Source organism: Pseudomonas fluorescens, from assembly GCF_005938625.1.
Classification (GTDB): domain Bacteria; phylum Pseudomonadota; class Gammaproteobacteria; order Pseudomonadales; family Pseudomonadaceae; genus Aquipseudomonas; species Aquipseudomonas fluorescens_BD.
This window is the reverse complement of the sequence record NZ_VCNJ01000003.1, coordinates 283,775-398,515: the sequence shown is the minus strand read 5'-3', so window position 1 is coordinate 398,515 and position 114,741 is coordinate 283,775. Positions and strand designations below refer to the sequence as shown.

The window sequence follows — 114,741 nt, the reverse complement described above, 5'->3', positions numbered from 1 at the left end:
GGTTGGGACACGCGGTTTGTCGATGCGCTGCCGACGGCGATGGTCAAGCCGTTCTCCGGCAGTGCGGCGCGGGCGATGTTGATTGAGACGATGAAGACGTCTGGCGTCGACAGCTTCCCGGCGCTGGTCGCGGCGACGATTCAGGGCAGTACCGAGACCACGTTCTATGTGTTGGCGGTGTATTTCGGCGCGGTGGGCATTCAACGGGCGCGGCATGCGGTGGGGTGCGCGTTGCTGGCGGAGTTTGCCGGCGTCGTTGGCGCGATCTTCGTCTGCTACTGGTTCTTCGGCTAACCACTAATCCCATTGTGGGAGCGAGCTTGCTCGCGAAGGCGTCCGGTCAGTCAACACCATCGCTGAATGACCCGCCGCATTCGCGAGCAAGCTCGCTCCCACAGGGGGATTGTGTTGGGATCAAGGTTTCGGTGGGGCGAGTTTCTGGCCCTGGTCGACGGCCCAGGCGACGACTTTCGCGGTCAGGCGATCACTGGCCTGACCAAACCCGGCGACCACCGCTGGCACCTGCACATCGTTCAACGGCTGGCGCTCTTCAAAGCGGCGACTGGCCAGAATCCGTTGGTCATAACCGCGCACCAACAATGCATCGACGCGCACCACGACGCTGGCCTGCGAGCCCTGATATTCGGTCTGGAACGCCTGCAAACTCCCGCCCAGTTCCAGATCCGCAGCAAAGTTGCTGTCATCGGTACTGAGCAGCGTCACCCGGCCATCGCGCTGAAAGCCGTCGAGCAAACGGTTACGCACCAGCACCGGTGCCGGATCGCTCCAGCGCGAACCCTTGTAGCTGCTGATCACGTCACCCTGCGGAATCACCGCAATTGTCGGCCGGTTCAACGCCTCACTGGCCTGCAACTTGTTCAGCCGTAGCGACCACGACTGAGCCGATGCCGAACTGGCCGAGCCGGGCGCCTGTGCGATTGGCAGGCGATAGACGTCCGACGGCTCGGACTTGGGCAGAATCGAGCAGGCGCTGATCAAGGAAAAACCGGCAGCGAAGAGGGCGAGTCGAGTCAGCTTCATGGCGTGAATTCCTTGTTCTTGTCACGGCCCAGCAGATAACCGCTGGGGTTGGCCTCAAGGCGTTGGGAAATAGCTCGCAGCGAGGTCAGCGTCTCACGCAGTTCGCGGATCGCCGGAGCCAGACCATTGAGACCTTGCATGCCGTTGTCGAGGGAGTTTTCGTTTTTGCTCAGCAAAGTGCTGATGGTGGTCGTGCTTTGTTCCAGCGACTTCATCGCCTGCTCGGCGCTGCCCAGTGCCTGTTTGCCCTGGTCGTTGATCAAACCGTTGGCGTTGCGCATCAGCAGCGACGTCTGTTCGAGCATGCTGCCGGCCTGTTTGCCGACCGCCGCCAGTTGCTGCATGGCTTGCTTGATGTCGCCGCGCTGATCGTTGATCGTCCCGGTGGTTTGCTCCAGATGGGCGAGGGTTTTGCTGACGCGCTCGACGTTCTCGGCAGAGAACATCTGATTGGCGTTCTGCAGCAGCGCAGTAATGCCGGTCATCAAATCGTTGGAGTCATTGAGCAAGCGCGAAATAGGCGAGGGCGATGCAACGATGGTCGGCAGATTACCGTCATGCCCACGCAGTTTCGGGCTTTCCGGTGTGCCACCGCTGAGCTGGATGATCGACGTCCCCGTGATCCCGGCCAGCGCCAGTTTCGCCTGGGTGTCTTCCTTGACCGGCGTGTCACCGGCCAGACGAATCCGCGCCAGCACCCGCCGTGGATCTTTTGGATCAAGGCGCAGGTTGATCACATCGCCGACCTTGATCCCGCTGTACTGCACCGGGCTGCCCTTGGACAGCCCGCTGACCGCCTCGCTGAAGACAATTTCGTAATCCTTGAACTCGGTATCGACACTGGACTTGGCCAGGAACAGACCGAAGAGCAAGGCGCCTGCCACCACTATCACGGTGAACAGGCCGATCAACACATGATGCGCTCGGGTTTCCATGTCAGACCTCGTTGAGCAATTTGGCGGCGTCCAGCGCCGAGCGGCCGCGCGGGCCGTGGAAGTATTCGTGAATCCACGCGTCGTCGGTTTCCGAGACGACGTCGATGGGTCCTGCGACCAAGACCTTTTTCTGCGCCAACACCGCCACGCGGTCAGTGATGGTGTAGAGCGTGTCGAGGTCGTGGGTTACCAGAAACACGCTGAGGCCGAGCGCATCGCGCAGGGTCAGGATCAATTGATCGAACTGCGCCGCGCCAATCGGATCGAGGCCGGCAGTGGGTTCGTCGAGAAACAGGATGTCCGGATCCAGCGCCAGGGCCCGCGCCAACGCCGCGCGCTTGATCATGCCGCCAGAGAGCGACGCCGGGTATTTGTCCGCCGCCGACAGCGGCAGCCCGGCCAGCGCCAGCTTCACCGCCGCCAAGTGCTCAGCGTCGTTACGGCTGAGGCCAGCGTGTTCGATAAGGGGCAGGGCAACGTTTTCGGTCACCGTCAGCGACGAGAACAGCGCGCCTTTCTGGAACAGCACGCCGAAGCGCCGTTCAACCAGCGAGCGCTCATGCTCGGAAAGGCTCGGCAGGTTCTTGCCAAACACTTTGACCATACCTTCGCTGGGCCGGCGCAAACCGACAATGCTGCGCAGCAGCACCGATTTGCCACTGCCGGAGCCGCCGACCACGGCGAGGATTTCGCCTTTGTACAAATCCAGATCGAGGTTCTCGTGCACGCTCTGGCTGCCGAAGCGATTGCACAGCCCACGGACTTCGATCACCGCCTCCGAGGGCGCGCGGGGTAGACGACTCACCAGCCCATCTCCATGAAGAACAGCGCGGCCACCGCGTCGAGCACGATCACCACAAAAATCGATTGGACCACAGCGGAGGTAGTGTGGGCGCCGACCGACTCGGCACTGCCGCTGACCTTGAAGCCTTCCAGGCAACCAATCGCGGCAATGATGAAGGCGAAGATCGGCGCTTTGACCAAGCCTACGAGAAAGTGCTGAACGCCGATGTCCGACTGCAACAGCGTCAGGAACATCGCCGGCGAGATATCCAGCGATACCGCACAGACCACGCCGCCGCCAATGATCCCGCAGAGCATCGCCAGAAACGTCAGCATCGGCAGCGCCACCAGCATCGCCAGCACACGCGGCACCACCAGCAGCTCCATCGGGTCGAGGCCGAGGGTGCGAATCGCGTCGATTTCTTCGTTGGCCTTCATCGAGCCGATCTGCGCGGTAAAGGCACTGGCGGTGCGGCCGGCCATCAGGATCGCCGTGAGCAGCACACCGAACTCGCGCAGGAACGAGAAGCCCACCAGGTCCACGGTAAAAATCGTCGCGCCAAAACTGGCCAGCACCGTCGCGCCGAGAAACGCCACCACCGCACCGACCAGAAAAGTCAGCAACGCCACGATCGGCGCGGCATCGAGGCCGGTCTGTTCGATGTGCGCGATCATCGGTGTGATCCGCCAGCGCTTGGGCCGGAACAGGCTGCGCGCGATGGTTTCCATAATCAGGCCGACGAAACCGAGCAGTTGCAGGGTGTCTTGCCAGACCGTGTCGACGGCGCGGCCGATGCGCGCGAGCAATTGCACGCTGACGCTGATTTCCGGCTCCTTGATCGGCACGCAGAAATCGGTCATCGAGCAATACACGGTTTGTAGCAGCGCGCGGTCGGCGGAGGTCAGCGTGCAATCGGGGTGTTCAGCGGATTTGCCGAGGCGCTCGGAGCCGAGCAGTTCGACCAGCAACGAAGCGCCGGCGGTGTCGAGGGCGCCGAGGCTGTTCAGATCAATCGGCGTGTTGTCGTCGTATTGGCCGTGGAGCTTTTCGCTGAGGGTCTTGAGCTCGGCGTAATGGGCAAGCGTCCAGTCCCCGGTCACGCGCAGGCGGGCAGGGCTGATCGACGTGTCCAGTTGGGCATTCCCGCTGATCGAGCTGCTGGTCATAAGCTCCGTGCTTGTTCGTCTGCTAAGCGAACTAACGTAATAGCACGAACCGGATTACTTTTCTTTGATCGCTGTGCTGTCCGTGACTTCGAAGCGCAACACGCCGATGACCTGGCCGTCTTCGGTCAGCACGCGCACTTGCCACTTGCCTGCCGGGTTGCCTGGGAAATTCTGCTTGTGCGTCCACGCGCGGTAGCCTTCCTTGCGCCCGCCATGGATATCGAGGGCGATGCGGTCGACCTCTTTGCCGTTGAATTGCCAGACGTGATAGATCCGCTCATCCAGCCCGCGCGGCGCGTTGATTGCGGTGTAGGCATAGAGGCCATCACCACGAATCTGCTCGGCACTGACGGTGTTGAGGCTGTCACCGGGGGTGCGATCCTGCAGCTGCGTGCTGATCGCCACGTCGGTCATCCACAGCGTCGCCGGCGGCACCCACGAACGCAGCGCCCAACCGACGCCGCCAATGCCGACGGTGATGCACAGGATCGCCAGGGCATTGCGCACCGTGCGAATCGGGAAGATCGACGCCAGACTCGGGAACGACAACAGCACGGCAATGCCCAGCGCCCATTTGAAGCTCTGCGCGGTGGTCAGGTGCATGATCACCGGCAACGCAGTGAGCAGGGCGGCGAACAGGGTCAGGGTGTGCAGCGCGAGAAACGCCCAGCGCCGTGGCGCCAGCCATTTGTAATAGAGCGGATCGACGATCGAGATCAACGCGGCGACGCTGAGCAGGCCGGTGAAAAACAGCTGTCCGCTATTCCACGTGGTGGTGATGAAGAAGAACGGCAGGACAAAAAACAGGCTTTCCTGATGGATCATCTGCGTCGCATAACGCAGCAGCGGCTGGGGAATCTCGCGTTTGAACACGCGGGTGAAGAGGCCGGTGAGGGTGTTCTCCAGCATCAGCCAGATCCAGCTGAGCAGCATGATCACGGTGATCCAGCTCGCCAGCCCTTGCTGACGATCGACCATGATGAAACTGCCGACCCCGGAGATGAAACCGCCAAGCGCAATGACCCCGGGATAGCGCTTCATCAGTTCGAGGATGCGCTGGATCAGGAGCTGTATTTTTGGCATTTGGGCAGTTCACAACGCTGTAGGAAAAAACCTCGACAGAGTAGCGCCCGCCGGGCGTTGTGGCGAGGCTGCCGGTCACTTATTCGGTGCATTTCAGGGCCTCAAAAGATCGCAGCCTTCGGCAGCTCCTACATTTGGAACGCAATCCCCTGTAGGAGCTGCCGCAGGCTGCGATCTTTTGATCTTCAACCCCGCTTGCGGTGCAAACGCCAGCCGATCAGGATCAGCAACACCACACCCAAACCACCCGCGCTCAACCACAAAACCTGATCATCACTGAGCAACGGCTTCTCGATCCGCAAATACCCCGGCTGCAACAGCAACTCACGCATGGCCTTGTTCGCCGCCTCCAGCGTCACCCCTTGCAGCTCCCGCGCCGGGTTGGCGAAGCGGCCATCCTCGTAATCACTCAGTGCACTCCAGTAGTAATCCGCCATCGCGCTATTGCCTTGCACCGCCCACGCCTGATGGGCGATCGAGGCCTGCTTGATTCGCGCAAAGGTGTCCGGGTCGAGGCCGTTTTTCAGCAGATCAGCCTTGAGGTCTTCCAGCACCTGGATAGCTTCGTCGACGTCATCGCGATCAAGATCGGCATTCAGGCTCATGAAGCCAACGCCACCAAACACTTCACGCTCGGCCCACGGCCCGTACGACAAACCGTGGTTGAGGCGGATCTGTCGGTACAGCGCCCAGTCGAGGTAATCCTTGAGAATGTCGAACGTCTGGTCGTACTGATCATCGATCACCGGCTCCGGCACCAGCCAGTGCAGCTTGGCGCTGTCGCCGATAAAGCCACGGGTGAGGGTGCGCTCATGGGCGGCGCTGGTGCTGATGTCTGGCAGTGCACGGTGCTCGCTCGGATCGACCGCTTCGAGCGCGCCCCAGGTGCGTTCCAGATAGGCCGGCAGCAGTTTGTCGAGTTCGCCGACGACGATCAGCGTCATGTTGTTTGGCGCGTACCAGGCCTTGCGTACCTTCTCCAGTTGTTCCTGAGTCAGATGGCCGACCTCGGCGCGCTGCGGGCATTTCAGGCCCAGTTCGACGGCGAGCTGATTGCTCGCGGTGTGGCCCAGATCCTGACGATCGAGAAAGCGTTGCAGACGTGTGTAATGGCCGCCGTCCTCGCGCTCGACCACACGTTTGGCCGCATTGATAGCGTTATCGTCGATACGCGTTTGCGTAAGCAAAGCAAGCAGCAGATCGAGCACTTTGCGCTGGTTTTTCGCCGGCGCTTCGATGACGAAGGTGGTGTCGGCGTTGCTGGTGAAGGCATTCCAGTCACCGCCCAACGCTTGCATGCGTTCTTCCAGACCCCCTTCGCCAGTGGCATCGATGCCACTGAACAACAAGTGCTCAAGCAGGTGCGGCAACTCTTTTTCATCGCAGTCGAAATCATCGAGGCCGACGCCGACCACCAGCCGGATTGCCACATGCCCGCGTTCGGTGCCGGGCTTGAGCAGCAACTGCAAACCGTTGGGCAGCGCATAGCCTTCGACCTGAAAACGATCCAGGGCAAAGACGGGCAGGGAACCGAGCAACAGACAGGCGAACAACAGGCAACGCATAACAGGCTTCCATACGGCTGATTTGGAGATCCGTGTCGTCAGTCAGGGCCCCATCGCGAGCAGGCTCACTCCTGCATTTGGAATGCGTCCCCCTGTAGGAGTGAGCCTGCTCGCGATAGCGGCCTGAAGGCTGAATCAATGTAACTGACTAAACCCAGCCCCAGACGTTCAAGGCGAATGCGTAATGTCGGCAATATCATCCGCCGCCAGCGCCCCGGTATCCGCTGTTTCCAGCACCACATACGCACTGCCGCAAAACAGCGAATTCAAGCGTTTCATGTCGGCAATCAATTCCAGGTGCAGCGAACTGGTCTCGATACTCTGCACGATCTTGCGTTGCAAACGGCTGACATGCGCGTGGGCCAAACGGCGTTCCTGGGCGCGAAAACGGCGTTTCTCGCGCAGCAATTGCCGGGCACTTTCGCGGTCGCCGCTGAGGAACACCGAAAGGCCCAGGCGCAGGTTAGAGATCAATTGCTGCTGCAATCCGGCCAGATCCTCCAGACCTTCTTCGGAAAACGAACGGCGCTGCGAGGTCTTCTGCTGCTGGATCTTGCGCAGCATGCGTTCGATCAGGTCGCTGGCCAGTTTCAGGTTGATCGCCAGCTCGATGATCTCGGCCCAGCGCCGACTGTCCTGCTCGCCGAGGTCTTCGCGGGGCATCTGCGCCAGGTAGAGCTTGATCGCGCTGTACAAGGATTCGATGTCATCGGTCAGCCGACGTATTTCCTGGGTGACAGCGGTCTGCTTGCCGCGCAGTACATCAAGGGTGGCGTCGAGCATGTTCTCCAGCAGATCACCCATGCGCAGGGTTTCCCGCGCGGCGTTGGCCAGCGCCAGACTCGGCGTGACCAGTGCCGTCGCGTCGAGGTGACGCGGCTTGGCCGTACCGTTGACCTCCGGGCGTTCTGGCAGCAACCACGCGCAGAGTCGCGCCATCGGCCCGACGCTCGGCAGCAGAATCAGGCAACGCGCGGTGTTGTAGAGCAGGTGGAAGCCGATGACCATTTCCTGCGGGCTGAAATCGAGGCTGTCGATCCAGTGCACCAGCGGGTCGAGCACCGGAATGATCAGCAACAGGCCGATCAGCTTGTACAACAGGCTACCCAGCGCCACTTGCCGGCCGGCGGCGTTCTGCATGCTGGTGCTCATGAACGCCAGCACGCCGCTGCCGATGTTGGCGCCAATCACCAGACCAATCGCCACCGGCAGGCTGATCACACTGGCGCCGGCCAGGGTCGCGGTGAGCAGCACGGCGGCGAGGCTGGAATAGGAAATCATCGCGAACAACGCGCCAACCAGGGCGTCGAGCAGGATGTCACCGGTCAGCGAGGCGAAAATCACCTTCACACCTTGCGCATGGGTGATTGGCGCGGCGGCCTCAACGATCAATTGCAGCGCGAGAATGATCAACCCCAGCCCGATGGACACCCGGCCCATCTGCCCAAGGCGCGTCTGCTTGCGCGACAGAAAGAAAATCACCCCGAGGAAAATCAGCAGCGGCGACAACCACGACAGGTCGAAGGTCAGCACCCGCGCCATCAGCGCAGTACCGACGTCGGCGCCGAGCATGGTCGCCAGCGCCGGGGTCAGCGCCATCAGGCCTTGGCCGACGAATGAGGTTACGAGCATGGCGGTGGCGTTGCTGCTCTGCACCATCGCGGTGACGACGATGCCGGCGACAAAGGCCAGCCAGCGCTTGGACATGTTCTGGCCAATCACATGGCGCAGGTTGGTGCCGTACACCCGCAGGATGCCGGTTCGGACGATGTGCGTGCCCCAGATCAGCAGGGCCACGGCGGAAAGCAGATTGAGCAGGGTGAGCATGCAGACCCCCTGTAATAGCAGTGCCCCAGAGGAGCAAGTTGACGGTACCGCGCGGTTTCTACGTTTTTGATACTTAAGCTGTAGTTGGCTAACGGTCTGGGCGCCAGCATTGCACAGCTAAAGTGTCGATTGAAACAAAAGTGTCATGAAAAGCGCTTCATACACACCCTTTTAAATCAACGCCGCCTCCTGTGGGAGCTGGCTTGCCAGCGATGGCGTCGGCACAACCAACATTGATGTCGCCTGACACTCCGCTATCGCTGGCAAGCCAGCTCCCACAAGGTCCGCAGTGCCTGAATGTTGCACAAACAAATGTGGGAGCGAGCTTGCTCGCGAAAGCGGTGGGCCAGCCAACATTTCTGTCGACTGACACGAAGCCTTCGCGAGCAAGCTCGCTCCCACAGGGGGTATTGCGTGCGTCTGGACTACCGGGTTACTGGCCCGGGATGTCCTTGCGCAGTTTCACCGGGTCTTGCTGCTGTTTTTTCTTGGCCATCGCGCCGCGCAGCTTGATGTTGATCGCCTCAACTGCCAGCGAGAACGCCATGGCGAAGTAGACATAGCCCTTTGGCACATGCACGTCGAACGACTCGGCAATCAATACGGTACCGACCACCAGCAGGAACGACAGCGCCAGCATCTTCAGCGACGGGTGCTTGTCGATGAATTCGCTGATCTTGCCCGACGCCAGCATCATCACCAGCACCGCCACAACGATCGCCGCCACCATGACCGGCACGTGGGAAACCATGCCCACTGCAGTGATCACCGAATCCAGCGAGAAGACGATGTCGATAATCGCGATCTGGATGATGGTGTAGAGGAAGTTGCCGCCCTTGCCACCCGGGGTTTCGTCGCTTTCGTCTTCGCCTTCCAGCGCGTGGTACATCTCTTGCGAGCTCTTCCATAGCAGGAACAGGCCACCGAAGAACAGGATCAGGTCGCGGCCGGAAATGCCTTGGCCGAATACTTCGAACAGGTCGGCGGTGAGGCGCATGACCCAAGTGATCGACAGCAGCAACAGGATGCGGGTGATCATGGCCAGGCCAAGACCGAAGATCCGGGTGCGCTGCTGCATGTGCTTGGGCATGCGGCTGACCAGGATCGAAATCATGATGATGTTATCGATGCCGAGGACGATTTCCAGGGCGGTCAGGGTGAAGAAGGCAACCCAGATTTCGGGGTTGGTCAGCCATTCCATGTGTATTCCTTTGAACGATTGTTAAACCGAAAAAGGTCCGGGCTTCAAACCGCGAAGCCAGGACCCGAAACGGTGAGTCTTGGGCTTATAGAGTGCTGAACACCGGGAAAGTCCCCAACAGCAGTGCAGCAATCAGGATGCAGATACAAACCAGGATCGCCCATTTCAGGGTGAAACGCTGGTGGTCACCGAAATCGATGCCGGCCAGGGCCACCAACAGATAGGTCGATGGCACCAACGGGCTCAGCAAGTGGACGGGTTGACCGACGATCGAGGCACGGGCCATTTCCACTGCGGTGATCCCGTAGTGGCTGGCGGCTTCGGCCAACACCGGCAACACGCCATAGTAAAACGCATCGTTGGACATGAAGAAGGTGAACGGCATGCTCACCAGTGCCGTGATCACCGCCAGGTAAGGGCCGAGGAAATCCGGGATCACCGCCAACAGGCTTTTCGACATCGCATCGACCATGCCAGTGCCCGACAGGATACCGGTGAAGATACCGGCGGCAAAGATCAGTCCGACCACTGCCAGCACGCTGCCGGCGTGAGCCGCGACGCGATCCTTCTGCATCTGCAGGCAAGGGTAGTTGACGATCATGGCAATACTGAACGCCACCATGAACAGCACAGGCAACGGCAGCAGGCCGGCGATCAGGGTGCACATCAGGCCGAAGGTCAGGGCGCCGTTGAACCAGATCAGTTTCGGACGGCGGGCATCCGGGAATTGCGAGACGCTGATTTCGCTGTGATCGATCTCGTCGCCAGCCAGGTGCAGTTCACCGAGACGCGCACGCTCACGTTTACCGTAGAAGTAGGCAATCAGCAGGATCGCCACCACACCGGCAGCCATCGCCGGGATCATCGGCACGAAAATGTCCGATGGATCGACATGCAGCGCACTCGCCGCACGGGCGGTCGGGCCACCCCACGGGGTCATGTTCATCACGCCACCGGCGAGGATGATCAGACCGGCCATGATCCGCGGGCTCATGCCGATGCGGCTGTACAGCGGCAGCATGGCGGCCACGCAGATCATGTAAGTGGTCGCGCCGTCACCATCGAGGGAAACGACGAGCGCCAGTACGGCGGTGCCGACCGAAACCTTCAGCGGGTCACCCTTGACCAGTTTGAGGATCTTGCGCACGGCCGGGTCGAACAGGCCGGAGTCGATCATCAGGGCGAAATAGAGAATGGCGAACATCAGCATCACGCCGGTCGGCGCGAGCTTGGTGATGCCTTCGAGCATCATCGGGCCGATCTTCGGTGCAAAGCCACCGAACAGGGCGAAGACGATCGGGATGATGATCAGCGCAATCAGCGCGGACAGGCGCTTGGTCATGATCAGGAACATGAACGTGATGACCATGGCGAAGCCAAGGAAAGTCAGCATGGGAATACTCCAGGCGTAGCGCGGCTAGTTAAATGAGCAGATCGGGCCGATCAGCGCAGAACGGGAAGCACGAGACATACGGGCGGAGTTGAAGCGAGGAGGCGGGCTACAGAGGACATCAGAATCACCATTGTTGTTGTTAATTGGGCCGTTCGTGCGAGGTATCACACGCGTTGGCCAACCGGTCTGTTGCCGGAAGTGGAGGCGATCCTAATCGCGGAAGCTTTCAGCTACCTTTCGCTGAAGAAAGCTTTGAATGAACGGTCAACCGGCCGTCGGATGCGAACTAAAGTCAATAAACACGGAAAGGAGGGCTTTGGTCATGAGCCAATTGCACAGCGGCGGCTGCCATTGCGGACACATTCGTTATCAGTTCAGTGGGGCCTTGCAGGACATCGCTCATTGCCATTGTTCGATTTGCCGCAAGGTCAGTGGCGGGATTGTCACGACGTGGATCACCGTGCCGGCGGCGAATTTCCAGTGGCTGGCGGGGACGCCGTCGCGCTATGACTCCTCAGATAGTTGCGCGCGGTTCTTCTGCCCACACTGCGGCGCGCAATTGGCACTGATCACGTTATTCAGCCCCGAGAGCGTAGACGTGACCATCGCCACCCTTGATCACCCCGAGCTGGCACCCGCCGAACGACATATCTGGACCGACAGCCAATTGCCCTGGCTGCATCTGGACGAGCATCTGCCAGGCGAAGCAGAAGAAACGCTTTGATCAAAAAATAGACAGGTCCAGCGTTCGGATCGCGCCCATCCAGATCGCGTGCTCCGTATGATCGAGCAAGTCATCGCCAGTATCCGGGTGCAAAAACACCACCAGGCCTTTGCGGTTCAGCGCCAGCCATGGCAGCACATCAGTAATCAGCTCGGGGCCGAAGGCCAATTGGCAACTCCAGTCCGGATGCGGCCCGACCGGTCGTTCGTGGACGCGGCCCATTTTCAATGGAAACAACTGCGCGGCCTGCTCACACAAGGCCCGTGCCTGCTCAATGGTACTGGCGTCGAAATAGACGTGGGCGTGGTAGCCCTTGATCGCTTGCATCGCAAACCCTCGGAAATCGGTTCGAACCCTCGGCGTTGCCCGTATGTCACACGCCATACAAGGGACAATAAAAGGGATCAGCCATGAAAAATGCCGAAACCCCGGCGGTAAAGGTGGTGCTCTATGGTGCCATGAGTAGCCTGGGCAGCGCGTTGATGGCTGAATTGCTGCGGCGTCAGCACGAAGTCATTGCCATCCTCGACAATTTGACCGCACTCGCGCCGCGCCCGGGGTTGCGTACCAAAACGGGCGATTTGTTCGACTCGGAGCGGATCAATCAGAGCGTGGCCGGTAGTTCGGCGGTCATCTGTTTACTGGATGCGCCGGGGTTGCCGTTCAGTAGCGATCAGGTGGAACGGGCTGTCGTGCTCGGGCCGGTAGAGCAGGTGCTGGCCGTTGATGCGTTGGTCGATGGGCTGCAAGCGGCCAATGTGTCGCGGTTGTTTCTGGTGGGGGATTTTGCCGTGCTCGATGAGCCGGATGTCGATAATCGCCTGCAGCGCCACGCCGCCGAGGAAATTCGCGAAGCCGTGCAAAGCAGCCCGCTGCACTGGACGCTGGTGAATGCGCCGCACGGCGTGGCCGGGCTGACCATCGAGCATTTCAGTCAGGTCGGCAGTAACCTCGAACCGGGACTGGCCGAACCACTGGAGCGCTTGAATCGCGTGGCGGTGGGCATAGCCGATGAGCTAAGGCTGAATTTGCATGTGGGTGAACATGTAAATTTTGTGGCGGCTTCAGACTCGTAAAAGATCGCAGCCTTCGGCAGCTCCTACAGGGGACCGCGTTCCAGATGTAGGAGCTGCCGCAGGCTGCGATTTTTTGACTTTCAAACCGCGATCGAAGGCAGTGCGAGTCCATTAAGCGACTCAGCACTGCTCGCCTGTTCCGCCATCAACCAATCGACAAACTGCTGAATCAACGCACCCCGGCGTTTGCGTTGCGGCAGCACTACGTAATAACCGAGGCGCGACAGGGTCGTTTCGGCTATGGGTCGGCACAGCAAACCCTGACTCAGCAAGTTATCCACAAGGTGCCGCCAACCAATCGCCACGCCTTGGCCGCCAATTGCCGCTTGAATCAACAGAGTGTAATTGTCGAAGCGCAATTGCCCCGGCGCAGGCGGCGTGGTGATGCCGAGTTGGCGAAACAGGCCGCTCCAGTCAAACCAGTTGCTGCTGTTTTCCCCGCGCAGGTGCAACAACGGAAACTCCAGTAACGCCTGAGCAGGCAGGGGCAGGACGCGATCCTTGAGCAGTTGCGGGCTGCACACCGGGAACACTTCTTCGCTGAACAGCCAATGGCTTTCGCCCTGTTTGAAACGTCCATCACCGAACAGAATTGCCACGTCAATATCGGTGCGCAGCATGTTGTGGTTGCGTTCACTGGTCACCAAGCTGACGTCGACCTGCGGATTGGCTTCGTGAAAACGGTGCAAGCGTGGCATCAGCCAATACGCGGCGAAGGCGAAATCGGTGGCAACTTGCAGGACCTCATGTTGCTGCTGTGCGCTGATCGCGCTCAATCCTGCATCGATATTCTGCAAACCGAGGGTAACTTGCTCAAACAGTATCCCGCCGACTTCGGTCAACTCGATCCCACGGTAGATGCGATCAAATAGCCGCGTGCCAAGCTGGTCTTCCAGCCGTTTGATCTGCTGACTGATCGCTGGTTGCGTGGTGCCCAGTTCTACCGCTGCCGCGGTAAAACTGCGATGCCGGGCTGCCGCTTCAAAGGCTCGCAGCAGGTCGAGCGACAGATCGCCCAAGGATTCATACATAAGCTGTGCTTATCCTAGTCATTGCCCGGTGCGGGCTTTACCCGACACAACATGGACTCCATGCTCGATCGCAGCAATGTCGCATAAATATTCACTATGGAATGCCGCGATCACATGAAGCGCAAGAATATTCTTTTCATCATGGCCGATCAGATGGCCGCGCCACTGTTGCCGTTCTACGGCCCATCGCCAATCAAACTGCCGAATCTTTCCCGCCTCGCCGCCCAAGGCGTGGTGTTCGATGCCGCTTATTGCAACAGCCCGTTATGCGCGCCGTCGCGGTTTGCCCTGGTCAGTGGCCAGTTGCCGAGCAAGATCGGCGCCTATGACAACGCTGCCGACTTCCCTGCCGATGTTCCCACTTACGCTCACTACCTGCGCCGCCTCGGCTACCGCACCGCATTGTCCGGCAAGATGCACTTCTGTGGCCCGGATCAATTGCACGGCTACGAAGAACGCCTGACCAGCGACATCTACCCGGCCGATTACGGTTGGGCCGTGAACTGGGATGAGCCGGAAGTGCGGCCGACCTGGTATCACAACATGTCCTCGGTGCTGCAGGCCGGACCGTGCGTACGCACCAATCAGCTGGATTTCGATGAAGAGGTGGTGTTCAAGGCGCAGCAATACCTGTTCGATCACATACGCGAGGATGGCGATCAACCGTTCTGCCTGACCGTTTCGATGACTCACCCACACGACCCGTACACGATTCCCAAGGCGTTCTGGGATTTGTACGACGATGCCGATATCCCGCTTCCGACAACCCCGGATCAGCACGAACTCGACCCGCACTCGCAGCGCCTGCTCAAGGTCTACGACCTGTGGGACAAGCCGCTGCCTGTGGATAAGATTCGCGATGCGCGCCGGGCATACTTCGGGGCGTGCAGTTATATCGACGCCAACGTCGGCAAACTCCTGCAAACCCTCGAAGAAGCCGGCCTGATGGGTGAGACGATCATCGTCTTCTCCGGTGACCACGGCGATATGCTCGGCGAGAAAGGCCTCTGGTACAAAATGCACTGGTACGAAATGGCGGCACGCGTGCCCCTGTTGATAAGTGCCCCAGGCCAATTCGATTCCGCCCGCGTGAGCGCTGCCGTGTCGACTGCCGACCTGTTGCCAACCTTTGTTGAACTGGCTGGCGGCACGCTGGAACCTGGCTTGCCGCTGGACGGGCGATCGCTGGTTCCGCACCTGCAAGGGCAGGGCGGTCATGACGAAGTGTTCGGCGAATACATGGCCGAAGGCACCGTCAGCCCGTTGATGATGATCCGTCGCGGCGCCTACAAATTTATCTACAGTGAAAGCGACCCTTGCCTACTCTTCGACATAAGTAATGATCCGCGCGAACTGGAAGAACTCAGCCAATCGCCGCTGCATCGCCAGCTGTTCGACGATTTTCTCGCCGAAGCGCGGGCCAAATGGGACATTCCGGCGATTCACCGGCAAGTCCTCGCCAGCCAGCGCCGCCGCCGTTTCGTTGCCGACGCATTAACCATCGGCAAGCTGAAGAGCTGGGATCACCAGCCACTGGTGGACGCCAGTCAGCAGTACATGCGCAACCACATCGACCTTGATGATCTGGAACGCAAAGCACGTTATCCACAACCCTGCCAAAACCAATAATGTTAAGGGGAAGTCCATGCGTAAGTTATCCACAGTAGTGACGGTTGGCCTGCTCGCGCTGAGCAGCGCCTCGGCCTTCGCCGAGCAAAGCTGCGACACGGTGAAAATGGCCGATCCGGGCTGGAGCGACATCGCCGCGACCAACGCCATCACCGGTTTTCTGTTGGACGGCATGGGCTACAAGGCCAAGGTCGACACCCTCGCAGTGCCGATCACCTTTGGCGGTTTGAAGGACGGTCAAGTGGATGTGTTCCTCGGCAACTGGATGCCGGCGCAGCAGGGCTTCTACGACAAGTTCGTCGCCACCGGTGACGTCACGCAACTGGCGAAGAACCTCGACGGCACCGAATTCACCCTCGCCGTGCCGGATTACGTGTGGGATGCGGGTGTGCATAACTTTGCCGATCTGAACAAATACGCGGACAAGTTCGAGCGCAAGATCTACGGCATCGGCTCGGGCGCGCCGGCGAATATCTCATTGCAGGAAATCATCAAGAAGAACGACTTCGACATGGGTCAGTGGAAGCTGATCGAGTCCAGCGAACAGGCGATGCTGGCTGAAGTGTCGCGGGCGGTGAAGAAACAGAAATTCGTCACCTTCCTCGGCTGGACGCCGCACCCGATGAACGTGCAGTTGAAGATGCATTACCTGAAAGGTGGCGAGAAGTACTTTGGCGACACCGGCAGCGTGTTTACGTTGACCCGCAAGGGCTATGCCGAGGCGTGTCCGAATGTGGGCAAATTGCTGACCAATCTGTCGTTCACTCAGGAGATGGAGAACAGCATCATGGCTGAGGTGGTGAACAAGAAGGTCAGCAATGCCGAGGCGGCGAAGGCGTGGATCAAGGCGAATCCGGCGGTGTTGGATAAGTGGCTGGATGGGGTGAAGACAGCTGACGGGAAGGATGCGTTGGCGGCGGTGAAAGCGAAGCTTTGATTGAAGGGTGGCTGGAATTGGGTTTGGCTTGAGATTTTTGCCCCCTCACCCCAGCCCTCTCCCCCAAGGGGGCGAGGGGGAAAGGGAGCCGATCTTTATGCTATTCAGAACCCGAGTTCGACTGGATATCTCAGGTCAGCGTACCTCCCTCATCCACCTCGGTCAGTCCCCACTCCCCCCGGGAGAGGGCTAGGGTGAGGGGCTCTTGCTGTTTCAGAACCCGAGTACGACCTGATTTTTCAGGTCGATGTATTCAGTCCAGACACCTCGGTCAGTCCCCTCTCCCTTTGGGAGAGGGCTAGGGTGAGGGGCCTTTCCCCTGACACCCTGATAACCTTGAACAAAACCCCAACCGCGAGGACCCATGGCCTTCCCCAGCCGCCACTCTCTCTTCCCCTTCCTCACCTGGCTACCGCGGCAAACCCGCGTCAGTGTCGGACGGGATCTGATCGTCGGCCTCAGCGGCGCAATTCTCGCGTTACCCCAGTCGATTGCCTACGCACTGATCGCTGGTCTCCCACCCGAATACGGCCTCTACGCGGCAATCATCCCGGTGCTGATCGCCTGCCTGTGGGGTTCGTCGTGGCATTTGATCTGCGGCCCGACGGCGGCGATTTCCATTGTGCTGTTTGCCAGTGTCAGTCCCTTAGCGGTTCCGGCGTCTCAGGACTACATCACCCTGATCTTGTTGCTGACGTTTCTGGCAGGAATTTTCCAGTGGCTGCTCGGTTTACTGCGTTTCGGCGCGCTGGTGAACTTCGTCTCGCATTCGGTGGTGCTGGGATTCACCCTCGGCGCGGCGGTGGTGATCGCCATCGGGCAGTTGCCGAACCTGTTGGGGCTGGAGTTAGCAGCGAAAGCCACGGCACTGGCGAGTCTGATGGATCTGCTGCAACACCTCAGGGCTGTGGATAAGCCTTCGCTAGCATTGGGTTTGGCCACGGTGGTCGTCGGTGTCGTGTTGAAACAATTGTTGCCGCGCTGGCCGACGCTGTTGATAACCCTCGCTCTGGCCAGTCTGCTGGTGTGGCTGTGGCCGGCGATGTTCGGCCATGTGCATCTGGTCAGCGCTTTTGTCGGACGGTTGCCGCCGTTCAGTGCGTTGCCGCTGGATCTGGATTTGATCTTGCGCCTGCTGCCGAGCGCCGTCGCAGTGGGCATGCTCGGGTTGGTTACCAGTCTGTCGATTGCCCGTTCGATTTCCGCGCGCTCGCAGCAATTGCTCGATGCCAATCAGGAAGTCCGCGCGCAGGGCTTGTCGAATATCGTCGGGGCGTTCTTTTCCGGGTCGTTGTCGGCCGGATCGTTTACCCGTTCCGGTTTGAGTTACGAGGCGGGCGCCTGCTCGCCGCTGGCCGGGATTTTTTCGGCGATATGGGTGGCGTTGTTTGCGATTTTCGGCGCGGGGCTGATTTCGCACATTCCGATTCCGGCGATGGCGGGCAGCATTCTCTTGATTGCCTGGGGCCTGGTCGATCATCGCGCAATTCGCGCCTTGCTGCGGGTCAGCCGTGCCGAGTTCGTGGTGATGGCGCTGACTTGTCTCGCGACGTTGCTGCTGGAATTGCAGACGGCCATTTATGCCGGTGTGCTGGCCTCGCTGTTTTTCTACCTCAAGCGCACCTCGCAACCGCGCGTGCAGCATTGGCGCGACGGCGAGGACGATGTGTTGCGCGTCGGCGGGTCGATCTTTTTCGGCGCCAGCCATTATCTGCAAGTACGCCTGCAACGCATGCACGGCGCGCGGGTGGTGATCGAGGCGCAGCAGATCAACTTCATCGACTATTCGGGGGTGGAGATGCTGCATCAGGAGGCACGGCGCCTGCTGGGCCAGAATCGCAGCCTGACCATGCGCCGGGCGCGGCCGCAGGTGGTGGAGGAGTTGAGGAAGCTTGAAGGGCCGGAGAAATGTCCGATCCGGTTTGAGGATTGATCAAAGACCGGCGGTGCGGCCATTCGCGAGCAAGCTCGCTCCCACATCTGATCGCATTCCACTGTGGGAGCGAGCTTGCTCGCGAAGCTTTTAAAGGGCCAGTTGTCGACGCAACTCTGTGAGCACGGGCGCAGTGTCCGGGCGCACGCCGCGCCACAGGTAAAACGCTTCTGCGGCCTGCTCGGCGAGCATCCCCAAACCATCCATCGATACCGCTGCGCCATTCTCGCTGGCCCAGCGGCAGAACGCCGTCGGCTCCTTGCCGTACATCATGTCGTAGCACAGGGTCTTGCCCGGCTCGATCAGGCTCGGCGCAATCGGCGGCACTTCACCGGTCAGGCTAGCCGACGTGGCGTTGATGATCACGTCCACCGGCTCACGCAACCAGTCAAAACCACTGGCCGACACTGGCCCCAGGTCGCAGAACAACTCTGCCAGCAATTCAGCCTTGTCCACTGTGCGATTGGCGATGATCACCGACGCCGGTTTCTCCGCCAACATCGGTTCCAACGCACCGCGCACCGCGCCACCGGCACCCAGCAGCAGGATGCGTTTGCCGCTCAGGCTGAACCCGGCGTTCACCGTCAGATCTCGCACCAGTCCGGCGCCGTCGGTGTTGTCACCGAGCAGCGAGCCATCGGCCAGTTTGCTCAAGGTGTTCACCGCGCCGGCCCGTTGTGCGCGCGCGGTCAGGCTGTTGGCCAGACGGTAGGCATCTTCCTTGAACGGCACGGTGACGTTGGCGCCGCGACCTTCCTGGAAAAACGCCGTGGCGCAGCCAGCGAAATCATCAAGCGGCGCCAGCAGGGTGCTGTAGTCGAGGTGCTGGCCGGTCTGTTCGGCAAACAGCTTGTGAATCATCGGCGATTTGCTGTGGCCGATCGGGTTACCGAAAACAACGTAACGATCCATCAGAAATCCTCAGGCTTCGGCTAACCAGTCGCGGTCTTGCAGGAAGTACTCGGTCAGGCGCGCTTCTTCGCTGCCAGGCGCAGCCTTCCAGTCATAGCCCCAGCGCACTTGCGGCGGCAGCGACATCAGGATCGACTCGGTACGTCCGCCCGATTGCAGACCGAACAGCGTGCCGCGGTCGTAGACCAGGTTGAATTCGACGTAGCGGCCACGGCGGAATTCCTGGAACTCACGCTGTTGAGCGCTGAACGCATCGTGTTTGCGGCGCTGCACGATCGGCAGATAAGCGTCGATGTAAGCGTCACCGATGGCGCGCATGAAGGCGAAGCTGGTATCGAAGTCCCACTCGTTCAGGTCATCGAAGAACAGACCGCCGATACCGCGCGGTTCGTGGCGATGCTTGATGTGGAAGTAGGTGTCGCACCAGGCCTTGTAACGCGGGTAGACGTCCGGGCCGAACGGCGCGCAAGCCTGCTCGGCAACGCGGTGCCAATGAATGCAGTCTTCTTCGTTGCCGTAATACGGAGTCAGGTCGAAGCCGCCACCAAACCACCAGACCGGCTCTTCACCTTCTTTCTCGGCGATGAAAAAGCGCACATTGGCATGGGAGGTCGGCACATGCGGGTTGTGTGGGTGAATCACCAGCGACACGCCGAGGGCTTCAAAACCGCGACCGGCCAGTTCAGGACGGTGGGCGCTGGCTGACGGCGGCAGACCACTGCCAAAGACGTGGGAAAAGTTGACGCCGCCCTTTTCGATCAGCGTGCCGTTTTCGATCACGCGGGTGCGACCGCCACCGCCGGCGGGCCGGGCCCAGGCGTCTTCGACGAAGCGCGTGCCGCCGTCTTCGGTTTCAAGAGCCGCGCAGATGCGGTCTTGCAGATCGAGCAGATAGGCCTTTACGGCGTCGGTGCGGGTCGTCATGGCTTCACCTTGAATCGGGCGGCGCCCCGGCAGACGGGCGACGCAAATGGGTGCGTAGCATACCACCGCACAACGACGCGCCGCAGTTGACGAAGATCAAGCATGGGAGTTGGATAGGGGGCTCACGAAAGACCCAAGGAGAGCAGGCAGATGGCAAAGCGTATCCAGTTCCGCGCCCACGGCGGCCCCGAAGTGCTCGAATATGTTGATTACCAACCCGCCGCACCCGGCCCGAATCAAGTGCGTGTGGCCAACAAGGCGATTGGCCTGAACTTCATCGACACCTATTTCCGTAGCGGCCTGTACGCGCCGCCAACCTTGCCATCCGGCCTGGGCGCTGAAGGTGCGGGCATCGTCGATGCCGTGGGCAGCGACGTCACCCGGTTCAAAGTCGGTGATCGCGTCGCCTATGGCAGCGGCCCATTGGGCGCTTACAGCGAATTGCATGTGCTGCCCCAGGACAATCTGGTGCACCTTCCCGACGAAATCAGTTTCGAAACCGCTGCCGGGGTCATGCTCAAAGGCCTGACCGTGCAATACCTGTTGCGCCAGACCTATGAACTCAAGGGTGGCGAAACCATTCTGTTCCACGCGGCGGCCGGTGGTGTCGGTTCGCTGGCCTGTCAGTGGGCCAAGGCCTTGGGTGTGAAGCTGATCGGCACCGTCAGCTCCAAAGAAAAAGCCGAACTGGCCAAGGCCAACGGCGCCTGGGCGACGATCGATTACAGCCACGAAAATGTTGCGCAACGCGTGCTGGAATTGACCGACGGCAAGAAAGTCCCGGTGGTTTATGACGGTGTCGGCAAGGACACCTGGCTGACTTCCCTCGACAGCGTGTCGCCGCGTGGCCTGGTCGTGAGCTTCGGTAATGCCTCTGGTGCGGTGGACGGCGTGAACCTGGGCATTCTCTCCGCCAAGGGTTCGCTCTACGTGACCCGACCGACCCTGGCGACTTATGCCAACAATGCCGAGAATCTGCAGCGGATGGCCGATGAGTTGTTCGAGATGATCATCAGCGGCAAGTTAAAGGTGGACATCAGCCAGCGTTACTCACTGGCTGATGCGGCGAAGGCGCAAACCGAATTGTCGGCACGGCGCACCACCGGCTCCACCGTCCTGCTGCCCTGACACATAGCCAGCCAACGAAGCCCCCGGACGAGTCGTCATGACTCGCCCGAGGCGCCTCGCAACTCAACGAAGAACGGCGTTTTGCCGGCCACGGTGGTTGCAAAATCACCCCGAGCCAGACGCCGCACCTGCAAGCCCAGCACACCTGGCAGTCCGAGCAATGCGCTCGCTTGCGCCTCGTTGCGCAAAGCCCCTTCGATAATGCGTTCTGCACCGGCCGGCAATCGCTCATGCGCGATGAGCAGCCACATGTGCGCGCCGTCGGCCTGTCGATCGATTTGCACCTGCACATCCGAAGCATGCAGTTCGGGCAACGCCTCTGCGAGCACGCTCAGAACCTGTTTCTGAGTGATGAGCGCACCGCCCAGCTTGATCGAGCTCTCGACTCGCCCCTCCAGCTCCAGTATTGGCAGAGCGCTGCCACAGGCACAGTCCGATTGCCTGCCCAGGAGTCGACCACGGTCGCCAATGCGGTACCGCAGCAACGGCACCTGATCGGGCAGCAAAGGGGTCAGCAGAAACTCGCCGGTTTCACCGTCGGCCAGCGCTCGCAGGCTGACGGGATTAACCACTTCCAGCAGCATCGCATCCGCGTGCAGATGGTAGAAACCATGTTCGAGGTGCGCACACTGGAAGCCGATCGGCCCGGTCTCCGTCGAGCTATAGCCCAACGACCGTATGCTCACGGCCGGCCAGTCCCGGGCCAGTTGTTCGCGCAGGGGCTGACGGCAGGGTTCGCCAATGTAGTAGAGCCATCTCAGACTGCTCAACTGCGCCTTATCGACATCGGCATGATTGAACAGTGCCGCCGCAAAAGAGGGGGTGCAGATCAGTGCATCGGCCGCTTGTGACTGAATCACCCCGGCTATGCGCTGAACGCCCATCAGTGCGCCCGCAGGCAGCAGGCGCGCGCCGATGTGCTGGACGATGGCCGCCGCGTATTGAAAGGCACCCTGCATTTCACCGGGCGTGAGGCAATTAATGACGACACGGGGATGCTCATCGGTCGCAGCGAACATCCGCGCCCCAAGGGGCACGACGCTTTCGTTGAATGCCCAGGAATGGGTAATGTGCTTGCGGTTACCGGTGCTGCCACCCGAGGTCAGGGTCAGCCCGCCACCCGGCGCACGGTGTGACGCTGCGCCGAGTTGAGTAAACAGCAAGCCACCCTGTTCGTCCTCCACAGCCAGGATCGGTAGCCGATGCAGATCCTCTGCGGTCTGTACGTGCCGAATCTGCGGATACAACGTGCAGAACCATGGCAGGGATCGCGCATGGGCCAACTTTCTCGTGAAGGCCTCTGTCGCTGCCGCGTGAATGGCCTTCGAACTGGCCTGCCTCATAGGATCACTGCGCATGCCGCGGCTCTCCCTGACGAATGCCCAGTTCGGCGAACCCGTCGTTGACGACACTGGCCAGATGTTCCAACTGGTCGTGGCTGTGATTCGCACTGATGGCCAGCCGCAGTATGGCTTCACCCTTGGCTACCACCGGAAACAAGGCAGTGGTGACCGCGATGGCGTGGCGACGCAGGTGCACCGCCAGGTTGATGGCGTCACGCTCGGCGCCGACCCGGACAAAACGTATGGGTGAAGCAATCTGGTGATTGCCCAGCACCGGCCCGAGCAGGTCATCAATTACCGCCACATTTCGCCATAGCGAGGCCTGCAACCGGCCTAGTTGTGCAGAAAGATGAATATTGGCCGAGGCGACGGCCGCGCCGACACCGCCCATGGACAGTGGCCCACCGAAGGTATAAGTCGAGGCATGGCGCCGAATCAGCTCGGCATCCGCCGCGGTCAGCACAGTAATCGCACCGCCGGTTGCACCGAAGGCCTTGGACAACGACGACAGCAGGATCAAACGAGCGCGCAACGGCTCAGTGGCAGCAACAAGGGCATAGCCGCCTCCGGCTTCGCCATGGATCGACGTGCCGTGAGCGTCATCCGCATAGAGATAACCCTCAAAGCGCTCAGCCAGTTGCAGCAATCGATTAACGGGATAAAGCCCGCGCATCGAGCCAATGCTGTCAGTCAGGATGATGGGCGTATTGCCTGCAGCGACAGCGGTGGAGCAGGCGTCTTCGACTTGCTGAAGATCACTGCAATCGCAGCGCTGGACCGGGCCGAACTGCCACAGGATGCCTTGCAGCACTTGCATTGAAGCATGGGCGGCGCGGTCAACGATCCAGCCTGGGCCGCGCCGCAAGGGATACGACGGCAACTCGCCGGAGCCCAGCAGTGGCAGACAACCCAGATGAGCACTGCCCACCGAGTTGAACGTCACCGTATGCCCCTGGAATATCCGGTTCAACTGCTCATCGAGTTCACGCATCGGCGGCAGCAGCGCTCGGGTCCGGGCGGCCGCGAACTGCACACCGAAAGACTCGACGGTTTGCACTGCACCTTGAATCAGACGGGGATCGCTCTCCAGGCCCAGATAGGAGCATGAAAGAAACTCGGTCAACTGTTCGCCATTGCCCAACTCTATGACTTTGCCCTCGCGCTTCACCAGCTGCAGGCCATTGAGCCCGGCATCGAACAGTTGCTGCTGATCGTCACGCGCCTGACGAACGCGGTTCCTGACCCAATTGACGGTCGGATGAGGTGTATTCATCGAGATACCTGCACAGGTGAGGTATGGCGGTACACCTGTACTCGCCAGAGTTGGGTTTTTTCGCGTGCGATGGCGTCCTGATACTGCATGGTAACGTCGCAGAAGCCTTTGCTATCGGGCCTGACCACATGCAAATGGCCGCGAATGACCGTCAGCGCATGCGTGCTCAAGGCAGGCTGGATTCGCTGCAGGACACGGCTGCTGTCCGCTGGGGGCAAGAATGAAGTCACGTCGGAAAGCGAGACAAAATCGACATCCCTGTACTTGGCAACGCAGTCGAAAATATCCCCCTGCACCACGCTCAACTCGCACACCTGAAGTGCCTTGCGAGCCTGTCGGAAAACCTGCGGATCACACTCAAGCGGCAAGCCTTGCGGATATCGCAGTTCACCGAAAAACAGCATTTGCAGGAAAAAGCTTTCGCGCACGACCTGCGTGGTAAACAAGGTATGGAAAATACCCAGATACACCTCGCGGGAACTGACACCCAGGTTGTTGCGAGGAAATGCCCCGCGATACAGCAGCGAATTCAGCACCGCTGCATTTCCCAACAAGGCGACCACAGCCTTCCAGCGTTTGAGAGGGAAATGGCTTGAGTAATACGCCGCTTGCTCGCCCAGGTCGCCGCACTGGAAAATCGCTCGACCGGCCTTACCGGTGAACAGTCCGTTGATCTTTGCCAATCGCTGCAGGGTCTGCTCGAAGGCCCCCATGTAAACCGGTGCCTGCCAATGACGGGAATGAAACAGGTCCGCCAGCCATTGACGATCCGCCGAGGGCAGGTCCAGTTGCTGAAAAATGGACTGGCGCCTTATCGCCGAGGTCCCCGATCGGTAACCCATGAAGTCCATGAATGAATCGTGATCGGTCTGCGCCAGCAAGGCAAAACGCAAGCGGGTAAAGGCCAGTTGTGGCGCACTGATATCCACGCAAGTCATGCGGGCCGGACTGCGGGCCAGCAACGGCAGAACTCGACCACCACAACCGGCAACGCCCGCCACGTGCCGGGCATGCTCGGGCAGAATGGAGTACTCGAGCGCCGTGTCTTCATCCCCCAGCGCATAGTTCAATCGCTTGAAGTATTCAGCCATCACAACCTCCACGTACCCATCCCGGGAACGCACTCGAGGGCGTCATGATTTATCCAGGGCATGAAGGAATTCATACCGCGGCGCGCAGCCGTTTTGCCAGGCCTCATACTGCTTATAAACCGCCTCAAGCATGTTGCCGGTCAGGCGCAGACTGGTTTCCATCACGGTGGCAATGGCATCCCAGTCAGCCTGGTGCTTGCAGGTGCGTTGCAGGATCAATTTGATCTCGTTGAAATGCTCGACATCGATATCTGAGTGAGCAATGAAGAACGTCAGCTGTGCTGGCTTCAGCGCCAGTGTTTCACTCAGTTTGTCGATCAGCGGAGTAATGAAGTGATAGGCGTTTTCCGCCCAGTAACTGTATCCAAGCCGCTGTAACGGATTACCGGTAAAAGAAATCCAGTACAAATACGCAATCAGTACTTCAGTTTCCGGAAGTGCCGGCGGTATATCAAAGCTTTCATTTTTCAAACCCAGACTCATAACATCATGCAGAGCCATCTTTTCATGACCGACTTCTTGCGCCGCATGTTCAAAACAGAACTTTGCATACACCGGATTATCGGCATGTCGCACTCCGACAAGGCCCTGGTTTCGTGCATTGTGCGCGGTGTAATGAAACGTCTCGATCATATAGATCGCATATAAGGCTCTGGAAACACTGCCCTCGCGGATGGCCTTGACCAGCCGGGAATTATCCAGAATATCGGCCCATGTCTTTTCGATTCGCTGATCAAGCACAATCAACTGTTGTTCAAAACTGACGGACGCATTCATTGTGAGTCTCCGGGTAATCGGCGTTAATGGTGCAGGGCTGTTGAAGCGCGGTAAGGATTTGCCGCCATTCGGCAGACAACAGCCAGTAATCACCACGAGCGCGTTGTTCGATATGCAGTGAGCTTGAGGTGAGCGGCGTCAGGCCGAAACGCTGGAACAGACGTCGTTGAGGTGATCTGCACAAGGCGGTAACGCCTTGATACCCGCGATCGATCGCCCATTCGGTGGCGGCAGCCAGCAGCGCATTGATCGGTACCGGCCGGTGTTGCTGCGAATGGGTAATCAGGCGACTGAACTCGACATGACGCGCCAGCGCCACGGTCGGCGAGACATATTGATGGGCCAGCGATACCCATTCGAACGGCGCGGGGGTCACTCTTAATACCGCCGTCAATTGATCGCGCTGGTACAACAGAAAATGCGTGCTGCGCGATGAAATCGCCAGCTTCGTTTCAAGTGCCCTGGCTTTGGAAGTCAGCATGTAATGCTTTAACCGCAGACGAAACTGGCGGCCGATGAATCGTTCAAACTCGCTTATGTCTGCTCCCGTATCGAGAATAGCAATTCGATAATCAGCATGTTGCTTGTTCAGCGTTTCCTGAAGCCCCTGCAGATAATCCTTGAGTTGTAAATTCGTAGTGTCCATTCCTTCTCCGCAGACGTTAACTTATCGAAGTTTCCTGAGCGCATTGAAATAATGGATGCTTTTGGAAATATCGCCACTGCGCGACTTCTGATAATGACGTGGGAAAAGTTACTGAAAGTTCTTGTTTATAGATTTATCTGACACACGAAGAACCAATATAAACAACAGATTGTTTAACTTGCGCGACAGATTCAGGGATAAATCGCAGGCGGACGAAAAACTCCTCGTCTATGCAGTCGAGGAGTTCGCAAGCCCATCAGGTAGAAATCGGGTCAGTCGGGACGAATGACCTTACCGGTCGCAAGATCACGGATGACGCTAGGGTTTTTCCGTCCGCCGAGGCTACCACCCAGCACCAGATCCACCTGCCCACGGAAATATTGCTCAACCCGTAAACGCGTACGCGCCGCCGGGCGACCCTGCGGGTTGGCAGAGGTCGAAATCAATGGCCCGACCATCGAACACAGATCGCGTACCTGCGGGTGATCGCTGACCCGCAGCGCCACGGTGTCGTGCACACCGGTCACCCATTCCGGCAACAAGCCTTGATGCGGTACCAGCCAGGTGTTCGGCCCCGGCCAGGTGCTGGCCATGCGGTCGATCCATTCTTGCGGGAAGTCCTCGAACAGGAAGTCGAACTGGCGAATGTTGTCGGCAACCAGAATCAGCCCTTTGATCACCGAACGATTCTTGATCGCCAGCAACCGATCCACTGCCTCTTCGTTCCACGGGTCGCAACCCAGCCCCCAGACGGCTTCGGTTGGATAGGCAATCACCGCCCCGGCGCGAATCTCTCGTGCGGCTTGTTGCACACGCCAACTGTTGACCATGAAAAAACTCTCCGCAATCAGGTTTCGCGCAGTTTACCGATCTTCCTTGTAAAACCTAGCTCACCCGCGCAAACCAGCGGCCGTTTTCACTCACCGCGCGGCCATCCATTTCCAGTTCGGTCAGCGCTGCCAGCACTTTCGGTAAAGCCCAGCCACTGCTGTCGGCCAGACCTTCGCTGGTGTGCGGCGCGGCATGCAGCAGAATGAGCAGTGGATGGTCGACTTGCGGCGTGTCTGTGGACAGCGGCAAACGCTGCCAACCGCGCAGCGCTTCGAGGATGTGATCAATGGTTTCCACCAGCACCGCGCCATCCCGAATCAACTGGTGACAACCCCGTGCGCCGGGGTGATGGATCGAGCCAGGAATCGCGTAAACCTCGCGCCCCTGTTCCGCCGCCAGCCTTGCCGTGATCAAGGATCCGCTAGCGACACTGGCCTCGACCACCAGCACACCAAGGGACAAACCGCTGATGATCCGATTGCGCCGGGGGAAGTTGCTCGCGGTCGGCCCGGCGTCCAGCGGAAACTCCGAAAGCACCGCGCTGCCGGACGCAATCATCGCGTCGGCCAAGCGTCGATTGCGCTGTGGATAAAAGTTTTCCAGCCCGGTGCCGAGTACCCCGACAGTCAGCCCACCGACATCCAGCGCGGCCTGATGCGCGGCGGCATCAATACCCAGTGCCAGACCACTGGTGATGACAAACCCGGCCCCGGCGAGGCTGCGGGAAAACGCCGCTGCGGTGTCCATTCCCGGACGCGAAGCGCGGCGACTGCCGACCATCGCCAGTTGCGGTTTTTCGAGAATCAGCGGATCACCGGCGACAAACAGCAACGGTGGCGGATCCGGAATTTGCGCCAGCAGCGCCGGGTAATCTGGCTGATCCCACATCAGCAAATGATGCTCCGGGCGCTCTAGCCAGCGCATTGCATGGCTGGCGCCGTCGCGAACTTCGGGACAGCGCCGCGCTTCGGCGCAAGCCGCTGGTAAACCCAGCGAACGCCAGGCGCTGGCCGGCGCGCTGATGGCTTTGGACGCCGAGCCAAAGGCTTCGAGCAATTTGGCAAAGCGTTTCGGGCCGACATCCGGCAAACGGTGCAGGCGCAGACGCGCTTCCAGTTCCGCCGGGGAAACCGGCGTACAGACAGGCAACATGATGGATCATCCTTGATCGTTATAAGCCCCGAACCATTCGGAACAAGCTGTGGATAACTCTGTTGGTAACTTGTGAAGCAAGCTTACGGATTTCGCACCTTGTCGAGCACCGCCAGCGAGCGTGAAGCGTTGAGAACGAGGCCGTAGCTGAGTTTGTCGTAGGTGCGGAACACCATCAGCAACCCGGCGCGTTCGTCGGGAATTTTCAGTGGCTGACCGGTAATACGGTCACGCACGGTTTCGCCGGTTTTCATCACCACCAGCACATTGCCTTCGGCCAGACCGTCGCGCTTGCCTTTGTTCAGCGTGACCACGTCCATCACACCAATCTGGGTGACGCCGCGCGGCACATCGATGATCACGCCGTTGATGTTGGTCGTTGGCGCACTGGGCATGAAGGTCGAGTTGATCGAACGCTCTTCGCCACTGAACAAGCGGTCTCCGAGGCGCACTTCCTGCGTGGTGCGTTGCAGGGCGAGGGTGGCGACGTCGCCTTCGGTGGCGACAATTTCACCGCCACCGATATCGTCGGCGTTGATCCCCAGAAACTCCTTGGTCTGCGGATCGGTGTAGACCTTGCCCTGACGGAAGATGCCGTAAACCGGCTGATCCGGATCGAAATGGCCGCGCGCGAAGATCCGGTCACCGGTACCGCTGAGCACGCGTTCGGCATCGCCGGCGACGATGTACGGCGCCTTGTCGAAGTCCTCGACCTTGTCGACGATACGGTTGCTCAGCAGAAAACTGTTGATCGATTTCAGCGGAATGCTCGGAATCGCCTCGGCTACCGGGCTGGTGCGGATCCGTGGCGAGAGCTTGATGGTGCCGCGCGATTCGCCACGATTGAGCATCAGTTGTGGCTGGCCGTTGACGTAGCTGAGCGTCAGCGTGTCGCCGGGATAGATCAGGTTGGGGTTTTCGATTTGCGGATTGGCCCGCCACAGTTGTGGCCACTGCCAGGGCTCGCGCAGGTATTTGCCGGAAATGTCCCAGAGTGTATCCCCCGAAACCACCGTGTATTGCTGTGGAAAACCATCCCTGAGTTGCACTTGCCCTTGCGCCACGCCGGCCGAAGCCAACAGCAGCAGGGCGAGTAGTGTTTTCCTCATGCAGTGAATCCCTTTATCATGTGCATTCGCGTGAACCGTCAGAGCCCCCGTGGCTCGCTTGTGCAAAATGCACAAGCTACGCTTCACAACGGTAGCCTGCATCTTCGGACCTGCCAGGCCATCGCCCGACTTTACTCAACGTGTGCAGCAATCAAAGCCTATGGCCATTTTAAACATCCTCGAATTCCCGGACCCGCGTCTGCGCACTATTGCCAAGCCTGTGGCTGTAGTGGACGACGAAGTGCGTCAGTTGGTCGATGACATGTTTGAAACAATGTATGAAGCGCCGGGCATCGGCCTTGCCGCGACCCAGGTCAACGTGCACAAACGTATCGTCGTGATGGACCTTTCCGAAGACCGCACCGAACCGCGGGTGTTCATCAACCCCGAGTTCGAATCGCTGACCGACGAAATGGAGCAATACCAGGAAGGCTGCCTGTCGGTACCGGGTTTCTACGAAAACGTCGACCGCCCGCAAAAGGTCAGGATCAAGGCGCTGGACCGCGACGGCAAGCCCTATGAGCTGATTGCCGAAGGCCTGCTCGCGGTGTGCATCCAGCACGAATGCGACCACCTCAACGGCAAATTGTTCGTCGATTACCTGTCCACACTCAAACGCGACCGGATCAAGAAGAAACTGGAAAAGCAGCACCGCCAGAACGCTTGATGCCCCTCTTCAAAGGCTTGCTGCGGCAAGCCTTTTTCTTTTTATGAGACTCCCTTCATGACTGAGCCACTGCGCATCGTTTTTGCCGGCACCCCGGAATTCGCCGCCGAACACCTCAAGGCCCTGCTGAACAGCCCTTATGAGATCGTTGCGGTGTACACCCAACCGGATCGTCCGGCCGGTCGCGGGCAAAAACTGATGCCGAGCCCGGTTAAACAGTTGGCTCTGGAAAATAATATCCAGGTGTTGCAGCCGCCGACATTGCGCAACGCTGACGCTCAAGCCGAGCTGGCCGCGTTGAAGCCGGACTTGCTGGTGGTGGTCGCCTATGGCCTGATCCTGCCGCAAGTGGTGCTGGATATCCCGCGTCTGGGCTGCATCAACAGTCACGCCTCGCTGCTGCCACGCTGGCGCGGTGCGGCGCCGATTCAACGCGCCGTGGAACACGGTGACGCGGAAAGCGGCGTGACCGTGATGCGCATGGAAGCCGGTCTCGACACCGGGCCGATGCTGCTCAAAGTCGTTACCCCGATCAGCGCTGAAGATACTGGCGGCAGCCTGCATGATCGCCTCGCCGAGATGGGCCCACCGGCCGTGGTGCAAGCGATTGCCGGTCTGGCTGCTGGCACCCTGGAAGGCGAAGTGCAGAACGATGAACTCGCCACTTATGCACACAAGCTGAACAAAGACGAAGCACGCATCGACTGGAGCCGTCCGGCGGTTGAGCTGGAACGTCTGGTGCGCGCCTTCAATCCATGGCCGATTACCCACAGCACCCTCAACGGTGAAGCACTGAAAGTGCTGGCGGCGACACTCGCCGACGGTAAAGGCGCGCCGGGTGAAATCCTCAGCGCCAGCAAGGACGGCCTGGTCGTCGCCTGCGGCGAACAAGCGCTGTGCCTGGCCCGCCTGCAATTGCCCGGCGGCAAAGCGCTGAATTTCAGCGACCTGTTCAACAGCCGTCGCGAGAAGTTCGCTGTCGGCACAGTGCTCGGCGCAACGGTGGACGCGCAATGAACCCGCGTCTGGCCGCCGCCAAGGCACTCGCCGCCGTGCTCAGCGGCAAAGCCTCGCTGAACAGCTCCCTGCCGACGCAACTGGACAAGGTCGAGGATCGCGATCGCGGCTTCACTCAGGATCTGGCCTTCGGCACCGCGCGCTGGCAGCCACGCCTGTCGGCGCTGGCGGAAAAGCTGCTGCAGAAACCATTCAAGGCTGCCGACGCCGATGTCGAAGCGCTGCTGCTGGTCGGGCTCTACCAATTGCTCTACACCCGCGTGCCAGCCCACGCCGCCATCGGCGAAACCGTGGGTTGCGCCGACAAGCTGAAAAAGCCGTGGGCCAAAGGCCTGCTCAACGCCGTGTTGCGCAACGCCCAGCGCGAAAGCGAAACAATTTTCGCTGAGCTGGAACGTGATCCGGTGGTGCGCACTGCTCACCCGCGCTGGCTGCAAAAATCCCTCAAAGCTTTCTGGCCTGAGCAGTGGGAAGCCATCTGCGCAGCGAACAACGCGCATCCGCCGATGATCCTGCGGGTCAATCGCCGCCACCACAGCCGCGACGCTTACCTTGGTCTGCTCACTGAAGCCGGGATTGCCGCAACACCGTGCATTTACAGCCGCGACGGCATCATTCTCGAAGCAGCTGCCGACGTGCGCAGCCTGCCGGGTTTCGCCGAAGGCTGGATCAGCGTGCAGGACGAAGCCGCGCAACTGGCCGCCGACCTGCTCGATCTGGCGCCGGCCCAACGCGTGCTCGACGCCTGCTGTGCCCCCGGTGGCAAGACCTGCCACATCCTCGAAGCCGAACCGGCGCTGGCCGGCGTAGTGGCGGTGGATCTGGAAGCCAAACGACTGGTGCGCGTTAAGGAAAACCTTGAACGCCTCGGTCTGAACGCCGAACTGATCGCCGCCGACGGTCGCGATACAGAAACGTGGTGGGACGGCAAACCATTCCAGCGCATCCTGCTCGACGCGCCATGCTCGGCCACCGGCGTGATCCGTCGTCACCCGGACATCAAACTGACCCGTCAGCCGGACGACATCGTCGCCCTTGCGCAACTGCAAGGCGAGATGCTCGATGCCATGTGGAAAACTCTCGAAGTCGGCGGCATTCTGCTTTACGCGACTTGCTCGACGCTGCCGACCGAGAACACCGAAGTCATCGCCGCGTTCCTTGAGCGCACGCCGGGCGCCCGCGAACTGGACCTGGCCACCAGCGCCGGGATCAAACAGCCCCATGGTCGCCAATTGCTGGCCCAGCAGGGCGGCCACGACGGGTTCTACTACGCCAAGCTGATCAAGATCGCTGCCGCGCGCGGCTAAACGGATTCAACGGAGTGACTGGATGAAAATCATCATCCTCGGTGCGGGACAGGTTGGCGGTTCGCTGGCCGAGCATTTGGCCAGCGAGGCCAACGACATCACCGTGGTCGACACCGACGGCGAGCGCCTGCGCGACCTCGGCGACCGCCTCGATATTCGTACCGTGCAGGGCCGTGGTTCGCTGCCGTCGGTGCTGCGTCAGGCCGGTGCCGACGACGCCGACATGCTGGTCGCGGTAACCAACAGCGACGAGACCAACATGGTCGCCTGCCAGGTTGCCCACACGTTGTTCCACACCCCGACCAAGATCGCCCGGGTGCGCGAAGCGTCCTACCTCAATCGCGAAGAACAGCTGTTCCAGAACGAAGCGATTCCGGTCGATGTGCTGATCAGCCCCGAGCAAGTGGTGACCAACTACATCAAGCGTCTGATCCAGCATCCCGGTGCCTTGCAGGTGATCGACTTCGCCGAAGGCGCGGCGCAACTGGTGGCGGTGCGCGCCTATTACGGCGGACCATTGGTGGGTCAGCAACTGCGCCAGTTGCGTGAGCACATGCCGAATGTCGAAACCCGCGTGGCAGCGATTTTCCGCCGTGACCGGCCAATCCTGCCCCAGGGCGATACGGTGATCGAGGCGGATGACGAAGTCTTCTTCATCGCCGCCCGTGAGAATATTCGCGCGGTCATGAGCGAAATGCGCCGTCTCGACGAAACCTACAAACGCATCGTCATCGCTGGCGGCGGGCAGATCGGTGAACGGCTGGCCGAGGCCATCGAAAGCCGTTATCAGGTGAAGATCATCGAGATGAACCCGGCGCGTTGCCGTTATCTCTCCGACACCCTCGACAGCACCGTAGTGTTGCAGGGCAGCGCCTCCGACCGTGATCTGCTGCTGGAAGAGAACATCGCCGACGCCGACATCTTCCTCGCCCTGACCAACGATGACGAAGCCAACATCATGTCGTCGCTGCTGGCCAAACGGCTGGGGGCGAAGAAGGTCATGACGATCATCAATAACCCGGCCTACGTCGACCTGATTCAGGGCGGCGACATCGACATCGCCATCAGCCCGCAACTGGCGACCATCGGCACGCTGCTGGCCCACGTACGGCGTGGCGATATCGTCAGCGTGCACTCACTGCGTCGCGGTGCGGCGGAAGCCATTGAGGCGATTGCCCACGGTGATGCGAAGTCGAGCAAGGTGATCGGCAAACCGATCGAGAAGATCGGCCTGCCGCCGGGCACAACGATTGGTGCGGTGATCCGCAACGAACAAGTGATCATCGCCCACGACGACACGGTGATCGAAGCGGGCGACCATGTGATTCTGTTCCTTGTGGATAAAAAGCATATTCGTGATGTGGAGAAGCTGTTTCATGTGGGGTTGAGCTTCTTCTGATCCTGATTGATCGTTCCCATGCTCCGCGTGGGAATGCAGCCCGGGACGCTCTGCGTCCCAAGAGCGGACGCAGAGCGTCCATTGAGGCATTCCCACGCGGAGCGTGGGAACGATCACATTAACGAGGGGGCAAAAATGCTCGAATCCCTGGAAAAAATGCTCGCCAAGGGTGTGGATAACTCCCTGCTGCGCTTCGGCCTGGGCAAGGGCTATCTGGATCTTGGGGAAAACGCGAAGGCCGCCGAGCATTTCCAGCGCTGCGTCGGTTTCGATCCTAAGTACTCGGCGGCGTGGAAACTGTTAGGCAAGGCGCAACTCGCGCTGGGCGATCACGCCGCCGCGCGTCAGGCGTGGGAACAAGGTCTGGAAGCGGCCAGTGCCCATGGCGACAAGCAGGCCGAGAAGGAAATGACGGTGTTTCTGAAGAAGCTCGATCGTCAGGCGCAGTAAGTCAAAGGTAGCGAAGACCGATACCGTCGGCATCCACCGTGACCACTTCCATCCGCACCCGCGGCGCGCCTGTGGGTAAACCCTGCACCTGGCCGTAAACCACTGCGCCTTTGGGCAAGGAAGCCAAAACCGGATGCTGCACAAACACCCCGGTAGGCGACAGATTACGCGTCTGCCCGAGGCATTCGCCAAAGCTGTCGTGGGTGATTTTGATGCGGAAAGATTTGCGGTGTTCGGACATCTTCTTGCGCCCTTTGATGAACGGTTGTGGATAACTTCGCCAGTGAGGTTATCCACAGATCATGCCAATCAGATCAGTACCAGCGTTCTTCGCCCGGCGGACGCTTCTTGAAGCGCTTCATGCTCCACATGTACTGACTCGGATACGCCGCGACATAACGCTCGACGACTTTACTCATCGCTGCGCAGGATTCGGCGGTATCGGTGCTGTACATGGCTTCCGGCGCGGCTTCCAGGATTACTTTGTAGCCAGAACCGTCGGGCAGGCGCAGCGCATGCAGGAACACGCCGACGGCTTTGCCACCGGCGAGCATGTTCGGCACGAATTTGCTGGTCAGCGCTTGAGTCGCGAAGAACGGCACGAAGATCCCGGCGGATTCGGCCGGTTCCGGGTCAGCGGGAATGCCCACTGCACCACCTTTGCGCACTTCCTTGATCACGCTGAGAATGCCTTCCTTAGTGGAGGCGGCGACCTTGTTGCCCAGTTGCACGCGCTGTTTGCGCAGCAATTCGTCCACAGCCTTGAGCTTCGGCGGTCGGTAGAAAATGATCGGTTTGCACTGGCTGCAATAGAAGTGGTTGAGCACTTCCCAGTTGCCGAGGTGGCTGGTGATGCCGACCACGCCTTTACCCGAGGCCAAGGCGTCTTTCAGCACGTCGAGGCCTTCGACTTCGCGCACCAGGTCGATCGAACGCTGCGCCGGCCAGATCCACGCGCAGGCGCTTTCGGTCAGCGACTTGCCAATGTCTTTCAGGCTCTGCCCGACCAGACGCTCACGTTCGGCCGCAGCCATCTGTGGAAAACATTTGGCGAGGTTGATCCGCACCACGTCGCGGGAGCGGTTGGGGGTTTTCCACATGATCCAGCCGATCGCCGAACCCACGGCCTGCACGGCCCGCCATGGCAGCAGGGCAAACAGCCGCAGAGCGCCTACCAGCAAGGCGCCTTTAAACTTTTCCACAGGTCACTCCTGATCTTGTGCGGTGCGCGAGGCGGCCATTCTAACCGCCGTTGACGAGCTGCGCGTAGCGGTCGCAATCCTGAGTGTGATCCATGACCATGCCCGAGGCCTGCATCAGCGCGTAGCAAATGGTCGGGCCGACGAACGTGAACCCGGCCTTTTTCAAGGCTTTGCTCATCGCCAGCGCTTCGGGGGTGATCGCCGGGACTTCGCTGCGATCCTTGAAATGATTGATGATCGGTTGATCGCCAACGAACGACCAGAGGAACGCCACTGGATCCTCCAGCGCCAGCCAGGCCTGGGCATTACGGCGGGCGGCGTTGAGTTTGAGGCGGTTGCGGATGATCCCCGGATCGAGCATCAATTCGTCGATTTCGGCGTCGCTCATCTGCGCCACACGTTGTACGTCGAAGCCGAACAACACCTCGCGATAACGCTCGCGTTTGCGCAGCACGGTGATCCACGACAGGCCAGCCTGGAACCCTTCGAGCAAAAGCAACTCGAACAAACCCTGCGCATCGCGTAGCGGCGTGCCCCACTCCTGGTCGTGATAAGCCATGTACAGCGGATCTTCGGTACACCAAAAGCAGCGTGGCATAAGGCTCCAGGGGGCGTGCGCAGCAATGAATCGGGTATACTCCCGCTCTTTAAATCGCAGCCCAAGAAACAGGTGAATTTCGTGAGCCAGCCTACGCCAGCCGTGCGTACCTTCCAAGACTTGATCCTCGCGCTCCAGCAATACTGGGCCGAGCAAGGTTGCGTGGTACTTCAGCCCTACGATATGGAAGTAGGCGCCGGCACTTTCCACACCGCGACCTTCCTCCGCGCCATCGGCCCGGAAACCTGGAACGCCGCTTACGTGCAGCCAAGCCGCCGTCCGACTGACGGCCGTTACGGCGAAAACCCGAACCGTCTGCAGCACTACTACCAGTTCCAGGTCGTCCTGAAACCGAACCCGGACAACTTCCAGGAACTGTACCTGGGCTCGCTCAAGCATGTCGGCCTGGACCCGCTGGTCCACGACATTCGCTTCGTCGAAGACAACTGGGAATCGCCGACCCTCGGCGCCTGGGGTCTGGGCTGGGAAGTCTGGCTGAACGGTATGGAAGTGACTCAGTTCACTTATTTCCAGCAGGCGGGCGGCATCGAGTGCTACCCGGTGACCGGCGAGATCACTTACGGTCTCGAGCGTCTGGCCATGTACCTGCAAGGCGTGGACTCGGTCTACGACCTGGTCTGGGCTGACGGCCCGATGGGCAAAGTCACCTACGGCGACGTGTTCCACCAGAACGAAGTGGAGCAGTCCACTTACAACTTCGAACACGCCAACGTCGACAAGCTGTTCGAACTGTTCGACTTCTATGAAAGCGAAGCCAAGCGCCTGATCGAACTCGATCAGCCGCTGCCGTTGCCGAGCTACGAAATGGTCTTGAAGGCCTCGCACACCTTCAACCTGCTGGATGCACGCCGGGCGATCTCGGTGACCGCGCGTCAGCAATACATTCTGCGCGTACGCACCCTGGCGCGTTCCGTTGCGCAAGCCTACCTGCTGGCACGCGCCAAGCTGGGCTTCCCGATGGCGACCCCGGACCTGCGTGACGAAGTACTGGCCAAGCTGGAGGCAGCACAATGAGTGCGCAAGATTTTCTGGTTGAACTGGGCACCGAAGAACTGCCACCGAAAGCCCTGAACACCTTGGCTGAGGCGTTCCTCGCCGGTATCGACAAGGGCCTGCAAGCCGCTGGCCTGAGCTACGAGAGCAAAACCGTTTACGCCGCGCCGCGTCGTCTGGCTGTGCTGATCACCGCGCTGGCTACCCAGCAACCGGATCGCAGCATCAACCTCGACGGCCCGCCACGTCAGGCGGCGTTCGACGCTGACGGCAATCCGACTCAGGCAGCTCTGGGCTTCGCCAAGAAGTGCGGCGTCGATCTGAGCGAAATCGATCAGAGCGGCCCGAAACTGCGTTACAGCCAAAGCATCGCCGGCAAGCCGACCGCGAGCCTGCTGCCGACCATCGTCGAAGATTCGCTGAACGACCTGCCAATCCCGAAACGCATGCGTTGGGGTGCGCGCAAGGAAGAGTTCGTGCGTCCGACCCAATGGCTGGTGATGCTGCTCGGTGACCAGGTCATCGACTGCACCATCCTCGCGCAGAAGGCTGGCCGTGACTCCCGTGGTCACCGTTTCCATCACCCGGAAAGCGTGCGCATCGGTTCGCCGTCGAGCTACCTCGCCGACCTGCGTGGCGCTTACGTGCTGGCCGACGCCAACGAGCGTCGCGAAATCATCAGCAAGCGCACCGAAGAGCTGGCCACCCGTCAGGAAGGCACGGCAATCGTTCCGCCGGCGCTGCTCGACGAAGTGACCGCGCTGGTTGAATGGCCGGTGCCGCTGGTGTGCTCGTTCGAGGAACGTTTCCTCGACGTGCCGCAAGAAGCGCTGATCACCACCATGCAGGACAACCAGAAGTATTTCTGCCTGCTGGATGCCGACGGCAAGTTGCTGCCACGCTTCATCACTGTGGCCAACATCGAAAGCAAAGACCCGCAGCAGATCATCGCCGGTAACGAGAAAGTGGTTCGCCCACGTCTGACCGACGCCGAGTTCTTCTTCAAGCAAGACAAGAAGCAGAAACTCGAAGCTTTCAATGATCGCCTGAAGAACGTGGTATTCCAGGAAAAACTCGGCAGCGTCTACGACAAGGCCGAGCGCGTTTCCAAGCTGGCCGCGTACATCGCCGCACGCATTGGCGGCAACGCTTCGTGGGCTGCTCGCGCAGGCCTGCTGTCGAAGTGCGACCTGGCCACTGAAATGGTCGGCGAGTTCCCGGAGATGCAAGGTGTCGCCGGTTACTACTACGCCCTCAATGACGGCGAGCCGGAAGACGTCGCGCTGGCGCTGAACGAGCAATACATGCCACGCGGCGCCGGGGCAGAACTGCCAGCCACCCTGACCGGTGCAGCCGTTGCTATCGCTGACAAGCTCGACACCCTGGTCGGTATCTTCGGTATCGGCATGCTGCCAACCGGCAGCAAAGACCCGTATGCCCTGCGCCGCGCGGCACTGGGCGTTCTGCGTATCCTCATCGAGAAGAAACTCGATCTGGACCTGAACGACGCAGTGGCTTTCGCCGTGGCCGCATTCGGTGCCAAGGTCAAGGCTGCCGGTCTCAACGAGTCCGTGCTGGAATTCATCTTCGATCGTCTGCGTGCGCGTTACGAAGACGAAGGCGTCGAAGTCGCCACTTACCTGTCGGTACGTGCCTTGAAACCGGGTTCGGCGCTGGACTTCGATCAGCGTGTGCAAGCGGTGCAAGCCTTCCGCAAACTGCCGGAAGCAGCAGCGCTGGCGGCGGTGAACAAGCGTGTGTCGAACCTGTTGAGCAAACTCGAAGGCGCGGTACCGACCGAGGTGCAAGCCAAGTACTTCGACAACGCCAACGAGTTCTCGCTGTACTCGGCGATCCAGCAAGCGGATCAGGCTGTACAGCCAATGGCCGCCGCCCGTCAGTACAACGAATCGCTGGCACGCCTGGCTGCATTGCGTGAACCGGTGGATGCGTTCTTCGACGCGGTGATGGTCAATGCCGACGACGCCAATGTGCGGGCCAACCGTTACGCGCTACTGGCGCGTCTGCGTGGCCTGTTCCTCGGCGTTGCCGACATTTCGCTGCTGGGTTGAGGGATTGCTGTTGAAACTGCTGATTCTCGATCGGGACGGAGTGATCAATTACGACTCCGACGCTTACATCAAGTCGGTGGCGGAGTGGATTCCGTTGCCCGGCTCGATCGAGGCGATTGCGCAGTTGAGCAAGGCCGGCTGGACGGTGGCGGTGGCCACCAACCAGTCGGGCATTGCTCGCGGCTATTACGACCTCGCCACCCTCGATGCCATGCACGCGCGCCTGCGCGAGCTGGTCGTGGAGCAGGGCGGTGAAGTCGGGCTGATCGTGTATTGCCCGCATGGCCCGGACGAAGGCTGCGATTGCCGCAAGCCGAAACCGGGGATGTTGAAAACCATCGCCGCGCATTACGACGTCGAACTGAACAATGTCTGGTTCGTCGGCGACAGCCTTGGTGACCTGGAGGCCGCCAAAGCCGTCGATTCACAGCCAGTTTTGGTAAAGACCGGAAAAGGCGAAAAGACTCAGGGCAAAACCCTGCCGGTTGGCACTCTGATTTTTGACGATCTGGCGGCGATTGCCGCAGAACTTATCCACAACTAGAGTACTTCTGAAGTTCCTGACCAGGGATTGATCGGGAGTGCGCTTGAACATTCGGGCATTGCCCCGTAACGGTAAACGTCACTATGTCGATACTGCGGGCCATCAGGATTTTTCTCTTTTACCTGCTGCTGGGCACCACTTCCCTGCTGTGGTGCAGCTTGAGTTTTTTTATCGCGCCGTTTTTGTCATTCAAGGCGCGTTATCGTTTTATCAACGTGTACTGGTGCCGTTGCGCCTTGTGGTTGACCAAGGTGTTCCTCGGTATCCGTTACGAAATCAAAGGTGCGCAAAACGTGCCTGACCGGCCCTGCGTGATTCAATCGAACCACCAGAGCACTTGGGAGACGTTCTTTCTCTCTGCTTATTTCTCGCCGTTGAGCCAGGTGCTCAAACGCGAATTGCTGTACGTGCCGTTCTTCGGCTGGGCGATGGCCATGTTGCGACCGATCGCGATTGATCGTGACAACCCGAAAGCGGCGCTGAAGCAAGTCGCGGCCAAGGGTGATGAGCTGCTGAAGGACAACGTTTGGGTGCTGATCTTCCCGGAAGGTACACGCGTTCCTTACGGCACTGTCGGCAAATTCTCCCGCAGTGGTAGCGCTTTGGCAGTGAATGCGGCGCTTCCGGTGCTGCCGATTGCACACAATGCCGGCAAGTTCTGGCCGAAAATCGGCTGGGGCAAGAAGTCCGGGGTGATCACTGTCGTCATCGGTGAGCCGATGTATGCCGAAGGCACGGGCCCACGTGCCATCGCCGAGTTGAACGACCGGGTGCAAGCCTGGAATGAGAAGACTCAGCGCGAAATGGGTTCGCTGCCACCGGCCCCGCAAGCACCGGCTTCAAATGACCAGATCGCTGTCTGATATTTTGTGGATAACCTGTGTACGGTTTTGTTGAAAAGGCTTGAATATTCGTAATAAGTGACTGATTTACTTATATATTTCTCAAGCTCATAAAACACCGTAAAACGTGCATAAGTTTTTTCGGATGTAATAAAACCGGCTGATATAGCCGGTTTTTTTGTGCCTGATCATTCTGGGATCAGCGGTAACTCAAGCAGGAACGTGGTGCCTTGATCGACCACGCTTTGGCATTCGATCACGCCGTCATGGTGATCTACCACCGCTTTGACCATCGACAAGCCCAGGCCTACGCCATCGATGCCTTGTGCCGAGGAAAAACGTCGGTACTGGCTGAACAGGTCGGGTAATTCTTCGGCAGCGATGCCTTTGCCTTGGTCGATAAGCTCACACCGCAACCATGCTTCGTCGCAACGTACGCGCAGCGTTATCGTAGTATCGGCCGGGCTGTATTTGATCGCGTTTTCCAGCAGGTTGAACAGTGCACGGGTCAGCAGCCCTTGGTCAGCATTGATGAGGCGCTCTTGGGATTGCTCATCCATGTCATGCAGCAGTTCGATGCGTTGTTGCTGGGCAATCGGCAACGCTTGGTCCATGACGTCCAGCACCAGCATCGCGAACAGCGTCGGTTGAAATTGATAAGTCTCGGATTCGGCCCTCGCCAGCAAAACAAATCCATCGGTCAGATCCAGAGCGCGACGCACCTGGCGTTCGATTTGTTCGAACAGCGGCGTATCGGCGCCAGCCTGATGCCGGTGAACATCAAGCAAGGCAAGGATCGCCGAGTGTGGGGCACGCAGATCGTGCGAGAGGAATCGCAGCAAAACTCCACGTTGCTCCTCGGCGGCGCGTTCGGCGCTGAGGTCGGTCAGACTCAGCAACCAGCCTATCGGGGTGTCGCCATCGACTGGCAGCAACGCGGCACGCTCGAGCCGCAGGCTGCGTTCCTTGCTATCGCGAAACTCCAACAGCGGCAGGGCGGACAACGTCGGTCGCGCGTCGGTGGATGATTCCGGATAACCAAGGCGCTCCAGCTGATCAAGCACGTCATCCCCCACAAGAACATGATCAAACAGCGCGCGGGCCTTGCGGTTACCCAGCAGGATCTGCCCCCTGGGATCACTGATCAGTGTGGCAACTGGCAGGTATTCGAGACCGTCGGCGATGAACCGTCGGGTATCGCGGGTACGGCTCATGGCTTGCTCAAGCGCCATGATCTGGCCCTGCAGGCGATCGGCGCCAGTGAATTGCGAGCGACGGCGCTCGGGGAACACCTTCGGTTCACTGTCCAGCCGTGCCAGTTCCCAACCAAAATAGGTCAGCACTACACTCAGGCGCCGCCAATTCCAGATCAGATAACCGAACAACATCCCCAGCACTGCCGGCGTCGGGGACCACCAATGGCGCACTTCTGCCAGACCCGCACTGGCCAGCAGTGCGCACGCCATGCCGATCAACGTGACCCAAAGCGCCCAGCGCGGGCGCCATAACAGCAGCCCTAGACTGCCTGCCACCCAAACGACCGACAACAATGCGCCCATCGCCGGATGCGCATCGTGCAGGTTGACCTGCGCGCGATAAGACAGCAGCGCAGTCAGAGGCAACAGCACTAGACTTATCCACAACCACTCACGCACCAACTGTCGAAACAGTCGCTGCACCTGACTCGGCTCACGGCTTTCACGCCGACGCTGATTGTTCATGGGGAAAAAGGGCAGGGCAGGGTGAATGGTTTCATAGGCCACAGGTCTGAGACGTAGACCCGAAGAATCATAGCGGACGTCGACCAACGGCGGCCGCTTACTTTCACAGCTTGGGCCGAGCGACTATGGTTGTCCGCCAACTGCCCCAGCAACAAGGAATAACCGCGAATGCGCGTTGCGATACTGGACGACGAACCCGCCGAACTGCGCCGGGTCGAGCAAACCCTGCTGCAGATGGCCGACGCCGGCGAGCAGCCGTGGTCGCTGCACAGCTTTGAACGCGGAGAGGACCTGCTGCGGCAACTGCGCCGGGAAACCTTCGACCTGCTGATCCTCGACTGGCAACTGCCCGACATCACTGGCCTTGCGCTGCTGCGCTGGACCCGCGAACACATGGAAGCGCCACCGGCGGCGATCATGCTGACCAGTCGCGATGGCGAGAGCGATATCGTTCAGGCGTTGAATGCAGGGGCTGATGATTACGTCAGCAAGCCATTCCGGCCGAATGAACTGAAAGCGCGCGTGGCTGCGGTGCTGCGTCGGCATAGCCAGCAACGTGCGGCGGCGACGGAAGTGCTGAGTTTTAATGACCTGACGTTTGATGATGCCGAACTGACCGTTACTCGCGAGGGAAAGCCAATCGTCATGACCGAGCGTGAATATCGACTGGCTCGGTGCCTGTTCAGCAATCTGGGCCGGCCGTTGTCGCGGGATTATCTGTATGAGCGATTCTGGCCGCATGAAGAGATGGCGTCTTCGCGACCGTTGGATACGCATATCTACCGGTTGCGGAACAAGCTCGGGCTGACGGCGGATCGGGGTTGGCAGTTGCTGACGATTTATGGGTATGGGTATCGGTTGGAGAGTGTCGCGGCGGCAGAATAAAAGTCAAAGATCGCAGCCAATCAAAAAGGCCAACGCAATGCGTTGGCCTTTTTTATGTCGCAAACCTGATGTAGGTCAACAGAATCTCGGAGTCGTGAAGTCCCACGACATTGGAAAAAGATCATTTTTTTGTGAGGTTGAAATGACACATTCACAGAAAAAACAATTAATTAGTCCAATATCCACCCAACAGATGCATAACACTGGGTGTAATCGTTAAGTTTTTGGCTTACCCTGCCAAAGCCCTAAAATAAGAGGAACAGTAGCTGAGAGGACTATTGCGAGTCCAAATACAAAATCTATTTTATAGAACTGAAAATCTTCGACAGGCCCAATCAAAAACATTCTAATTGCCGCAACGCTAACGACGGTTGCTATCACATCAAGAGAAGGTTGCTTATCTGTCCTGAACAAAGAATAAATTACTGGTAAAAACAGAAACAATGTAAGCAATACCACCATTAGTTTAAACGAAAAACTTCGTTCTATTTTAACTGCACATTCGCCAGATCTGTAAACCCTATTATCATCAGCAGTCACGAGCGAACTGTCTGACGGCCCCATATAGTCGAATGTAGTCGATGAAACTTTAGGTACAAAAAAAGAAGATAGATCGATATTAGTAAAAGAGTTTTTAAAAGATAAGTCTTTGACACCTACTGGCGTATTTATATATAGAACGGCTCTATAACCATAGCGGAAATGCTCAAATGGGAAATCGCTTGCGTCCCCATATAGTTTTATGAGCTTCGGCTTCAAGTCAACAAATGCATTTGCATGAGGGCCTTCAAAGCTCGTTGTCCAATCGCCGAGTTCAACCTCCTCAGGAAATGGTGGAAAAATACTGTAGCTAAGCTGTAAAGGTTCAAGTCTCAGTCTTAACGGATGCCTTTCAAGTTTCAATGCATCGTAGGTTGCCTTAGAGACATTAACACCCCCCGAAATCCGAACCTTGCCAGCAATATCATTTTTTACATGTAAAAATATAAAATCCGAACTATAAAGAATTTGCGAATGCGATCCTGTTCGGCAAGCTTCATGCCCAGCAAAAACGTCTGATTCTTTAAACAACTTAAATCCGAGTAGTACATATAGCACTAGGAAAGCTATTGAACCGATACCAGCCACAGTGGTTAGCGAACGTTTCGAGTACATAAAACTCCCAATGAATAAAAACCCTACCAATGGAGCCCGATCCTAACTACTTATAGAAACTGTAACTCCGCTTAATCAAAAAACGCCAATCTCACTTCGTGCCTAATATCGACTACGCGTTAAAAATCTTCGAAGCCGCCCCTATTACAAGTTCGAACCCTACTATTAAAGTTGGAACAAACAATTCAATGAATGATACGTTTTTTCTCCAAAAATAAGCGAGTTTGGCGCCTGTTAGAAACTCCTACATCGATCAGCTATAGGAACTACCAAGGGCTGCGATCTTTTGATCTGCCAATAAAAAGGCCAACGCAATGCGTTGGCCTTTTATTTGTTTCACGCAAACCGGGATCAGAAATCCAGGTTGGAAACCGCCAGCGCATTGCTCTCGATGAAGTCACGGCGAGGTTCGACCGCATCACCCATCAGGGTGTTGAAGATCTGGTCTGCGCCAATGGCGTCTTCGATGGTGACTTTCAGCATGCGGCGCACGCTTGGGTCCATGGTGGTTTCCCACAGCTGATCCGGGTTCATTTCGCCCAGACCTTTGTATCGCTGAATGGTGTGACGCTTGGTGCTTTCGGCCATCAGCCAGTCCAGTGCTTCCTTGAACTCGGTGACCGCTTTCTTGCGTTCGCCACGCTGGATGTACGCGCCTTCGTCGAGCAGGGTGCTCAGTTGAGCGCCGAGGGTGACGACGGTTTTGTAGTCGTTGCTGCCGAAGAAGTCGCGGTTGAAGGTGACGTAGTTCGACAGGCCGTGGGAGATCAGTTCGACCTCTGGTAGCCACACACCACGTTCACGATCTTCACGCAGGCTGGCCTTGTAGACCAGACCGGATTTTTCCACGGTACGCAGACGCGCTTCGTACTGGGCCAGCCACTCCTGCATCGCGGCGTGGTCGCCGAGCTTTTCCAGGCTCACGGCCGGCAGATAGATGAAGTGCTCGGTCAATTCCTGCGGGTACAGGCGCGACAGACGCTTGAGGGTCTTCATTACCATGCGGAAGTCGTTCACCAGACGCTCGAGCGCTTCACCGGAAATGCCCGGGGCTTCTTCGTTCAGGTGCAGGCTCGCATCTTCCAGGGCCGACTGCGTCATGTACTCTTCCATGGCGTCGTCGTCTTTGATGTATTGCTCTTGCTTGCCTTTCTTGACCTTGTACAGCGGCGGCTGGGCGATGTAGATATAGCCGCGCTCGATCAGCTCCGGCAACTGACGGAAGAAGAAGGTTAGCAGCAGGGTACGGATGTGCGAACCGTCGACGTCAGCATCGGTCATGATGATGATGTTGTGATAACGCAGCTTGTCGATATTGTATTCGTCGCGACCGATACCGCAGCCCAGTGCGGTGATCAAGGTGCCCACTTCCTGGGAAGAGATCATCTTGTCGAAACGCGCTTTCTCGACGTTGAGGATCTTGCCCTTCAACGGCAGGATCGCCTGAGTCTTGCGGTTACGTCCCTGCTTGGCAGAGCCGCCCGCGGAGTCACCTTCCACGAGGTACAGTTCGGACAGGGCCGGGTCTTTTTCCTGGCAGTCAGCGAGCTTGCCCGGCAGGCCGGCGATGTCCAGCGCGCCTTTGCGGCGGGTCATCTCACGGGCCTTGCGCGCCGCTTCACGGGCACGGGCGGCGTCGATCATCTTGCCTACGACCAGCTTGGCTTCGTTCGGGTTCTCCAGGAGGAAGTCGGAGAAGTACTTGCCCATCTCCTGCTCGACTGCGGTCTTCACTTCGGAAGAGACCAGCTTGTCTTTGGTCTGCGAGCTGAACTTCGGATCCGGTACTTTCACCGAGATGATCGCGGTCAGGCCTTCACGGGCATCGTCACCGGTGGTGGCGACTTTGTGCTTCTTCGCCAGACCTTCCTGCTCGATGTAGTTGTTCAGGTTACGCGTCAGTGCCGAACGGAAGCCCACCAAGTGGGTGCCACCGTCGCGCTGCGGAATGTTGTTGGTGAAGCACAACAGGTTCTCGTTGAAGCTGTCGTTCCACTGCAGGGCGATTTCCACGCCGATGCCGTCTTCACGCTGGATGTTGAAGTGGAACACCTGGTTGACCGCAGTCTTGTTGGTGTTCAGGTATTCAACGAACGCACGCAAACCGCCTTCGTATTTGAACAGCTCTTCCTTGCCGCTGCGCTCATCCTTGAGGACGATGCCGACACCGGAGTTGAGGAAGGACAGTTCACGAATGCGCTTGGCGAGGATGTCCCAGCTGAAGTGAATGTTCTTGAAGGTTTCGCTGGAAGCCTTGAAATGAATCTGGGTACCGGTGGTTTCGCTGTCGCCAACGATGGCCATCGGCGCCTGAGGTACGCCGTGGACGTAGGTCTGTTCCCAGATCTTGCCGCTGCGGCGAACAGTCAGTACCAGCTCTTCGGACAGCGCGTTCACTACCGACACACCAACACCGTGCAAGCCGCCGGATACTTTGTAGGAGTTGTCGTCGAACTTACCGCCAGCGTGGAGGACGGTCATGATGACCTCGGCGGCGGAAACACCTTCCTCTTTGTGCACGTCTACCGGGATGCCACGGCCGTTATCTTTAACGGTGATGGACTCATCCGGGTGGATGATGATGCTGATGTCGTCGCAGTGGCCGGCGAGGGCTTCGTCGATCGAGTTGTCGACCACCTCGAACACCATGTGGTGCAGACCGCTGCCATCGTCGGTGTCACCAATGTACATACCGGGACGTTTGCGTACGGCATCCAGGCCTTTCAGCACTTTAATGCTCGTTGAGTCGTACGTATTTTCTTCGCTCAATGCCTTCACTCCCGATGGTCGTGGGTCTGGGTGATACGGCCCTGTTCCACGTGGAACAGAGCGACTGGCGTTTCCGTCTGCCAGCCTTCCCTCAATAATTCGTGATCTACACAGGTGATAAACACCTGGCAGCGTAAGTCTTCCAGCAAGCGGCACAGCGCGCGACGATGGCTCTCGTCCAGCTCGGACGGCAAGTCATCCACCAGATAAATACACTGACCGCGTCGGGCCTGGCTGACCAGATGCCCTTGGGCAATCCGCAGTGCACAGACCACTAACTTCTGCTGACCCCGGGACAAAATGTCCGCGGCATTGTGTGCGCCCAATCTAAGACGCAAATCAGCCCGTTGCGGTCCGGCCTGGGTATGGCCCATTTGCTGGTCCCGTTGCACGGAACCGGCTAATACGGCGCTCAATTCCCGGTCTTTGTCCCAGCCTCGGTAATAGCTGAGCGTCAAACCTTCGAGCTCAACCAGTTCGCTCAAGGTTTGTTCAAAGACTGGTTTCAAGGCTTTGATGTAAGCGCGGCGGTATTCATCGATTTCAGCGCTGGCCTGGCACAGTTCCCTGTCCCAAACCGCTTGCGAAACGGCGTCAAGTGTACCATGCCGCAGCCATGAGTTTCTCTGGCGCAAGGCCTTCTGCAAACGCTGCCAAGTGGCCATGAAACGTGGCTCGACGTGGAACACGCCCCAGTCGAGAAACTGCCGGCGAATCTTGGGTGCGCCTTCAAGCAGGCGGAAGCTGTCGGGGTTGATCAACTGCAGTGGCAGGATCTCCGCCAGTTGCGCAGCGCTGCGGGCGTTCTGACCGTCGATGCGGATCTGGAACTCGCCCTGACGATCACGCGAGATACCCAAAGCGCTATGCCCACCCTCGGCCAATTCGACCTGACCAAATACGGTACAGGCGAGCTGCTCGTACTGGATGACGGGCAAAAGCCGAGTGCTACGAAACGAACGGGCAAGCCCCAGCAGATGAATGGCTTCCAGAACACTGGTTTTGCCGCTGCCGTTGGCGCCGTAAAGAATGTTGATGCGGGGGGAGGGGGAGAAGGTCACCGGGTGCAGATTGCGCACCGCGGTGACCGAAACACGACTTAAGGACATCCAGGATCAGCTGATTACAGACGCATCGGCATGACAACGTAAGCCGAATCGTCGTTATCGGACTCCTGCACCAGCGCACTGCTGTTGGAGTCGGACAGGATCAGGCGAACCTGCTCGGTGGTCATCACGCCCAGCACGTCGAGCAAGTAGCTCACGTTGAAGCCGATTTCCAGCGAACCGCCGTTGTATTCAACGCCCACTTCTTCTTCCGCTTCTTCCTGCTCCGGGTTGTTGGCCTGGATCTTCAACTGACCGCTGGCCAGTTGCAGACGGATACCACGGTACTTCTCGTTGGACAGAATCGCGGTGCGGCTGAATGCTTCACGCAGAGCCTGACGATCGCCCAGTACCAACTTGTCGCCGCCCTTCGGCAGAACGCGCTCGTAGTCCGGAAACTTGCCGTCGACCAGTTTCGAGGTGAAGGTGAATTCGCCGGTAGTGGCGCGGATGTGGTGCTGGCCCAATACGATGCTGACATTGCCGTCCGGCTCAGTGAGCAGACGTGCCAGTTCAAGGATACCTTTGCGCGGCACGATCACCTGGTGGCGATCAGGCTGGCCGATATCGGCTTTCATCGAGCACATGGCCAGGCGGTGACCGTCGGTGGCCACGGCGCGGATGATGCCTTCGGACACTTCCAGCAGCATACCGTTGAGGTAGTAACGCACGTCCTGCTGAGCCATGGCGAAGCTGGTGCGCTCGATCAGGCGACGCAGTTTGCTTTGCTCGAGGCTGCAAGTCAGCGAACCCGGACCTTCTTCAACGGTCGGGAAATCGTTGGCTGGCAAAGTCGACAGAGTGAAACGGCTACGGCCAGCCTTCACGACCAGCTTCTGCTCGTCGACCTTGATGTCGATCAGCGCATCGTTGGGCAAGCTTTTGCAGATATCCATCAGCTTGCGCGCAGGCACGGTGATGGAACCTGTTTCAGCTGGCTCTTCGAGTTGCACACGACCGACCAGCTCGACTTCCAGGTCGGTACCGGTCAGCGACAGTTGCTGGCCTTCGACAACCAGCAGCACGTTGGATAGTACCGGCAAGGTCTGTCGGCGCTCGACGACGCCTGCGACCAGTTGCAGGGGTTTCAACAGGGCTTCGCGTTGAATGGTGAAATGCATGGTCTAGTCCCTTGCCTTAATAAGCTGCGCTGGTGTTCATCAAGTGGTCAGTGTACGCAGCAGGTTCTTGTAGTCCTCGCGGATGTCCGCGTCGGATTCCTTAAGTTCGTTGATCTTGCGGCAGGCGTGCAACACGGTGGTGTGGTCGCGGCCGCCAAACACGTCGCCGATTTCCGGCAGGCTGTGGTTGGTCAGTTCCTTGGACAACGCCATGGCCACCTGACGCGGACGCGCTACCGAGCGCGAACGGCGCTTGGACAGCAGATCCGAGATCTTGATCTTGTAGTACTCGGCGACAGTGCGCTGAATGTTATCCACAGAGACCAGTTTGTCTTGCAGCGCCAACAGGTCTTTCAGGGATTCGCGAATCAGCTCGATGGTGATGTCGCGGCCCATGAAGTGCGAGTGGGCGATCACGCGTTTCAGCGCGCCTTCCAGCTCGCGGACGTTGGAGCGAATACGCTGGGCGATAAAGAACGCGGCGTCGTGCGGCAACTCGACTTTGGCCTGGTCGGCCTTCTTCATCAAGATCGCCACGCGGGTTTCCAGTTCCGGCGGCTCGACGGCAACCGTCAGGCCCCAGCCGAAGCGGGATTTAAGGCGCTCTTCAAGGCCTTCAATTTCTTTCGGGTAGCGGTCACTGGTAAGAATGACCTGCTGGCCACCTTCAAGCAGGGCGTTGAAGGTGTGGAAAAACTCTTCCTGCGAACGCTCTTTACGGGCGAAGAACTGAATGTCGTCGATCAGCAAAGCATCCACCGAACGGTAGAAACGCTTGAACTCGTTGATCGCGTTCAGTTGCAGGGCCTTGACCATGTCGGCCACGAAACGCTCGGAATGCAGGTACACGACCTTGGCATTCGGGTTCTTCTTTAATAGATGGTTACCCACCGCGTGCATCAAGTGGGTTTTACCCAGACCAACGCCACCATAAAGGAATAGTGGGTTGTAGCCGTGCTTGGGGTTGTCCGCCACTTGCCAGGCCGCCGCACGGGCGAGTTGGTTGGACTTGCCTTCGACAAAATTCTCGAAGGTGAAGGTGCGGTTCAGGTAACTGGTGTGCTTGAGCGCGCCTTCAACCTGCACGGTGCGCTGTTCGGCGCGGACCGGGGCTTGCTGCGAAGCAGCACCGGACATCGGGTCGAAACTGTCGCGAGACGGTTCATCGCTGACTTCCGGGCTTTTTTGCGTCGAACGCTTGGCCGTCGGTGCAGGCGTCTGCGAGGGTGCCGGCGTGTTCGCAGGCGCGGCATTGGCCTGAGCCTGAGAAACCTGTGCGGCGGCCAGCGGCGCATTCGGTGCGGCACGCGGAGCGGAACTGCGTTTGCTGCCTATTAATAAGGAAAGCGCAGGCGCCATGCCGTTGCCGTGCTCATCCAGCAGTTCAAGGACCCGTCCCAGGTACTTTTCGTTGACCCAGTCCAGCACAAAACGGTTCGGTGCGTAGACGCGCAACTCGTCGCCTTCGGCTTCGACCTGTAGTGGACGGATCCAGGTGTTGAATTGTTGGGCAGGCAGCTCCTCGCGCAAAAGCTCCACGCACTGCTGCCAAAGTTCCACTGACACGGATATCCCCTAAGTTGAAAGCCGGTGAGGCAAAAACAAGCGGCCATTGTAGCGGCGAGCCGTCCACTTATCCACATGCAGGTTGCCCGGTGAACATGATTTATCAACGCGTTAAATCAGAAAAAGGCGACCAACGGTGTGTGAATAAGCTCTGTGGATAACCGCCTCTAAGGGCACTGGACAACTGGGGGCTGAACTCGGTGGATAACCTGCCTGTGGATAACAGCCCATTCCACGCACAGGTTATCCGATAGCGCAGCACAGGCTGAACACGGTTTTCCACTGTAGTTGTCATTCTCTGTACATCAGGTAAAACATGGGCTGATGTCACTTATCCACAGAAGAAGGGCTGCCTAGCTTTTATAAGCTTTACAGAAAAGCTTTAAATAATTCCCTTCTTTATTTTTATATTTGGCAGACAAGCTTTCAGGCAGAGAGAGCCCCGATATCTATTTATAAGGAAACGCTGGTTGGAAATTGACCTGAAGGCTTGCTTTCTCTAGAATCCCCGGTCTCTTAAAACGGGGGCCATTCCGGCCCGTTGTGGACGAACCAGGTAACACGACATGAAACGTACTTTCCAACCAAGCACTATCAAACGCGCCCGTACTCACGGTTTCCGTGCTCGCATGGCTACCAAGAACGGCCGTGCTGTCCTGTCGCGTCGCCGCGCCAAAGGTCGTGCGCGTCTGGCAGTTTGATAATCCGGTACTGGAGGTGAGTCAGGACTTCAGTCGGGAAAAGCGTCTGCTTACTCCCCGGCATTTCAAGGCAGTCTTTGACTCCCCTACCGGCAAGGTTCCGGGGAAAAATCTCCTGCTCCTTGCACGCAACAACGATCTTGATCACCCCCGTCTCGGGCTGGTTATCGGGAAAAAGAGCGTAAAGCTCTCCGTTGAGCGCAATCGCCTCAAACGTTTGATGCGCGAATCGTTCCGTCTGCACCAGGATTCACTGGTCGGCTGGGACATCGTTATCGTCGCGCGCAAAGGTCTGGGCGATGTAGAAAACCCCGAATTGATTCAGCATTTCGGCAAGCTCTGGAAGCGTCTGGCACGCAGCAAGCCAGTTCCAGAAGTCAAAACCGAAACTGTAGGGGTAGACAGTACCGATGCGTAAACTGGCCCTCGTTCCGATCCAGTTTTATCGCTATGCCATTAGTCCTTTGATGGCCAGTCACTGTCGTTTCTACCCCAGTTGTTCCTGCTACGCGTATGAAGCCATCGAAAATCATGGCCTTCTGCGCGGTGGCTGGCTGACCTTTCGTCGTTTAGGTCGCTGTCATCCGTGGAATCCCGGTGGTTATGACCCGGTTCCACCTATCCCTACCTCCCGTTCTTCTTCGATGGCCGAGTAATCATGGATATCAAACGCACGATCCTGATCGTCGCCCTGGCAATCGTGGCCTACGTTATGGTCCTTAAATGGAACCAGGACTATGGTCAGGCTGCCCTGCCGACTCAGAATGTTGCTTCCAGTACGACTACATCCGGTTTGCCGGATACCGCCACTGGCAATAATGCTGCCGCCAGTGACGATATTCCGCGCGCCGCTAGCGATACCAGCGCACCTGCCGAAACGCCGGTAGCCGCCAGCAAGGACCTGATCCAGATCAAAACCGACGTGCTCGATCTCGCGATCGATCCACAAGGTGGCGATGTCGCTCAACTGACCTTGCCTCTGTATCCACGTCGTCAGGATCGTCCTGATGTTCCGTTCCAGCTGTTCGATAACGGCGGCGAACGTGTTTATCTGGCCCAAAGCGGTCTGATCGGCACCAACGGCCCGGATGCAAATCCTGCCGGTCGTCCGGTCTACTCCTCGGAGAAGAAGACTTATCAACTGGCTGACGGTCAGGACCAATTGGTCGTAGACCTGAAGTTCAGCAAGGACGGCGTCAATTACATCAAGCGTTTCACCCTGAAACGCGGCCTGTATGACGTAGCCGTTTCCTACATTGTGGATAACCAGAGCGCTCAGCCCTGGAACGGCGCAATGTTTGCTCAGTTGAAGCGCGACAACAGTGCCGATCCTTCGTCCACTACTGCTACTGGCACCGCGACTTACCTGGGCGCTGCCCTGTGGACAAGTTCGGAGCCGTACAAGAAAGTGTCCATGAAGGACATGGACAAGGCGCAGCTGAAAGAAACCGTCACCGGTGGTTGGGTAGCCTGGCTGCAACACTACTTCGTGACTGCATGGATTCCGGCGAAGGGCGAAAACAACGTCGTCCAGACCCGTAAAGACAGCAAAGGCAACTACATCATCGGTTACACCGGTCCTACATTGACCGCTGCGCCAGGTGCCAAAGTTGAAACCAGCGCTGTGCTGTACGCCGGTCCGAAAAGCCAGGCTGTGCTGAAAGAGTTGTCCCCAGGTCTGGAACTGACCGTCGACTACGGCATCTTGTGGTTCATTGCCCAGCCAATCTTCTGGTTGCTGCAACACATCCACGCGATCGTTGGTAACTGGGGCTGGTCGATTATCTTCCTGACCATGCTGATCAAGGGTCTTTTCTTCCCTCTGTCGGCTGCCAGCTACAAATCGATGGCGCGCATGCGTGCCGTTGCGCCGAAACTGGCTGCTTTGAAAGAACAACATGGCGATGACCGGCAGAAAATGTCGCAAGCCATGATGGAGCTGTACAAGAAAGAGAAGATCAATCCGCTGGGCGGCTGCTTGCCGATCCTCGTGCAGATGCCGGTTTTCCTTTCGCTGTACTGGGTTCTGCTGGAAAGCGTGGAAATGCGCCAGGCGCCGTTCATGCTGTGGATCACTGACCTGTCGATCAAGGATCCGTTCTTCATTCTGCCGATCATCATGGGCGCAACCATGTTCATCCAGCAGCAGTTGAACCCGACTCCTCCGGATCCGATGCAGGCGAAGGTCATGAAAATGATGCCAATCATCTTCACCTTCTTCTTCCTGTGGTTCCCGGCTGGTCTGGTGCTGTACTGGGTTGTGAACAACTGCCTGTCCATCACCCAACAGTGGTACATCACACGTAAGATCGAACGGGCTACCAAAGCAGCCGCTTGATTTACACTGTGGATAACCACTCAAAACGCCCCCTAGTGGGGCGTTTTGCTATCTGTCATTTTTGTCTGGATTCCGGTTAATGAGCGTACCTCGTGAAACCATCGCCGCTGTCGCCACCGCTCAAGGTCGCGGTGGTGTGGGCATCGTCCGTATTTCCGGGCCGTTGGCCAGTGTTGCGGCAAAAGCCATCAGCGGCCGCGAACTGAAACCGCGTTACGCCCATTACGGCCCGTTTTTCACTGACGACAAACAGGTGCTGGACGAAGGTCTGGCGCTGTATTTCCCGGGACCGAACTCGTTCACCGGTGAAGACGTTCTGGAATTGCAGGGCCACGGCGGCCCGATCGTTCTGGATATGTTGCTCAAACGTTGTCTGGAACTGGGCTGCCGTCTGGCGCGTCCGGGGGAATTCAGCGAACGCGCGTTCCTCAATGACAAACTCGACCTGGCCCAGGCCGAGGCGATTGCCGATTTGATCGAAGCCAGTTCTGCACAGGCTGCGCGTAATGCTCTGCGCTCATTACAAGGCGCGTTTTCCCAGCGTGTGCATAACTTGACCGAGCAGCTGATCGGGTTGCGTATCTACGTTGAAGCCGCCATCGACTTTCCGGAAGAAGAAATCGACTTCCTCGCCGATGGCCATGTATTGAGCATGCTCGACAAAGTGCGCGATGAGTTATCCACAGTACTGCGTGAAGCCGGGCAGGGCGCGTTGCTGCGCGATGGCATGACCGTAGTGATCGCCGGCCGTCCGAACGCCGGCAAGTCCAGCCTGTTGAATGCGTTGGCCGGTCGCGAAGCGGCAATCGTTACCGAGATCGCCGGCACCACACGGGATATCCTGCGTGAACATATCCACATCGACGGCATGCCGCTGCACGTTGTCGATACTGCAGGTCTGCGTGATACCGATGATCATGTGGAAAAGATCGGTGTTGAACGAGCATTGAAGGCTATCAGTGAAGCCGATCGGGTGTTGTTGGTAGTCGATGCAACGGCCCCGGAAGCGCTGGATCCGTTTGCGTTGTGGCCGGAATTCCTCGAAACCCGCCCGGATCCGGCGAAAGTAACCCTGATCCGCAACAAAGCCGATCTGACCGGCGAAGCGATTGTCCTGGAAACCAGTGAAGACGGGCATGTGACGATCAGCCTCAGCGCCAAGTCGGCCGGTGAAGGACTGGATCTGCTGCGCGATCATCTCAAGGCGTGCATGGGTTACGAGCAAACCTCGGAAAGTAGTTTCAGCGCACGTCGTCGACATCTGGAGGCATTACGTCATGCCAGCGCCGCGTTGGAACACGGCCGCGCGCAGCTTACATTGGCAGGCGCCGGCGAATTGCTCGCCGAAGATCTGCGTCAGGCCCAGCATTCTCTGGGTGAAATCACCGGGGCTTTCAGCTCTGATGATCTGCTGGGAAGGATCTTTTCCAGCTTCTGCATCGGCAAATAACAATAAGGGGCTGTGGAAATTTATCCACAGCCCCTTTTTCGTTTTACCAGTTGTAGGAGACCGTACCGAGCAAGGTGCGGTCTTCACCCCAATAACAACGCCCAGCATCGTTGCATCCCGACACATATTCCTTGTCGAACAGGTTCTTCGCGTTCAGGTCGACGCTCCAGTGCGTATCGATCTGATAACCGATCGCCGCATCCACCAACGTGACATCGCCGGCATCGAGCTTGCCGTACAGAGAAGGTGAGGTGTAGGCGAAGGCACTGTCGAAGTAACGCACACCACCGCCGACGTACAGACCTTTCAAGTCGCCATCGAGGAATCGGTATTTCGTCCAGACCGAAGACTGATTACGTGGCACGCCGGTCATTTGATGGCCTTTGACCAATGACGTTGCCGCGTCCTTGGTGATGCGCGCGTCGGTGTAGGTGTAGGCCGCCGTGACATTGAGGTTCTGGGTCAGGTTGCTGTTCAGTTCCAGTTCCACGCCTTTGGAACGGCTTTCGCCGACCTGACGATAGGTCGCTGTCGTCGAGTCGAAGTAGGTGTCGTCCTTTTTGCGCAGGTCGTACACCGAAGCGGTAAACGCAGTATCCCAGCCGATCGGTTCGTATTTCAGGCCCACTTCATATTGGCTGCTGGTGATGGGGTCGAGTGGCGTACCGGCATTGGAAATCTGCTGCACTGGGACGAACGAGGTGGAGTAGCTGACATACGGCGTCATGCCGTTGTCGAACTGGTACATCACGCCGCCCTGATAGGTGAATTTCTTATCCTCGGAGCTGATGTCGCTCGACTGGGCCACCTTGTCGCGAAAATCACTGTCGACCCAATCCTGACGGCCACCGAGCAGGAACAGCCAATGGTCATACTTGCTCTGGATCTGTGCATAAACCCCTTTCATCTGTTGTTCAAGCAAGGTGTTTTGCACCGCAATCGGCGTGGTCGGGTCGCGCAGGTACACCGGGTTATATACATCGATCGGCCCGACGATGCCGGCGTTCCAGTCCTGATTGAACGAGGTACGGTCATAGCTGGCGCCGAACAGCACGGTGTTCTCCAGACCGCCGACCTGGAATTTGCCTTCCAGTTGGTTATCCAGCGAGTACACCATCGACTTGTTGAAGCGATCGTAGGCGGTCATGTTCAGGCGCGTGCCGAAACCGGCGTTGTTGAGATTGCCCGGCCAGGTTTCGTGACGGGTGATGCGCGACTGCATGTAGCGCGAGTTCTGCCGAAACTGCCAATCATCATTGAATGAGTGGCTGTACTCGTAACCGGTGCTCCAGGTTTCCCTTTCGAAAGTGTTCCAGTCCGGGTCGCCGAGCATGGTGTCCTTGGATAACTTGCCGTTGGGATTGCTCAGCAATGTCCCGGCGGCCGGCAGGCCAAGCTCCATGTTGGTGTGATCCTTCTGGTAGTTGGCCAGCAGGGTCAGGGTATTGAAGTCATCGAAATTCAAAGTCAGCGAAGGGGCGATGTAGAGACGGTCATCCGGGACGTGATCAGTCTGGGTGTCGGACTTGCGACCGAGCATCACCACTCGCCCGAGAACGTTGCCGCTGTCATTGAGTGGCCCGGAGACATCGACGCCGATCTGCCGGCGATTGTTCGATCCATAACCCAATTGCACTTCGCCTTGCGGTGCCGCGGTTGGCCGTTTGCTGACCAGATTGACCAGACCGCCCGGCGCGTTTTCCCCATAGAGCAGTGAGGACGGGCCACGGAAAATCTCGACGCGCTCCAGTCCGTAGGGCTCGGTGCTGGTGTCATACCGATTGCCCTGGACGCGTAGTCCATCGCGCAACAGACCGTAGCCATAATCGGTGGCGTTGAAACCGCGAATATAGAACAGGTCCCCGGCCAGACTGTCGCCGGCGGCAAACGGTGGGGCGAAGATCCCCGGTACGTAGCCAAGCACCTCGGTCAGCGTCTGAGATTTCTGATCTTTCATACGCTGGGCGGTTACGACTGACACCGAGCGCGGCGTTTCCGACAACGGTGTACTGGTTTTCGTACCGATCCGGCTGTTTTGCGCCTTGTATCCGACGTCGGCGGCGTAATCCAGATTCATCGGGTTGGCCAACTGACCATTGATGTTGGTTGGGGCCAGCTCTAGCGAATCACCGTTTGGCAGCGCCTGCAGAATGTAACTGCCCGGCGCCTGCGGTACGGCTTGCAAACCCGAGCCTTGCAGCAGTTGGGCGAATCCCTGGTCGACGGTGAAGTTGCCGTTCAACCCGGCGCTGCGCAAGCGGCTGGTCTGTTGCGGCGAGAACGACAGAATCACGTTGGCGGCCGAGGCGAACTGGCTCAGCGCATTATCCAGCGGGCCGGCGGCGATGGCGTAACGCTGGGCTACCGATGCAGCGACGGCGTTATGGCTAATCACCAGGCAGGACGCGGCGCTGGTCATCAGTAAGCTATAGGCAATGCAGTGGTAGGAAAAACGCTGACGAAACGTGGGAAGACGCATGTGTGGATAAGCCCTGAAGGTGGCAAAGAGCCGCGTTTATCGCGATTACCTGTAGGGCCGGGTCAGGGCAAAAAAAGATAACCCTGTTGTCGATTTATTTTCCCCAGGTGAAATTTCGTTCAAACGTTGTGGCTGATCGAGACCCAATAACGGGTGAAATAGCGCACGTTGATCGGCAGCGACGCCTGAAGATTGGCCAAGACTGCGTCAGTTGAATTGAGGCGGAATGTTCCGGAAACACGCAGCTCTCGGGCACGCCCGTCGCAATGCAAAACGCCACTGCGATAACGGCCCAATTCTTCAATCACATCGCCCAAGCGTGCATCGAGAACGATCAATTGGCCGTTGATCCAAGCCACTTCGGAGGATTTGAAGGGATGAATGAGCGCTATGTGCTGACGATCAAAATAAGCGCCTTCGCCTGCCTGCAAGATTTTAGCGGCCGTTGAACTATCACCGGGCAGAACACTGACCCGGTCTTCCAGCACTCCAACGCGGGTTGAGCTCGATAACTGGTGAACGGAGAAACGAGTGCCGAGCGCTTGAATCCGGCCGTCGCGGGTTTCGACGAAAAAGGGCCGTTGATCACCCAGCTTTCCGGTTTGAATGAGGATCTCGCCGGAGCGCAGGCGAATCAGCCGCTGTGCTTTATCGAAAGAGACATCAATAGCGGTATCGGTGTTGAGTTGAATCTGGCTGCCATCCGCCAATGTGATATTGCGACGCTGGCCAACGCCAGTCTTATAGTCGGCCCAGACATTTCCCAAGGCAGTGTGTTGCTGAACATTCCAGCCCACGAACCCCGTGCCCGCCGCTAGCAGCAATAACTTCAGCACCTGGCGGCGTTGCTGGCCGTTATTCAGCGCGCGGCGTTTCAGATCCTGCGGCAGGGTGCCGAGGTGGCGCTGCAATTGTTCCATCTGGTTCCACGCCGCCAGATGCGCCGGGTCGCTATCTATCCACAACTGCCAGGCCTTCTGTTCGGCGAGCGTTGGCGGATCTGCCTGAAACTGCACATACCAACCGGCGGCCGCTTCGAAGATCTGGCGATTGGGGGCGATGGCCATCAACGTTGCGCCATGATCAGGGCACATTCCGTCAGCGCGCGGATCATGTGCTTCTTCACCGTGGTCAGCGAAACCTTCAGCTGCAAAGCGATCTGTTGATAAGTCAGGCCATCGATCTGCGACAGCATAAAGATTTTTTGGCTTCTGGCGCCGAGCCCGGCCAAGGCTTTATCCACAGCGACGAGGGTTTCGATGATCAGCGCCTTGTCTTCCTCGCTGATGGCAGTGGCTTCCGGTCGAGCCGCCAGGGTCTGCAAATACGCGGCTTCGATGGCCCGTCTTCTATAACGATCAATGACCAGACCGCGTGCAATGGTCGCCAGATAATCCCGTGGCTCGCGAATCTGTGCGGCATTGCGCGCTGCCAGAATACGCACGAACGTGTCATGCGCCACATCGGCAGCATCGCAGGCGTCATGCAATTTTCCCTTGAGCCACCCGTATAGCCACGAATGGTGTTGCTCGTAGATTTGCTCGATCGCAGCAGTGTGGGCGGTTAGGGACATAGGAAAAGTGGGCGCGTTAATGATAATGCCTATTATTAGCCTCTGTTACGTTGTCTCACAATAGTCCTCGCACATCCCTCCATCGACTTCTTTGTCGCCAGCGAACCCTCGTTGGCGATTTTTTTTGCGTCCCGAATATGCCGTTTTATCGATTTTCTGTGGATTAAGCCCTGTGAATAACTGCCACTGAGGCCGGTTGATAACAGGGCCTCAAAACTGGATATAACCCCCTCTGTGGATAACCATCCCTTTCATCCACAGGCTTAAACCGGTTATCCAAGCCTCTCATTGGCACATGGGCACAGGGTTTTGAATCTCTGTACATATTGAATATAAAGGCCTGTAGCGATCTATCCACAGAAAGTAGGCTCAGTAGAAATAAACATAAAAACAAAGGTTTTATAAATTTCTCTCTTTTTTATTCTTTTAACCTTGAGTTCTCCACAGCTGGTTAATTTTTGTGCAAAGGGTTCTTTAGGAAGGGCGAAGTCCCTATACTTGTCGACCAGGTCCAGAAACCTGATCTCAAACTATTCCTGAATTACCTACTTAAGCAGGCACGAGGTGCGTGGTGGATTTCCCTTCCCGTTTTGAAGTGATCGTCATCGGCGGCGGTCATGCCGGTACCGAGGCAGCACTGGCCTCAGCACGTATGGGGGCAAAAACCCTGTTGCTGACGCATAACGTGGAAACCCTCGGTGCCATGAGTTGCAACCCGGCCATCGGTGGCATTGGCAAAAGCCATCTGGTCAAGGAAATCGATGCCCTCGGCGGCGCGATGGCCACGGCTACCGATTTGGGTGGCATCCAGTTTCGTGTGTTGAACAGCCGTAAAGGCCCGGCCGTGCGTGCAACCCGCGCTCAGGCCGACCGCATTCTTTACAAAGCCGCTGTCCGCGAAATTCTGGAAAACCAACCGAATCTGTGGATATTTCAACAAGCCGCTGATGATCTGATCGTCGAGCAGGAACAAGTCCGTGGTGTTGTCACCCAAATGGGTCTGCGCTTCTTCGCCGATTCCGTGGTGTTGACCACTGGTACGTTCCTCGGCGGACTTATCCACATCGGTTTGCAGAATTTTTCCGGCGGTCGTGCCGGTGATCCACCGTCGATCGCCCTGGCTCACCGTCTGCGTGAGATGCCACTGCGTGTCGGTCGCCTGAAAACCGGCACACCGCCGCGTATCGACGGCAAATCTGTGGATTTCTCGGTGATGACCGAGCAACCGGGCGATACGCCGATCCCAGTGATGTCGTTCATGGGCAACAAGGAACAGCATCCACGTCAGGTCAGCTGCTGGATTACTCACACGAACGCCCGCACTCACGAAATCATTGCAGCGAACCTCGATCGTTCGCCGATGTATTCCGCTGCCGGTGAAATCGAAGGCATCGGCCCGCGCTATTGCCCATCGATCGAAGACAAGATCCACCGCTTTGCCGACAAGGAAAGCCATCAGGTCTTTATCGAACCGGAAGGTTTGACTACCCACGAGCTGTATCCGAACGGGATATCCACCAGCTTGCCGTTCGACGTGCAATTGCAGATCGTGCAATCGATCCGCGGCATGGAGAACGCGCACATCGTGCGTCCGGGTTATGCGATCGAGTACGACTACTTCGATCCGCGCGACCTGAAGTACAGCCTGGAAACCAAAGTCATCGGCGGTCTGTTTTTCGCCGGGCAAATCAACGGCACCACCGGTTACGAAGAAGCCGGCGCGCAAGGTTTGCTGGCTGGCGCCAACGCCGCACTGCGTGCCAAGGGCAAAGAAGCCTGGTGTCCGCGTCGCGATGAAGCGTACATCGGTGTATTGGTCGACGACCTGATCACCCTCGGTACCCAAGAGCCGTACCGCATGTTCACTTCCCGTGCCGAGTACCGCCTGATCCTGCGCGAGGACAACGCCGACCTGCGTCTGACCGAAAAAGGTCGCGAGCTCGGTCTGGTCGATGACGCGCGTTGGGCGGCCTTCTGCAAGAAACGCGAAAGCATTGAACTCGAAGAACAGCGTCTGAAAAGCACGTGGGTTCGCCCGAACACGCAGCAGGGCGATGCGATTGCCGAGAAGTTCGGCACGCCGCTGACCCACGAATACAACTTGCTCAACCTCTTGAGCCGTCCGGAAATCGACTACGCTGGTCTGGTCGAAGTGACCGGCAACGGCGCCGAAGATCCACAGGTTGCCGAACAGGTTGAAATCAAGACCAAGTACGCCGGTTACATCGACCGTCAACAGGACGAAATCGCCCGTCTGCGCGCCAGTGAAGACACGAAATTGCCTGTGGATATCGATTACACCAACATTTCCGGTCTCTCCAAGGAGATCCAGAGCAAGCTCGGCGCGACTCGGCCAGAGACGCTTGGCCAGGCTTCGCGGATCCCGGGTGTGACCCCGGCGGCGATTTCGCTGTTGATGATTCATTTGAAAAAACGCGGCGCGGGCCGTCAGTTGGAGCAAAGCGCTTGAGTTCTAAGGTCACTTCGCAACACGCCGAAGAGTTATCCACAGGAGCCCGCGAGCTCGGTGTCAATCTCACTGAAACCCAGCACGAATTGCTGCTGGGTTATCTGGCCCTGTTGATCAAATGGAACCAGGCCTACAACCTGACCGCCGTGCGTGATCCGGACGAAATGGTTTCGCGCCACTTGCTCGATAGTCTCAGCGTCATGTCGTTCATCGAAAACGGTCGCTGGCTCGACGTCGGCAGCGGCGGCGGCATGCCGGGGATCCCGTTGGCGATCCTATATCCGGACGCGCAAGTGACCTGTCTGGACAGCAACGGCAAGAAAACCCGCTTCCTGACTCAGGTCAAACTCGAACTCAAACTGGATAACCTGCAAGTTATCCACAGTCGTGTCGAAGCGTTCCAGCCTGCGCAGCCGTTCAACGGGATCATTTCCCGGGCGTTCAGCAGCATGGAGAACTTCACCAACTGGACTCGCCACCTCGGCGATGCCGATACACGCTGGCTGGCAATGAAGGGCGTTCATCCGGCCGATGAGCTGGTAGCATTGCCGGCAGACTTCAAACTCGATAGCGAACACGCCCTGGCCGTACCCGGTTGCCAAGGCCAACGCCATCTGCTGATACTGCGCCGCACGGCATGATTGGGAACACAAGCAAGAATGGCTAAGGTATTCGCGATAGCGAACCAAAAGGGTGGTGTGGGCAAGACCACCACCTGCATCAACCTCGCAGCATCCCTGGTCGCGACCAAGCGCCGGGTGCTGTTGATCGATCTCGATCCACAGGGCAACGCCACCATGGGTAGCGGTGTGGATAAACACGGCCTGGAAAACTCGGTCTACGACCTGCTGATCGGCGAATGCGATCTGGCCGAGGCCATGCACTATTCCGAGCACGGCGGTTATCAACTGCTGCCGGCCAACCGCGATTTGACCGCGGCCGAAGTGGTGCTGCTGGAAATGCAGATGAAGGAAAGCCGCCTGCGCAGCGCGCTGGCGCCGATCCGTGAAAATTACGATTACATCCTGATCGACTGCCCGCCGTCGCTGTCGATGCTCACGCTGAACGCACTGGTCGCCGCTGACGGGGTAATTATCCCCATGCAGTGCGAGTACTTTGCGCTCGAAGGTTTGAGCGACCTTGTGGATAACATCAAGCGCATCGCCGAGTTGTTGAACCCGAACCTGAAAGTCGAAGGCCTGCTGCGGACCATGTATGACCCGCGCCTGAGCCTGATGAATGACGTTTCGGCACAGCTCAAGGAACACTTCGGCGAGCAGCTCTATGACACGGTGATCCCGCGCAACATCCGTCTGGCCGAAGCGCCAAGCTACGGCATGCCGGCGCTGGCCTACGACAAGCAATCGCGCGGCGCCCTGGCTTATCTGGCCCTGGCCGGCGAGATGGTTCGCCGTCAGCGCAAAAATTCACGCATCGCCGCCGCTCAGGCAACTTAAGGAATCCCCATGGCCGTCAAGAAACGAGGTCTCGGACGTGGACTGGATGCACTGCTGAGTGGTCCGACCGTCAGCGCGCTGGAAGAACAAGCCGCGCAAGCTGACACCCGTGAATTGCAACACTTGCCGCTGGACCTGCTGCAGCGCGGTAAATACCAGCCGCGCCGGGACATGGACCCGCAGGCGCTGGAAGAACTGGCGGCCTCGATCAAGGCGCAAGGCGTGATGCAGCCGATCGTGGTGCGCCCGATTGGCGGTGGCCGCTTCGAGATCATCGCCGGTGAACGTCGCTGGCGCGCGAGCCAGCAAGCCGGGCAGGAAACCATTCCGGCGATGGTCCGCGATGTGCCGGATGAAACCGCAATCGCCATTGCGCTGATCGAGAACATCCAGCGCGAAGACCTCAATCCCATCGAAGAAGCGGTGGCCCTGCAGCGTCTGCAGCAGGAATTCCAGCTGACTCAGCAACAAGTTGCCGAGGCTGTGGGTAAGTCCCGCGTCACTGTGGCTAACCTGTTGCGGCTTATTGCACTGCCGGAAGTCATCAAGACCATGCTGTCCCACGGCGACCTGGAAATGGGTCATGCCCGTGCTTTGCTCGGTCTGCCGGACAATCAGCAGGTGGAAGGGGCGCGACATGTTGTCGCACGCGGCCTCACCGTGCGCCAAACCGAGGCACTGGTTCGTCAGTGGTTGAGCGGCAAACCGGAGCCAGTGGAAGCGAGCAAACCCGACCCGGATATCGCCCGTCTCGAACAGCGTCTGGCCGAGCGCCTAGGCTCTGCGGTGCAGATTCGCCACGGCAAGAAGGGAAAGGGTCAGTTGGTGATCGGTTACAACTCCCTCGATGAGCTTCAAGGTGTGCTCGCACACATCCGCTGAAACATTTCCTCATGTAGCGCGCAGTCGGAAATCACTACCTGACAGTTGAATAGGGGCAGAACCGCCCCTATACTCTGCGCGCATTTTGTCGGCACAAATTATGCCAAGTTATTGAATTCTGGCAGCCGACCATTGGAGAGCAATAGTGATGGAAACCCGCAAGCCAAACCGCCTGCCGTTCCATCGCCTGGCGGTTTTTCCGGTGTTGATGGCTCAATTTGTCATTTTGCTCATTGCCGCTTTGGCGCTCTGGCAGTGGCATGGAGTCGTTGCCGGATACTCGGGACTTTGCGGAGGCCTGATAGCCTTGCTGCCCAATGTTTATTTCGCTCACAAGGCATTTCGGTTTTCCGGCGCCCGAGCAGCCCAGTCCATCGTCCGGTCTTTTTATGCCGGCGAGGCAGGCAAACTGATTTTGACAGCAGTGCTTTTTGCGCTGGTGTTTGCAGGTGTGAAGCCACTGGCGCCGATAGCAGTATTCGGCGTGTTCGTGCTGACTCAGTCGGTCAGCTGGTTCGCTCCCCTGCTGATGAGAACAAGACTTTCGAGACCTTAGGGCGTTTGAGGCAACCATGGCAGAAACAACCGCTTCGGGCTATATCCAGCACCACTTGCAGAACCTGACCTTCGGTCAGCTACCTAACGGCGGCTGGGGCTTTGCCCATACCGCAGCAGAAGCCAAAGAAATGGGCTTCTGGGCTTTCCACGTCGATACCCTCGGCTGGTCGGTCGCGTTGGGTCTGATCTTCGTATTTCTTTTCCGCATGGCGGCAAAGAAAGCGACTTCGGGTCAGCCGGGTGCTTTGCAGAACTTCGTTGAAGTATTGGTCGAATTCGTCGATGGCAGCGTGAAAGACAGCTTCCATGGCCGTAGCCCGGTGATTGCGCCGCTGGCACTGACCATCTTCGTCTGGGTGTTTCTGATGAACGCCGTCGACCTGATCCCGGTCGACTGGATTCCTCAGCTGGCCATCCTGATCACCGGTGATCACCACATACCGTTCCGCGCCGTGTCGACTACCGACCCGAACGCGACTCTGGGCATGGCGTTGTCGGTATTCGCACTGATCATTTTCTACAGCATCAAGGTCAAGGGCATCGGCGGCTTCATCGGCGAGCTGACCCTGCACCCGTTCGGCAGCAAGAACATCTTCGTTCAAGCCCTGCTGATCCCGGTGAACTTCCTGCTGGAATTCGTGACCCTGATCGCTAAACCGATCTCTCTGGCTCTGCGTCTGTTCGGCAACATGTATGCCGGCGAGCTGGTGTTCATTCTGATTGCTGTGATGTTCGGCAGCGGTCTGCTCTGGCTGAGCGGCCTGGGCGTTGTTCTGCAGTGGGCTTGGGCTGTGTTCCACATCCTGATCATCACCCTGCAGGCGTTCATCTTCATGATGCTGACCATCGTCTACCTGTCGATGGCGCACGAAGAAAACCATTAAGGCCAGTCTCGACTAGTCTGATGTCCTTCCCGGTCAAACGGGAAGGGGCTCTTCACAGGGCACCTGAAACGATTTGTTTTACCGCTTTAATCTAAAAAACCTAAACCATACGACGTAAAAGTCGGGAGGAAAGATGGAAACTGTAGTTGGTCTAACCGCTATCGCTGTTGCACTGTTGATCGGCCTGGGCGCACTGGGTACCGCAATTGGTTTCGGCCTGCTGGGCGGCAAGTTCCTGGAAGGCGCAGCGCGTCAGCCAGAAATGGTTCCAATGCTGCAAGTTAAAATGTTCATCGTTGCCGGTCTGCTCGACGCCGTAACCATGATCGGTGTTGGTATCGCTCTGTTCTTCACCTTTGCGAACCCGTTCGTTGGTCAGATCGCTGGCTAATTACCCGGATTCTTCCGAGTAATTTGATGTGATGGACAACGTAACTGCGAGGTGTTGGCGTGAACATTAATGCGACCCTGATTGGCCAGTCCGTTGCGTTCCTGATTTTTGTACTGTTCTGCATGAAGTATGTATGGCCTCCGGTCATCGCTGCTCTGCACGAACGTCAAAAGAAGATCGCTGATGGTCTGGACGCTGCCAGCCGTGCAGCTCGCGACCTGGAGTTGGCCCAAGAAAAAGCGGGTCAGCAACTGCGCGAAGCGAAAGCTCAGGCAGCTGAAATCATCGAGCAAGCCAAGAAACGCGGTAACCAGATTGTCGAAGAGGCCGTTGAAAAGGCCCGTGTCGACGCTGACCGTGTGAAGGTTCAGGCTCAAGCCGAGATCGAACAGGAACTGAACAGTGTCAAAGACAAGCTGCGCGCCCAAGTGGGCATGCTGGCTGTCGGCGGCGCCGAGAAGATCCTGGGTGCCACAATCGATCAAAACGCGCACGCAGAGCTGGTTAACCAACTGGCTGCTGAAATCTAAGCGAGGGCGATCATGGCAGAACTGACCACGTTGGCCCGACCTTACGCTAAGGCGGCCTTCGAGCACGCTCAGGCCCACCAGCAACTGGCCAATTGGTCAGCCATGCTCGGCCTGGCTGCAGCGGTGTCGCAAGACGACACCATGCAGCGCGTGCTCAAGGCCCCGCGACTGACGAGCGCAGAAAAGGCCGCCACGTTTATTGACGTGTGCGGCGACAAGTTTGATGCCAAGGCACAGAACTTCATCAATGTCGTTGCCGAAAACGACCGTCTCCCGCTTCTGCCGGAGATTGCCGCTCTTTTCGACCTGTACAAGGCCGAACAAGAGAAGTCGGTAGACGTTGAAGTGACCAGTGCTTTTGCATTGAACCAAGAACAGCAAGACAAACTCGCCAAGGTTCTCAGTGCACGACTCAACCGGGAAGTGCGCCTGCAAGTTGCGGAGGATGCTGCCCTTATAGGTGGTGTCGTTATCCGCGCCGGCGACCTGGTTATCGATGGCTCGATTCGCGGCAAAATCGCGAAACTTGCCGAAGCATTGAAATCTTGAGTTTGAAGGGGCAGCAGAGCAATGCAGCAACTCAATCCTTCCGAAATAAGTGAAATTATCAAGGGCCGCATCGACAAGCTCGATGTGACCTCCCAAGCCCGTAACGAAGGCACTGTCGTCAGCGTATCTGACGGCATCGTGCGGATTCACGGTCTGGCCGACGTAATGTACGGCGAGATGATCGAGTTTCCGGGCGGCGTCTACGGTATGGCCCTCAACCTGGAGCAAGACTCCGTAGGTGCCGTTGTACTGGGCGCTTACCAGTCTCTTGCTGAAGGCATGAGCGCCAAGTGCACCGGCCGCATCCTCGAAGTTCCTGTTGGTAAGGAACTGCTGGGTCGCGTAGTCGACGCACTGGGTAACCCTGTTGACGGCAAAGGTCCACTGGGCAACACCGAGACCGACGCGGTCGAGAAAGTTGCACCGGGCGTGATCTGGCGTAAGTCGGTAGACCAGCCTGTACAGACTGGCTACAAGGCTGTCGATGCCATGATCCCTGTCGGCCGTGGCCAGCGTGAGCTGATCATCGGTGACCGTCAGATCGGTAAAACCGCTCTGGCGATCGACGCGATCATCAACCAGAAAGACAGCGGCATTTTCTGCGTCTACGTAGCTATTGGTCAGAAACAATCGACCATCGCCAACGTGGTTCGCAAGCTGGAAGAAAACGGCGCCCTGGCCAACACGATCATCGTGGCTGCCAGTGCTTCGGAATCTCCTGCGCTGCAATTCCTGGCACCGTACTCCGGTTGCACCATGGGTGAATTCTTCCGCGACCGCGGTGAAGACGCGCTGATCGTTTATGACGATCTGTCCAAGCAAGCAGTGGCTTACCGCCAGATTTCCCTGCTGCTGCGCCGTCCACCAGGCCGTGAAGCTTACCCAGGCGACGTGTTCTATCTCCACTCCCGTCTGCTGGAGCGCGCATCCCGCGTTTCGGAAGAATACGTAGAGAAGTTCACCAACGGCGCAGTGACCGGCAAAACCGGTTCCCTGACCGCACTGCCGATCATCGAAACCCAGGCTGGCGACGTTTCCGCGTTCGTTCCGACCAACGTGATTTCGATCACCGACGGTCAGATCTTCCTGGAATCGGCCATGTTCAACTCGGGCATCCGCCCTGCAGTGAACGCCGGTGTTTCGGTATCCCGTGTGGGTGGTGCCGCTCAGACCAAGATCATCAAGAAGCTGTCCGGTGGCATCCGTACCGCTCTGGCTCAGTACCGTGAACTGGCGGCATTCGCCCAGTTCGCTTCTGACCTGGACGAAGCGACCCGTAAGCAACTTGAGCATGGTCAGCGCGTTACCGAGCTGATGAAGCAGAAGCAATACGCACCAATGTCGATCGCTGACATGGCGCTGTCGCTGTATGCCGCTGAGCGTGGGTTCCTGACTGACATTGAAATCGCCAAGATCGGCAGCTTCGAACAAGCGCTGATCGCTTTCTTCAACCGCGATCACGCCGATTTGATGGCCAAGATCAACGTTAAAGGTGACTTCAATGACGAAATCGACGCTGGCATGAAAGCCGGTATCGAGAAGTTCAAGGCCACCCAAACCTGGTAAGCCGCAGCGGGAGCCGCGAGGCTCCCGCTTGCTAACCTGATAGGTGTTACATGGCAGGCGCAAAAGAGATTCGCAGTAAGATTGCGAGCATCAAAAGCACGCAAAAGATTACCAGCGCCATGGAAAAAGTGGCGGTCAGCAAAATGCGCAAGGCACAAATGCGCATGGCTGCTAGCCGTCCTTATGCGGAGCGTATCCGCCAGGTTATTGGGCATCTGGCCAACGCCAACCCGGAATACCGCCACCCGTTCATGATCGACCGCGCTATCAAGCGTGTTGGTTATGTTGTGGTGAGCAGTGACCGTGGTCTGTGCGGCGGCTTGAATACCAACCTGTTCAAGGCCCTGGTCAAGGACATGGCGGTAAACCGCGAAAACGGCGTCGAGATTGATCTGTGTGTCGTTGGTAGCAAGGGTGCGGCCTTTTTCCGCAACTTCGGCGGTAACGTCGTTGCAGCTATCAGCCACCTGGGTGAAGAGCCGTCGATCAATGACTTGATCGGCAGCGTCAAGGTGATGCTGGATGCCTACCTGGACGGCCGTATTGACCGCCTGTCCGTGGTGTCCAACAAGTTCATCAACACCATGACGCAACAGCCTACCGTGGAGCAATTGATTCCACTGGTGGCCACCCCGGATCAGGATCTCAAGCACCACTGGGACTATCTCTACGAACCGGATGCCAAAGAGCTGCTTGACGGCTTGATGGTCCGCTACGTTGAGTCGCAGGTCTACCAGGCGGTGGTCGAGAACAACGCGGCTGAACAAGCTGCGCGGATGATCGCGATGAAGAACGCTACCGACAACGCCGGTGATTTGATCAGCGATTTGCAGCTGATCTACAACAAGGCGCGTCAGGCTGCGATCACCCAAGAGATCTCGGAAATCGTCGGCGGCGCTGCCGCGGTTTAACGGTTCAAATATTCAGAGGATCCAGCTATGAGTAGCGGACGTATCGTTCAAATCATCGGCGCCGTTATCGACGTGGAATTCCCACGCGACAGCGTACCGAGCATCTACAACGCTTTGAAAGTCAAAAGCGATGCCGGCACCACTCTGGAAGTTCAGCAGCAGCTGGGCGACGGCGTGGTTCGTACCATTGCGATGGGTTCCACCGAGGGCTTGAAGCGCGGTCTGGAAGTTACCGACTCTGGCGCAGCCATCTCCGTACCGGTCGGTAAAGCGACCCTGGGCCGGATCATGGACGTCCTCGGTAACCCGATCGACGAAGCTGGCCCGATCGACACCGAAGAGCGTTGGGGCATCCACCGTCCAGCGCCTTCGTTCGCTGAACAGGCAGGCGGCAACGACCTGCTGGAAACCGGCATCAAGGTTATCGACCTGGTTTGCCCGTTTGCCAAAGGCGGTAAAGTCGGTCTGTTCGGTGGTGCCGGTGTAGGCAAAACCGTAAACATGATGGAACTGATCCGTAACATCGCCATCGAGCACAGCGGTTATTCCGTGTTCGCCGGTGTGGGTGAGCGTACTCGTGAGGGTAACGACTTCTACCACGAGATGAAGGATTCCAACGTTCTGGACAAAGTGGCACTGGTTTACGGTCAGATGAACGAGCCGCCGGGTAACCGTCTGCGCGTAGCACTGACCGGCCTGACCATGGCCGAGAAGTTCCGTGACGAAGGTAACGACGTTCTGCTGTTCGTCGACAACATCTATCGTTACACCCTGGCCGGTACTGAAGTATCCGCACTGCTGGGCCGTATGCCTTCGGCAGTAGGTTACCAGCCGACCCTGGCTGAAGAGATGGGCGTTCTGCAAGAACGTATCACTTCGACCAAGGAAGGTTCGATCACTTCGATCCAAGCGGTATACGTACCTGCGGATGACTTGACCGACCCGTCGCCAGCGACCACCTTCGCCCACTTGGACGCCACCGTCGTTCTGTCCCGTGACATCGCTTCCCTGGGTATCTACCCAGCAGTAGATCCACTGGATTCGACTTCGCGCCAGCTGGATCCGAACGTAATCGGCCAGGACCACTACGACACCGCTCGCGGCGTTCAGTACGTTCTGCAACGTTACAAAGAGCTGAAGGACATCATCGCGATCCTGGGTATGGACGAGCTGTCGGAAGCCGACAAGCAGTTGGTAAACCGTGCTCGTAAGATCCAGCGCTTCTTGTCGCAGCCGTTCTTCGTGGCTGAAGTCTTCACCGGTGCTTCGGGTAAATACGTTTCCCTGAAAGACACCATTGCTGGCTTCAAAGGCATCCTCAACGGTGACTACGACCACCTGCCAGAACAAGCGTTCTACATGGTTGGCGGCATCGAAGAAGCGATCGAGAAAGCCAAGAAACTGTAATCCCGGCGCCCGGCAACGGGCGCTCATTTAGGTTGAGGCAATCAGATGGCTATGACAGTCCATTGCGATATCGTCAGCGCGGAAGGGGAAATCTTTTCCGGCCTGGTCGAGATGGTGATTGCGCACGGTGCACTGGGTGATCTTGGTATCGCTCTGGGTCACGCGCCGCTGATCACTAATCTGAAGCCAGGTCCGATCCGCCTGATCAAGCAAGGCGGGGAAGCCGAGGTGTTCTACATCTCCGGTGGTTTCCTCGAGGTTCAGCCGAACATGGTCAAGGTGCTTGCCGATACCGTGCAACGCGCCGCCGACCTGGATGAAGCTCAAGCCCAGGCAGCTCTCAAAGCTGCCGAAGCTGCTCTGCACGAGAAGAGCGCAGATTTCGACTACGGAGCTGCGTCCGCACGTCTGGCCGAGGCCGCAGCACAGCTGCGCACCGTCCAGCAGATCCGCAAGAAGTTTGGCGGTTAATCCGTCAGCCGCTTGTTGTGCGATTGATAAAAAAGGGTAGCCTCGGCTACCCTTTTTTCTTTTCCGAATTCCCGAAACCCGGTCGCAGTTGCTGACCACCCAGGATTGGTAGCCAGTCATGTCTCTTGAAATCGTTATCCTCGCGGCCGGTCAAGGCACCCGTATGCGTTCGGCGCTGCCGAAAGTGCTGCATCCGATTGCCGGCAACTCCATGTTGGGTCATGTTATCCACAGCGCCCGGCAACTTGATCCACAGCGCATTCATGTGGTGATCGGCCATGGGGCGGATGTGGTGCGTGAACGTCTGGCTGCTGATGATCTGAATTTCGTCCTGCAGGACAAGCAACTCGGCACCGGCCATGCCACCGCCCAGGCTGTGCCGTTCATTACCGCCGACACCGTGCTGATCCTCTACGGTGACGTGCCGCTGATCGAAGTCGAAACCCTGCAACGTCTGCTCAAACATGTTGTTCCGGGGCAGATGGGTTTGCTAACGGTTGAACTGGACGACCCGACCGGTTACGGCCGTATCGTGCGTGATGCTGACGGTCAGGTAGCCGCGATCGTTGAACACAAAGATGCCAGCGAAGCGCAACGCGCGATCACTGAAGGCAACACCGGCATTCTCGCGGTGCCGGCCAATCGTCTGGCCGACTGGATGAGTCGCCTGTCGAACAACAACGCTCAGGGCGAGTATTACCTGACCGACGTGATCGAAATGGCGGTCAGTGATGGTCTGGTGGTGGCGACTGAACAACCGCACGATCCAATGGAAGTGCAGGGCGCCAACGATCGCAAGCAACTGTCCGAGCTGGAGCGCCACTACCAGTTGCGCGCTGGCCGTCGTTTGATGGCCCAAGGCGTGACCCTGCGGGACCCGGCACGTTTCGATGTGCGTGGTGAAGTCACCGTGGGTCGCGACGTGCTGATCGACATCAACGTGATTCTTGAAGGCAACGTCGTGATCGAAGACGACGTAGTGATCGGTCCGAATTGCGTGGTCAAGGACAGCACCCTGCGCAAAGGTGTGGTGATCAAGGCCAACTCGCATATTGAAGGCGCCGTTCTGGGCGAGGGCAGTGATGCCGGCCCGTTCGCGCGTCTGCGTCCAGGCACCGTGCTCGAAGCGCGTGCGCATGTGGGTAACTTTGTTGAATTGAAAAATGCCCGCATGGGCGAAGGCGCCAAGGCAGGTCATCTGACTTATCTGGGCGATGCCGAAATCGGTGCGCGTACCAACATTGGCGCCGGCACCATCACCTGCAACTACGATGGCGCCAACAAGTGGAAAACCGTGCTGGGTGCTGACGTGTTCATCGGTTCCAATAATTCGCTGGTCGCGCCTGTGGATATCTCCGACGGTGCAACCACGGCGGCCGGGTCGACCATTACGCAGAATGTGGATAACACACAGTTGGCCGTGGGCCGAGCGCGGCAGAGGAATATCGACGGCTGGAAGCGGCCGGAGAAGATCAAGAAGAGCTGAGTTATCCACAGTCTCTTTTAGCGAACAAAATTCAATGTGGGAGCGAGCTAGCTCGCGAATGCGGTAGATCATTCAACATTGATGTTGACTGACACGATGCCTTCGCGAGCTAGCTCGCTCCCACATTTTTTGTCTGTGTAGTTTTCAAAAAAGTCTGACTGTCGCTTGACGATTTAGAGCCGATAGGTTTTGATTGCTTCCGTTATCTTTCGAATCGAAACTTAAATCGCCATGTCGAAACGCAACACGCCACAACGCCGTCACAACATCCTTGCCTTGCTCAACGAACGGGGCGAAGTCAGTGTGGATGAACTGGCCAAGCGCTTCGAAACCTCTGAAGTTACGATTCGCAAGGATTTGGCTGCGCTGGAAAGCCATGGGCTGTTGCTGCGCCGTTACGGCGGTGCGATCACCATGCCGCAGGAACTGGTCGCGGAAACCGCGCAGAGCGTTTCCAAATACAAACAGGCAATCGCTCGCGCGGCGGTAAAACGCATCCGCGAGCACGCGCGCATCATTATCGACAGTGGTAGCACCACCGCCGCGATGATCCCGGAACTTGGCCAACAGCCCGGTCTGGTGGTGATGACCAACTCCCTGCACGTCGCCAACGCCTTGAGCGAACTCGAACACGAACCGGTGCTGCTGATGACCGGTGGCACCTGGGATCCGCATTCGGAATCCTTTCAGGGCCAGGTCGCCGAGCAAGTACTACGCTCTTACGACTTCGACCAGTTGTTCATTGGTGCCGACGGTATCGATCTGGTGCGCGGCACGACGACTTTCAATGAATTGCTCGGTTTGAGCCGGGTCATGGCGGAAGTGGCGCGGGAAGTCATCGTCATGGTCGAAGCCGACAAGATCGGCCGCAAGATTCCCAACCTGGAGCTGCCATGGAGCAGCGTCCATACCCTAATTACCGATGATCGTCTGCCTAGCGAGGCACGCGATCAGATTCAGGCCCGCGGTATCACCGTGATTTGCGCGGCTGTCAGTCAGGAGAAATAAGCATGTGTGGAATTGTCGGCGCAGTTGCTGAACGTAATATCACCGCCATCCTGCTCGAAGGCCTCAAGCGCCTTGAATACCGCGGCTACGACAGCGCCGGTGTCGCGGTCTTCACCAACGACGAAACCCTTGAGCGCATGCGCCGTCCGGGCAAGGTCAGTGAACTCGAAGCCGCATTGGCCGAGCATCCGCTGGTTGGCCGTCTCGGCATTGCTCACACCCGTTGGGCCACCCACGGCGCGCCTTGCGAGCGTAACGCGCACCCACATTTCTCCGGCGACATCGCGGTGGTGCACAACGGCATCATCGAAAACCACGAAGCCCTGCGTGAACAACTGAAAGCGCTGGGCTACGTGTTTACTTCGGACACCGACACCGAAGTCATCGCCCACCTGCTCAGCCACAAACTCAAAGACCAGCCAGATCTGAGCGTTGCGCTTAAAGCGACCGTCAAGGAACTGCACGGTGCTTATGGTCTGGCGGTGATCAATGCCAAACAACCGGATCGTCTGGTGGCCGCGCGCAGTGGCAGTCCGTTGGTGATTGGCCTTGGTCTGGGCGAGAACTTCCTCGCATCTGACCAGTTGGCATTGCGTCAGGTCACCGACCGCTTTATGTACCTGGAAGAAGGCGATATCGCCGAAATTCGCCGCGATAACGTGCAGATCTGGGACGTCAACGGCAATGCCGTCGAGCGCCAGACCGTGCAGTACAGCGACGGTGCCGAAGCCGCCGACAAGGGTGAATACCGCCACTACATGCTCAAGGAAATCCATGAGCAACCGGCCGTAGTTCAGCGCACCCTTGAAGGTCGCCTAAGCAATGATCAGGTGCTGGTGCAAGCGTTCGGCCCACAAGCGGCCGAGCTGTTCGCCAAGGTACGCAATGTACAAATCGTCGCCTGCGGCACCAGTTATCACGCCGGTATGGTTGCGCGTTACTGGCTGGAAGAACTGGCCGGGATCCCGTGCCAGGTCGAAGTCGCCAGTGAATTCCGCTATCGCAAAGTGGTGGTGCAGCCGGACACCTTGTTCGTGACCATCTCGCAGTCCGGCGAAACCGCCGATACCCTGGCTGCCCTGCGCAACGCCAAAGAGCTGGGCTTCCTCGCCAGCTTGGCGATCTGCAACGTCGGCATCAGCTCGCTGGTACGCGAATCCGATCTGACCCTGCTGACCCAGGCCGGCCGTGAAATCGGCGTGGCCTCGACCAAAGCGTTCACCACGCAATTGGTTGGTCTACTGCTGCTGACCCTGTCGCTGGGCCAAGTGCGCGGCACCTTGGCCAATGGCGTCGAAGCACGTCTGGTGGAAGAACTGCGTCGCCTGCCAACCCGTCTCGGTGAAGCACTGGCCATGGACAGCACCGTGGAGAAAATCGCCGAGCTGTTCGCCGAAAAGAACCACACCCTGTTCCTCGGTCGTGGCGCGCAATTCCCGGTGGCAATGGAAGGCGCCCTGAAACTCAAGGAAATCTCCTACATCCACGCCGAAGCCTACCCGGCCGGTGAACTGAAACACGGCCCGCTGGCACTTGTGGATAACGACATGCCAGTCGTCACCGTGGCGCCGAACAACGAACTGCTGGAAAAGCTCAAATCCAACCTGCAGGAAGTCCGCGCCCGTGGCGGCGAACTGATCGTGTTCGCCGACGAGAAAGCCGGTATGACCAACGGCGAAGGCACCCACGTGGTGCAGATGCCGCACATCCACGACATCCTCTCGCCGGTCCTCTACACGATCCCGCTGCAGTTGCTGTCGTACTACGTTGCGGTGCTTAAGGGTACGGACGTGGATCAGCCGCGTAACCTGGCGAAGTCGGTGACGGTGGAATAAGTTATCCACAGCTGACATCGACACAAAAAAATCGCAGCTTCGGCTGCGATTTTTGTATCTGACTCGAGAGGCTCCATGGATCGCTTCCAGGAAATGCACATCTTCACCACTGTCGCGCAAGAGCAAGGCTTCTCTGCGGCCGCGCGGCGTCTGGGTCTCTCTGCGGCGAGCGTGACGCGGGCGGTCGCGGCGCTGGAGCAGCGGATCGGCACGCATTTGCTGGTGCGGACCACACGCAGCGTGCACCTCACCGAAGCGGGGCAGCGTTATCTGGAAGACTGTCGGAGGATTCTCGCCGAGGTGCAGGAGGCCGAGGATTCGGCGGCGGGCAGTCATGCCCAGCCGCGTGGGCAACTGACGGTGACGGCGCCGGTGTTGTTCGGTGATTTGTTTGTGACGCCGGTGATGGCGAATTATCTCGCGCAGTATCCGGATGTCACGATCAATGCCGTACTGGTTGATCGGATTGTCAACATGGTCGAGGAAGGCATTGATGTGGCGGTGCGCATCGGCGAGCTGCCGGACAGCAATCAGCATGCGGTTCGGGTCGGTGAGGTGCGTCGGGTCATTTGCGGCTCGCCGAAATACTTTGCCGAGTATGGTCGACCGCTTCACCCCCACGCGTTGGCCGGGGCGCCAGTGGTGGCGACTTCAGCGATCGGTCAGCAACGCAGCTGGCCGTTTCTCGACGGTGGCGAACCGCTCAGTGTGCGTCCTGAGCCGCGCCTGATCGTTACTGCCAATCAGGCTGCGATTACCGCAGCTTGCACGGGCTTGGGTTTGACCCGGGTGTTGTCCTATCAAGTGGCGAGCCAGGTTGCCGCCGGCGCGCTGGAAATCGTCCTCGCTGAATTCGAACTGCCGCCGCTGCCGATCCATGTCGTGTATCAGGGGGGGCGCAAGGCTCCAGCGCGGATCCGCAGTTTTGTCGATTTCACGGCAGAGGCTTTGCGCGAGCATCCTGCGTTGAAAAATGCAGCGTTATTGCACTCAGTGAAATAATCGATTGCATTTGCCGGTGATTCTGTTGTTTTCATGATCAGCGCAAGATGGCTTCCATCGGCGCGCTCATCCCTGCAGCGGCGCCCCTGCTCAGCGGAGTCGACCATGCAAGCGATCAAACTCTACAACTTCCCACGTTCTGGCCACGCCCACCGTGTCGAGCTGATGTTGTCCCTGTTGCAACTGCCGACCGAGCTGATCTTCGTCGACCTGGCCAAGGGTGAGCACAAGCAGCCGGCGTATCTGGCGATTAACAGTTTCGGCCAGGTGCCGGCCATCGATGACGACGGTGTGGTGCTGGCCGATTCCAACGCGATTCTGGTGTATCTGGCGCAGAAATACGGACACGGTCGTTGGCTGCCAACCGATCCGGTCGGCGCCGCGCGGGTGCAGCGCTGGTTGTCGGCCGCCGCCGGACCGATTGCTTTCGGCCCCGCTGCAGCGCGGTTGGTCACAGTGTTTGGAGCACAACTGAATGCCGAAGAGGCGATCACCCGTGCACACAACCTGCTCAAGGTGATGGACATCGAGTTGGGCAAAACCGCCTATCTGGCCGGTGACGAACCGAGCATTGCCGACGTTTCGGCCTACAGTTACATCGCCCATGCGCCGGAAGGCAATGTATCGCTGGATGAATACGGCAACGTCCGCGCCTGGCTGACCCGCGTTGAAGCATTGCCCGGCTTCGTCGGCATGCCGCGCACCGTCGCCGGTCTGCAAACCACTGCCTGATTTTCGTAATCCACACTGTGCCGACGGTGCAGGGGAGAGGTCGTGATGGAACGTTCACCGTGGCACGCTGGCGAACAGCAATTGCAGGCCCATGTCGGCGTTGCCGAACGCATGGAAGCCTTCGGGCGTAAGGTGATTCGCACCTGGATGCCGGATCAGCACCGTGAGTTCTATCAGCAATTGCCTTTCCTGCTGTACGGCGCAGTCGATGCGCAAGGGCGTCCGTGGGCCAGTGTGCTCGAAGGCGCGCCGGGGTTCGCCCATTCGCCGGATCCCGAGCATCTGCATTTTGCCAGCCAGGTCGCTGCCGATGATCCGGCGCAACTGCGCGATGGCGAACCGATCGGTTTGCTCGGCATCGAGTTGCACACCCGTCGGCGCAATCGCCTCAACGGTCATGTCGGCAATCTGAGCGCTCAGGGTTTTGAGGTGAGCGTGGATCAGGCCTTCGGCAACTGCCCGCAATACATTCAACTGCGCCAGTTTCAGCGTGTGCCGTTGACGGATCCGCAGACCCGCCCGGCCGAACATATGCACGGTCTCGATGACGCCGCCACCGCGCTGATTACTGGCGCCGATACGTTTTTTGTCGCCAGTTATGTGGATGTCGAGGGGCAACGCGCGGTGGATGTTTCTCACCGTGGCGGCCAGGCCGGTTTCGTACGGGTGCAAGGCAATCGTCTGACCATCCCCGACTTCGCCGGCAATCTGCACTTCAACACCCTCGGCAATTTGTTGCTGAACCCCAAGGCAGGCTTGCTGTTCATCGACTTTTCCACAGGCGATCTGCTGCAACTCAGCGGGCGTACCGAGATTCTTCTCGATGATCCGCAGATCGAAGCCTTTCAAGGTGCGGAGCGGTTGTGGACATTTGAAGTGGAGAAACTGGTGCGACGCCCGGCAGCCCTGGCGTTGCGCTGGCGCTTCGACGGCATGTCACCGACCAGCCTGCTGACCGGCAACTGGGCCGAGGCGGACGCACGGTTGCAGGCTCAGACTTTGGGTAACCAATGGCGGCCGTTGCGCGTAGCGAGGATCGAAGCGGAAAGTCGCGGCATCCGCTCAATCTATCTGGAGCCAACCGATGGCGCCGGTTTGCCGGTATTTCTCGCCGGCCAGCACTTACCGCTGCGTTTCACCATTGATGGCGAGGTACATATCCGCACCTATAGCCTTTCGAGTGCGCCGTCGGATGGTTTCTACCGGATCAGCGTCAAGCGCGAAGGGCTGATTTCATCGCACTTGCATGAGCAGATTCGTGTCGGTGATGTGCTCGAGGCGCGGGCGCCGCAGGGGCATTTCACCGTGGCGCCGCTGGAGCAGCGACCGTTGGTGCTGCTGGCCGCCGGTGTGGGCATCACGCCGTTGCTGTCGATGCTGCGCGAGGTGGTTTACCAGGGCTTGCGGACGCGGGGGATTCGTCCGACTTTATTGTTGCAGAGTTCGCGCAGTCTGGCTGACCAGCCGTTTCGCAAGGAGCTGGATCGGTTGCTGGAAACGGCAGGCGACTCTGTGCGAGTCCTGCGTTTGCTCAGTCAGCCGGAAGCTGATTTGCAAGAGGGCGAGGATTTCGATGTGCGTGGGCGTATCGACGGCGCGGTGCTGAGGAACCTGCTGGATGCCGAGGATTTCGACCAGCTCGATTTTGTGCTCTGCGGCCCCGGTGGTTTTACCCAAGGACTGTACGACACCCTGCGCGAACTGGATGTGCGCGATGCGCAGATTCATGCGGAAACCTTCGGGCCGTCGACCCTGAAACGTCGGGCCGATCCGGACGCAATCGTGATCGAGCAACCGCCCGCAGCGACGACGTCGGTGCCGGTGGTGTTCGAGCGTTCGGCGAAAGAGGCGCGCTGGCAGCCTGATGGCGGGAGTTTGCTGGAGCTGGCGGAAAGCCGCGGATTGCGTCCGGAGTTCAGTTGCCGCGGTGGCTCGTGCGGAACGTGCAAAACCCGGCTGGTCAGTGGTGCGGTGAATTATCCACAGGTGCCGGCGGATATTCCGGAAGCGGGGCATGTGCTGATTTGCTGCGCGGTGCCGGCACAAAGCAATCAGCCACTGGTCTTGGACCTGTAACCCGAACCCGTGTAGGAGCTGCCGAAGGCGGCGATCTTTTGATTTTGATTTTTAAAAACAAGATCAAAAGATCGCCGCCTTCGGCAGCTCCTACAGGGGATCGGTGTTCAACCCACTCTCAGGCGTAGGACAGAGATTTCTCTTCCAGCAATTCCTGATACAGCTCCGTCCACTTGCGGCCCATGTCGTCGGCGGTGAATAACTGCCGGTAACGCGCTTCGGCCTTCACCCCCATGGCGGCGGCGCGCACCGGATCTTCCCAAAGTGTGCGCATCGCCTCGCGAAATGCCTGTGGATGACTGGGTGGTACCACCAGCCCGGTTTCGTTGTGGATATTGATGTAGCTGGTGCCAGTACCAATCTCGCTGGAGATCATCGGCTTGCCGTACATCGCACCCTCCAGCAAAGAAATGCCGAAAGCTTCCGAGCGCAGGTGCGAAGGGAAGACGATGGCGTAGCTCAGTTGCAGCAGCGCGACCTTATCCTCGTCACCCAAGCGCCCGAGGAAATGAATGTTGCGCAGACCCAGCGCCTGCGCCTGAGCGTGCAGCTCCAGTTCCAGCGGCCCGGCGCCGACAATCACCACGGGATAATCCACATCCTTCAAGGCCTCGAGCAAAATGTGCAGGCCTTTGTAGTAACGCATCACGCCGACAAACAGAAAAAACTTATCCCCAAGCTGCTGGCGCCAGCGATTCATCCGCTCGGCATCCGGCTGTGGATAACCGGCCTTGTTCAAACCGTAGGGAATCACTCGGGTCTTGTCCTGGAACTGCTGTAGCACATCGCTGGTGTGCAGGTAGTTCGGCGAAGCGGCAACGATGCGGTCGGCGCTGGCGAGGAAGCGGTTCATCAACGGCCGATAGAGTTTGAGCAAGTGCTTCTGGCGAATGATGTCCGAGTGGTAAGTCACCACGCTCGGTTTATTCGTCGCACTGGCGAAATGCACCAGGTCCATGAACGGCCACGGGAAGTGGTAATTGACCACGTCGGCCTCGGCTGCCATCTCGCGAAACTGTTTGAACACACTCCAGGAAAAACCGGTGGAGGCGAATTGAATATCGAGTTTGGCCCGGTGCACTTCGTGCTGACCCAATTTCACCACCGCCGGCGTCGGATCCGCGCTAAGCGTCAGCACCTGGCCGTCGATACCGTGCTGGGCGCCGCTTTCGCACAGTTGGAAGATCACTTGCTCAATGCCGCCGACCGAGTCAGGCAGGTACGTCTTGAAAAAATGAAGAACTCGCATTCAACCTCCCATGGCCTGGCGGTAGGCACCGGACGTGGCCTGTGCACAACGCTCCCAGGAAAAAAGCCGTGACTGCTGCAACCCGGCTTTTTGGCATGCCTGCCAATGCGCTTGATCGTCGATCAGTCGGCTCAGTGCATCACGCAGGCCTTCTGCATCGTCAGCTTCAATATAGTTGCCCGCTGCACCGGCGACTTCTGGCATCGCCGAAGAACGCGTGAGCACTACCGGTGTGCCACTGGCCATGGCCTCCAGTACCGGCAGACCAAAACCTTCATACAGCGACGGAAAAATCAGTGCGCGGGCGCCGGCCAACAGTTGCGCCACCTGGTCATCGGGCAAATAACCGAGCAGGCACACATGCCCGCTGGCCAGCGCCTGACGCAAAGGTTCGCTGAACTGCTCGCGCTCCCACCCGGCCATGCCGACGATCAGCAGCGGAAATCTCTGGCGCACGGCTTCGGGTAACAGGGCATGGGCGCGCAGAGCCAGCCCAAGGTTCTTGCGCGGCTCCAGCGTACCGACGCATAGAAAATACTCCCGCGCCTCAACCGCGTGCGCCTTGAGTACCGCGTCAATGGCACTCGCCTCGCGCGGATGAAAGCGCTCGGCGACCCCCAGTGGCGCGACGACAAAACGCTCGGCAGGCAGGCCAAAATAGGTTTGAGCTTCCTCGGCAATGGCTTGCGAGTCGGTGAGAATGACCTGCGCCTGCCGCACACCCACGGCCAACCGGCGCTCGATTTCCTTGAGCCGCGCCGGGGGCTGGGTTTCGGGGAAATGCAGGTGAGTCAGGTCGTGCAGGGTGATCACGGTCGGGCCGTCGAAGGCCAGCGGCCACAGGCTCGGTTCGTGATAGAGGTCGATACCTTGCGCGCGGCCTTGATCGAAGCGTTTCTGCTCCAGCCAGCGACGTGCCTGATAGGCCCCGGGTATCTGCCGCAGCAACGGTGTCAGGCGCGAATAACCGGGCATGGCCGCATCCGGCAGCGCCGAGCTCCAGCCCCAGCCGTGGAACAACGTCACGTCAATGTCGGGCTCAATGCGCAAGGCGTTGACCAGTTCGGCAACGTAATGGCCAATGCCGGTGCGCGGTGCCTGGAGAATGCGAGCGTTAAGCGCTATGCGCATGCTGCCTCGCTGGCGCCGCCGGCGCTTGCAGAACATTCCGCACACTGCGTTCGGCCAGCTGCAGACTGGCTTCGCGCCAGCCAATCCACTGCCAGTCCGCGACATCGCGAGCAGCGGGGAACTGGCCGCTGCGCTGGAATTGGTTGATCAAGTCGGCAAGGCATTGCGGATCCTGCAGATCAAAGTACGCCATGAACTCGCCACCGATTTCGCGGAACACCGCGATATCGCTGCCCATCGCCGGCAAACCCCGCTGCATGGCTTCCACCAAGGGCAAACCAAAGCCTTCGACGAACGAGGGGAACACCAGCGCACTGGCGTGAGCGTAAGCGTGTTCAAGGCTGGTGTCGCTGAGGTCGTTGAACATGAACAGACGCTGATTCAGTTCGGGATGATTGCGCATCCGGGCGAGGAGGGCGTCGCATTTCCAGCCGACTCGCCCGGCGATACACAGCCGTGCGGTCGAGCCTGTTGCCCAGGCGTGTTCGAAGGCGTCGAGCAGATACGCATGGTTCTTGCGTGGCTCGATGGTGCTGACCATCAGGTAAACAGGGTCTGTTGTCGTGAACAGTTGCTTCAGGCGCGGATCAATCGTTGCCTCGGCGTTGTGCAGATCCAGTTCGGAACCCAGATGAAAGAAATCGAACCAGCGCTGGTCGGTTTGTTCGGCACCGATTCTGCGCTGCAATTCTTCACGCACCTGATCGCGCACTGTGGCGGAAATCGCCATGTAGCCATCGGCCGTGCGGGTGATCCAGTCGAACCACTCGCTGAACACCTCGACCAGACGTGTGTCGTAAAACTGCGGATGAGTCAGTGGAATCAGGTCGTAAATCACTGCGATGATGCTGACGCCGTCGCGTTTGAGCCGTTCGACGTGGGCAAAAATATCCGAGTGCCAGGACGAGTCCAGCAGCACCAGTTGATCGCCCGGCTGATGCTGCAGAGGTGAACAGCGTTTGAGCAGTTGCGTGCGGTTGATCCGTCGGATCAGGCGGATCGGCAGGCCGAACGCGCCGAAGATCGTCAGCCGGTAGCCGACATACAAAATCCGTCGCGCCAGTTTCGAGGTGAGTTGCGCATCACGACGCTGATGCCACTGCCAGAAGCGATGAGCGAGGCGCTCCAGGCGTCCACCGAAGGTTTCCAGCCTGTTGAAAAAAGGCGTATCGAGCGATGCCAATTGCAGCACGCGATAGAGTTCGCCATTGAGCACCACCACCGGCAGGCACTCGGCGCCTTCTGCGCTGGCGGGCAGTTGCTTGATGACATTGCGTACCACGCGCTGAATGCCCGAGTTGACCGTCGGGTGCTTAAACACATGGGTGCATTCCACCAGCAAGCGGGTCATGGTGTGCGCTCGACATGGACGACTTCGGTATCACGGCTGACCGTGGTCTGTGCGTTCAGCCATGCGCAACCGACGAAATCTTCGCGTCGATTGTTGATGACATGAAACACCAGCCCGAGATCACGCCATTCGTAGTTTCGGTCCAGGTGCGAGTCCAGCCGCGACAGGCTCAGGGCCACAGAGTAGTTGCCTTTGCCCAGCCCCATGACGAACGCAAAGCGATAGGTGATGCGCTCGCCGGCTCGCAGGTTTTCCAGAGCCTGGTTCTGGCGATGGGTGTTGATGCCATACATGGGCTGGCCGAGGCGATCCTTGATCATGAACCCCAGTACCAGCCGTTCGATGTCCTGACGAACCTCGACGTCCACGGCCAGCACCACAGACTGGCCGACTTCGGCGGCTTCGATGGAGCGTTCGGACTCGTCCAGCAGGCGCACGCGCAGAATGCCGGCCTCACCGGTGCCCGACACGGTTTGCACCTGGCCGTCGCTGAGCATTTCCTGGCGCACCGTCTGGCCTTCACGTTCGGCGAGCAAGGCGTTGTAGTAGTCCAGCACCGCTTCAGGCCTGTCGTGCATGGCCATGCGGCCGCCATCAAGCAGAATCGCTGAATCGCAGATCGATTGAATCGCCGAGCGGTCGTGGGACACGATCAGCAGGGTGGTGCCGGCCGCGCGGAAGCCACGGATGCGTTCGAAGCTTTTATGCTGGAAGTAGGCATCGCCGACTGACAAGGCTTCGTCGACGATCAGAATATCGGGGCGGCGTGCGGTGGCGACGCTGAATGCCAGACGCATCTGCATGCCACTGGAATAGGTGCGCACCGGATGATCAATCGCCTCGCCGATTTCAGCGAAGCTCTCGATCTGGGGCATCAATGCGTTGATTTCATCGAGTTGCATGCCGAGCAGTTGCCCGGCCATCACGGCGTTTTGCCGACCGGTGAAGTCCGGGTGAAAGCCCATGCCCAGTTCCAGCAATGCGGCGACCCGACCCGACAGCTCAATGCTGCCGCACGTCTGTCGGCTGGTGCCGGTAATCATCTTCAGCAACGTACTCTTGCCAGCGCCATTGACCCCGACGATGCCCACGGCCTCGCCGGCCGGGATCTCGAAGGTCAGGTCCTTGAGTACCCAATGCTGACGGTGACGCAGCGGCGAAAAAGGAATCATCCATTCGGCCAGGCGACTCCAGCGGCTGGGGTATTGCTTATAGGCTTTGCCCAGCCCGGTAACACGGATATGTCCCATCAGAGCTCATCCACCATTTCACCGACCCGTTGGCGGAACAGGCGCAGACCGATTGCGCAGAACACCGCGCCGATGACGAACGCTGGCAGCAGCGAACTCCAGAGAGGCCATTGACCATAGAGGAAAACATTCTGGTAGCTGGCGATCAGGCTGGTCAGCGGGTTGAATTGCAGCAGACTCTGTAGCCACTCCGGCAATATGCTGATGGGGTACACGATCGGGGTCAGCCAGAACCAGAATTGCAGACAGATACCGAAGAGCTGGCCGACATCACGGAAGAATACGTTGAGCACGCCCAGGACCATGCCCAGTCCGGCGCAGAGCATCATCTGCAGGGCAATCAATGGCACCAGCGCCAGCAAGGCCATGCCCGGCCAGCGTCCGGTGACGAGCAGAAAACCGAGAAACAAGCCAATGATGATGGCGAAATTGATCCCGGCATTGATCAACACGATCACCGGCAGACAGACTCTCGGGAAACTGATTTTCTTCAGCAGGTTGGCGTTGTCCAGAAACATGTTCTGGCTGCGCAGCGTGATTTCCGAAAACAGCCCCCACGCCAGCAGGCCGGCGCACAGGTAAATACTGTAGGCCATGCCGTCATCCACACCGGGCAAGCGGGCGCGCATGATGTGGGAAAAGATCACGGTGTAAACGATGATCATCGACAGCGGATTGAATATCGGCCACAGCGCGCCAAACAGCGAATTGCGATAACGCGCTTGAAACTCTCGTTGCACGCTGCCGAGGATGAAACCCCGGTATTCATGCAGCGAGCGGCACAGGGAAAGCAGCATCTAAACCGTCCTGCCGTACTGGTCTTCGAAGCGGACGATGTCGTCCTCTCCCAGGTATTCGCCGCTTTGCACTTCGATGATCACCAGATCGATCACTCCGGGATTTTCCAGGCGATGTTTGTGGCCAGCGGCAATGAAGGTCGATTCGTTCTTGGCCACCAGCGTCGTGCCGGAGCCATTGTTGGTGACCTTGGCCATGCCCTCGACCACCACCCAGTGTTCATTGCGGTGATGATGCATTTGCAGCGACAACTTGCCGCCAGGCTTGACCACGATGCGTTTGATCTTGAAGCGCGGCCCTTCTTCGAGCACGGTGTAAGTGCCCCACGGACGGCTGACGGTACGGTGCAGGCGATAGGCTTCGTGGGATTTGTCCTTGAGTTGCTTGGCCACCCGGCGTACGTCTTGCGCACGGTCGGCATGGGCCACCAGCACCGCGTCGGCAGTGTCGACCACGATCAGGTTATCCACACCCACCGTCGCTACCAGCCGGCCATCGCTCTGGACGAAGTTGTTGTGGCTGTCGATGAAAATCGCTTCGCCGCTGGCGCGGTTGTTGTCGGCGTCGGCCGGCACCAGTGCCGCGACGGCGCCCCATGAACCGATGTCGCTCCAGTCGAACCCGGCGGGCACGACGACAACTTTTTCCGAGCGCTCCATCAGCGCGTAGTCGATGGATATGTCGGTAATTTCAACGAACAGCGCCGGTGACAGTTCCTGTTGCAGGCAACCGACGGTTTCGATCGGCGCACTGGCGGCCATGCAGGCACGGGTCTGCTCCAGCAGTTCAGGTGCGTGCAGTTGCAGTTCGGCAATCACGCTGGCGGTGGTGAAGCAGAACATTCCCGAATTCCACAGGAAGTTGCCGCTCTCCAAATAATGCGTAGCGGTTTGCAGGTCGGGTTTCTCGACGAAACGCTGTACTTTCGCCGCGCCTTTGGCGTCCAGCGGGGCGCCGGTCTCGATGTAGCCGAAGCCGGTTTCCGGCGCCGTCGGGATCACGCCGAAGGTCACCAGATAACCGTCTTTGGCCAGACTGACCGCATGTTCGACCGCCGTTCTCAGCGCGTCCTGGTTGACGATCAAATGGTCGGCAGGCATCACCACCATGATCGCGTCATCACCATGCAGAGCTTGCAACGACAACGCCGCCGCAGCGATGGCTGGCGCCGTGTTACGCCCGGTCGGCTCCAGCAGAAAGTGCCCGCGATGGCGTGACACATGAGCGGCGCAATAATGATCCTTGCTCTGGAAGTAGTACTCGCGGTTGGTCACCGTGACGATATCGCCCCAGCCGTCGAGCAACGCTGCGGCACGCTGGTAGGTCTTGCCCAGCAGCGACTGGCCGTCGGGCAAACTCATGAACGGTTTCGGATGGCCCTCGCGGGACACCGGCCACAAACGGGTGCCGGCACCGCCGGACAGAATCACGGGGATCAGCATGGCCTACTCCTTGGCGACGCGTTTCATGTCCGCATCCATCATCATGCGGATCAAGGTATCCAGGTCGGTTTTCGGCTTCCAGCCCAGCACGCGCTGAGCCTTGGCCGGATTGCCGAGCAGCACTTCAACTTCGGCCGGGCGGAAAAACGCCGGGTCGATCTTCACGTAGTCGCGGTAGTTGAGGCCGACGTGGTCGAAGGCGATGCGGCACATTTCCCGCACGGTGGTGGTGACGCCGGTGGCGACCACAAAGTCGTCAGGCTTGTCCTGCTGCAGCATCAGCCACATGGCTTCGACGTAATCGCCGGCAAACCCCCAATCGCGTTTCGCATCGATGTTGCCCAAGGCCAGCTCCTGCTGTTTGCCTTGCTTGATGCGTGCGGCAGCGTCGGTGACCTTGCGGGTCACGAATTCGATGCCGCGCAGCGGTGATTCGTGGTTGAAGAGGATGCCGCTACTGGCGTGCAGGTTGAAACTTTCGCGGTAGTTGACGGTGATCCAGTGACCGTACAGTTTGGCCACACCGTAAGGGCTACGCGGGTAGAACGGGGTGTTCTCGTCCTGCTGCTCGGCCTGGATCAGACCGAACATTTCGCTGGTCGATGCCTGATAAAACCGGGTGTGCGGGCTGAACTGGCGGATCGCTTCGAGCAGGTGGGTAACGCCCAGGCCGTCGACGATCCCGGTGGTCACCGGTTGACTCCAGGAGGCGGCGACAAAGCTCTGCGCCGCGAGGTTATAGACCTCGTCCGGCGCCGATTGAATGACTGCACGCTGTACCGAACAGGCATCGGCCATGTCACCGTCCAGATAGACGATGTCGGCTTCGACCCCCATCTCACGCAGGCGCCAGCGCGAATCGCTGCTGCGTCGTGCAACGAGGCCATGAACCTTGTAGCCCTTGTCGAGCAACAGCTTGGCCAGATACGCGCCGTCCTGGCCGGTGATCCCTGTGATCAGTGCACTTTTTGTCATTCTTGTCTTACTCGCGTCTCCCAGTCGGACAGGATCGCCCGCAGGGATTGTTGTGTAGTGATTTCAGGCGTCCATCCTGTGGTCCGGGTCAGCCTGGCATGGCTGCCGCAAACGCGACGCTGATCGGCGCGGCGCAGGCGCGCAGGGTCCTGAACCAGTTGCATTTCGACCTCGGCCAGCTCGCCGAGCTGCTCGATCAGGCTGCGGATGCTTTGTTCACGACCCGAACAGATGTTGTAGACCTGTCCAGGTGTGCCTTTTTCGAGCAGCGCGAAGTAGGCCGAAATCACATCGCTGACATCGAGGAAATCCCGCGTCACGTCGATATCGCCAACTTCCAGTTGCGGTGCTTGCAGGCCCTGTTTGATGCGATTGATCTGGCGCGCGGCACTGGCGATGACAAAGCTTTCTTTCTGGCCGCTGCCAATGTGATTGAACGGCCGTGCCACCAACACCGGCCAGCTTTCGCTCTGGCCCCATTGCAGGCTGAGAAATTCCGCAGAGAGCTTGCTCACCGCGTACGGGTTGCGCGGACAGGGCGGTTGTTGTTCGGTGATTGGAAGGTCGTTTTCGCCAACCTGGCCATAGACGTCACCGGAACTGACATACAGGAACGTGCCGGTAAAACCGCGTGCCTTGAGGGCTTGCAACAGGTTGAGCGTGCCGAGCAGATTGATTTCGAGTGTGCGTGCCGGATCGCGGAAGGCTTCGGGAACGAAAGTCTGCCCGGCCAGATGAATGACAGCATCCGGCAATTGCGGCCACAGGTCGGTGAGGCTGCGCGCATCGGTGAGGTCGTAGGGCACAGCGGCAGGCAGCAGCTCCCACGACGAATCCGGCAATGCCAGACGCGACTGGATATGTTGTCCCACGAATCCACTGAGACCCGTGACGAACAGACGCTTTTTCAAACAGCGACCCCTTGGTCTTGAACTTGCGCCACTTTCCCACAGGCTTTGAGGGAAGGTCTGTCACATCGGTAGAAAAACCAGTGAAAAGACAGGCGAAGTCAGTTGTTGTAGTTGTTTGTTGCCAATCTGTGCCAATTGCGCGGCAATTTCAACAGGCCAAACCGTGACCGGTCAGTTCTCGTCAGCGTAGTCCGGTTTATTCTCGCCGAGCGGTTCACGAACCCTTTGCGGATGTGTTTAGAATGCGCCTTGTCACGATTGGCCGGGTTCGTCGGGTTCGTCGTGAAAAAAGGTGAAACTGACCACTAAAACAAGAACAAGACGGGACCGAAGACGAAGGACGGACACCGATCCGATTCAACGCTTGGCCGTCATAGTGTGAGGCTGCCGGGATGGCAGTTTCATCGTGGAATGCCATGAATTTCATTCTTTACTCGGACATCAACGACAGTTCCATCAGCCGGAATCTGGGGCATCCAGACTCCAGTTATTATTTTGTTCTGAAGGCTTATCTGCCTCTGCTCGAAACGCTCGGGCAAGTCCACGTGGTGGCGACTGTCACAGAAGTGGACCCGCTCTTCCGGCAATTGCTCGCCGCCGGCCAGGAGAGTGTTTTCCTCTCGTTCACCCGACCACAGAAAACCCTGACGGATCTCCAATGCCCGACCGTTTGTGTTGTGACGTGGGAGTACGATTCCATCCCCAACGAGCAGTGGGGCAACGATCCACACCAGGACTGGACACGCATGCTGGCCAAACATGGTCGCGTGATCACACTGTCCAGCCATAGTGCCCGGGCGATCCGTCGCACCATGGGCGAAGACTTCCCGGTGTTAGTCTTGCCAGCGCCGCTGTGGGAGCACTTTGCAGCGATTCGCGAGCAACACGTCAGCGCGCCGGTCAATGCGGGTACGACATTGACGGTCAAAGGTTGCATCTTTGATTCCCGCCAGATGAACCTGCACCCGGATAACCTGCTGCCCGAGCCGCTGACCCCGGAAGAACTGGCCGAAGTCGAAGCTCGGCTGGAAGCCTCGCGACCACCACCGCTGACCTTGAAGCGGCGCTTTGTCATTGCCCGGCATTTCCTGCGGTTGTGGTTGCTGAATCCGGGGCACGAGCAGGAACCGCCAGTGCCACGCGTGAGGTTTCTGCAGAACTGGTACTGGGAAGGGATTCGCGACCTGGTTCCAGAGACTTTGCATGACTGGCTCGGCAAACGTCTGCCAAACATCGCAGGCCCACAGCCTTTACCGGTAGCGGTCCAACCGCCGCCCCGAGATATGCCGGACAGTTCATTAACGGTACAAACCCGTGTGGACGGTGTGGTCTATGTGACGGTGTTCCGCCCCGATGACGGGCGCAAGAACTGGCTACAGATCCTGACGGCTTTTTGCGCTGCGTTCCGTGACACCCCCGACGCCACACTGGTGATGAAATTTACCCAGAGCGATCTGGAGGCCGTCTACGCACACCTGATGACACCGCTGGCGCAATTGGCACCGTTCTCCTGCCGGGTCGTGATGATTCACGGCTATCTGGACGATGCCGAATATGCGCGGCTTTATCAGGCGGCGAGTTTTTACGTCAATGCTTCGCACTGTGAAGGTCTGTGCCTGCCACTGATGGAGTTCATGGCGTGCGGCAAACCGGTGATCGCTCCCGATCACACGGCGATGCAGGATTACATCGACGCGTCTGTGGCGTTCGTGGTCGGCTCCAGCCCAGAGGCTTGCACCTGGCCTCATGACCCGCGAATGCTTTTTCGCGCACAACGGCATCGACCGGACTGGGGGTCATTGAAGAAGGCCTACGAAAACAGTTATCGGATGGCCAAGACACAACCCCGGGAGTATCAGCGCATGTCGCTGGCGGCGGTCGAACGCATGCACGATTACTGCGCGCAACCGGCGTTGCAAAAGCGTGTCGCCGATTTTTTCGGGCTGTCATCACCGGTCGACAACGTTGCCCCGATTACGGATAACGCCTCATGCTGATCATCATCCATTCGGAAACCAACCAGCACACCATCAGCCGCAACCTCGGGCGTTCGGAGTACAGCTATTACTTCGTTCTCAAAGAATATCGGCCGGTCCTGGAGCGACTTGGGCGGGTGATCGAGGTCATGGACCCGAACACTGAAGTCGATGCGCTGTACGCGGATTGCCAGTCCCGAGGCGAGCCTTGTGTGTTTCTGTCGTTCTCGCCACCGCACCGCACCCCGGTGCATCTGGCCTGCCCGACGTTGCCTGTCTTTGCCTGGGAATTCAGCACCATTCCCAACGAGCCGTTCGCCGGCGATCCGTTGAACGACTGGCGCACGGTACTCAACGCCTGTGGAGCCGCAATCACCCACTCCAGCTACACGGTCGATGCGGTGCGCGAAGCGATGACCACCGATTACCCGGTTGTCGCCGTACCCGCCCCCGTCTGGGATCGATTTGCCGCGCGTGGCGTGCAGTTGCAGGGGCAACCGGTGGTCGATTCGGTACGATTGACGATCAAAGGCCTGGTGGTCGACAGTCGTGAGATCGATCTGGATGCCTTCGGCCCGGTTCATCTGCGCAGTGGCGCGGGCATCGACTTCCTCGCACCGGTCACCGAGCAGACGTTGTTGCTCGAAGGCGTGGTCTACACCTCAGTGTTCAATCCGCGCGACGGCCGCAAGAACTGGGAGGACATGATCAGTGCCTTCTGCGCGACTTTCCGCGAGAACGATGACGCAACGCTGGTGCTTAAACTCACTCACCACGATGCCGAAGAAGCGCTCACCGACATCCTGCATCATCTGTACAAAAACCAGCCTTATCGCTGCCGCGTCGTGCTGGTCTATGGCTATCTGGCGGACGCGGATTACGAACGGCTGGTGCAGGCGACCCGCTACGTCGTCAACACGTCCTATGGCGAAGGCCAGTGCCTGCCGCTGATGGAATTCATGTCTTGCGGCAAACCGGCCGTGGCGCCATGCACGACGGCGATGATCGACTATCTGAATGCTGATAATGCGTTCCTGATCGAGTCGACCGAGGAGTTTACGGCCTGGCCGCACGATCCTCGCTCGGCTTACCGGACCCTGCGCTACGCGGCCAATTGGGCCTCGATTTGCACGGCCTATCGAGCCAGCTACGAGGTGGCCAAAAACGATCCACAGCGTTATGCGCAAATGTCGGCGAAGGCTGTGCAGAGTCTGCAAGGATTTTGCAGTCAAGCCGTGGCCGAACAGCGCTTGCAGGTATTTTTTGCGCAATTGCTCGAGCGGCGTACTGAATTGACCAGGGAGGTGAGCGGAGCATGATACGTCGACTGCTCCAGCGCTTTTTAGCCGAACCGCAACCGCCACTTGCCATTGAACCGGTCATCGAACCGGTGGTTGAGCAGACACCCGAATCTGAACCTGAACCCTTGTTCACCTGGTCACCGCGCGATGTCGGCTTGCGTGATGCAGTCCTGGACGGCTGGTTTCTCAATGACAGCGGCGAATTGCTCAAAGGCTTTGCGATAACGCCGGACGACACCTTGCTCGATGTCGGTTGCGGCGAGGGTGCCGCGACCTTGTTTGCGGTACGTCAGGGCGCATCGGTGATCTTCACCGACAGCGAGCACGACAAAGTGAGCGAGCTGGCGCGTCAGGTTGAAGCCACAAGCTCCAGGCCGAGTCTTGGGCTGGTCAGCAACAGCCTGCCATTGCCTTTGGCCGATGGCTGCGCGAGCAGGGTGGTGTGCATGGAGGTGTTGGAGCACGTCGATGAACCCGAGCCGTTCATGGCCGAACTGGCACGTATGGGGCGTCCCGGTGCGTTGTATCTGCTCAGTGTGCCGGCACCGGTTGGCGAGCATTTGCAGAAAGGCATCGCCCCTGCGAGTTATTACCAGTCACCCAACCATGTACAGATTTTCACCCCGGAGCGCTTCGAGGCGATGGTCGAGGATGCCGGGTTGGTCATCGAACATCGGCAAGCCACCGGGTTTTTCTGGGTGATGGGGATGATTTTTTTCTGGGCCAGCGAAAAGGCTGCCGGCAAGGATCCGGGCGGTGCGGTGCGCGATCGCATTCACGCACCGTTCCCGCATTTGATGGGTGGGTGGGCCCGAACCTGGGAAGAGATGCTCGACCGGCCCGACGGACTGGCGATCAAACAGATACTCGACCAGTTCATGCCCAAGAGTCAGGTGATCATTGCCCGTAAACCGCTGGATACAGGGGCGCGGAATGGGCAGTAAGCGAATCATGGACATCGAGGTGCTGCGCGCCATTGCAGTGCTCGGGGTGCTGTTTCATCACTTGCAAGGGCTGTTCAGCGACCCCGTGCCGCTGCTCGAATCCCTTCGTGCCTGGTTGGGGCTGTGGTGGGGGGTGGATCTTTTTTTTGCGATTTCCGGGTTCGTCATCGCCCGCAGTCTGATTCCTGCACTGCGCAGTTGCAGCAACCGTCAGGAGTACTGGGAGCAAACGCGGAATTTCTGGTTGCGGCGAGCCTTTCGTCTGCTGCCATCGGCCTGGTTGTGGCTGGCACTGATGCTGCTGCTGTGCGTTTTCTTTAATCGCTCCGGGGCGTTCGGCACGGTGCAAGCCAACGTGCAGGCCACGCTTGCGGGGGTATTTCAGTACGCCAATTTCCGCTTTGCCGATGCTATTTTTCATTACGAGTACGGCAGCAGTTTCGTCTACTGGAGTCTGGCGCTGGAGGAACAGTTCTACCTGCTGTTTCCGCTGCTGATCCTGCTCTGCCGCAAACACTTGGTGTGGGTGTTACTGGCGCTGGTAGCGGTGCAACTATTCATGGTGCGTACGTCGCTGTTGATGTCCGTTCGAACCGACGCGCTTGCCCTGGGTGTGTTGTTGGCCATGTGGAGTGTGCAACCGGGTTATCGACGCTGGCAGCCGACGTTTCTGCGCCGTCCATGGGCCGGGATTTCATTGCTGGTCATTGTCGGCTTGCTGCTGAGTTACCTGGGCGCCGAGCGCTTTACTACAGCGCCCTATCGCATCGGCGCCATCGCCATTCTCAGTGCCGTACTGGTATGGATCGCCTCCTACAACGGCGATTATCTGTTACCGGCCGGGCGCTTGCAGCGGGCGATGGCGTGGGTAGGCAATCGTTCCTACGGCATCTACCTGATCCACATTCCGGTGTATTTCCTGGTGCGCGAAGTGATTTTCCGTTTGCAGGGGGCAGGCCTGCCGAGTCCGGCGGGACACCCGGTCGTTACTTTGCTGTTTGCTGCCGGCCTGATTGTTTTGCTCAGCGAACTGAATTATCGCTTCATTGAAATGCCTATGCGTATTCGCGGTGCCGCGCTGGTGCATCGGCTCGGGACGTCACGAGCGAACGTAGCGTCTTCTGAAGTGACGTCCTGATCGAGGCGGGAGCGGGCTTGCTCGCGAAGAGGCTGTGTCAGTAGCAGGGCTTTCGGCTGATACAGCGCCTTCGCGAGTAGGCTCGCTCGCACATGGATTTGTGTAACCTTGCAGCCTGGTGGTGTCTGGGATCTGGAAGGTATGCGGTTTATTGTCGGTCTGTTTGCTTTGATGGTGCTGTCTGCTTGCAAGCCGCAGGACGCGCCACCCCTCGAGCAACAACTTTACGTCTGGCAACGCCAATGGACACCGGCCCACGCGGCGTCGCTACGTGACAGCCGCGATGACTTCTCGACGCTGCGCGTGCTGGCGCTGCAGGCCTTTCCCAATGCGGGATGGAACCGCGCGCGGATCGATGCGCAATTATTGAAAGCCGATGGTCGTCCGTTGATTGCGGTGATTCGTCTCGACGGCCAGCTCAAGTCGCTGGATCAGGATCAGGTCACCGCGCAGATTCTGCAGGTGCTTGCCGATTGGCAAACGCGAGGCCTTACGTTGAGCGGTGTCGAAATCGACCACGACGCGGGTAATGCGCGGTTGCCGGCGTACGCTGAATTTCTCAAACATCTGCGCTCGGCCTTACCGACGAATCTGCCTTTGAGCATCACGGCACTGCCGGCCTGGCTCGGCAGTGCGCAATTGCCAACACTCCTGCAAACCGTCGACAGCAGCGTGCTGCAAGTGCACGCCGTCAGCGATCCGCGCCTCGGTTTGTTCGATCCTGATCAGGCGTTGAAATGGGCCAAGGCCTGGGCGCGTATCACTGACAAACCGTTCTATCTGGCGCTGCCGGCTTACGGCGTTGCGCTGTTGCCCGATGACGGCGGGGCGCCGGTGGTGGAAAGTGAAGTGCAACTTGAGCGGGGTGGGCAGCGCCGGGAGCTGCTGGCTGATCCGCTGCAACTGAGCCAGCTCGGTCAGGCCTTGCGTGAAGACCCGCCGGCGCATCTGGCCGGATTGATCTGGTTTCGTTTACCGCTGGCCAATGACCGCCGCGCCTGGAGCCTGACGACCCTGCGCGCGGTTGCCCGTGGCAATCAACTCGTCAGTCAGCTCGGCGTGACGTTCAGCGAACACAACGGCCTCTACGACATCAAACTCGACAACCCCGGCAACCTCGACAGTGCCTGGCCCGCGCGGATCACGCTGAAGGCGCAAAGCTGTGAAGGCGCCGATGCGCTCGCCGGTTACTCGTTGCAACAAAGCCCGGATCTGCTTACCTTCACCCGCCTGCGCGACGGCCGCTTGCCGGCGGGTGGACAACGCGCCATCGGTTGGGCGCGCTGCGCCAATATTGATCAAGGAGGTTCGCATGTTGACCCGTAACTGGCCCCGCCATCTGCTCTGCCTGAGCCTCTGCCTGCCGCTGGGTTCGGCGTTGGCCTGTGGGCCGGATTTCCCCATGCGCCTGCTCGATAATCGTGGGCAGACCCTCGCGGATCTGCCTGAGGGCAACTTCAACTTCGAACTCAGTCGCCTCGGCAAAGCCATCGCCGGGCTGAAGAACGTCACCGCTGCAACGCACAATCCGAACGATATGTACGGTGAGGAAAACACGGTCGCCGAGGCTCGGGAAAAAGCCGAGCAGGCCGGACTGAGCGCCGAGCAGCAAGTGCTGGTCAAGCAATTGCGCGGCCTGACCGATGCACGTCAGGTCGAGGTGCAAGGCGCCAGTCTGCCGGGGGAAATCCGCTTGTATGTGGCTGGTGCGGTGGCGTTTGCCACGGGCGATCATCAACTCGCGGTCGAGTATTTCAACAAGCTGCTGGCGTTGCCGGCGCAGCAGCGTCCGTTGCGCAGTACGTGGGCGGCGTATTCTCTCGGGCGTACATTGTTCGCGATGAGCAGTGAGGCCGGGGATTCAGTCGTGGCGCTGGAACGATCGCGTGATGCGTTCCGACAGGCCCGGCAACTGAGCATCGACGGGTTCAGCGATCCGCTGGAACTGGGTGTTGCCAGTCTTGGCGAAGAGGCGCGTGTTGTGCGCGCCGCCGGCGACTGGAACGGCGCCATCGAATTGTATGAAGCGCAGAACCTGCACGGCTCGGCCGTGGGTTACACCTCGCTCAAGCAATTGATGAATGAACTGGCGGAGTTGCCGGAGGCCGAACTGGCCGAGTTGCTGCAACACAAAGCGGTGCAGCAACTGGTCACGGCCTCGCTGGTGAGCCGTCAAGGCTGGTCGTTTGGCGATGAGCCGCCGAACGAGAAAAAACTGGTGAAGCTGCTGCAGAACAGTACCCGCGGCAGTCTCGACAATGCTGATCGTCTGGCGGCGATGAGTTACCAACAGGGCGATTACGCTGGCGCCAAAGCGTTTCTTGAAAATGCCGGCGACGGCGGCTTGGCGTGGTGGCTACGGGCGAAACTGGCGTTGCGTGACGGCGATAAAAATGCCGCGGCCGCCGCCTATTCGAAAGCCGCGCAGGCCTTCCCGCAGAGCGAAGACTGGGGTTATCGGCGTACGCCGGACTGGGCGTTTGAAACTGTTCAGCCGAAGTGCCGGGTCGAGGGTGAAAGCGCGATTCTCGCGTTGCAACGTGGCGAGTACCTTCAGGCTTTCGTGCAGTTGTATCGCAGCAACAGTGTCTATTGGTTCGATGCCGCGAGCGTTGCCGAGCGTGTGCTGACGGTCGATGAGCTGAAAAAATACGTCGACGATAACGTCCCGGCTCCGCCCGCGTTGACTCAACAGGAGCGCGATAACTACGTGCCGTTGCCGGTCGCCGCGAGCCTGCGCAATCTGCTCGGCCGGCGTTTGCTGCGTGAGGGGCATTACGCCGATGCGGTCGCTTATTTCGATAGTCCCGACCTGCAAAACAAGGCCCGACTTTACGGCGAACAACGGCTGAAGGCCGATGCCGCGTGGTGGCCGACCAAACGTGCGAGTGCGCTGTACAACGCCGCGTGGACAGCTCGCGAGTGGGGCATGGACATTCTCGGTTACGAGATGGCGCCGGACTACGCCACGTTCGGTGGCAACTACAGCCTGGAAAGTGTTGAGTTGAAAGTCGGTCCGCTAGTGAGCGAGGCCGAAGTGCAACGGCAGGGCGCCAGTGCAGCGAAGCCGGATCAGCGCTATCACTACCGTTTCGTCGCGACCGAGCTTGCCGGGCGCGCCGCTGACAACCTGCCGCATACCAGTCAGGCGTTTGCCGCTGTGTTGTGCAACGCTGCCGGCTGGAACAGCAGCCTGGAAGATCAGAGTGCGCTGTATCAGCGTTACATCAAGGAAGGCCCCTTCGTACCGTGGGCGGTGGACTTCGGCAATCAGTGCCCGTACCCGGATTTCGAAAACGCCGACAAGCGTTACGTTACCCAAGTCACCGATGCTGTGCGCTCGTCGCTGCGGCCGTACAAGTGGCCGGTGCAGATCGGCGCGGTTGTGCTGATCGCGAGCGCTGCGTTGCTGTTCATCAGCCGTCGCCAGCGCAAGGCCCGCAAAGGCTAAGCCTGCTGGACGAACGTCAGGCGCACGGCGAAACCGATCAGCAGGCTGCCGAACAGCCATTGTTGTACGCGTTGGGCCGTTGGACTGTGTTGCAGCCAACGACCCAGCGCTGCGCCGGTGAGGGCGTAGGCGCTATCGAACAGCAGGCCGACGCCGACCAGCAGCATGCCGAGCACGGCGAACTGGTTCAGAACCGGTGAGCCGTCATTGACGATGAATTGCGGCAGCAGCACCGAGCAGAACAGCAACGCCTTGGGATTGAGCAGATTGGTCAGCAAGCCACGACTGATAGCTTCGCGCCATTGACCTTGGGAGCTAATAACTTCGTCAGCATTCAGGTTCGGCAGCAGTGTGCTGCGCAGGCATTGAATGCCGATCCACAACAGATACGCCGCCCCCGCCAATCGCACCACCTCGAATGTCCACGGCGCCGCTTTGAACAGTGCCGCCAGCCCCAACGCCGCGAGGGCTACGTGACAACCACGAGCGATGCCCAGGCCTATAGCGGTGGCCAGTGCCGCGCCGCGTCCCTGCCGGGCACCGGTTTGCAGGAGCAGGATCATGTCGGGGCCGGGCAATAGATAGACCACCGCCAATGCCAGGAAAAACAGCCAGAGATTCGCCATGTTGCCGCCCTTTCGTTGTCGATTCGGTGCGCCAAGTCTAGGGCCGAAGGGCGGGGCAGGTGCTTGCGTAGTCAGCTTCAAAATTTGAAGGATTTGGCATAACCTGCTGACTTTTAGCGCAATGACTATCAGGATCTGCCAAACATGAAACTCGACGCCTTCGATCGCAAGATTCTCGCGGCCCTGCAACGTAACGGGCGCCTGAGCAATGTCGAGCTGGCGGATGAAATCGGCCTGTCGGCCTCGCCGTGTCTGCGCCGGGTGCGGATGCTGGAAGAGGCCGGGGTGATTCGCGGCTATCAGGCCAATCTCGATCGCGATGAAGTCGGACTGGGGCTGACGGTGTTTGTCGGGGTCAAGGTCGAGCGCCACAACGATGAACAGGCCGAGGCGTTTTACACCGCAGTGACGGCGTTGCCGGAAGTGATTTCCGCGTTTCTGGTGTCGGGAGAATCGGACTTTCTGCTGCAAGTGGTAGTGCCGGATTTGCGTGCGTACGACCGTTTTCTCAGCGGCTGCCTGCTGAAGTTGCCGGGGGTGAGTGACATTCGCAGCAATTTTGCGATTCACACGGTGAAGACGCCGGGGGCGTTGCCGCTTGGACATCTTCCGCTATAGACCGAGTCGCATCCTTCGCGAGCAAGCTCGCTCCCACAGTGACCGCGCTCTTTCAGGCGTATTAAGGTCGATGTGGGAGCGAGCTTGCTCGCGAAAGCGGCAGTCCGGTCAATAAAGATTTCAGAACCCTACATCTGCGTCGCCATCCCCTCGACATTCATCGCCGCCTGACGCAACGCCTCTGACCGCGTTGGGTGCGGGTGGCACGTCAACGCAATGTCTTCTGCCGAAGCACTGAACTCCATCGCCACACAAAACTCACCAATCATTTCACTCACGCTCGGGCCGACCAGGTGCACGCCGAGGACTTCATCGGTGCGTTCATCAGCGAGGACTTTGGCAAAACCCTCGGTCTCATGGTTGATCTTCGCCCGGCTATTGGCGGTGAAGGGAAACTTGCCGACCTTGTAGGCACGGCCCTCGGTCTTGAGTTGTTCTTCTGTCTTGCCGACGCTGGCCAGCTCCGGTCTGGTGTAGATCACGTTGGGGATCAAGTCGTAGTTGACCTCGCCAGCCTTGCCATGGATCTGCTCGACGCACGCCATCGCTTCATCTTCAGCCTTGTGCGCGAGCATCGGCCCGGAGGTCACGTCGCCAATCACCCAGACCCCGGCGGCTTCGGTGCGGTGCTGTCTGTTGGCGAGCATGCCGCGTTTGTCGGTACTCAGGCCGACGTTTTCCAGACCGAGGCCCTGGGTGTACGGGCGACGACCGATAGCGACCAGCACGTAATCGGCTTCAAGCAACTCGGCAGTGCCGCCAGCGGCCGGCTCAACGCTGAGTTGCACACCGCTTGCGGAAGACGTGGCGCTGGTGACTTTCGAACTCAACTTGAACGCGATGCCCTGTTTGCTCAGTGAGCGTTGCAGGGTCTTGCCGGCCTCGCCATCGACGCCGGGGCAGATGCGGTCGAGGTATTCGACCACGGTGACCTGCGCGCCCAGGCGCCGCCATACCGAGCCCAATTCCAGACCGATCACACCGGCGCCGATCACCACCAGGTGTTTGGGCACTTCACTCAGGGAAAGCGCCCCGGTCGAATCAAGGATACGTTTGTTGTCGATCTCGACGCCCGGAAGGGGAGTGGGCTCGGAACCGGTGGCGATGATGATGTCCTTCGCGGTCAGTTCGACTTTGCCGCCCTGATCGTCGGTCACCGTGACCTTACCCGGGCCGTCGATGTGGCCCCAGCCCTTGATCCAGTCGACCTTGTTCTTGCGAAAGAGAAACTCGATGCCTTTGGTCAGGCCGGCCACGCTCTCGTCTTTCTGCTTCATCATTTGCGCGAGGTTCAGGGTCGGTTTGACCTCTATACCGAGGTTGGCGAATTCCGCGCCCATCGCCGCGTCGTATAGCTCCGAGGCATGCAACAGGGCTTTGGACGGCATGCAACCGACGTTCAGGCAGGTGCCGCCGAGCGTCGCGCGACCTTCCACGCAAGCGGCCTTAAGGCCCAACTGCCCCGCGCGGATCGCTGCGTTATAGCCGCCGGGGCCGCCGCCCAGAATCACTACGTCATAGTTGCTCATGCACTTACTCCTGATGGATGAATGCGGATCGCTAAAAGTAGTTCTGAATAAAAATTACGAACGTAATATGTGCGTTTCCAGGCATTTCGGTCAAGGCTTCAGGCAAGCGACAGGTTGGGCATCTTTGAATACGCGTAATTGTGTACGAATATTTCACGCTGTTCGTTATATCGTAACGATATGAACCGCGAGCCAATGATATTGGGGTGATATGCAAGTTGATCTGGAGGTGGAAGGCACGCAAGTGACCGCACTGCCGCGTTTTCAGCAGGCGGCCACACAGGGCATACGTCTGCGGCGCTGGGCTTTCGGCCTCGGCTCATTGGCCGGGGCAGGCTGGGTGATGGCGTTTTTTGTCGGGCTGTTTGCGCCGCAATCATTGTGGCTGCCGCTGCTGGTTAATTTGAGCGCGGCGCTGCTGGTGTTGGTCGCCGGGCTGCAATCAGCGTGGTGGGTGACGCAATGGCGCGCGCGGGTGATGAATCCTGTTGTGCTGGCGCCGAACGCCGATGAGGAGTTCTCTGCGCCTGGAGGTTGGTACGAACGGTTGCTGGATCGCCTCAGTCAGCGTGGTTTGCATATGCTTGGCCAGATCGGTGCAGCGACGCTGTGGTTAGGCGGCTGGGCGTTGTGGGTGGCGCTGAGCATCGAACAGGTGTGGAACCTCGCGCTGCCCGCCGCAGCCGTTGGATTGTCCGCCACGGTGGGCGCGGCGTTGGCATTGCTGCTGGCGTTCGGCTTGTTGGTGCTGGAGCGACAACTGGCTCAGGAAAACCCGGCGCAATGGCCGGAAGCAGGCGGGTTGGCGCAACTGACGCGCGTGGCGATCATCAGTATGGTGCTCGGCGCGCTGTGTTTGTTGTTCGCTGGCGAAAATGCCGTTTGGCCAGTTCGCGTGTCTGTACTGATGGGTATCTTGCCGGGATTGGTCGCGATCGAGTTGCTATTGCGCGCCGTTCTTTCAGTCTTCAGCCCTCGTCGCGAAAAGCTTGAGCCTACGTTGCTGGCGCGCAGTTTTGTTGCCGACATGCTGCGTTGGCCACCCCAGCCTTTACTCGCGTTGCAGCACGAATTGCACAACCGCTTTGGCATCGATCTGCGCCAGATCTGGGCGTTCAGTTACATGCGCCGAGCGTTTCTGCCGGTGCTGGCGCTCGTCGCAGCGGTGGGTTGGTTGCTCACTGGTATCCATGAAATCCCACTACAGGGTCGCGGTATTTATGAGCGTTTCGGCAAACCGGTGCAGGTGTTCGGCCCGGGATTGCACACAGGTTTGCCGTGGCCGTTGGGCCGAGTATTGATCGTCGAAAACGGCGTGGTGCACGAATTGGCCACCAGCGTTGGCGAAAACCCGGCGCCGCTGCAGGCCGATCCCGCCGAAGGCCCGGCGCCGATCACAGCCAACCGCTTGTGGGACGCCAGCCACGTCAGCGACAAGTCGCAAGTCATCGCCAGCAGCCATGGCGCTCAACAGAGCTTTCAGATTGTCAACATGGACGTGCGTTTCGTCTATCGCATTGGCTTGACCGATCAGGCCGCGCTGGCCGCTACCTATAACAGCGCCGATGTGCCAACGCTGATTCGCAGCACGGCGAGCCGGATTCTGGTGCACGACTTTGCCTCGCGCACGCTCGACGGTTTGCTCGGGGAAGACCGGGTCGGGCTGGGCGAGGAGATCGGTCGCGCGGTGCAAAGTGATTTGCAGCAACTCAACAGTGGCGTGGAAATTCTCGCCACGGTGGTCGAAGCCATCCACCCGCCGGCCGGTGCCGCCAATGCCTATCACAGCGTGCAAGCGGCACAGATCGGCGCGCAAGCGTTGATTTCCCGGGAGCGTGGTGCGGCGGCCGAAGCGAGCAATCAGGCGCAATTGCAGGCCAGCCTTGCTCGCGATCAGGCCAGCGCTAATGCCCGGGAAACCAGTGCCACCGCGCAGGCGGCGGATCTGAAGTTCACGGCCGAACAAAAAGCCTACGCCAGTGCCGGTCAGGCTTTCGTGCTCGAGCAATATCTCGGTCAGCTCGGCCAAGGCCTGAGTAAAGCCAAATTGCTGGTGCTCGACCACCGTCTGGGCAGCAGCAGTAATGCGCCGACCATCGATCTGCGGACCTTCACGCTGCCGGCTGACCCGACGCCCGCGCGCACCATCGCTCAACCAGGAGTCGCCCATTGAGCCAGTCGCATACTCACGAACCGCATGATCACAGCGGCCACGATCATGGCCACGGCGGGCATCACCATCATCATGGGCATCATCACCATCACCACGGTGCGCCGGAAGAGGCGGGGCCTTTCCCGTGGCGACGCATGAGCTGGGCGGTGTTGCTAGTGGCGTTCGCCATCGCAGCAGCGAGCCTGGTGCAAGTGCGCTCGGGTGAAGCCACGGTGATTACCCGCTTCGGTAATCCATCGAGGGTACTGCTTGATCCAGGTTTGAGCTGGCGTTGGCCGGCGCCGTTCGAAGCGGCGATCCCGGTGGATCTGCGTCTGCGCACCACCTCCAGCGGCTTGCAGGATGTTGGTACCCGCGACGGTTTGCGCATCATCGTGCAGGCCTACGTGGCCTGGCAGGTGCAGGGTGATCCGGACAATGTGCAGCGCTTCATGCGCGCGGTGCAGAACCAGCCGGATGAGGCGGCGCGGCAGATTCGCACCTTCGTGGGCTCGGCGCTGGAAACCACCGCCAGCAGTTTTGATCTGGCGAATCTGGTGAACACCGATGCCAGTCAGGTGCACATCGCTGAATTCGAAGCGCAGTTGCGTCAGCAGATCGATCAGCAATTGCTCGCCACCTATGGCGTGCGCGTTGTGCAAGTCGGCATCGAGCGTTTGACCTTGCCGTCGGTGACACTCACCGCCACGGTCGATCGCATGCGCGCCGAGCGTGAAACAATCGCTACCGAGCGTACGGCGATCGGCAAACGTGAGGCTGCGCAAATCCGTTCCGCTGCTGAACGCGATGCGCGAATCGTGCAGGCTGATGCGACAGTGAAAGTAGCAGAAATCGAGGCGCAGTCTCGCGTCGAAGCGGCGCAGATTTATGGCCGTGCTTACGCCAGTTCGCCGCAGCTCTACAACTTGCTTCGCTCGCTGGACACCCTTGGCACCATCGTCACACCGGACACCAGACTGATCTTGCGCACTGACGCGGCGCCATTCCGCGTGCTGGTCGACGGCCCGCCAACACTCGACAGTAACTCCGGATCGCAGCCATGAATGAAGAAGTTCCACGTGGAACACATTCACTGAGCAGTCCGTGGATTCAGGCCGGTCGTTTGGCATTTCTCGCCCTGTACGCGGTGACAGTGTTGGCCGCATTGGCTTGGGCTTTTTCCAATGTGCGGCAAATCGATCCGCAGAATCGTGCTGTGGTTTTGCACTTTGGTGCACTGGATCGCGTGCAGAACGCGGGGCTGTTGCTGGCTTGGCCACAGCCGTTCGAACAGGTGGTTTTGTTGCCAGCTGCGGATCGGGTGATCGAGCGGCGGGTGGAAAACCTGTTGCGCAGCGATGAGGCACTCAAGGCTGATCGGGTCGCTTCCTTTGCCGCACCGATCAGCGATGCGCTGGCGGGATCTGGTTATTTATTGACCGGTGATGCCGGCGTCGTGCAGCTGGATGTGCGGGTGTTCTACAAAGTCACCGACCCTTACGACTTCGTGTTGCAGGCCGATCATGTGCTGCCGGCGCTCGATCGATTGGTCACTCGTAGCGCCGTGGCACTGACCGCTGCCAGGGATCTGGACACCATTCTGGTCGCTCGTCCGGAGTTGATCGGCACCGACAATCAGGCTGCCGAACGTCGTGAGCGATTGCGCGGAGATCTGGTGCAAGGCATCAACAAACGCTTGGCGGAGTTGAAGGCGAGCGGGCAGGGCATCGGGATTGAAGTGGCGCGGGTCGATGTGCAATCGAGTCTGCCCAATCCTGCGGTCAGTGCATTTAACGCGGTATTGACCGCCAGTCAACAGGCCGAAAAAGCCGTGGCCAATGCGCGTACCGACGCCGAGAAACTCACACAGACCGCCAACGAACAGGCCGACCGCATACTGCAAGTCGCTCACGCGCAGGCCGGTGAGCGCTTGGCCAAAGCCTCTGCCGATACTGCCACGGTGACGAGTCTGGCCAAAAGTGCAGACCCGCAAATGCTCCTGCGCCTTTACCGCGAGCGTATGCCGAAGATCTTCGGCCAGGCCGGATCGGTCACAACGGTCGACCCGAAAGACGATTCCCGCCTGATCATTCAGGGAGCCAGTAAATGAATGCGACGACCGCTGCACCGAGCCTGTTGTCCTCGGCCGAACAACGCCGCGCCGCACGGCAACTGACTTTGGCGATGCTTGCGTTGGGTCTTCTGGGTCTGGGTTTGATCTGGCGTTGGCTGGTCCCGGAGCAAACCGGGGTCAGCCAGTTGCTGTTGGGTGTTGCTTCTTTGTTGGTCGCGGTACCGGTGATGCGTTCGGCGTGGTACAGCCTGCGTTATCCGAGCCTGCATGGCATCACCGATCAGCTGATTGCCTTGGCCATGCTCGGTGCATGGGCGACTGGCGATCTGCTGACGGCGGCATTGCTGCCGATCATCATGATCTTCGGGCATGTCCTGGAGGAGCGCAGCGTCATCGGTTCGCAGGAAGCGATTCACGCCCTAGGCCAATTGACCCGCAGCCATGCGCGCAAACTTCAGGCCGACGGCACGATCATCGAGGTGGACAACGGCACGTTGAAAGCGGGCGACACCGTAGAGGTGCGAGCAGGTGATCGGGTGCCGGCGGACGGTCGGGTTTTGTCCGGCCAAGCCAGTCTTGACACCGCTTCGATTACCGGTGAATCGGTGCCGGTCGAGGCGAGCGCCGGCATGACGGTGTTCGGCGGCGCGATCAACCTCGACGGTTTGTTGCGCATAGAAGTGACCCGCACAGGCGATGAGTCGACCCTCGGCAAAGTCATCGCGCTGATGCAGAACGCCGAGCGTTCGAAGCCACCGATCACGCGATTGCTCGAACGTTATGCCGGCAGTTACATGGTGCTTGTGTTGTTGCTGGCGGCGGTGACCTGGTTCGTCACCAACGATGCGCAAGCGATGCTCGCCGTGTTGGTGGCAGCGTGTCCGTGCGCGCTGGTGTTGTCTGCTCCGGCGACGGCGATTGCCGGTGTCGCGGTGGCAGCGCGTCACGGGATTCTGATTCGCAGTTCGGCGTTTCTTGAAGAACTGGCTGACCTGACATCGCTGGTCGTCGATAAAACCGGGACGCTGACTTACGGCACCTTGCGTCTGCAGGCGATCAACAGCCCGCAAGCAGAGTCGTCTGCGGTCATGGCGCTTGCCGCCAGCCTCGGCGCGGCGAGTAGTCATCCGGTCAGTCGTGCACTCGCAGGGTTGGTCAGTCAGGATCAATATCTAACGCTGAGTGATATTCACGAGCGTCAGGGGCTCGGTGTAGTCGCCATGACCGGGCAGGGCGAAGCGGCGCTCGGTCGGCCAGAATTGTTCGCGCAACTGGGCATTGCCACGACCAAGGTTCCCGATCATGACGGCCCCATCGCCGGTCTGGCGCTGAACGGTGAATTCCTCGCCTGGCTGTTGCTTGCTGACAGCGTCAAACCGGAAGCCCGATTTGCCCTCAGTGAATTGCGTGAGTTGGGCCTTGGGCGACAACTGTTGCTCACGGGAGATCGACACAGCGTGGCTCAATCGCTGGCCAAGGAGGTCGGTTTGCATGAGGTCGAAGCTCAGGCCTTGCCCGAGGACAAACTCAATCGCGTGCTCAAGGAAATCGACAATGGTTTCCGGCCGATGGTAGTCGGTGACGGCATTAATGATTCGCTCGCGCTGAAGGCGGGGGTGGTCGGTGTGGCAATGGGCGCCGGTGGTGCAGACATTGCGCTGGCCTCGGCGGACATCGTCTTGATCGGCAGCGACCTGCGCCGACTCGGTACCTGCGTGCGCCTCAGCCGCCAGTGCCGCCGGACGTTGCAGGTCAACGTGATCATCGGTCTGGGCTGGACGCTGGCCATTGTGGTGTTTGCCGCATTCGGCTGGTTGGGTGCAGCAGGGGCGATGATTGCCGCGCTGCTGCATAACCTCAGCACCTTGCTGGTACTCGGAAATGCCGGGCGGTTGCTGCGCTTTCAAGAGCCGCTACTGAAGCTCAAGAAAGACCTTTGACATTTTTTTTCGATCCGCTGTAACGCCGTCGGGGTGGCTCTCTCTAGTGCTATGTCGGGACTGAACAAACCTTCCAGCTGACACCCCTGACGATGACCGAGGATAAGAAAAATGACGATCAAATCCGCTGCTGCCGGTGCCGCTCTCGCGTTGGCTGCCGCCACGATGTTTGCCGGTGTTGCCACTAACGCGATGGCTGCCGATGCCAATGTTCACTGCTACGGCGTGAACGCCTGCAAAGGTCAGAACGACTGCAAGACCAAAGACCACGCCTGCAAAGGCATGGGCTCCTGCAAAGGCCAGGGCTTCAAAGCGATGACTCAAGCGGCGTGCGAAAAAGCCGGTGGCAAGGTCGGCGAATAACTGACCGGCAAGTGTCGCCGCAGTGGTTGGCGCCACTGCGGCCACTTTTTATCAGGAGTCCGCGCATGTCTGCTTCTATTGCTTTCCTGGGTTATGGCCTGGGTTTGCGCAGCGCTTATTATCAGCAGATCCTTGAGCAGTCACCTGACGTCGACTGGTTCGAAGTGGTCTCGGAAAATTTCATGGTACAGGGCGGTAAGGCCCTGTATTACCTCGACGCTATCGCCGAGCGCTACCCGCTGGTGATGCACGGCGTATCCCTGTCCATCGGCGGGCTGCATGCCCTCGATCGGGACTATCTCAAACAACTCAAGCAATTGGCCGAACGGGTGAAACCGGCATGGATCTCCGATCATTTGTGCTGGAGCCGTGGCAATGCCCATCATTTACATGATCTGCTGCCGCTGCCTTACACCGAAGAAAGCCTGGATTACATTGCCGCTCGGGTGATGCAGGTTCAGGATATTTTGCAGCGTCCGCTGGTGCTGGAGAACGTCTCCAGTTATGTCCGTGCCGCCTCGGACGATTTCACTGAGTGGGAATTTCTCGCTTTGCTTAGTCGCGTGAGCGGCTGCGAATTGCTACTCGACGTGAACAATGTCTACGTCAGTTCACGCAATCATGGCTTCGATCCGTGGGCCTTTATCAGTAGCCTGCCCGTCGATAAAGTCCGCCAACTGCATCTGGCGGGGCACAGCGATTACGGCGATTACGTGATCGACACCCACGACCATCCGGTGAGCGATCCGGTCTGGGCGCTTTACCAACGCACACTCGAACACTTCGGCCCCTTGGCCACATTGCTGGAGCGTGACGATCATTTTCCGCCCTTCGACGAATTGCTCGATGAACTGCAAAAGGCCCGTGAACTGGGTGACAAGGTCTTGGCCGGGAGGCAGCAATGCGCCTGAAAGAATGGCAACTGGCGTTCGAGTCGTTTCTGCTCGACGACGACGCTACGGCGAATCCGGTCTTGGGCAAAAGCCTGATCGGTGGCCCGACACTCGATGTCGGCACGGGACTGGCGATCTATCACAACGCTTACAAGGCGCGTCTGCTCGAAGTCTTGCGCAATGACTTCGTGGCGATCCTGCACTGGATGGGTGACGACGAATTCGATCGGCTCGCCAGTTCTTACATCCGCCATTACCCGTCAGGGCATTACAGTTTGCGCTGGCTGGGCAAAGGCTTCGAAGGCTTTATCCGTGAGCATCTGGTGCCGGAACAAAGCGCGCCACTTGCCGAACTGGCCTCGCTTGAATGGGCGTTTACACTGGCGTTCGATGCGCCGGCTGGTCAGCCGTTGACGCTGCAATCAATGGCGACGCTGGCCCCAGAGGAATGGCCTGAGCTGCGGGTGAAGCCAACGCCATCGCTGCAGCGCCTGGAATGCCGCTTCAACAGTCTTTCGCTATGGCGTTCGGTAAAGGAAGAGTCGGAATTCCCTGACAGCATGGAGCTCGACATCCCGCAGATCTGTCTGATCTGGCGCAACCAGCTGATCTGCTGTTACCGCAGCCTCGATCCGGCGCAAGCCACGGCCCTCGATGGCTTGCTCAACGAAGGCTGGAGTTTCGCCGAACTGTGCGCCGAGTTGGCAGTCACTTATGGTGAGGGCGCGCCACTTCAAGCCGTTACCTGGCTAAAACAGTGGATTCAGGAAGGTTTGCTGAAGCGTCTGTAACGATAGTCAAAGCTAATCAAATCGATAGCCTGCTATTTTTCCGGGATGGTCTACCCTCAGATCTGACGTCTGAAACAAGGGGGATTTTCCATGCTCGCGCAACTTCCACCGGCCTTACAGAATTTGCAGCTTCCGCTTCGCCTGCGACTCTGGGATGGCCATGAGTTTAATCTGGGGCCGGCGCCCAGCGTCACCATCGTGGTCAAGGATCCGCAGATGGTCAGCCAGTTCACCCATCCAAGCCTGGATGCGCTCGGAGCGGCGTTCGTGGAAGGCAAGCTTGAACTGGAGGGCTCGATCAGCGAAGTCATCCGGGTCTGCGACGAATTGAGCAACGCTTTGCTCGGCGAAGATGACGACAGTCAGCCAGTGCGCTCGGTGCACGACAAGGAAACCGACGCCAAAGCCATTTCCTACCACTATGACCTGTCCAATGCGTTCTACCAGCTCTGGCTGGACAGCGACATGGCGTATTCCTGCGCGTACTTCGAAACGGGCAGCGAAACCCTCGAACAGGCGCAACAAGCCAAATTCCGCCACCTGTGCCGCAAGCTGCGTTTGCAGCCGGGTGACTATCTGCTGGACGTCGGTTGCGGCTGGGGTGGGCTGGCGCGCTATGCCGCGCGGGAATTTGGTGCCAAAGTCTTTGGCATCACCCTAAGCAAGGAACAGCTGGAATTGGCGCGTGAGCGCGTAAAAGCCGAAGGCCTGGAAGAGCAGATCGAACTGCAGTTGCTCGACTATCGCGATCTGCCGCAGGACGGGCGTTTCGACAAGGTAGTCAGCGTCGGCATGTTCGAGCACGTTGGTCACGCCAATCTCGCCGAGTACTGCAAAACCTTGTTCGGCGCGGTGAAGGAGGGCGGTCTGGTGATGAATCATGGCATCACTGCCAAACACACCGATGGCCGACCGGTTGGACGCGGTGCCGGGGATTTTATCGAGAAGTACGTCTTCCCCAACGGCGAGTTGCCGCACCTGGCGATGATCTCGGCCGAGATCAGCGAAGCGGGGCTGGAGGTTGTTGACGTAGAAAGCCTGCGCCTGCATTACGCGCGTACGCTGGACCACTGGAGCGAGCGGCTGGAGGACAACCTTGAAGCGGCCGGCAAACTGGTGCCGGATCAGGCGTTGCGCATCTGGCGTCTGTATCTGGCTGGCTGCGCTTATGCGTTTGCGCGCGGCTGGATCAATCTGCACCAGATCCTCGCGGTGAAGGCGCATCCTGATGGCAGCCATGAACTGCCATGGACGCGCGACGATATCTATAACCCTTAACACTGAATAATCCCCTCTCCCTCTGGGAGAGGGCCAGGATGAGGGGTTTTTAGAGAATCGGCGAAATCAGCCGGGCGATCCGCATGCCGACCTGTTGCAGGCGGTGGATCTCCCGGCTTTCTTCTTTGGCAATCTCGTAGGCTTGTTCAAAGTCGGCAATAAGCATGCTTTCCACGCGGGCGGCGAAGTCGCTGTCGACGGTCAGCAGCATCACTTCAAAATTCAGGCGGAACGAACGGTTGTCCAGATTGGCACTGCCAATGGCGCTGATTTCGCTGTCGATCAAAACCACTTTCTGATGCAGGAAACCGGGTTCGTAACGGAACACCCGCACACCGGCGCGCACGGCTTCAAAGGCGTAGAGACTGGAAGCGGCGTAAACGATGCGGTGATCGGGTCGCGACGGCAGTAGCAGACGCACATCGACACCGCGCAACACCGCCAATCTTAACGCTGCGAATACCGCTTCATCGGGGATGAAATACGGGCTGGTGATCCACACCCGTTCGGTCGCCGCATGGATCGCTTCGACAAAAAACAGCGAGCAGGTTTCATAGGCATCAGCAGGGCCGCTGGCGAGCAATTGGCAGAGCACGCCGTCGTCCGGGTATTCGTCGGGCAGGATCAGTGGCGGCAGGGTACGCGCAGCCCAGAACCAGTCCTCGGCAAACGACTCCTGCATGCATGCGACCACCGGGCCACGTACTTTCACATGGGTATCGCGCCACGGTGCCAGCGGCGGTTTTTCACCCATGTACTCATCGCCGACGTTATGCCCGCCGACAAAGCCGACCACGCCGTCGACCACGACGATCTTGCGGTGGTTACGGAAGTTGACCTGAAAGCGATTGAGCCAGCCGCTGCGCGTGGCGAAGGCTTTGACCTCAACGCCGCCATCGCGCAGTGCCTGCACATAATTGTGGGGCAGGGCATGACTGCCGATGCGGTCGTAGAGCAGATGAATCGACACACCTTCGGCGGCTTTCTTCAGCAGCAGGTCGCGCAGACGTTGGCCGAGTCGATCATCGTGAATGATGAAAAACTGGATCAGCACCGCTTCTTTCGCCTGATCGATGGCCTGGAAAATCGCCTCGAAGGTGGCCGTGCCGTTTATCAGCAATTGCACTTCATTGTTCGCCAGGCACGGCATACGTCCCAGTTTGGGCATCGCGCGTAACGAGGCGTAGGCATTCGAGGCGCGCGCGGTCAGGGCTTCTTCCACCCACGGGCGCCAGTTCAGTTCGGAGATCGCCTGACGCATCTGTTCGTTGGCCTGACGCCGCGCCTTGATGTAACCATCAAAAGTGCTGCGGCCAAACACCAGATACGGAATAAGCGTGAGGTAGGGAATGAAGATCAGCGACAATGCCCAGGCGATCGAGCCTTGAGCCGTGCGCACGGTGAGCACCGCGTGAATGGCGGCGATCAAGCCGAGGGTGTGTATCAGGGCGATCAGATAACCGAAAATGTGCGGTCCAAAATAATCCATGGGGCAGCCTTGCTCCGGAAGATTCAATGCTTAACAGACCATGTTCTGTCGCGAATGTCGCTATTTAATTGGTGCATGAACCGAAGCAATCGGCCGACGTCTAACGGCCACTACTGATCAGGAGTTTTTCGATGAACGTTCGTCTGCTGGGTTTGGCGCTGGGCCTGGGTTTGGCATTGCCGGTGGTTGCGCAGGCGCAGATGCTGCAGCCGGGGCTGTGGGAAATGACATCGAGCAACGTCAAGGTCGATGACCAGCCGATGGATGTGCAATCGATCCTTGGCCAGCTGCAAGGTCAGATGACCCCGCAACAACGCGCGGCGCTGGAAAAGAACGGGATCAATATCGGCGGCAAAGGCATCCGCGCGTGTCTGACGCCGGAGCAAGTGGCAACCAATGATATTCCGTTGGCCGACCCGCAATCGGGTTGCAAACAGCAGATCACCGATCGCACGGGCAACCAGTGGAAATTCCGTTTCAGTTGCCCGAAAGCGCAGGGCACCGGAGTGGCAACGTTCCTCAGTGATCGTGAGTTCACCACCGTGGCCAACGGCACGTTCAACGCGATCGGGATCAATCAGAAGGGCAGTCTGGAGACTCGCGCGGTTTGGCTGGGCCAGGACTGCGGCGCTGTTAAACCCCGCGCCTAAATGTAGCTCCTGTAGGAGCTGCGGCACGCTGCGATCTTTTGATCTTGATTGTAAAAAACAAGATCAAAAGATCGCAGTCTCGTTTCACTCGTCAGCTCCTACTGGGTTTTTTCAATCAGCGCATAAATCGTAGCGCCAACCCTCGACATCCCTCGTTCACTCGACCCTCCCGCCAGGCAATCTGCCCCGACACAATCGTTGTGCTCACCCGATGGCGAAAGCTGCGCCCGGCAAACGGTGTCCATCCACACTGCGAGAGAATCGGTTGCCGATCGACATCCTGCGTTTGCCGTTCAGCCAGCACCAGATCCGCCCAATACCCTTCCCGTAAATAACCCCGATCCGGAATCGCAAACAGATCCGCGACCCGATGGCTGGTCTTCGCCACCAGTGTGGTGATTGGCAAAACCCCATCCGCCACCAGCTCCATCAACGCTGGCAACGCATGTTGTACCAGCGGTAATCCAGAAGGCGCCTGCGCATAAGCTCGCTGCTTTTCTTCCCAGGTATGTGGCGCGTGGTCACTGCCGATCACGTCCAGTAGATTGCTGTTCAGGGCCGCGCGCAACGCATCGCGATCGGCCTTACTCTTGATCGCCGGGTTGCACTTGATCAAGTTCCCAAGGCTTGGGTAATCGCGATCATCAAACAGCAAATGATGCAGACAGACTTCAGCGCTGATGCGTTTTTGCGCCAGCGCTTTGTCCTCGAACAACGCCAGTTCACGCGCTGTGGTCAGGTGCAAAACATGGAGCCGAGTGCCGTGACGTTTGGCTAACTCGACCGCCAGTGAAGAGGAGCGATAACACGCCTCGGCATTGCGGATGAGCGGGTGAGCACCGGGCGGGATTCGTTCGCCGAACAGCTCACGCAGGTTGGCCGCATTCGCGTCGATACTCGGGGTGTGTTCGCAGTGGGCCAACAGGATCGTTGGCACCTCGGCGAACAGTCGTTCAAGAATTTGCGGATCATCCACCAACATATTGCCGGTGGACGCGCCCATAAACACTTTCACCCCGGCCACTTCGCAGGGATTGAGCGCCGCCACTGTATCGAGATTGTCCTGACTCACACCAAAGTGAAAACCGTAGTTGGCCACCGAACCGAGCGCCGCCCGGCGCTTTTTGTCGGCCAGCGCTTCGAGGGTGAGGGTGGCCGGGTTTGTATTCGGCATGTCCATGAAACTGGTGATGCCGCCGGCAACCGCCGCCCGAGATTCGCTGTGAATGCTGCCCTTGGCTGGCGCACCGGGTTCACGAAAGTGCACTTGGTCGTCGATCATCCCAGGCAACAACCATTGGCCATTCGCGTCGATTTCCACCTTGGCGTTTTCGCCTTCGATGCTGCGAGCAATCCTGACGATGCGCCCGTTGCTGACCAACAGATCGCCGTCGAACTCACGTCCTTCATTGACCAGCCTTGCGTTGCGAATCAGCACGCTGCTCATGGTTCAGAACTCGTTCTGCAAGGCTTTGTAGCCGCGCACCAGATCGACGTTGGTGCGCGCCACGTCTTCGGAAAACTCCGAAGCGCTGACACTCACCGGTGGAAATTGCGAGAGGTCGGTATTCGGGCCGATGCGAGTCGTGGAGGGCACATAGAAGGCATCTGGCAAATCGCGGCCGTCGACCACCGAGTTGTGCCGCACGACACAACCATTGCCGACGACGCAGTTGAACAACACGCTGTTGAAACCGATGAACACGCGGTCGCCGACCACGCACGGGCCATGCACGATCGAACGGTGGGCGATGGAACTGAACTCGCCAATAGTCACTGCAGCACCGGATTTGGAATGGATGACCACGCCGTCCTGGATGTTCGAGTTGGCGCCGATGGTGATCGGTTCCATTTCGCCCGAGGCGTCCACTTCGTCGGCGCGGATCACTGCGTAGGGGCCGACGAACACGTTCTCGCCGATCACCACTTTGCCGCAGATGATTGCGGTCTTGTCGACGTAGGCGGACTCGGCAATTTGTGGCAAATCACCTGATGGATTCTTGCGGATCATGGTTGGCTCAGCGCGTCGTAAAGGGTGTTGAGGTTGTATTCGAACAGACCGGTGAAGGTGCTGGCCGGACCGCTGGCAGCGAGGGCATCCGAGTACAGCGTGCCACCAATGTGCGCGCCGCTTTCGTCGGCGATCTGTTTGAGCAGGCGCGCGTCTTTGATGTTTTCCATGAACACTGCTTTGACGTGGGCTCGGCGAATCTGAGTGATCAGCGCAGCGACTTCGGCTGCCGAGGGTTCGCGTTCGGTGGAGAGGCCTTGCGGTGCCATGAAGTCGATGCCGTACGCCTGACCGAGATAACCGAAGGCATCGTGGCTGGTGACGATTTTGCGGTTGCCCGGAGGCAGCGCCCCGAGTTTGGTTTTGGCCTCGGCGAGCAGGGCGTAGATCTGCTTCAGGTAAGTTTTGCTGTTGCGTTCGTAGTCGGCTTTGTTCGCAGGATCCGCAGCGACGAGTGCTTTGGTGATATTGGCGATATACAACTCGGTGTTCGCCAGATTATGCCAAGCGTGCGGGTCTGGAACGGTTTCGCCGTCCTCATCCAGTGAGCGGGGAATCACGCCATGACTGGCACTGACCAATGTGGCTTTGGTCTCGGTGCTGGTCACCAGCCGATCCAGCCACGGCTCGAACCCGAGGCCGTTCTTGATGATCAGTTTGGCGCCGAGCAACGCTTTGGCATCGTCCGGTGTCGGCTCGTAGGTGTGT

Annotated in this window: 104 protein-coding genes (2 of these 104 only partly in view); 57 read left to right on the top strand and 47 right to left on the bottom strand. The window is 58.9% G+C overall.

The genetic code is table 11. The annotated features are described in order from the left end of the window. Positions 1-294, top strand: partial view of a nucleoside recognition domain-containing protein gene (locus tag FGA82_RS03745; protein WP_007911793.1) — the end only. 936 nt of this gene lie to the left of the window's left edge; only the last 294 of its 1,230 coding nucleotides appear in the window; its start codon lies beyond the left edge, outside the window; the stop codon is at positions 292-294. Positions 295-414: 120 nt separating this feature from the next. Here FGA82_RS03745 and FGA82_RS03740 read toward each other — a convergent pair whose 3' ends face one another. The 9 genes from FGA82_RS03740 to FGA82_RS03695 form a co-directional block, all read right to left on the bottom strand. Next, the gene (locus tag FGA82_RS03740) at positions 415-1,041 is read right to left on the bottom strand and encodes an ABC-type transport auxiliary lipoprotein family protein (RefSeq protein ID WP_141126067.1); all 627 of its coding nucleotides are present in this window, start codon (positions 1,039-1,041) and stop codon (positions 415-417) included. After that, positions 1,038-1,976, bottom strand: a complete 939-nt coding sequence (locus tag FGA82_RS03735; RefSeq protein WP_141126066.1) for an MlaD family protein — start codon at positions 1,974-1,976, stop codon at positions 1,038-1,040. The genes FGA82_RS03740 and FGA82_RS03735 overlap by 4 nt, the downstream gene beginning before the upstream one ends. Position 1,977: 1 nt before the next feature. Beyond that, the gene (locus FGA82_RS03730; RefSeq protein WP_007911797.1) at positions 1,978-2,781 is read right to left on the bottom strand and encodes an ABC transporter ATP-binding protein; all 804 of its coding nucleotides are present in this window, start codon (positions 2,779-2,781) and stop codon (positions 1,978-1,980) included. Then, positions 2,778-3,926 carry an ABC transporter permease gene (locus FGA82_RS03725; RefSeq protein ID WP_141126065.1) on the bottom strand — a complete coding sequence of 383 codons (1,149 nt, stop codon included), beginning with the start codon at positions 3,924-3,926 and terminating at the stop codon, positions 2,778-2,780. Before FGA82_RS03725 ends, FGA82_RS03730 begins: the two co-directional genes overlap by 4 nt. A gap of 54 nt (positions 3,927-3,980) precedes the next feature. Next, positions 3,981-5,009: a DUF5924 family protein gene (locus FGA82_RS03720; RefSeq protein ID WP_141126064.1), complete on the bottom strand. Its 1,029-nt coding sequence runs from the start codon at positions 5,007-5,009 to the stop codon at positions 3,981-3,983. Between the two features lie 185 nt (positions 5,010-5,194). Next, positions 5,195-6,574 carry a M16 family metallopeptidase gene (locus tag FGA82_RS03715; protein ID WP_141126063.1) on the bottom strand — a complete coding sequence of 460 codons (1,380 nt, stop codon included), beginning with the start codon at positions 6,572-6,574 and terminating at the stop codon, positions 5,195-5,197. A gap of 168 nt (positions 6,575-6,742) precedes the next feature. Next, positions 6,743-8,401 carry a Na/Pi cotransporter family protein gene (locus FGA82_RS03710; protein WP_141126062.1) on the bottom strand — a complete coding sequence of 553 codons (1,659 nt, stop codon included), beginning with the start codon at positions 8,399-8,401 and terminating at the stop codon, positions 6,743-6,745. Positions 8,402-8,834: 433 nt separating this feature from the next. Beyond that, positions 8,835-9,602, bottom strand: coding sequence for a TerC family protein (locus FGA82_RS03700; protein ID WP_077575185.1), 768 nt, complete (start codon positions 9,600-9,602; stop codon positions 8,835-8,837). Between the two features lie 85 nt (positions 9,603-9,687). Further along, positions 9,688-10,995: a CitMHS family transporter gene (locus FGA82_RS03695; RefSeq protein WP_034152221.1), complete on the bottom strand. Its 1,308-nt coding sequence runs from the start codon at positions 10,993-10,995 to the stop codon at positions 9,688-9,690. Positions 10,996-11,317: 322 nt separating this feature from the next. Between FGA82_RS03695 and FGA82_RS03690 the strand changes: the two genes are divergently transcribed. After that, positions 11,318-11,719: a GFA family protein gene (locus FGA82_RS03690; RefSeq protein ID WP_141126061.1), complete on the top strand. Its 402-nt coding sequence runs from the start codon at positions 11,318-11,320 to the stop codon at positions 11,717-11,719. On the opposite strand, the gene FGA82_RS03685 is transcribed toward FGA82_RS03690, so the two are convergent. Continuing rightward, positions 11,720-12,046: a DOPA 4,5-dioxygenase family protein gene (locus tag FGA82_RS03685; protein ID WP_141126060.1), complete on the bottom strand. Its 327-nt coding sequence runs from the start codon at positions 12,044-12,046 to the stop codon at positions 11,720-11,722. 83 nt (positions 12,047-12,129) lie between these two features. Between FGA82_RS03685 and FGA82_RS03680 the strand changes: the two genes are divergently transcribed. Beyond that, positions 12,130-12,795: an NAD(P)-dependent oxidoreductase gene (locus tag FGA82_RS03680; RefSeq protein WP_141126059.1), complete on the top strand. Its 666-nt coding sequence runs from the start codon at positions 12,130-12,132 to the stop codon at positions 12,793-12,795. Between the two features lie 80 nt (positions 12,796-12,875). Here FGA82_RS03680 and FGA82_RS03675 read toward each other — a convergent pair whose 3' ends face one another. Further along, the gene (locus tag FGA82_RS03675; protein WP_141126058.1) at positions 12,876-13,826 is read right to left on the bottom strand and encodes a choline sulfate utilization transcriptional regulator; all 951 of its coding nucleotides are present in this window, start codon (positions 13,824-13,826) and stop codon (positions 12,876-12,878) included. Between the two features lie 114 nt (positions 13,827-13,940). Between FGA82_RS03675 and betC the strand changes: the two genes are divergently transcribed. The 3 genes from betC (at position 13,941) to FGA82_RS03660 (ending at position 18,325) form a co-directional block, all read left to right on the top strand. After that, entirely contained in the window at positions 13,941-15,455 is a 1,515-nt protein-coding gene (gene betC / locus FGA82_RS03670; protein ID WP_141126057.1) for a choline-sulfatase, read from the top strand. Between the two features lie 16 nt (positions 15,456-15,471). Next, the gene (gene choX / locus FGA82_RS03665; RefSeq protein WP_064389703.1) at positions 15,472-16,392 is read left to right on the top strand and encodes a choline ABC transporter substrate-binding protein; all 921 of its coding nucleotides are present in this window, start codon (positions 15,472-15,474) and stop codon (positions 16,390-16,392) included. Between the two features lie 364 nt (positions 16,393-16,756). Further along, a complete protein-coding gene (locus FGA82_RS03660) occupies positions 16,757-18,325 on the top strand; it encodes a SulP family inorganic anion transporter (RefSeq protein WP_141126056.1) in 1,569 nt (522 codons plus the stop codon). A gap of 90 nt (positions 18,326-18,415) precedes the next feature. Here the strand turns inward: FGA82_RS03660 and aroE are convergent, their stop codons facing one another. Together aroE and hemF are read right to left on the bottom strand one after the other, a co-directional pair. Next, positions 18,416-19,237 carry a shikimate dehydrogenase gene (gene aroE, locus FGA82_RS03655; protein WP_141126055.1) on the bottom strand — a complete coding sequence of 274 codons (822 nt, stop codon included), beginning with the start codon at positions 19,235-19,237 and terminating at the stop codon, positions 18,416-18,418. A gap of 9 nt (positions 19,238-19,246) precedes the next feature. Continuing rightward, positions 19,247-20,161 carry an oxygen-dependent coproporphyrinogen oxidase gene (gene hemF / locus FGA82_RS03650; protein WP_141126054.1) on the bottom strand — a complete coding sequence of 305 codons (915 nt, stop codon included), beginning with the start codon at positions 20,159-20,161 and terminating at the stop codon, positions 19,247-19,249. Positions 20,162-20,311: 150 nt separating this feature from the next. Between hemF and FGA82_RS03645 the strand changes: the two genes are divergently transcribed. Next, positions 20,312-21,289 (top strand): NADPH:quinone reductase, encoded by a 978-nt coding sequence (locus tag FGA82_RS03645; RefSeq protein ID WP_141126053.1) that lies wholly within the window; start codon positions 20,312-20,314, stop codon positions 21,287-21,289. Positions 21,290-21,324: 35 nt separating this feature from the next. On the opposite strand, the gene FGA82_RS03640 is transcribed toward FGA82_RS03645, so the two are convergent. From FGA82_RS03640 to FGA82_RS03605, 8 genes are all read right to left on the bottom strand, one after another. Beyond that, positions 21,325-22,647, bottom strand: coding sequence for a phenylacetate--CoA ligase family protein (locus FGA82_RS03640; RefSeq protein WP_249384211.1), 1,323 nt, complete (start codon positions 22,645-22,647; stop codon positions 21,325-21,327). Then, positions 22,637-23,905: an aminotransferase class I/II-fold pyridoxal phosphate-dependent enzyme gene (locus FGA82_RS03635; protein ID WP_141126052.1), complete on the bottom strand. Its 1,269-nt coding sequence runs from the start codon at positions 23,903-23,905 to the stop codon at positions 22,637-22,639. The genes FGA82_RS03640 and FGA82_RS03635 overlap by 11 nt, the downstream gene beginning before the upstream one ends. Further along, a complete protein-coding gene (locus tag FGA82_RS03630; protein ID WP_171057232.1) occupies positions 23,902-24,996 on the bottom strand; it encodes a DUF3419 family protein in 1,095 nt (364 codons plus the stop codon). The genes FGA82_RS03635 and FGA82_RS03630 overlap by 4 nt, the downstream gene beginning before the upstream one ends. A 42-nt stretch (positions 24,997-25,038) precedes the next feature. After that, the gene (locus FGA82_RS03625) at positions 25,039-25,773 is read right to left on the bottom strand and encodes an iron-containing redox enzyme family protein (protein ID WP_141126050.1); all 735 of its coding nucleotides are present in this window, start codon (positions 25,771-25,773) and stop codon (positions 25,039-25,041) included. Continuing rightward, positions 25,751-26,419 carry a hypothetical protein gene (locus FGA82_RS03620; protein ID WP_141126049.1) on the bottom strand — a complete coding sequence of 223 codons (669 nt, stop codon included), beginning with the start codon at positions 26,417-26,419 and terminating at the stop codon, positions 25,751-25,753. The genes FGA82_RS03625 and FGA82_RS03620 overlap by 23 nt, the downstream gene beginning before the upstream one ends. A 272-nt stretch (positions 26,420-26,691) precedes the next feature. Next, a complete protein-coding gene (locus tag FGA82_RS03615) occupies positions 26,692-27,249 on the bottom strand; it encodes an L-threonylcarbamoyladenylate synthase (RefSeq protein WP_141126048.1) in 558 nt (185 codons plus the stop codon). Between the two features lie 55 nt (positions 27,250-27,304). After that, positions 27,305-28,405, bottom strand: coding sequence for a DNA-processing protein DprA (gene dprA / locus FGA82_RS03610; RefSeq protein ID WP_141126047.1), 1,101 nt, complete (start codon positions 28,403-28,405; stop codon positions 27,305-27,307). 80 nt (positions 28,406-28,485) lie between these two features. Next, entirely contained in the window at positions 28,486-29,511 is a 1,026-nt protein-coding gene (locus FGA82_RS03605; protein WP_141126046.1) for a LysM peptidoglycan-binding domain-containing protein, read from the bottom strand. Positions 29,512-29,671: 160 nt separating this feature from the next. Here FGA82_RS03605 and def point away from each other — a divergent pair, with 160 nt between their 5' ends. The 5 genes from def to FGA82_RS03580 all read left to right on the top strand — a co-directional run bounded on the left by def (position 29,672) and on the right by FGA82_RS03580 (position 34,351). Continuing rightward, positions 29,672-30,178, top strand: coding sequence for a peptide deformylase (gene def / locus FGA82_RS03600; RefSeq protein ID WP_085696605.1), 507 nt, complete (start codon positions 29,672-29,674; stop codon positions 30,176-30,178). A 57-nt stretch (positions 30,179-30,235) separates the two neighbouring features. Next, positions 30,236-31,195, top strand: coding sequence for a methionyl-tRNA formyltransferase (gene fmt / locus FGA82_RS03595; RefSeq protein ID WP_141126045.1), 960 nt, complete (start codon positions 30,236-30,238; stop codon positions 31,193-31,195). Further along, the gene (rsmB, locus tag FGA82_RS03590; RefSeq protein WP_141126044.1) at positions 31,192-32,502 is read left to right on the top strand and encodes a 16S rRNA (cytosine(967)-C(5))-methyltransferase RsmB; all 1,311 of its coding nucleotides are present in this window, start codon (positions 31,192-31,194) and stop codon (positions 32,500-32,502) included. Before fmt ends, rsmB begins: the two co-directional genes overlap by 4 nt. A 22-nt stretch (positions 32,503-32,524) precedes the next feature. Next, the gene (gene trkA / locus FGA82_RS03585) at positions 32,525-33,901 is read left to right on the top strand and encodes a Trk system potassium transporter TrkA (protein WP_064389689.1); all 1,377 of its coding nucleotides are present in this window, start codon (positions 32,525-32,527) and stop codon (positions 33,899-33,901) included. Positions 33,902-34,036: 135 nt separating this feature from the next. Further along, the gene (locus FGA82_RS03580; protein WP_141126043.1) at positions 34,037-34,351 is read left to right on the top strand and encodes a tetratricopeptide repeat protein; all 315 of its coding nucleotides are present in this window, start codon (positions 34,037-34,039) and stop codon (positions 34,349-34,351) included. 1 nt (position 34,352) lies between these two features. Here FGA82_RS03580 and FGA82_RS03575 read toward each other — a convergent pair whose 3' ends face one another. The 3 genes from FGA82_RS03575 to FGA82_RS03565 all read right to left on the bottom strand — a co-directional run bounded on the left by FGA82_RS03575 (position 34,353) and on the right by FGA82_RS03565 (position 36,151). After that, the gene (locus FGA82_RS03575) at positions 34,353-34,592 is read right to left on the bottom strand and encodes a PilZ domain-containing protein (RefSeq protein ID WP_007911864.1); all 240 of its coding nucleotides are present in this window, start codon (positions 34,590-34,592) and stop codon (positions 34,353-34,355) included. 73 nt (positions 34,593-34,665) lie between these two features. After that, positions 34,666-35,553, bottom strand: coding sequence for a lysophospholipid acyltransferase (locus FGA82_RS03570; protein WP_141126042.1), 888 nt, complete (start codon positions 35,551-35,553; stop codon positions 34,666-34,668). A 40-nt stretch (positions 35,554-35,593) separates the two neighbouring features. Further along, a complete protein-coding gene (locus FGA82_RS03565) occupies positions 35,594-36,151 on the bottom strand; it encodes a DNA-3-methyladenine glycosylase I (protein WP_141126041.1) in 558 nt (185 codons plus the stop codon). A gap of 81 nt (positions 36,152-36,232) precedes the next feature. Here FGA82_RS03565 and glyQ point away from each other — a divergent pair, with 81 nt between their 5' ends. From glyQ to FGA82_RS03545, 4 genes are all read left to right on the top strand, one after another. Beyond that, positions 36,233-37,186, top strand: coding sequence for a glycine--tRNA ligase subunit alpha (gene glyQ, locus FGA82_RS03560; protein ID WP_025112261.1), 954 nt, complete (start codon positions 36,233-36,235; stop codon positions 37,184-37,186). After that, on the top strand, positions 37,183-39,237 hold the full coding sequence (glyS, locus tag FGA82_RS03555; RefSeq protein ID WP_141126040.1) for a glycine--tRNA ligase subunit beta: 2,055 nt from the start codon (positions 37,183-37,185) through the stop codon (positions 39,235-39,237). The genes glyQ and glyS overlap by 4 nt, the downstream gene beginning before the upstream one ends. Positions 39,238-39,241: 4 nt before the next feature. Continuing rightward, a complete protein-coding gene (gene gmhB / locus FGA82_RS03550; protein WP_171057231.1) occupies positions 39,242-39,781 on the top strand; it encodes a D-glycero-beta-D-manno-heptose 1,7-bisphosphate 7-phosphatase in 540 nt (179 codons plus the stop codon). 83 nt (positions 39,782-39,864) lie between these two features. Further along, positions 39,865-40,644: a lysophospholipid acyltransferase family protein gene (locus tag FGA82_RS03545; protein ID WP_141126038.1), complete on the top strand. Its 780-nt coding sequence runs from the start codon at positions 39,865-39,867 to the stop codon at positions 40,642-40,644. Between the two features lie 167 nt (positions 40,645-40,811). Here FGA82_RS03545 and FGA82_RS03540 read toward each other — a convergent pair whose 3' ends face one another. Further along, positions 40,812-42,344 carry a sensor histidine kinase gene (locus tag FGA82_RS03540; protein ID WP_141126037.1) on the bottom strand — a complete coding sequence of 511 codons (1,533 nt, stop codon included), beginning with the start codon at positions 42,342-42,344 and terminating at the stop codon, positions 40,812-40,814. Between the two features lie 168 nt (positions 42,345-42,512). On the opposite strand from FGA82_RS03540, the gene FGA82_RS03535 reads away from it, so the two are divergent. Next, positions 42,513-43,229, top strand: coding sequence for a response regulator transcription factor (locus tag FGA82_RS03535; RefSeq protein WP_141126036.1), 717 nt, complete (start codon positions 42,513-42,515; stop codon positions 43,227-43,229). A 216-nt stretch (positions 43,230-43,445) separates the two neighbouring features. On the opposite strand, the gene FGA82_RS03530 is transcribed toward FGA82_RS03535, so the two are convergent. The 5 genes from FGA82_RS03530 to dnaA all read right to left on the bottom strand — a co-directional run bounded on the left by FGA82_RS03530 (position 43,446) and on the right by dnaA (position 50,946). Continuing rightward, entirely contained in the window at positions 43,446-44,384 is a 939-nt protein-coding gene (locus tag FGA82_RS03530; RefSeq protein ID WP_141126035.1) for a hypothetical protein, read from the bottom strand. A gap of 351 nt (positions 44,385-44,735) precedes the next feature. Beyond that, complete coding sequence (gene gyrB / locus FGA82_RS03525) at positions 44,736-47,153, bottom strand: DNA topoisomerase (ATP-hydrolyzing) subunit B (protein WP_007911885.1); 2,418 nt, start codon at positions 47,151-47,153, stop codon at positions 44,736-44,738. 5 nt (positions 47,154-47,158) lie between these two features. After that, positions 47,159-48,262, bottom strand: a complete 1,104-nt coding sequence (gene recF / locus FGA82_RS03520; protein WP_003220208.1) for a DNA replication/repair protein RecF — start codon at positions 48,260-48,262, stop codon at positions 47,159-47,161. Between the two features lie 14 nt (positions 48,263-48,276). Then, positions 48,277-49,380, bottom strand: a complete 1,104-nt coding sequence (gene dnaN, locus FGA82_RS03515) for a DNA polymerase III subunit beta (protein ID WP_007911887.1) — start codon at positions 49,378-49,380, stop codon at positions 48,277-48,279. 39 nt (positions 49,381-49,419) lie between these two features. Further along, positions 49,420-50,946 (bottom strand): chromosomal replication initiator protein DnaA, encoded by a 1,527-nt coding sequence (gene dnaA / locus FGA82_RS03510; RefSeq protein ID WP_141126034.1) that lies wholly within the window; start codon positions 50,944-50,946, stop codon positions 49,420-49,422. A gap of 566 nt (positions 50,947-51,512) precedes the next feature. Here dnaA and rpmH point away from each other — a divergent pair. The 5 genes from rpmH (at position 51,513) to mnmE (ending at position 55,435) form a co-directional block, all read left to right on the top strand. Beyond that, complete coding sequence (gene rpmH / locus FGA82_RS03505) at positions 51,513-51,647, top strand: 50S ribosomal protein L34 (RefSeq protein ID WP_003213577.1); 135 nt, start codon at positions 51,513-51,515, stop codon at positions 51,645-51,647. A 16-nt stretch (positions 51,648-51,663) separates the two neighbouring features. Continuing rightward, entirely contained in the window at positions 51,664-52,065 is a 402-nt protein-coding gene (gene rnpA / locus FGA82_RS03500; protein WP_016984072.1) for a ribonuclease P protein component, read from the top strand. Continuing rightward, a complete protein-coding gene (yidD, locus tag FGA82_RS03495) occupies positions 52,058-52,303 on the top strand; it encodes a membrane protein insertion efficiency factor YidD (protein WP_010465488.1) in 246 nt (81 codons plus the stop codon). Before rnpA ends, yidD begins: the two co-directional genes overlap by 8 nt. A 2-nt stretch (positions 52,304-52,305) precedes the next feature. Next, complete coding sequence (yidC, locus tag FGA82_RS03490) at positions 52,306-53,985, top strand: membrane protein insertase YidC (RefSeq protein ID WP_034152190.1); 1,680 nt, start codon at positions 52,306-52,308, stop codon at positions 53,983-53,985. 79 nt (positions 53,986-54,064) lie between these two features. Continuing rightward, complete coding sequence (gene mnmE / locus FGA82_RS03485; protein ID WP_141126033.1) at positions 54,065-55,435, top strand: tRNA uridine-5-carboxymethylaminomethyl(34) synthesis GTPase MnmE; 1,371 nt, start codon at positions 54,065-54,067, stop codon at positions 55,433-55,435. A 43-nt stretch (positions 55,436-55,478) separates the two neighbouring features. Here the strand turns inward: mnmE and FGA82_RS03480 are convergent, their stop codons facing one another. From FGA82_RS03480 to FGA82_RS03470, 3 genes are all read right to left on the bottom strand, one after another. Beyond that, positions 55,479-57,914 (bottom strand): TonB-dependent siderophore receptor, encoded by a 2,436-nt coding sequence (locus FGA82_RS03480; RefSeq protein WP_141126032.1) that lies wholly within the window; start codon positions 57,912-57,914, stop codon positions 55,479-55,481. A 119-nt stretch (positions 57,915-58,033) separates the two neighbouring features. Then, the gene (locus FGA82_RS03475; RefSeq protein ID WP_141126031.1) at positions 58,034-58,981 is read right to left on the bottom strand and encodes a FecR domain-containing protein; all 948 of its coding nucleotides are present in this window, start codon (positions 58,979-58,981) and stop codon (positions 58,034-58,036) included. Next, on the bottom strand, positions 58,981-59,487 hold the full coding sequence (locus FGA82_RS03470) for a sigma-70 family RNA polymerase sigma factor (protein WP_141126030.1): 507 nt from the start codon (positions 59,485-59,487) through the stop codon (positions 58,981-58,983). Before FGA82_RS03470 ends, FGA82_RS03475 begins: the two co-directional genes overlap by 1 nt. Before the next feature lie 571 nt (positions 59,488-60,058). On the opposite strand from FGA82_RS03470, the gene mnmG reads away from it, so the two are divergent. The 19 genes from mnmG (at position 60,059) to FGA82_RS03370 (ending at position 79,702) form a co-directional block, all read left to right on the top strand. Further along, positions 60,059-61,957, top strand: a complete 1,899-nt coding sequence (gene mnmG / locus FGA82_RS03465) for a tRNA uridine-5-carboxymethylaminomethyl(34) synthesis enzyme MnmG (RefSeq protein WP_008084400.1) — start codon at positions 60,059-60,061, stop codon at positions 61,955-61,957. Continuing rightward, positions 61,954-62,598 (top strand): 16S rRNA (guanine(527)-N(7))-methyltransferase RsmG, encoded by a 645-nt coding sequence (rsmG, locus tag FGA82_RS03460; RefSeq protein WP_095188719.1) that lies wholly within the window; start codon positions 61,954-61,956, stop codon positions 62,596-62,598. The genes mnmG and rsmG overlap by 4 nt, the downstream gene beginning before the upstream one ends. A gap of 18 nt (positions 62,599-62,616) precedes the next feature. Further along, entirely contained in the window at positions 62,617-63,414 is a 798-nt protein-coding gene (locus tag FGA82_RS03455; RefSeq protein WP_141126029.1) for a ParA family protein, read from the top strand. A 9-nt stretch (positions 63,415-63,423) separates the two neighbouring features. Beyond that, a complete protein-coding gene (locus tag FGA82_RS03450; protein ID WP_116028606.1) occupies positions 63,424-64,296 on the top strand; it encodes a ParB/RepB/Spo0J family partition protein in 873 nt (290 codons plus the stop codon). A gap of 148 nt (positions 64,297-64,444) precedes the next feature. Beyond that, entirely contained in the window at positions 64,445-64,852 is a 408-nt protein-coding gene (locus FGA82_RS03445; RefSeq protein WP_008084411.1) for a F0F1 ATP synthase subunit I, read from the top strand. A 16-nt stretch (positions 64,853-64,868) separates the two neighbouring features. Next, positions 64,869-65,738 carry a F0F1 ATP synthase subunit A gene (gene atpB, locus FGA82_RS03440; protein WP_008084413.1) on the top strand — a complete coding sequence of 290 codons (870 nt, stop codon included), beginning with the start codon at positions 64,869-64,871 and terminating at the stop codon, positions 65,736-65,738. Positions 65,739-65,871: 133 nt separating this feature from the next. Continuing rightward, positions 65,872-66,129, top strand: a complete 258-nt coding sequence (atpE, locus tag FGA82_RS03435; protein ID WP_003097235.1) for a F0F1 ATP synthase subunit C — start codon at positions 65,872-65,874, stop codon at positions 66,127-66,129. Between the two features lie 59 nt (positions 66,130-66,188). After that, positions 66,189-66,659 (top strand): F0F1 ATP synthase subunit B, encoded by a 471-nt coding sequence (locus FGA82_RS03430; protein ID WP_064116541.1) that lies wholly within the window; start codon positions 66,189-66,191, stop codon positions 66,657-66,659. A 12-nt stretch (positions 66,660-66,671) separates the two neighbouring features. Next, on the top strand, positions 66,672-67,208 hold the full coding sequence (locus FGA82_RS03425) for a F0F1 ATP synthase subunit delta (protein ID WP_007911956.1): 537 nt from the start codon (positions 66,672-66,674) through the stop codon (positions 67,206-67,208). Between the two features lie 21 nt (positions 67,209-67,229). After that, complete coding sequence (gene atpA, locus FGA82_RS03420; RefSeq protein ID WP_016984064.1) at positions 67,230-68,774, top strand: F0F1 ATP synthase subunit alpha; 1,545 nt, start codon at positions 67,230-67,232, stop codon at positions 68,772-68,774. Positions 68,775-68,824: 50 nt separating this feature from the next. Further along, positions 68,825-69,685, top strand: a complete 861-nt coding sequence (gene atpG, locus FGA82_RS03415; RefSeq protein WP_008084419.1) for a F0F1 ATP synthase subunit gamma — start codon at positions 68,825-68,827, stop codon at positions 69,683-69,685. Between the two features lie 27 nt (positions 69,686-69,712). Continuing rightward, on the top strand, positions 69,713-71,092 hold the full coding sequence (gene atpD / locus FGA82_RS03410; protein ID WP_016984062.1) for a F0F1 ATP synthase subunit beta: 1,380 nt from the start codon (positions 69,713-69,715) through the stop codon (positions 71,090-71,092). 45 nt (positions 71,093-71,137) lie between these two features. Continuing rightward, entirely contained in the window at positions 71,138-71,563 is a 426-nt protein-coding gene (locus FGA82_RS03405) for a F0F1 ATP synthase subunit epsilon (protein ID WP_007954164.1), read from the top strand. A gap of 118 nt (positions 71,564-71,681) precedes the next feature. Next, positions 71,682-73,049, top strand: coding sequence for a bifunctional UDP-N-acetylglucosamine diphosphorylase/glucosamine-1-phosphate N-acetyltransferase GlmU (glmU, locus tag FGA82_RS03400; protein ID WP_141126028.1), 1,368 nt, complete (start codon positions 71,682-71,684; stop codon positions 73,047-73,049). A gap of 231 nt (positions 73,050-73,280) precedes the next feature. Then, positions 73,281-74,057, top strand: a complete 777-nt coding sequence (locus FGA82_RS03390) for a DeoR/GlpR family DNA-binding transcription regulator (RefSeq protein WP_141126027.1) — start codon at positions 73,281-73,283, stop codon at positions 74,055-74,057. A gap of 2 nt (positions 74,058-74,059) precedes the next feature. Next, positions 74,060-75,892: a glutamine--fructose-6-phosphate transaminase (isomerizing) gene (glmS, locus tag FGA82_RS03385; protein WP_141126026.1), complete on the top strand. Its 1,833-nt coding sequence runs from the start codon at positions 74,060-74,062 to the stop codon at positions 75,890-75,892. A 75-nt stretch (positions 75,893-75,967) separates the two neighbouring features. Continuing rightward, a complete protein-coding gene (locus FGA82_RS03380) occupies positions 75,968-76,894 on the top strand; it encodes a LysR family transcriptional regulator (protein WP_141126025.1) in 927 nt (308 codons plus the stop codon). 105 nt (positions 76,895-76,999) lie between these two features. Beyond that, positions 77,000-77,626, top strand: a complete 627-nt coding sequence (locus tag FGA82_RS03375; RefSeq protein ID WP_141126024.1) for a glutathione S-transferase family protein — start codon at positions 77,000-77,002, stop codon at positions 77,624-77,626. A 45-nt stretch (positions 77,627-77,671) separates the two neighbouring features. Further along, entirely contained in the window at positions 77,672-79,702 is a 2,031-nt protein-coding gene (locus tag FGA82_RS03370) for a pyridoxamine 5'-phosphate oxidase family protein (RefSeq protein ID WP_141126023.1), read from the top strand. Positions 79,703-79,820: 118 nt separating this feature from the next. On the opposite strand, the gene FGA82_RS03360 is transcribed toward FGA82_RS03370, so the two are convergent. From FGA82_RS03360 to FGA82_RS03325, 8 genes are read right to left on the bottom strand one after another with little or no spacing between them, the layout of a single operon-like run. Then, positions 79,821-80,951: a glycosyltransferase family 4 protein gene (locus tag FGA82_RS03360; RefSeq protein WP_141126022.1), complete on the bottom strand. Its 1,131-nt coding sequence runs from the start codon at positions 80,949-80,951 to the stop codon at positions 79,821-79,823. Beyond that, positions 80,952-82,082: a glycosyltransferase family 4 protein gene (locus FGA82_RS03355; RefSeq protein ID WP_141126021.1), complete on the bottom strand. Its 1,131-nt coding sequence runs from the start codon at positions 82,080-82,082 to the stop codon at positions 80,952-80,954. Beyond that, entirely contained in the window at positions 82,066-83,433 is a 1,368-nt protein-coding gene (locus tag FGA82_RS03350) for a glycosyltransferase family 4 protein (protein WP_141126020.1), read from the bottom strand. The genes FGA82_RS03355 and FGA82_RS03350 overlap by 17 nt, the downstream gene beginning before the upstream one ends. Continuing rightward, entirely contained in the window at positions 83,430-84,683 is a 1,254-nt protein-coding gene (locus FGA82_RS03345; RefSeq protein ID WP_141126019.1) for an ABC transporter ATP-binding protein, read from the bottom strand. Before FGA82_RS03345 ends, FGA82_RS03350 begins: the two co-directional genes overlap by 4 nt. After that, entirely contained in the window at positions 84,683-85,480 is a 798-nt protein-coding gene (locus tag FGA82_RS03340; protein ID WP_141126018.1) for an ABC transporter permease, read from the bottom strand. Before FGA82_RS03340 ends, FGA82_RS03345 begins: the two co-directional genes overlap by 1 nt. Next, a complete protein-coding gene (locus tag FGA82_RS03335; RefSeq protein WP_141126017.1) occupies positions 85,481-86,923 on the bottom strand; it encodes a mannose-1-phosphate guanylyltransferase/mannose-6-phosphate isomerase in 1,443 nt (480 codons plus the stop codon). Between the two features lie 3 nt (positions 86,924-86,926). Beyond that, complete coding sequence (gene gmd / locus FGA82_RS03330) at positions 86,927-87,898, bottom strand: GDP-mannose 4,6-dehydratase (protein WP_141126016.1); 972 nt, start codon at positions 87,896-87,898, stop codon at positions 86,927-86,929. Then, the gene (locus FGA82_RS03325) at positions 87,895-88,809 is read right to left on the bottom strand and encodes a GDP-mannose 4,6-dehydratase (protein ID WP_141126015.1); all 915 of its coding nucleotides are present in this window, start codon (positions 88,807-88,809) and stop codon (positions 87,895-87,897) included. The genes gmd and FGA82_RS03325 overlap by 4 nt, the downstream gene beginning before the upstream one ends. Before the next feature lie 416 nt (positions 88,810-89,225). Between FGA82_RS03325 and FGA82_RS03320 the strand changes: the two genes are divergently transcribed. The 6 genes from FGA82_RS03320 to FGA82_RS03295 all read left to right on the top strand — a co-directional run bounded on the left by FGA82_RS03320 (position 89,226) and on the right by FGA82_RS03295 (position 97,619). Beyond that, the gene (locus FGA82_RS03320; RefSeq protein WP_249384210.1) at positions 89,226-90,806 is read left to right on the top strand and encodes a glycosyltransferase family 4 protein; all 1,581 of its coding nucleotides are present in this window, start codon (positions 89,226-89,228) and stop codon (positions 90,804-90,806) included. Continuing rightward, positions 90,800-92,104: a glycosyltransferase gene (locus FGA82_RS03315; protein ID WP_141126013.1), complete on the top strand. Its 1,305-nt coding sequence runs from the start codon at positions 90,800-90,802 to the stop codon at positions 92,102-92,104. The genes FGA82_RS03320 and FGA82_RS03315 overlap by 7 nt, the downstream gene beginning before the upstream one ends. Continuing rightward, positions 92,101-93,030 (top strand): class I SAM-dependent methyltransferase, encoded by a 930-nt coding sequence (locus FGA82_RS03310; protein WP_141126012.1) that lies wholly within the window; start codon positions 92,101-92,103, stop codon positions 93,028-93,030. Before FGA82_RS03315 ends, FGA82_RS03310 begins: the two co-directional genes overlap by 4 nt. After that, positions 93,020-94,168 (top strand): acyltransferase family protein, encoded by a 1,149-nt coding sequence (locus FGA82_RS03305; RefSeq protein WP_141126011.1) that lies wholly within the window; start codon positions 93,020-93,022, stop codon positions 94,166-94,168. Before FGA82_RS03310 ends, FGA82_RS03305 begins: the two co-directional genes overlap by 11 nt. Before the next feature lie 141 nt (positions 94,169-94,309). After that, positions 94,310-95,494, top strand: coding sequence for a DUF3142 domain-containing protein (locus FGA82_RS03300; protein WP_141126010.1), 1,185 nt, complete (start codon positions 94,310-94,312; stop codon positions 95,492-95,494). Beyond that, positions 95,481-97,619, top strand: a complete 2,139-nt coding sequence (locus FGA82_RS03295) for a hypothetical protein (RefSeq protein ID WP_141126009.1) — start codon at positions 95,481-95,483, stop codon at positions 97,617-97,619. Before FGA82_RS03300 ends, FGA82_RS03295 begins: the two co-directional genes overlap by 14 nt. On the opposite strand, the gene FGA82_RS03290 is transcribed toward FGA82_RS03295, so the two are convergent. Then, positions 97,616-98,245, bottom strand: a complete 630-nt coding sequence (locus FGA82_RS03290) for a LysE family translocator (RefSeq protein ID WP_141126008.1) — start codon at positions 98,243-98,245, stop codon at positions 97,616-97,618. The genes FGA82_RS03295 and FGA82_RS03290 overlap by 4 nt on opposite strands. A 144-nt stretch (positions 98,246-98,389) precedes the next feature. Between FGA82_RS03290 and FGA82_RS03285 the strand changes: the two genes are divergently transcribed. Next, on the top strand, positions 98,390-98,863 hold the full coding sequence (locus FGA82_RS03285; RefSeq protein WP_141126007.1) for an Lrp/AsnC family transcriptional regulator: 474 nt from the start codon (positions 98,390-98,392) through the stop codon (positions 98,861-98,863). 128 nt (positions 98,864-98,991) lie between these two features. Here the strand turns inward: FGA82_RS03285 and lpdA are convergent, their stop codons facing one another. Further along, positions 98,992-100,392, bottom strand: coding sequence for a dihydrolipoyl dehydrogenase (gene lpdA / locus FGA82_RS03280; RefSeq protein WP_141126006.1), 1,401 nt, complete (start codon positions 100,390-100,392; stop codon positions 98,992-98,994). 211 nt (positions 100,393-100,603) lie between these two features. On the opposite strand from lpdA, the gene hflK (FGA82_RS03275) reads away from it, so the two are divergent. The 8 genes from hflK (FGA82_RS03275) (at position 100,604) to cfaB (ending at position 109,883) form a co-directional block, all read left to right on the top strand. Further along, the gene (gene hflK / locus FGA82_RS03275; RefSeq protein ID WP_141126005.1) at positions 100,604-102,565 is read left to right on the top strand and encodes a protease modulator HflK; all 1,962 of its coding nucleotides are present in this window, start codon (positions 100,604-100,606) and stop codon (positions 102,563-102,565) included. Next, positions 102,562-103,608 (top strand): protease modulator HflC, encoded by a 1,047-nt coding sequence (hflC, locus tag FGA82_RS03270; protein WP_141126004.1) that lies wholly within the window; start codon positions 102,562-102,564, stop codon positions 103,606-103,608. Before hflK (FGA82_RS03275) ends, hflC begins: the two co-directional genes overlap by 4 nt. Next, complete coding sequence (hflK, locus tag FGA82_RS03265; RefSeq protein WP_141126003.1) at positions 103,605-104,654, top strand: protease modulator HflK; 1,050 nt, start codon at positions 103,605-103,607, stop codon at positions 104,652-104,654. Before hflC ends, hflK (FGA82_RS03265) begins: the two co-directional genes overlap by 4 nt. After that, positions 104,651-106,558, top strand: a complete 1,908-nt coding sequence (locus FGA82_RS03260) for a heavy metal translocating P-type ATPase (RefSeq protein WP_141126002.1) — start codon at positions 104,651-104,653, stop codon at positions 106,556-106,558. Before hflK (FGA82_RS03265) ends, FGA82_RS03260 begins: the two co-directional genes overlap by 4 nt. Before the next feature lie 111 nt (positions 106,559-106,669). Then, positions 106,670-106,921, top strand: coding sequence for a BufA2 family periplasmic bufferin-type metallophore (gene bufA2 / locus FGA82_RS03255; RefSeq protein ID WP_141126001.1), 252 nt, complete (start codon positions 106,670-106,672; stop codon positions 106,919-106,921). A 65-nt stretch (positions 106,922-106,986) separates the two neighbouring features. Further along, the gene (bufB, locus tag FGA82_RS03250) at positions 106,987-107,832 is read left to right on the top strand and encodes an MNIO family bufferin maturase (RefSeq protein WP_141126000.1); all 846 of its coding nucleotides are present in this window, start codon (positions 106,987-106,989) and stop codon (positions 107,830-107,832) included. Continuing rightward, positions 107,823-108,605, top strand: coding sequence for an HvfC/BufC N-terminal domain-containing protein (locus FGA82_RS03245; protein ID WP_141125999.1), 783 nt, complete (start codon positions 107,823-107,825; stop codon positions 108,603-108,605). The genes bufB and FGA82_RS03245 overlap by 10 nt, the downstream gene beginning before the upstream one ends. A 90-nt stretch (positions 108,606-108,695) precedes the next feature. After that, positions 108,696-109,883 carry a C17 cyclopropane fatty acid synthase CfaB gene (cfaB, locus tag FGA82_RS03240; protein ID WP_141125998.1) on the top strand — a complete coding sequence of 396 codons (1,188 nt, stop codon included), beginning with the start codon at positions 108,696-108,698 and terminating at the stop codon, positions 109,881-109,883. Between the two features lie 49 nt (positions 109,884-109,932). Here the strand turns inward: cfaB and cls are convergent, their stop codons facing one another. Next, a complete protein-coding gene (cls, locus tag FGA82_RS03235; protein ID WP_141125997.1) occupies positions 109,933-111,372 on the bottom strand; it encodes a cardiolipin synthase in 1,440 nt (479 codons plus the stop codon). Positions 111,373-111,503: 131 nt separating this feature from the next. Between cls and FGA82_RS03230 the strand changes: the two genes are divergently transcribed. Next, complete coding sequence (locus tag FGA82_RS03230; RefSeq protein WP_034152149.1) at positions 111,504-112,022, top strand: DUF3617 domain-containing protein; 519 nt, start codon at positions 111,504-111,506, stop codon at positions 112,020-112,022. Positions 112,023-112,137: 115 nt separating this feature from the next. Here the strand turns inward: FGA82_RS03230 and FGA82_RS03225 are convergent, their stop codons facing one another. The 3 genes in view from FGA82_RS03225 to FGA82_RS03215 are tightly spaced (at most 3 nt apart) and all read right to left on the bottom strand, a layout consistent with a single transcriptional unit that may run on beyond the window. After that, positions 112,138-113,469 carry a dihydroorotase gene (locus FGA82_RS03225; protein WP_141125996.1) on the bottom strand — a complete coding sequence of 444 codons (1,332 nt, stop codon included), beginning with the start codon at positions 113,467-113,469 and terminating at the stop codon, positions 112,138-112,140. Positions 113,470-113,472: 3 nt separating this feature from the next. Continuing rightward, entirely contained in the window at positions 113,473-114,033 is a 561-nt protein-coding gene (locus tag FGA82_RS03220; protein WP_141125995.1) for a carbonate dehydratase, read from the bottom strand. Next, positions 114,030-114,741: the 3' portion of a metal ABC transporter substrate-binding protein gene (locus FGA82_RS03215; protein WP_141125994.1), read on the bottom strand. 164 nt of this gene lie beyond the right edge of the window; the window shows 712 of its 876 coding nt (coding positions 165-876); its start codon lies beyond the right edge, outside the window; the stop codon is at positions 114,030-114,032. Before FGA82_RS03215 ends, FGA82_RS03220 begins: the two co-directional genes overlap by 4 nt.

Excerpts from the sequence above, each read along its gene's own strand:
- FGA82_RS03740 (WP_141126067.1), bottom strand. The coding sequence starts at position 1,041 with ATGAAGCTGACTCGACTCGCCCTCTTCGCTGCCGGTTTTTCCTTGATC.
- FGA82_RS03735 (WP_141126066.1), bottom strand. The coding sequence starts at position 1,976 with ATGGAAACCCGAGCGCATCATGTGTTGATCGGCCTGTTCACCGTGATA.
- FGA82_RS03725 (WP_141126065.1), bottom strand. The coding sequence starts at position 3,926 with ATGACCAGCAGCTCGATCAGCGGGAATGCCCAACTGGACACGTCGATC.
- FGA82_RS03720 (WP_141126064.1), bottom strand. The coding sequence starts at position 5,009 with ATGCCAAAAATACAGCTCCTGATCCAGCGCATCCTCGAACTGATGAAG.
- FGA82_RS03715 (WP_141126063.1), bottom strand. The coding sequence starts at position 6,574 with ATGCGTTGCCTGTTGTTCGCCTGTCTGTTGCTCGGTTCCCTGCCCGTC.
- FGA82_RS03710 (WP_141126062.1), bottom strand. The coding sequence starts at position 8,401 with ATGCTCACCCTGCTCAATCTGCTTTCCGCCGTGGCCCTGCTGATCTGG.
- FGA82_RS03700 (WP_077575185.1), bottom strand. The coding sequence starts at position 9,602 with ATGGAATGGCTGACCAACCCCGAAATCTGGGTTGCCTTCTTCACCCTG.
- FGA82_RS03695 (WP_034152221.1), bottom strand. The coding sequence starts at position 10,995 with ATGCTGACTTTCCTTGGCTTCGCCATGGTCATCACGTTCATGTTCCTG.
- FGA82_RS03690 (WP_141126061.1), top strand. The coding sequence starts at position 11,318 with ATGAGCCAATTGCACAGCGGCGGCTGCCATTGCGGACACATTCGTTAT.
- FGA82_RS03685 (WP_141126060.1), bottom strand. The coding sequence starts at position 12,046 with ATGCAAGCGATCAAGGGCTACCACGCCCACGTCTATTTCGACGCCAGT.
- FGA82_RS03680 (WP_141126059.1), top strand. The coding sequence starts at position 12,130 with ATGAAAAATGCCGAAACCCCGGCGGTAAAGGTGGTGCTCTATGGTGCC.
- FGA82_RS03675 (WP_141126058.1), bottom strand. The coding sequence starts at position 13,826 with ATGTATGAATCCTTGGGCGATCTGTCGCTCGACCTGCTGCGAGCCTTT.
- betC (WP_141126057.1), top strand. The coding sequence starts at position 13,941 with ATGAAGCGCAAGAATATTCTTTTCATCATGGCCGATCAGATGGCCGCG.
- choX (WP_064389703.1), top strand. The coding sequence starts at position 15,472 with ATGCGTAAGTTATCCACAGTAGTGACGGTTGGCCTGCTCGCGCTGAGC.
- FGA82_RS03660 (WP_141126056.1), top strand. The coding sequence starts at position 16,757 with ATGGCCTTCCCCAGCCGCCACTCTCTCTTCCCCTTCCTCACCTGGCTA.
- aroE (WP_141126055.1), bottom strand. The coding sequence starts at position 19,237 with ATGGATCGTTACGTTGTTTTCGGTAACCCGATCGGCCACAGCAAATCG.
- hemF (WP_141126054.1), bottom strand. The coding sequence starts at position 20,161 with ATGACGACCCGCACCGACGCCGTAAAGGCCTATCTGCTCGATCTGCAA.
- FGA82_RS03645 (WP_141126053.1), top strand. The coding sequence starts at position 20,312 with ATGGCAAAGCGTATCCAGTTCCGCGCCCACGGCGGCCCCGAAGTGCTC.
- FGA82_RS03640 (WP_249384211.1), bottom strand. The coding sequence starts at position 22,647 with ATGCGCAGTGATCCTATGAGGCAGGCCAGTTCGAAGGCCATTCACGCG.
- FGA82_RS03635 (WP_141126052.1), bottom strand. The coding sequence starts at position 23,905 with ATGAATACACCTCATCCGACCGTCAATTGGGTCAGGAACCGCGTTCGT.
- FGA82_RS03630 (WP_171057232.1), bottom strand. The coding sequence starts at position 24,996 with ATGGCTGAATACTTCAAGCGATTGAACTATGCGCTGGGGGATGAAGAC.
- FGA82_RS03625 (WP_141126050.1), bottom strand. The coding sequence starts at position 25,773 with ATGAATGCGTCCGTCAGTTTTGAACAACAGTTGATTGTGCTTGATCAG.
- FGA82_RS03620 (WP_141126049.1), bottom strand. The coding sequence starts at position 26,419 with ATGGACACTACGAATTTACAACTCAAGGATTATCTGCAGGGGCTTCAG.
- FGA82_RS03615 (WP_141126048.1), bottom strand. The coding sequence starts at position 27,249 with ATGGTCAACAGTTGGCGTGTGCAACAAGCCGCACGAGAGATTCGCGCC.
- FGA82_RS03605 (WP_141126046.1), bottom strand. The coding sequence starts at position 29,511 with ATGAGGAAAACACTACTCGCCCTGCTGCTGTTGGCTTCGGCCGGCGTG.
- def (WP_085696605.1), top strand. The coding sequence starts at position 29,672 with ATGGCCATTTTAAACATCCTCGAATTCCCGGACCCGCGTCTGCGCACT.
- fmt (WP_141126045.1), top strand. The coding sequence starts at position 30,236 with ATGACTGAGCCACTGCGCATCGTTTTTGCCGGCACCCCGGAATTCGCC.
- rsmB (WP_141126044.1), top strand. The coding sequence starts at position 31,192 with ATGAACCCGCGTCTGGCCGCCGCCAAGGCACTCGCCGCCGTGCTCAGC.
- trkA (WP_064389689.1), top strand. The coding sequence starts at position 32,525 with ATGAAAATCATCATCCTCGGTGCGGGACAGGTTGGCGGTTCGCTGGCC.
- FGA82_RS03580 (WP_141126043.1), top strand. The coding sequence starts at position 34,037 with ATGCTCGAATCCCTGGAAAAAATGCTCGCCAAGGGTGTGGATAACTCC.
- FGA82_RS03575 (WP_007911864.1), bottom strand. The coding sequence starts at position 34,592 with ATGTCCGAACACCGCAAATCTTTCCGCATCAAAATCACCCACGACAGC.
- FGA82_RS03565 (WP_141126041.1), bottom strand. The coding sequence starts at position 36,151 with ATGCCACGCTGCTTTTGGTGTACCGAAGATCCGCTGTACATGGCTTAT.
- glyS (WP_141126040.1), top strand. The coding sequence starts at position 37,183 with ATGAGTGCGCAAGATTTTCTGGTTGAACTGGGCACCGAAGAACTGCCA.
- FGA82_RS03545 (WP_141126038.1), top strand. The coding sequence starts at position 39,865 with ATGTCGATACTGCGGGCCATCAGGATTTTTCTCTTTTACCTGCTGCTG.
- FGA82_RS03540 (WP_141126037.1), bottom strand. The coding sequence starts at position 42,344 with ATGAACAATCAGCGTCGGCGTGAAAGCCGTGAGCCGAGTCAGGTGCAG.
- FGA82_RS03535 (WP_141126036.1), top strand. The coding sequence starts at position 42,513 with ATGCGCGTTGCGATACTGGACGACGAACCCGCCGAACTGCGCCGGGTC.
- FGA82_RS03530 (WP_141126035.1), bottom strand. The coding sequence starts at position 44,384 with ATGTACTCGAAACGTTCGCTAACCACTGTGGCTGGTATCGGTTCAATA.
- recF (WP_003220208.1), bottom strand. The coding sequence starts at position 48,262 with ATGTCCTTAAGTCGTGTTTCGGTCACCGCGGTGCGCAATCTGCACCCG.
- dnaN (WP_007911887.1), bottom strand. The coding sequence starts at position 49,380 with ATGCATTTCACCATTCAACGCGAAGCCCTGTTGAAACCCCTGCAACTG.
- rpmH (WP_003213577.1), top strand. The coding sequence starts at position 51,513 with ATGAAACGTACTTTCCAACCAAGCACTATCAAACGCGCCCGTACTCAC.
- yidD (WP_010465488.1), top strand. The coding sequence starts at position 52,058 with ATGCGTAAACTGGCCCTCGTTCCGATCCAGTTTTATCGCTATGCCATT.
- yidC (WP_034152190.1), top strand. The coding sequence starts at position 52,306 with ATGGATATCAAACGCACGATCCTGATCGTCGCCCTGGCAATCGTGGCC.
- mnmE (WP_141126033.1), top strand. The coding sequence starts at position 54,065 with ATGAGCGTACCTCGTGAAACCATCGCCGCTGTCGCCACCGCTCAAGGT.
- FGA82_RS03480 (WP_141126032.1), bottom strand. The coding sequence starts at position 57,914 with ATGCGTCTTCCCACGTTTCGTCAGCGTTTTTCCTACCACTGCATTGCC.
- FGA82_RS03475 (WP_141126031.1), bottom strand. The coding sequence starts at position 58,981 with ATGGCCATCGCCCCCAATCGCCAGATCTTCGAAGCGGCCGCCGGTTGG.
- FGA82_RS03470 (WP_141126030.1), bottom strand. The coding sequence starts at position 59,487 with ATGTCCCTAACCGCCCACACTGCTGCGATCGAGCAAATCTACGAGCAA.
- FGA82_RS03455 (WP_141126029.1), top strand. The coding sequence starts at position 62,617 with ATGGCTAAGGTATTCGCGATAGCGAACCAAAAGGGTGGTGTGGGCAAG.
- FGA82_RS03450 (WP_116028606.1), top strand. The coding sequence starts at position 63,424 with ATGGCCGTCAAGAAACGAGGTCTCGGACGTGGACTGGATGCACTGCTG.
- FGA82_RS03445 (WP_008084411.1), top strand. The coding sequence starts at position 64,445 with ATGGAAACCCGCAAGCCAAACCGCCTGCCGTTCCATCGCCTGGCGGTT.
- atpB (WP_008084413.1), top strand. The coding sequence starts at position 64,869 with ATGGCAGAAACAACCGCTTCGGGCTATATCCAGCACCACTTGCAGAAC.
- atpE (WP_003097235.1), top strand. The coding sequence starts at position 65,872 with ATGGAAACTGTAGTTGGTCTAACCGCTATCGCTGTTGCACTGTTGATC.
- FGA82_RS03425 (WP_007911956.1), top strand. The coding sequence starts at position 66,672 with ATGGCAGAACTGACCACGTTGGCCCGACCTTACGCTAAGGCGGCCTTC.
- atpA (WP_016984064.1), top strand. The coding sequence starts at position 67,230 with ATGCAGCAACTCAATCCTTCCGAAATAAGTGAAATTATCAAGGGCCGC.
- atpG (WP_008084419.1), top strand. The coding sequence starts at position 68,825 with ATGGCAGGCGCAAAAGAGATTCGCAGTAAGATTGCGAGCATCAAAAGC.
- atpD (WP_016984062.1), top strand. The coding sequence starts at position 69,713 with ATGAGTAGCGGACGTATCGTTCAAATCATCGGCGCCGTTATCGACGTG.
- FGA82_RS03405 (WP_007954164.1), top strand. The coding sequence starts at position 71,138 with ATGGCTATGACAGTCCATTGCGATATCGTCAGCGCGGAAGGGGAAATC.
- glmU (WP_141126028.1), top strand. The coding sequence starts at position 71,682 with ATGTCTCTTGAAATCGTTATCCTCGCGGCCGGTCAAGGCACCCGTATG.
- FGA82_RS03390 (WP_141126027.1), top strand. The coding sequence starts at position 73,281 with ATGTCGAAACGCAACACGCCACAACGCCGTCACAACATCCTTGCCTTG.
- glmS (WP_141126026.1), top strand. The coding sequence starts at position 74,060 with ATGTGTGGAATTGTCGGCGCAGTTGCTGAACGTAATATCACCGCCATC.
- FGA82_RS03380 (WP_141126025.1), top strand. The coding sequence starts at position 75,968 with ATGGATCGCTTCCAGGAAATGCACATCTTCACCACTGTCGCGCAAGAG.
- FGA82_RS03375 (WP_141126024.1), top strand. The coding sequence starts at position 77,000 with ATGCAAGCGATCAAACTCTACAACTTCCCACGTTCTGGCCACGCCCAC.
- FGA82_RS03370 (WP_141126023.1), top strand. The coding sequence starts at position 77,672 with ATGGAACGTTCACCGTGGCACGCTGGCGAACAGCAATTGCAGGCCCAT.
- FGA82_RS03360 (WP_141126022.1), bottom strand. The coding sequence starts at position 80,951 with ATGCGAGTTCTTCATTTTTTCAAGACGTACCTGCCTGACTCGGTCGGC.
- FGA82_RS03355 (WP_141126021.1), bottom strand. The coding sequence starts at position 82,082 with ATGCGCATAGCGCTTAACGCTCGCATTCTCCAGGCACCGCGCACCGGC.
- FGA82_RS03350 (WP_141126020.1), bottom strand. The coding sequence starts at position 83,433 with ATGACCCGCTTGCTGGTGGAATGCACCCATGTGTTTAAGCACCCGACG.
- FGA82_RS03345 (WP_141126019.1), bottom strand. The coding sequence starts at position 84,683 with ATGGGACATATCCGTGTTACCGGGCTGGGCAAAGCCTATAAGCAATAC.
- FGA82_RS03340 (WP_141126018.1), bottom strand. The coding sequence starts at position 85,480 with ATGCTGCTTTCCCTGTGCCGCTCGCTGCATGAATACCGGGGTTTCATC.
- FGA82_RS03335 (WP_141126017.1), bottom strand. The coding sequence starts at position 86,923 with ATGCTGATCCCCGTGATTCTGTCCGGCGGTGCCGGCACCCGTTTGTGG.
- gmd (WP_141126016.1), bottom strand. The coding sequence starts at position 87,898 with ATGACAAAAAGTGCACTGATCACAGGGATCACCGGCCAGGACGGCGCG.
- FGA82_RS03320 (WP_249384210.1), top strand. The coding sequence starts at position 89,226 with ATGAATTTCATTCTTTACTCGGACATCAACGACAGTTCCATCAGCCGG.
- FGA82_RS03315 (WP_141126013.1), top strand. The coding sequence starts at position 90,800 with ATGCTGATCATCATCCATTCGGAAACCAACCAGCACACCATCAGCCGC.
- FGA82_RS03310 (WP_141126012.1), top strand. The coding sequence starts at position 92,101 with ATGATACGTCGACTGCTCCAGCGCTTTTTAGCCGAACCGCAACCGCCA.
- FGA82_RS03305 (WP_141126011.1), top strand. The coding sequence starts at position 93,020 with ATGGGCAGTAAGCGAATCATGGACATCGAGGTGCTGCGCGCCATTGCA.
- FGA82_RS03300 (WP_141126010.1), top strand. The coding sequence starts at position 94,310 with ATGCGGTTTATTGTCGGTCTGTTTGCTTTGATGGTGCTGTCTGCTTGC.
- FGA82_RS03295 (WP_141126009.1), top strand. The coding sequence starts at position 95,481 with ATGTTGACCCGTAACTGGCCCCGCCATCTGCTCTGCCTGAGCCTCTGC.
- FGA82_RS03290 (WP_141126008.1), bottom strand. The coding sequence starts at position 98,245 with ATGGCGAATCTCTGGCTGTTTTTCCTGGCATTGGCGGTGGTCTATCTA.
- FGA82_RS03285 (WP_141126007.1), top strand. The coding sequence starts at position 98,390 with ATGAAACTCGACGCCTTCGATCGCAAGATTCTCGCGGCCCTGCAACGT.
- lpdA (WP_141126006.1), bottom strand. The coding sequence starts at position 100,392 with ATGAGCAACTATGACGTAGTGATTCTGGGCGGCGGCCCCGGCGGCTAT.
- hflK (WP_141126005.1), top strand. The coding sequence starts at position 100,604 with ATGCAAGTTGATCTGGAGGTGGAAGGCACGCAAGTGACCGCACTGCCG.
- hflK (WP_141126003.1), top strand. The coding sequence starts at position 103,605 with ATGAATGAAGAAGTTCCACGTGGAACACATTCACTGAGCAGTCCGTGG.
- FGA82_RS03260 (WP_141126002.1), top strand. The coding sequence starts at position 104,651 with ATGAATGCGACGACCGCTGCACCGAGCCTGTTGTCCTCGGCCGAACAA.
- bufA2 (WP_141126001.1), top strand. The coding sequence starts at position 106,670 with ATGACGATCAAATCCGCTGCTGCCGGTGCCGCTCTCGCGTTGGCTGCC.
- bufB (WP_141126000.1), top strand. The coding sequence starts at position 106,987 with ATGTCTGCTTCTATTGCTTTCCTGGGTTATGGCCTGGGTTTGCGCAGC.
- FGA82_RS03245 (WP_141125999.1), top strand. The coding sequence starts at position 107,823 with ATGCGCCTGAAAGAATGGCAACTGGCGTTCGAGTCGTTTCTGCTCGAC.
- cfaB (WP_141125998.1), top strand. The coding sequence starts at position 108,696 with ATGCTCGCGCAACTTCCACCGGCCTTACAGAATTTGCAGCTTCCGCTT.
- cls (WP_141125997.1), bottom strand. The coding sequence starts at position 111,372 with ATGGATTATTTTGGACCGCACATTTTCGGTTATCTGATCGCCCTGATA.
- FGA82_RS03230 (WP_034152149.1), top strand. The coding sequence starts at position 111,504 with ATGAACGTTCGTCTGCTGGGTTTGGCGCTGGGCCTGGGTTTGGCATTG.
- FGA82_RS03225 (WP_141125996.1), bottom strand. The coding sequence starts at position 113,469 with ATGAGCAGCGTGCTGATTCGCAACGCAAGGCTGGTCAATGAAGGACGT.
- FGA82_RS03220 (WP_141125995.1), bottom strand. The coding sequence starts at position 114,033 with ATGATCCGCAAGAATCCATCAGGTGATTTGCCACAAATTGCCGAGTCC.